The following is a 115343-nucleotide window of genomic DNA, read 5'->3' on the forward strand; positions in this document are numbered from 1 at the left end:
ACCTGTCAATGGGTTGGGAGGTGCGCAACTATATAGAGCCGCGATATAAGTTACAACCCCTTTTCTGGAAACCCTGAGGCACCTGGTGGTAGCATAACACGAACTTATTCTGCCAACGACGACCAAAGCCTATGTCTTTACAGAACGAAACTCCTGGTTACAACGCGCTAGCCGCAGCCCTTTCTCAGCAGGGCGTGGGCATGACGCCAGCCGAAATGCACGGATTGCTGTCCGGTATTTTGTGTGGTGGCAGCAAAGATGCCAGCTGGAAAACCAAGATCCACGACCTCACCAACGACGGCATGGCGTTTTCACAAAGCTTGTCACAGCCGCTGCAGGCGCTGCATGAAAATCTGAGCAATACGCTGGAAGATGAGGGTTTCATGTTCCAGCTGATGCTGCCGGAAGATGATGACATCACCGTCTTCGATCGCGCGGATGCGCTCGCAGGCTGGGTCAACCATTTCCTGCTCGGCTTAGGCGTCACGCAGCCCAAGCTGGATAAAGTGACCGGCGAAACCGGTGAAGCGATTGACGATCTGCGCACCATTGCGCAACTCGGTTACGACGAAGATGAAGATCAGGAAGAGCTGGAGCAGTCGCTGGAAGAAGTGATTGAGTATGTGCGCGTGGCGGCCTTGCTTTGCCATGACACATTCACTCGTCAGCACACGCCAACTGCGCCGGAAGTGCAAAAGCCAACGTTACACTAAGTGCGTTATTGCGGGCGCGTGGTGCCCGTTTCAACAGGGAGTGCAAACATGATTACACTGGATACTTTCCAGCAACGTCGTCAGGCGCTGATTGCCCGTATGGCACCTGGCAGCGCTGCTTTGATTTTCGCTGCACCTGAAGTGACCCGCAGCAACGACACGGAATACAACTTCCGCCAAAACAGCGACTTCTGGTATTTCACCGGGTTCAATGAACCGCAGGCGCTGTTAGTGCTGATCAAAAGTGATGACAAGCATAACCACAGCGTGCTGTTCAATCGTGTTCGCGACCTTACCGCAGAGATCTGGTTTGGCCGCCGCCTCGGGCAAGATGCCGCACCCGCTAAGCTTGGCGTTGACCGTGCTTTACCGTGGGATGACATCGGTGAGCAATTGCATCAGCTGCTCAACGGGCTTGATGTGGTGTATCACGCTCAGGGTGAGTACGCAGAAGCTGACCAACTGGTGTTCAGCGCGTTGGAAAAACTGCGCCGTGGCTTCCGTCAGAATCTCAGCGCGCCTGCTACCGTTACCGACTGGCGGCCGTGGGTGCACGATATGCGCCTGTTTAAAAGCGAAGCCGAGATTGAGATTTTGCGCCGTGCGGGAAAAATCAGTGCGCTGGCGCATACCCGTGCGATGCAAGCCTGCCGTCCGGGGATGTTTGAGTATCAGCTCGAAGGCGAAATTCACCATGAATTCAATCGCCACGGCGCACGCTTCCCTTCTTACAACACCATCGTGGGATCGGGTGAGAACGGCTGCATCCTGCATTACACCGAAAACGAAAGTGAAATGCGCGATGGCGATTTGGTGCTGATTGATGCGGGTTGTGAATTCCACGGGTATGCCGGTGACATCACCCGCACCTTCCCGGTTAATGGCAAATTTACGCAACCCCAGCGCGAGATTTACGACATCGTGCTGGCCTCGCTGTACAAAGCGCTGTCGATGTTCCGCCCTGGCGTCAGCATCCACGACGTCAATGACGAAGTGGTGCACATCATGATCACCGGTCTGGTCGATCTCGGCATTCTGGAAGGCAATATCGATACGCTGTTCGAAGAGCAGGCGCACCGCCCGTTTTTCATGCACGGCTTGAGTCACTGGCTGGGGCTGGATGTGCATGACGTCGGCCATTACGGTACACCAAGCCGTGATCGCATTCTCGAACCGGGTATGGTGCTGACCATTGAACCGGGTCTGTACATCGCGCCGGATGCGAAAGTCCCACCGCAGTATCGCGGTATTGGTATCCGTATCGAAGATGACATCGTGATCACCGCTGATGGCAACGAAAACCTGACCGACAGCGTCGTGAAAGATGCCGATGCGATTGAAGCCTTGATGGCAGCGGCACGCCACGCATGAGCATTTTGATTGCAGGCGGCGGTATGACCGGGGCAACCCTGGCGCTGGCGATTTCTCATCTGACGCAAGGCCAGCTGCCCGTCACGCTCATTGAGCGCAGCCTGCCGGATAGCCGCAAACATCCTGGTTTCGACGGCCGAGCGATTGCGTTAGCGGCGGGCACCTGTCAGCAGCTGGCGGATATCGATGTATGGCGCTCGCTCGCAGATTGCGGCACGCCAATCACGGATATTCACGTTTCTGACCGTGGCCACACCGGTTTTGTGCAGCTCAAGGCGGATGATTATCAGGTCCCAGCGCTGGGGCAGGTGGTTGAGCTGTTTGATGTGGGACAGCGCCTGTTCCAGCGACTGAAAAGTGCGCCTGGCGTGACGCTGCGCTGCCCGGATTACGTCACGACGGTGGAGCGCACAGCAGAGTCTGTCACGGTGACACTCAACAGCGGCGAGCAGCTACAGGGCGCGTTGCTGGTGGCAGCCGATGGCTCACGTTCGCCACTTGCGGCGTCATGCGGCATGACCTGGCAGCGGGACGATTACCAGCAGCTAGCGGTGATTGCCAACGTTACCACGCAGCAACCGCATCAGGGGCGTGCTTTTGAACGCTTCACCGAGCACGGCCCGGTGGCACTATTACCGATGTCTGGCAATCGCATGTCGCTGGTGTGGTGTCATCCCGTCGAGGCAGAAGCGACAGTTAAACAGTGGGACGATGCGACCTTCCTGCACGAGCTTCAGCAAGCGTTTGGCTGGCGCTTAGGGCGTTTCACCCATGCCGGCCAGCGCGAAGTGTATCCGCTGGCGCTGCAAACCGCTGAACGTCAGGTAGCGCATCGCCTGGCGCTGGTGGGCAATGCGGCGCAAACGCTGCATCCGATTGCGGGCCAGGGTTTTAATCTGGGCCTGCGCGATGTGATGTCGCTGGCGGAAACGCTGGCAGGTGCACATCGTCAGCAGCAGGATGTGGGCAGCTATGGCGTGTTGCAGCACTTCGCTGCGCGTCGTCAACCGGATCGCTCCGCGACAATCGGCGTGACCGATGGCCTGGTGCGGCTGTTTGCCAATCGTTATGCGCCCTTAGTGGCGGGAAGAAATCTTGGGCTGGTGGCAATGGACCATCTGCCATGGCTGCGAAACCCACTTGCCGCGCGCACGCTCGGCTGGGTAAAGCGTTAAGCATGAATTAAGGGGCAGCAATGCAAACATTTGATGTGGCTATCGCCGGTGGCGGTATGGTAGGTCTGGCCGTTGCCTGCGGATTACAGGGCAGCGGCCTGCGCGTTGCCGTGCTGGAGAAAGCACCTGAGCCACAATTTGACCCAGCGAGCGCCGCATCGATTCGCGTCTCGGCGATCAACGCTGCCAGCGAACGTCTGCTGCAAAAACTGGATGTCTGGTCCAGCATCCTGGCGTTGCGCGCCAGTGCCTATCACGGCATGGAAGTGTGGGATCAAGACAGCTTTGGTTCCATCAGCTTTGATGATGAGCAGCAAGGCTTATCCCATCTCGGTCATATTATTGAAAACGAAGTGATTCACAGCGCATTGTGGCAGCGCGCCAGTCAGTGCAGCGACATCACCTTATTTGCCCCTGCGCAGTTGCAGCAGGTGGCCTTTGGCGACAACGAAGCGTTCGTCACTTTACAGGACGGCAGCATGATGAGTGCGCGCCTGCTGATTGCCGCGGATGGCGCAAACTCCTGGCTGCGCGATAAAGCCGATATCCCGATTACCTTCTGGGATTACGATCATCATGCGCTGGTTACCAATATTCGCACCGATATGCCGCACGATGCGATTGCGCGTCAGGTGTTCCATGGCGATGGCATTCTGGCGTTCCTGCCGATGCAGGACCCGCATCTCTGTTCTATTGTCTGGTCATTGTCGCCGCAGGAAGCGGCGCGGGTGCAATCGATGCCAGAAGCGCTGTTCAATCAGCATTTGTCTGTCGCCTTCGATATGCGCCTCGGCTTGTGCCATGCTGAAAGCGAGCGCAAAACCTTCCCACTGATGGCGCGCTATGCCCGTAACTTTGCCGCACACCGCCTGGCACTGGTAGGCGACGCCGCACACACCATTCATCCGCTGGCCGGGCAGGGCGTCAATCTTGGCTTTATGGATGCCGCAGAACTGATCGGTGAAATTCGTCGCCTGCATCAGGAAGGCAAAGATATCGGACAGCACCTTTATCTGCGCCGTTATGAGCGCAGCCGCAAGCACAGTGCGGCAATGATGCTGGCGGGCATGCAAGGATTCCGTGAGCTGTTTGCGGGCACCCACCCGGCGAAAAAGCTGCTGCGTGATGTGGGATTGAAACTGGCGGATACACTGCCGGGCGTAAAACCGATGATGCTGAAACAGGCCATGGGGCTCAATGATATGCCCAGCTGGATTCGTTAAATTCTTTTCAAATGGCGCCGATTCAGGCGCCATTTTTTTTGCAAGATTCACTGTCTCGTCATACCAAAAGCCAATCCTAAAAGTGACCGCTACGTCTGCGCTGGGACGTTGCAGGCTGTGTTCAGACAAGCGCACATTAAATGGCTTTTTCACCCTATGCACTGCTCTGGTGCGTCTCTGCACTCAAATTGCGCCTCGTTTGATTTATTCTAATTTTACTCGTCAATTCGCATTACTTTAACTAATGATAGTGTTGCGAGTTCTCCGGACCTTTTTGCCGTACTGAGGCGTGAGTTCCATTATCAGGCTGTGTTTATCGTTCTTAATTGTATTTTATGCGTAGTTAATCACAAAAATGCAGTGAATTGTTCTGGGTTGGGTTTGGTGCGTGCTAAGGGAGTGATACTGTTTCGCCCTCGTTTTCCTTATGGTTAATCGCCGCGTTCGGTGGTAACTTCAGCACAAAGAGAACGTTTGCGTCAGCCGGTACAGGCGGCGCAGGCGCGTCACACTCACTTGTTTTCACAGGATGGTTATGACTCAGCAAACGCCTCTATTCGAACAGCATCAGGCATGCGGTGCGCGCATGGTGGATTTCCATGGCTGGATGATGCCACTGCATTATGGCTCGCAAATGGATGAGCATCATGTCGTGCGCAACGATGCCGGTATGTTTGATGTTTCCCACATGACCATCGTCGATCTGCGCGGTGTCCGCACCCGTGAATTCCTGCGTTATCTGCTGGCCAACGATGTCGCCAAACTGACGCAACCCGGCAAAGCTCTCTACACCGGCATGCTGAATGCTTCGGCTGGCGTCATTGATGATTTGATTGTTTACTTTATGACCGAAGACTTTTTCCGCTTAGTGGTGAACTCCGCGACGCGTGAGAAGGATTTGGTGTGGATCAAACAGCACGCTCAGCCGTTTGGTGTCGAACTCACCGAACGTGACGATCTGGCGCTGATTGCCGTTCAAGGTCCGCAAGCGCAGCAGAAAGCACAGACGCTGTTTACTGCGGCGCAGCGTGAAGCGGTGGCAGGCATGAAACCGTTCTTTGGTGTGCAAAGCGAAAATCTGTTCATTGCCACCACCGGTTATACCGGTGAAGCCGGTTATGAAATTGCGATGCCGAACAGTGAAGCGGCCGATCTCTGGCAGAAACTGCTGGCGGCAGGCGTCAAACCGGCTGGCCTGGGCGCGCGTGACACGCTCCGCCTGGAAGCGGGGATGAATCTGTACGGTCAGGAAATGGATGAAGGCGTTTCACCGCTGGCGGCCAACATGGGTTGGACGGTGAGCTGGGAACCTGCCGATCGCGATTTCATCGGCCGCGAGGCGCTTGAAGCGCAACGTGAACATGGCACTGAAAAGCTGGTGGGTTTGATCATGACCGAAAAAGGGGTGTTACGAAACGGCTTGCCGGTGCGTTTCACCGATGAACAAGGTCAGCCACAGCAGGGTATTATTACCAGTGGTTCCTTCTCCCCGACGCTGGGTTACAGCATCGCGCTGGCACGTGTGCCAGCGGGCATTGGTGAGCAAGCGATTGTAGAGATCCGCAATCGTGAAATGCCGGTGAAAGTCACTAAACCGATTTTTGTTCGCGCCGGTAAACCGGTCGCTCAGTAATTTTTCAGGAGAAATGGCGATGAGCAATGTGCCTAATGAATTGAAATACCGCGATAGTCACGAGTGGGTGCGTAAAGAAGCCGATGGCACCTTCACTGTGGGTATCACTGAACACGCGCAGGAACTGCTGGGCGATATGGTGTTTGTGGATCTGCCTGATGTAGGCGCCACTTTCGCTGCCGGTGATGACTGCGCCGTCGCGGAGTCGGTGAAAGCCGCCTCAGACATCTATGCCCCCCTAAGCGGTGAAATCGTTGCTGTGAACGAAGAACTGGCCGATGCACCGGAGCTGGTCAACAGCGAACCGTACGCAGCGGGCTGGTTATTCCGTATCAAAGCCAGCGACATTTCAGAACTTGATTCTATGCTCGACGCCGATGCCTATAAAGGCGCTATCGACGAGTAACCGGTAGTCATCGAAGGTGCTGCACTGCAGCGCCTTCTTTTTTATCTGCCTGATTTAATGCCGTTTTTGTAACCCAGCCCGATTCAGGATTTACTGCAAATGACCCAGACTCTCAGCCAGCTTGAACATAACGGTGCTTTCATTGAGCGCCATATCGGTCCTACACCCGCGCAGCAGGCCACCATGCTGGAAGCGATTGGTGCCAGCTCTCTGGAATCACTGATCAGCGCCATCGTGCCTGCCGATATCCAACTGCCAGGCCCGCCTGCGGTCGGTGATGCCGCGACCGAACAGCAAGCGCTGGCAGAGCTGAAAGCCATTGCCAGTCAGAACCAACGTTACAAATCCTGGATCGGCATGGGCTACAGTGCCGTGATCACTCCGCCGGTTATCCTGCGTAACATGCTGGAAAACCCAGGTTGGTACACCGCATACACCCCTTACCAACCAGAGGTCTCACAGGGCCGCCTTGAGGCGCTGCTGAACTTCCAGACCCTGACGCTGGACTTAACCGGGCTGGATATCGCCTCTGCTTCACTGCTTGATGAAGCCACCGCGGCTGCCGAAGCGATGGCGATGGCGAAGCGCGTCAGCAAACTGAAAAATGCCGGTAAATTCTTTATCGCCGAAGACATCCATCCGCAAACCCTGGATGTGGTGCGCACGCGTGCAGAAACCTTTGGTTTTGAACTGATCATCGACAGCGCCAGCAAAGCGCTGGATCACGACGACCTGTTTGGCGTGCTGCTGCAGCAAGTGGGCACCAGCGGTGAAGTGCATGATTACCGTGCACTGATTGCCGAGCTGAAAAGCCGTAAAGTCGTGGTGAGCGTGGCTGCCGATTTCATGGCGCTGGTGCAGTTAGAAGCGCCAGGTAAGCAGGGCGCTGATATCGTTTTCGGGTCCGCTCAGCGCTTTGGTGTGCCGATGGGTTACGGCGGTCCGCACGCCGCCTTCTTCGCTAGCCGCGATGAGCACAAACGCTCCATGCCGGGCCGTATCATTGGCGTTTCGCGCGATGCCGCAGGCAACACCGCGCTGCGCATGGCGATGCAAACGCGTGAACAGCATATCCGTCGTGAGAAAGCCAACTCCAACATCTGTACTTCTCAGGTGCTGCTGGCGAACATCGCCGGTCTGTATGCGGTTTATCATGGTCCAGTGGGCCTGAAGCGTATCGCCTCGCGCATCCATCGTTTGACCAGCATTCTGGCCGCGGGTCTGAAAAAGGGTGGCCTGAAGCTACGCCACAACAGCTGGTTCGACACCTTAACCGTTGAAGTAGCCGATAAAGCGGAAGTGCTGAATCGTGCGCTGAGCTTTGGCGTTAATCTGCGCAGTGACGTGCTTAACGGCGTGGGTATCACACTGGATGAAACCACCTCACGTGAAGACGTGCAGGCTTTGTTTGCGATTCTGCTGGGTGATGCACATGGTCAGGAAATTGATGCCCTGGATGCCAGCGTAGCCGCAGAAAACAGTGCTATTCCGGCAGGCATGTCACGTGAAAGCGAGTTCCTGACCCATCCCGTGTTTAACCGTCATCACAGCGAAACCGAGATGATGCGTTACATGCACAGCCTGGAGAAAAAGGATCTGGCACTGAACCAGGCAATGATCCCGCTCGGTTCCTGCACCATGAAACTCAACGCTGCTGCCGAAATGATCCCGATTACATGGCCAGAATTTGCTGAACTTCATCCATTCTGCCCGGCAGAACAGGCTTCAGGCTATCTGCAGATGATTGGCCAGCTGTCACAGTGGCTGGTGCAGCTCACCGGTTACGATGCACTCTGCATGCAGCCCAACTCTGGCGCACAGGGTGAGTATGCCGGTCTGCTGGCGATTCGTCGTTATCACGAAAGCCGCAATGAAGGGGGACGTAATGTCTGCCTGATCCCAAGTTCTGCACACGGCACTAACCCGGCATCTGCACAGATGGCGGGCATGGCAGTGGTGGTGGTGGCCTGTGATAAACAAGGCAACATCGATCTCGGCGATCTGCGTGAGAAAGCCGCTCAGGTTGGCGATGAGCTGTCATGCATCATGGTGACCTATCCTTCAACCCACGGCGTTTACGAAGAAACCATTCGTGAAGTGTGCCAGATCGTGCATCAGTATGGCGGTCAGGTTTACCTGGACGGTGCCAACATGAACGCACAGGTGGGTATCACCACGCCAGGTTACATCGGCGCCGATGTCTCGCACCTTAACCTGCATAAATCCTTCTGCATTCCACACGGCGGTGGTGGTCCAGGTATGGGACCGATTGGCGTGAAAGCGCATCTGGCACCGTTTGTTCCGGGCCACAGCGTGGTGCAAATCGATGGCGTGCTGACACAGCAGGGCGCGGTATCCGCCGCGCCATTTGGCAGCGCCTCGATTCTGCCAATCAGCTGGATGTACATTCGCATGATGGGTGCGGAAGGTCTGAAGCAGGCGAGTTCGGTAGCGATTCTGAATGCCAACTATATTGCCAGCCGTCTGCAATCCGCTTATCCAATTCTGTATGCAGGTCGCGATGGTCGCGTGGCGCACGAATGTATTCTCGATATCCGTCCGCTGAAAGAGCAGACCGGCATCAGCGAGTTGGATATTGCTAAGCGCCTGATCGACTACGGCTTCCATGCGCCAACCATGTCCTTCCCGGTGGCCGGAACGCTGATGGTTGAGCCAACGGAATCCGAAAGCAAAATCGAGTTGGATCGCTTTATCGATGCGATGCTCTCCATCCGCATGGAGATTGACCGGGTAGCCGACGGCGAATGGCCCGCTGAGGATAATCCGCTGGTGAATGCACCTCATACCCAGATGGAGATCGTTGGTGAGTGGGCGCATCCGTACACCCGCGAACTGGCGGTGTTCCCGGCAGGCAGCGCCAACAAATACTGGCCAACCGTGAAGCGTCTGGATGATGTGTTTGGCGACCGCAATGTGTTCTGCTCCTGTGTTCCAATGAGCGAATACCAATAATTTAGCGGTTGTGCTGGGGGCTGCCATGGCGTTGGTCGCTCCCATTCATCCCCTTCACGGACTACTGTGGACTGCCGGGAAGAGTGGGACCAGCAGCCTTGTGCAACTTAAATTATTTTTGGCTAAACACTTTTTGAACACCTATTCTGAGGGCCGAGAAATCGGCCCTTTTTCTATTTTGGAGGCAACATGGATCTGGCATTAGTCACTGGCGGTAGCCGTGGCATAGGACGCGCAACAGCACTGATGTTGGCGCAGGCGGGCTATCGTGTTGCGGTCAATTATCGCCAGCGCATTACTGAGGCAGAGCAGGTGGTGGCAGAGATTGCAGCGCTGGGCGGCAGTGCATTCGCCATACAGGCCGATATTGCCATTGAAGCGGAAGTGGTACGCATGTTTCAGCAGCTTGATCAGCAGGCAGGCAACCTGCGCGTGCTGGTCAACAATGCCGGAATTTTGTTTACGCAGTGTCGCGTGGAAGATCTCGATGCTGAGCGTATTCAGCGCGTGTTCGCCACCAACGTTACCGGCACCTTTATCTGCTGTCGGGAAGCGGTGAAGCGCATGAGTACCGCACACGGCGGGCAGGGCGGTTCGATAATCAATGTTTCCTCAGCGGCTGCACGTCTCGGTGCGCCGGGCGAGTATGTTGATTACGCGGCGTCAAAAGGGGCGATGGACACGCTGACTAAAGGCTTATCGCTGGAAGTGGCGGCGCAGGGCATTCGCGTCAATAGCGTGCGGCCGGGCTTAATCTATACCGAGATGCACGCCGATGGGGGTGAACCTGGCAGAGTCGATCGTGTAGCCCGTTCGCTGCCGATGCAGCGCGGTGGTCAGGCTGAAGAGATCGCCGCTGCAATTATCTGGCTGGCAAGTGATGCCGCTTCTTACGTCACCGGCACCTTTATCGATGCGGCAGGTGGTCGCTAATCTTCTGATTGACTATTTGACACTGAGGCGGCGTGATCGACAGCGCTGCCATCGGCTATTTGTCACACGCCTGTCATAGAATTATTTTAGCGTACATGTGTACTCTGAAATTTTTCCCGGTTACCCTGATGTTGATTAAAAACACAGTTCTTAACCCGTTTTCCAGGACGTTAGCGCATGGCACAGAATCGAATACTTGCTCAGGGTTACTCGGTAGCCGAAGAGATCGCCAACAGTATTAGCCACGGGATCGGCTGCATTTTCGGCGTTGTTGGGTTGGTGTTGTTGTTAACACAAGCCGTTGACATGCGCGCTGATGTCACTGCCATCACCAGTTACAGCCTGTATGGCGGCAGCATGATTTTGCTGTTTCTCGCCTCAACGCTCTATCACGCCATTCCGCACCAGAAAGCGAAATATTGGCTGAAGAAATTGGACCACTGCGCAATCTATTTACTGATCGCGGGCACCTATACACCTTTCCTGTTAGTGGGGCTGAAATCTCCGCTGGCGCAAGGATTGATGGTGGTGATCTGGAGCCTGGCGCTGGCAGGTATCATCTTCAAACTGACGATTGCCCACCGCTTTAAAGCGCTGTCGCTGGTCACCTATCTCAGCATGGGCTGGCTGTCGCTGGTGGTGATTTATCAGTTGGCGACCAAGCTGTCAGCCGGAGGTGTGTGGTTGCTGGCTGCGGGCGGGATTGTCTATTCGCTGGGAGTGATTTTCTATGTCTCGCGGCGTATTCCATATAATCACGCTATCTGGCATGGATTTGTGCTGGGCGGCAGCGTTTTACACTTCTGTGCGATCTACTTTTATGTAGCCTAAGCATGTTGCCATGTTGCCATGACACCATAAATGACGTCATCAACCGGGTGCGATAATCGGCCTGGTCGCCATAAATAGCGCCATCAACTGGGTGGAATACTCGGCCAGGTCGCCGTAAATGGCGTCATCAACCGGGTGTGATTTTCGGCAAAGTCGCCATAACTAGCGACTTTACGGGGGAAGCATGCGGGTTTTCCAGAGGTGCGCATGAATGCGCACCAGAAAGGCAAATCAATCGACCAGTGAATACGGTAATGGCTGAATGGTCAGCTTCCCGCCTTCATCACCTTCCACGCGCAGCACGCTGTCTGGCTCCAGATCGTTGTTCATCACCACCTGTACCCAAACGCTGCCGTCGTCCAGCTGCACACCGCTCAATACGGTGCCGGTGCGACGCCATTTGTCGCCCATCTGCAGCTCCATGGAACCGTCAGCCTGCGGTACTTTGCTGGCGCTACCCGCCAGCCAGTAGAGCGCACGCTTATTGGCCCCGCGGAATTTAGCTCGCGCCACCATCTCCTGACCGGTGTAACAGCCTTTCTTAAAGCTAATCGCATCCAGCGCCTGCAGGTTGGTTGCCTGCGGAATCAACTGCGCGCTGGTGGCGGTTTCAATCACCGGAATGCCCGCTTCAATATCCAGCGCCAGCCACTGCGTGCTGTCATTGAACTGTGCAGCACCGGCTAACTTTTCTTTCAACGTTTCTGCCTGAGCCAGCGTGGTCACCAGCAGGAAACGTTCGGCGGGGTGTTCAAACCACAACAGCGTGCTCTCACCTTGTTGTACCACCGGTGTTTCTGCATCTGGCAGGGTGGCAAACACATCAGCCAGTGCCGTGCGTGCCTGAAAACCGGCCACACCCAGCAGCACTGCATCATCATCGGCAGCGATGGTGACTTTGGCGAACACCGCATATTTCTTCAGTTCGTTAAGCTGCTGTTCACGCAGATTACGGCGAACGATGTAGGCGTAACCTTCGCCGCGGTGGAACAGACGCAGGTTGCTCCACATTTTACCTTTTGCGTCGCAATGGGCTGCCGGACGATGCTGGGTGGCGTCCATTGCTGCAACATCTAAAGTGACCTGGCCTTGCAGATATGAGGTACTGTCTTTGCCCTGCACTGACACCAGCGCCCACTCGTCGAGGGAGATCAGGGTTAATGGCAGGCGTGATGCCGCAGCAGGCTGGCGTGGCGGAAGGGTGAAAATCGGCATGGGTGCGTCCTGATTAATAACAATATTGCTTCCAATGTTAAAAGAGCAGTGCTGCTTTGCAACCTGTTTACCTAATCTGGCGCACAAATCGCGTGATAACCCTGCAATGGGTAGAACTGTTGTGCGCAATATCACGCAGCATTCAGCGCTGCGCCTGCAGGCAGAGAAAAAAGCAGGTACACTGAGCGCCACTGTTTTCAGCCATGGAAAAAAGACACATGGAAATTCATGATAAAGCTCGCGTTCAGTGGGCGTGCCGTCGCGGCATGCTGGAGCTGGATGTCTCCATCATGCCGTTCTTCAAATACGAATATGATTCGCTCACTGACACCGATAAGCAGGTGTTTATCGCCCTGCTCAAGAGTGACGATCCTGACCTGTTTAACTGGTTGATGAACCACGGCGAACCCGCTGACCCAGAGTTCAAGCGTATGGTGCAACTGATTCAGCAGCGCAACCGTGAACGCGGACCGGTTCCAATGTGATGTGCAGCCGTCACGCAGCGCTCGGGCGCTTAACGTGACGCTGTATGTGCTGGTCACCGTTTGGCTGTTGAGTCTTGAGTGGCCCGAGGGCGTGGTGTGGGGCCAAGCCCCACTGCTGATTCTGATGCTGCTGGAGTGTGGGCGCAATGAACGTCGGCTCAGGCAGCGCACCGGTCGCTTAGGGCTGGATGAACAGGGTGACTGGCATTGGCGTGGAACGCGCTGGCAATTAGCGCGGCAGGCAGATTGGTTGCCTTTCGGCGTTTTGTTGACGTTGCAAAATCAGCAGGGCAAGCGCTGGCGGCTGTGGTTGATGATGGATAACCTGCCGCCCTATGCATGGCGCTCACTGCGCGCCTGCTTGTTTTCTGCGTGACAGAGATGCGCCGCGTTAAAGCAGTGCGGCCGTTTCCGTCAGAATCTGTTCGCACCACTGTTCGACACGATCTTCACTCAGCTCGAACTGATTCACGTCGTCTAGTGCCAGGCCGACAAACTGGGTGCCGTCAGCCGTGAGTGGCTTTTTGCTGGCAAATTCATAGCCTTCCAGCGGCCAGTAACCGACAAACTGCACGCCCATTGGCTGCAGCAACTCATGCAACATGCCGAGTGCATCTAAGAACCATTCTGAATATTCGGCCTGATCGCCCATGCCGTACAGCGCGACAATTTTTCCTTGCAAATTCAGCGCGGACAGTTGCTGCCACACCGCTTCCCAGTCCTCCTGCAACTCACCGAAATCCCAGGTGGGAATGCCGAGGATCAGCAAATCGTACTGCTCCATCAGCGAGGGATCTTCATCTTTGAGGTTGTGCAGCGTGACTAACTCTTCACCGATAAAATCGCGAATCTTCTCCGCCGTCATCTCGGTGTAACAGGTACTTGAACCGTAAAACAGACCGATATTCATGCAATTAATGCTCTGACTGAAACTCACTTTGGCGCAATTGTACCAGAAGCAGGTGACTTTCAGGCATAATGAGCACGATTTCACACGTGTTTGGGGGGAACCGTGCAGGATAGCGATCTGATTGAACAATTTCTGGATGCGCTCTGGATTGAGCGTAACCTGGCGCAAAATACCCTTGCGTCCTACCGCCAGGATTTGCAAACGCTCACCGGCTGGTTACACCACCACGAACGCACGCTGCTGACGCTGGAAGCGCTTGACCTGCAGCAGTTTCTCGCCGAACGCGTCGAAGGCGGCTACAAGGCCACCAGTTCTGCGCGTACGCTCAGCGCGATGCGCCGTCTGTTTCAATACCTCTATCGCGAAAAACTGCGTAGTGATGACCCGAGCGCACTGCTCTCCGCGCCCAAACTGCCGCAGCGATTGCCAAAAGACCTTAGTGAGAACCAGGTAGAACGTCTGCTGCAGGCACCGAGTATTGATGTGCCGCTTGAGCTACGTGACAAAGCGATGCTGGAACTGCTGTATGCCACCGGTTTACGCGTTTCGGAGCTGGTAGGCTTAACCCTCAGCGACATCAGTTTGCGTCAGGGTGTGGTGCGTGTGATTGGTAAAGGTAATAAAGAGCGACTTGTGCCATTAGGTGAAGAAGCGATTTACTGGCTGGAGCACTATATGGCGCACGGTCGGCCGTGGTTGTTGAATGGGCAAACACTGGATGTGATGTTCCCCAGTAACCGCGCGCAACAAATGACGCGTCAGACTTTCTGGCATCGCATCAAACACTATGCCACCCTTGCCGGTATCGACAGCGAAAAGCTATCACCACACGTGCTTCGCCACGCATTTGCCACACATTTACTGAACCACGGTGCGGATTTGCGCGTCGTACAGATGTTGCTGGGACACAGCGACCTCTCCACCACCCAAATTTATACGCATGTGGCCACTGAGCGCCTGCGTCAGTTACATCAACAGCATCATCCGCGTGCTTGAACCGCGGCAACAAGGAATTGAGATGAAAAAACAGTTAACGATGCTGGCATTGCTGGTCAGCGCCTTTGCCGGTCTGGCTCATGCCGATGACAGCGCCATTCAGCAGGCCCTGAAAAAACTCGGTTTGCAGCAGACCGAAATTCAGCCTTCACCGCTGCCAGGCATGAAAACCGTGCTGACCGAGAGCGGTGTGCTGTACGTCTCTGAAGATGGTAAACACATGATTCAGGGCCCGCTGTACGATGTCAGCGGTGCACAGCCGGTGAACGTGACTAACCAACTGCTGGACAAAAAAATGAACGCGCTGGCGCCGGAGATGATCGTCTATAAAGCGCCAAAAGAGCAGCATGTGATTACCGTGTTTACCGATATCACCTGTGGCTACTGCCACAAGCTGCATGAGCAGATAGCCGACTACAATGCGCTGGGCATCACCGTTCGTTACCTGGCCTTCCCGCGTGAAGGTTTGCACGGCCAGGTGGAAAAAGCCATGCGCGCCGTTTGGTGCAGTGCCGATCGCAACAAGGCCTTTGATGCCGCGATGAAGGGCGATGTACCGCAAATGGATGCGCCAGCGACCTGTAAGATCAATCTGGATAAGCATTACCAACTCGGCATCCTGTATGGCATTCAGGGCACCCCAGCGATTCTCACCGAGACCGGCGCGATGATCCCGGGCTATCAAGGTCCGCAGGAGCTCAAACAAGTTCTTGATGGTCAGAAGCGGGGCGGTTAATTCACAGTGATGCATTCTGTCGAACTGCGTCGGCGTGAAATTCAGGCTGACGCCAGCTTACCTGATACCTTACCCCCGTTACTGCGCCGTTTATACCTGCAACGCGGTGTCAAAGAGGCTGCTGAGCTAGAGCGTGGTGCAAAACATCTGCTGCCGTGGCAAACCCTGGGTGGCATCGATCAAGCGGTAGCCTTACTGCGTCAGATGCTGGAAACAGGCCGCCGTATTGTGGTGGTCGGTGATTTTGATGCCGATGGCGCAACCAGCACCGCATTAACCGTCTTAGCGCTGCGCAGCATGGGCGGAAACGTCGATTATCTGGTGCCAAACCGCTTTGAGGATGGCTACGGCCTGAGTCCTGAAGTGGTCGAACAGGCACGTGCGCGTGGTGCGGAGATGATTCTCACCGTGGATAACGGCATCTCTTCCCATGCAGGCGTAGAAACCGCCCATCAGCACGGTATTCCCGTGCTGATCACCGATCACCACTTGCCAGGCGAAACGTTGCCAGCAGCGGAAGCGATCGTTAACCCGAATCTCAATGACAGCGCATTCCCTTCGCGTTCGTTAGCGGGTGTGGGCGTGGCGTTTTATCTGATGCTGGCGCTGCGTGCGCACCTGCGTTTGCAGAACTGGTTTAGTGATGGCCGAAACGAACCTAATCTGGCGGAGTGGCTGGATCTGGTCGCGCTAGGTACGGTGGCTGACGTGGTGCCGCTGGATGCCAATAACCGCATTTTGGTGTGGCAGGGCTTGAGCCGCATCCGCGCCGGAAAATGCCGGGCGGGTATCCGCGCGCTGCTGGAGATCGCCAACCGCGATGCGCGTCAACTGGCGGCCAGCGACCTCGGTTTTGCCGTCGGGCCTCGCCTCAATGCAGCCGGTCGACTGGATGATATGTCGGTCGGCGTGGCACTGCTGCTCACCGAAGACATTGCGCAGGCGCGCATGCTTGCCAACGAGCTTGATGCGCTGAACCAGACGCGCAAAGAGATTGAGCAGGGCATGAAGAGCGAAGCGCTGGCGCTGTGCGATGAGCTGGAACGCCAGCACACCGATCTGCCGCTGGGGCTGGCCTTCTATCATCCCGAATGGCATCAGGGCGTGGTCGGCATTCTGGCATCACGGTTGAAAGAGCGTTTCCATCGTCCGGTCATCGCCTTCGCCCCAGCCGGCGATGGCACGCTAAAAGGCTCGGGTCGTTCGATTGCCGGCTTGCATTTACGTGATGCGCTGGAGCGTCTCGATACGCTCTATCCCGGCATGATGATGAAGTTTGGGGGCCACGCGATGGCGGCGGGCCTGTCGCTGGAAACCGAAAAATACGAACTGTTCCGCGAGCGCTTTGCTGCGCTGATCGACGAATGGCTGGATGGCGAAGCGCTGCAGGGCGTGATCTGGTCTGATGGCGAACTGCACGCACAGGAGTTCACGCTGCATACCGCCGAAATGCTGCGTGAAGCCGGCCCGTGGGGCCAGACGTTCCCGGAACCGGTGTTTGATGGCCAGTTCAAACTGCTGCAACAAAAGCTGGTGGGCGAGCGTCACCTGAAGGTCATGATTGAGCCACTGGGCGGCGGACCGCTACTGGATGGTATCGCGTTTAACGTTGATACTACCTTGTGGCCGGATACCAGCGTGCGCCAGGTGAAGCTGGCCTACAAACTCGATATCAACGAATACCGTGGCAACCGCTCGGTTCAACTGATTATCGACCATATCTGGCCGGTATAACCGCGTCATTCATTCGGGTGCGTGTAAAAGCGCACCCGGTAACCTGCTGCGAGTGACCCTGGCTCGCCATTGTTGGTCACCGAATCCCTTTCGGCGCATAAAAACCTATTCTGTTGCGCTATCTCGCATACCTGCAATGCTACAAAGTACGCGCAGTTTCGGGTAAACTAGCGCGTTACTTTTTATCTCCTTTCACCGAATCGTCAAAAAAGACTGAAAAGCCATGTTTGAAATTAATCCGGTCAAAAATCGTATTCAAGACCTCACTGAGCGCAGCGACGTTCTTAGGGGGTATCTTTGACTATGATGCCAAGAAAGAACGCCTCGAAGAAGTAAACGCCGAGCTGGAACAGCCTGACGTCTGGAACGAACCTGAACGCGCGCAGGCGCTGGGTAAAGAACGCGCTTCGCTGGAAGCGGTAGTAGAAACCTTAGATCACATGCGTCAGGGCCTGGAAGATGTGCAGGGCTTGCTGGATCTGGCGGTGGAAGCCGATGACGAAGAGACCTTCAACGAAGCCGTTATCGAACTGGATGGTTTAGAAGCCAAGCTGGGCGAACTCGAATTCCGCCGCATGTTCTCAGGCGAGTATGACAGCGCCGACTGCTACATGGATATTCAGGCCGGTTCTGGCGGCACCGAAGCGCAAGACTGGGCCAGCATGCTGCTGCGCATGTATCTGCGCTGGGCGGAAGCCAAAGGGTATAAAACCGAAATTATCGAAGAGTCAGACGGTGAAGTGGCCGGGACCAAATCCGCCACCATTAAAATCATCGGTGACTACGCGTTTGGCTGGCTGCGTACCGAAACCGGCGTCCATCGCCTGGTGCGTAAGAGCCCATTTGACTCCGGCGGCCGTCGTCATACCTCCTTCAGTTCGGTGTTTATCTACCCGGAAGTGGATGACAACATCGATATCGACATCAATCCGGCCGATCTGCGTATCGACGTTTACCGTGCCTCGGGTGCGGGTGGTCAGCACGTTAACAAAACCGAGTCTGCAGTGCGTATTACCCACTTGCCGACCAACATTGTGGTGCAGTGCCAGAATGACCGTTCACAGCACAAGAACAAAGATCAAGCTTTCAAGCAGTTGCGTGCGAAGCTGTACGAATATGAGATGCAGAAGAAAAACGCTGACAAGCAGGCCGCGGAAGACAACAAGTCCGATATCGGCTGGGGCAGTCAGATTCGCTCATACGTACTCGACGATTCGCGTATCAAAGATCTGCGCACCGGCGTAGAGACGCGCAACACCCAGGCGGTGCTGGATGGCGACATCGACCGCTTCATTGAAGCAAGTTTAAAAGCAGGGTTATAAGGAACCGACATGTCTGAACAACAACCGCAGAGCGCTGATGCCGCCCTTGAGTTAAACAACGAACTGAAAGCGCGTCGCGAAAAACTCAGCGCGCTGCGTGAAAAGGGCATCGCGTTTCCTAACGATTTCCGCCGCGATACCACGTCAGATGTGCTGCACGCCAGCTATGACGCCAAAGAGAACGAAGAGCTGGAAGCGCTCGGCGTTGAAGTGAGCGTGGCCGGCCGCATGATGACCCGCCGCATCATGGGTAAAGCCTCTTTTGCTACGCTGCAGGACGTTGGCGGCCAGATTCAGATCTACGTTTCACGTGACGATCTGCCAGAAGGCGTTTACAACGAGCAGTTCAAAAAGTGGGATCTCGGCGATATCCTTGGCGCGCGCGGTAAGTTGTTCAAGACCAAAACCGGTGAGCTGTCGATCCACATCACTGAACTGCGTCTGCTGACCAAAGCGCTGCGTCCGCTGCCGGATAAATTCCACGGCCTGGCCGACCAGGAAACCCGTTATCGTCAGCGTTATCTCGATCTGATCTCTAACGACGAATCACGTAACACCTTTAAAGTGCGCTCAAAAATCATGGCCGGCATCCGTCAGTTCATGGTGAATCGCGACTTTATGGAAGTGGAAACGCCGATGATGCAGGTGATCCCTGGCGGCGCGTCAGCCCGTCCGTTCATCACCCATCACAATGCGCTCGACATCGATATGTACCTGCGTATTGCACCGGAGCTGTATCTGAAGCGTCTGGTCGTCGGCGGCTTCGATCGCGTGTTCGAGATCAACCGTAACTTCCGTAACGAAGGTATTTCGCCACGTCATAACCCAGAGTTCACCATGATGGAACTCTATATGGCGTATGCGGATTACAAAGATCTGATCGAACTGACTGAAAGCCTGTTCCGCACCCTGGCGCAGGACGTGCTGGGCACCACGGAAGTGCCTTACGGTGACCACAGCTTCGATTTCGGCAAGCCATTTGAGAAGCTCACCATGCGTGAAGCGATCAAGAAATACCGTCCGGAAACCGACCTGAACGATCTGGAAGACTTTGATAAAGCTGTCGCGATTGCCAAATCGCTGCACATCAAAGTGGAAAAGAGCTGGGGTCTGGGCCGCGTGGTGACCGAGATCTTCGAGGAAACCGCAGAAGCACATCTGATTCAGCCAACCTTCATTACCGAATACCCGGCTGAAGTGTCACCACTGGCACGTCGTAACGACGAGAACCCGGAAATCACTGACCGCTTTGAGTTCTTCATCGGCGGCCGTGAAATCGGTAACGGCTTCTCCGAGCTGAACGATGCAGAAGATCAGGCTGAGCGTTTCCTTCAGCAGGTGAATGCAAAAGACGCGGGCGATGACGAAGCGATGTTCTACGACGAAGACTACGTCACCGCACTGGAACACGGCCTGCCGCCAACTGCAGGTCTGGGCATCGGTATCGACCGTATGGTAATGCTGTTCACCAACAGCCACACCATCCGTGACGTGATCCTGTTCCCTGCACTGCGTCCAAGCAGTAAATAAGGCAAAACCTGCGCACTTTGCAGTGAGCCTATAGAGGCCGCCATTTATGGCGGCCTTTTTTATTCGGCGATTTTTTCATTTCTCTTTCCAAATAAAATTCCTGATGACAACCCGGCACGCTCTGTGCAGGATAGTTTTTTTATTTTCAGGGAATCACCATGAGTGCAAAAGCGGCAACGTTAGAGGGCCGGATACAACAGCACTGGGATCAACTCTCCAGCCATGAGCAGCGGCTGGCCGACGTGCTGCTGGCGGCACCTGGCCAGCTGGCGATGAACACCGCTACCGAACTGGCACAGAGTGCCGGCGTTTCCAAAGCCACCACCACGCGTTTTTTCCGTCATCTCGGTTACGAAAGCTATGAAGCCGCGCGTCGTCAGGCGCGTGACATGCAGAGCAGCGGCTCACCGCTCTATCTGCAAGCTGTGCCGACCGCATCACCGCTCGCCAGCATCATGCAGCAGCACCTGGAAAAAGAGATCGCCAACCTGGTCAACAGCTATCGCACGCTGGACAGTGAACAGCTGCAACAGGCGGTGAGCGCCATTGCGCAGTCACGCCGCGTGGTGGTGATGGGCTGGCGTCACAGTCAGACCATTGCACAGCTGATTTACCGCGATCTGGTGCATATCCATCCCGATGTGCGTCTGTTGCCGCGTCCCGGCGATTCGCTGGCGGAGCATCTCGCCGCCCTGAATCAGCAGGATGTGGTGATCTGTGTTGGCCTGCGTCGGCGTATGCCTGCGCTGGAAGCGGCAATGAACGCGCTGGCAGAACGCGCCGTGCCGATGCTGTATATCGCCGACGTGCTTTCCGGTAAACCGGCGCGCCACGCGCAATGGGTAGTGCGCTGCCACACCGACAGTAGTCTGATGTTCGACAGCACCGCCGCGCTCTCAGGTGTCTGCAATCTGCTCTGTTCATTGGTGGCCCGACAAATGGGCAAAACCAGTAACGATTACCTCGCGCAGGTTGAAGCGTTGCACCAGTCCCTCGACGAACTCGAATAATGCCCCGTTCTGGCGCGCCGCGCGCCAGCATTTGCACTAAAAGGGTGCAACTGTCGTCTCATCCTCGTAGTCCATTCTCGCATCAGTGAAACCTAAGAAACTAATATTTAAATTAAAGAAACATTTGTTTCTCACTGATTTTATTCAGTAATACCCCTTGTACCTCAAAGGTGTTACCTGGAGGGTGAAAAAACTGGCACAAAATATGCTCAGTAGAAAAAGACATTTCACCAACACCAGGGAAACACCACAATGAAAAAAACAGCACTGCTGATCGCCGCACTTCTCTCCGTTGGCACCATGGCGCAGGCGCAAGCCGACACCCTGAGTGACATCAAAAGCAGCGGCAAAATCACCGTTGGCATCGATCCAACCTTTCCTCCATACGAATACACCAATGATTCAGGTGAGATCACCGGCTACAGCGTGGCGATCATGCAATCCTTCGCCAAAGATCTCGGTGTGAAACTGGAGTTTCAGAAAACCGCCTTCAGCGGCATTTTGCCGGGCCTGATTTCTGGCTCGTTCAACGCTGAAGGCTCTTCCCTTAACATCACCGCTGAGCGTGCGAAAAAAGTGCTGTTCACCGTGCCTTACAGCAAAACCGTCAACGGTGTGCTGGTGCGCGAAAGTGAAGCCAGCACCTTCAGCGGCAAAACTCTCAGCCCGGAAAGCCTGTCAGGCCTGCGTGGTGCAGTGAAAACCGCCAGCGTGCCCGAGCAGTTGCTGAAAGGCTTTAACGAGCAGCTGAAAAAAGAGGGTAAAAAACCCATCACCATCATCAACGTGGATTCGCTGGATCAGACCGTCAGCACCCTGATGACCAAACGCGCGGACTTCGTTTATGACGACATCTCGGTACTGGCGCCGGTGGCGAAAAAATACGCCGGTAAAGTGGCGCAGGTCGGCGAAGTCGGTCCTTCACAATGGATGGGTTGGGCAACACGTAAAGAAGACGGCAGCCTGAATAAAGCCATCAGCGACCATATTCTGGCGATGCAGAAGGATGGCGAGCTGACCAAACTGCAGCAGCAGTATCTCGGCACCACCTTTACCGTGCCCGCCAGCGATTTCATTCCTCAGGAGTAACTATGTGCCAGTGCAATCTGACTGTGCCTGCGGGCCATGGCAAAACCTTCCGCGTGCGTAAGGGCCAGTTTATTACCGTGATTGACAGTGAAGGGCAGCAGGCGGCGGATTTCGTCGCCGTCAACGCCGATGATTTAAATGAAAAGCTGTCGCCGGTGCATACCCGCCAGCACTTGCGTTCGTTGTTCTTCAAACCCGGCGATGCGCTGTGGTCGAGTGAAAACCGCCCGATGCTGCGTATTCTGGCGGACAGCATCGGCATCCACGATGCTAACGTGCCAGCCTGCGATCGCACACGCTTCAGCGTCGATTTCGGTGTCGAAGGCCATCGCAACTGCGTCGATAACCTGCTGGAAGGCATGAAGGCCTTTGGCGTGACGTATTTCTCGTTACCTGAGCCGTTCAACCTGTTCCAGAACGGCCCGGTGACCGCCGATGGCCGGATGGAAGTCACCGATCCCAACAGCAAGGCAGGCGACAGCATTACTTTTGAAGCGCTGTGCGATCTGATTTGTTCGGTGTCGTCCTGCCCGCAGGACATCATTCCCGGCAACGGTTTGCAGGTCACGCCGATTGATATCGTGGTGAGTGACGAATTTCACGCAGAGGAGATGAATCATGCTGTTAATGCGTGAAAGTTATGAAGAGATCGCTGAGCGCACGCTGGCACAAGCGGTCACGGTTGAACCGGGCAGCGTTGGGTCGATAAAGGTGCTGCGCGGCCAGTTGCTGCGCATCACGGCTCAAGCCGACGGCGCGGTGGCTTCTCTGTTTGGCTTCAGCCTTGCCGATCCGGCGGTGTGGTTGTCCGTGCATCACACTCGCGTGTTCAGCAACAGCTATCTGCTCGGCTCGGGCATGCGTCTGGTCAACAACCGCCGCCGCCCAATGATGGTATTAGGCAAAGACAGCGTGAAGCGCCATGACCTGCTGCTGCCAGCCTCCACCCGCACATTCCTGGCGGAAAAGGGTTATCAGGGCGAAGGTTGCCTGGAAGCGGTGAGCGGCGAGCTGGCGCGATTGGGCAGGGTGGTGCCGAAGCTACCAGACCCGATTAACCTGTTTATGCACGTCAAATTGACACGTGCGGGCGACATCCTGCCAGAGCCGAACCTGACTAAAGCCGGCGACAGCATTACCTGTCGCGTGGTGATGGACACCCTGTTCATCGTCTCGGCCTGCAACACCGGCATTGAGGGCAACGATCAACCCGCACCGCTGCTGCTGTCTGTAGCGGAAAACCTGCACGACCTTAACGCGGAGTAACGCATGGGGCTGGATCAACAGGTAGTGGCCGCGCTGCCAGAACTCGGACATGGCCTGCTGATGACGCTGCTACTGACCGTGCTGGCGTCGTTGGTTAGCGTGGTGATGGGGCAGCTTGGTTGCTTCCTGCAACTGCGTCGCGCCTGGATCTGGCGCGCCATCGGTCGGCTGTACGTCAGCCTGATGCGCGGTACACCGGCCATCGTGCAACTGTTCGTGGTGTTTTTCACCCTGCCGCGTTTGGGGCTCGGGGGTCAGCCGATGCTGGCCGCCGTGATCGCCATCGGCCTCAACAGCGGCGCCTATGTGGCGGAGATTTTGCGCGTGAACCGTTCGCTGGTCACGCGCGGGCAACTCGAAGCGGCGCGGACCTTAGGTCTGAGCCGTTTCCTGACCTGGTGGTATGTGATTAACCCGCAGGTCATGCGCGCCAGTCTGCCGATGCTGGTCAACGAGTTCACCATTCTGCTGAAAACCACGCCGCTGGCATCGGTGGTGGCACTGACCGAGTTGACTTACGCCGGGCAGATTGTGATTGCGCGCACCTATGAAGCCACTCAGGTGCTGTTGTTAGTGGCGGCGGGATATCTGTTGATTGCCATGCCGTTGATTGCCGCCGCACGACGTCTGGAAGCCAAACGGAGGATCGCCTGATGGATTGGCAAGCCATTCTGACTTCCTTGCCTTCACTCGGTGACGGCATGATCGCCACGTTGAAGTTGTGCCTCATCGCCGCCTTTTGTTCTTTGGTATGGGGCGGGCTGATGGCGTTACTGCTGATGCGCGCTTCGCCGTTCTGGTTGCGCTTGCTCAACCTCTACAGCGGGTTAACGCTCGCACTGCCGCTGCTGGTGGTGATCTATCTGCTCTATTTTGTGCTGCCGGAGTACGACATCACGTTGTCATCGCCGGTGGTGGGCGTACTGGCCCTGACGCTCTATTACGCGCCCTACATCGCGCAGGTTATCCGCTCGGCCATCGAGGCGTTGCCGAAAGGGCAGTGGGAAGCGTGTCGCGTGCTGGGCCTGAGCCGCAGCGAGCAGTTACGCGATGTGGTGCTGCCGCAAACCCTGCCGCAGATGTTGTCGCCGCTGGTCGGGCTGATGATTGGGTTGATTAAAGACTCTGCGCTGCTGTCGATTGTCTCGGTGCAGGAGTTTATGTACGCCGCTAAACAGGCGATTTCGGATACCTACGCGCCGCTGGAGATCTATCTCACCGTGGCACTCTGTTACTGGCTGCTCAACAGTCTGATCGACTGGCTGGCACGCGGCCTTGAATCTCGCATGACGCGCTATCGTCGCGGCATGCAGCATTAATCAGGAGAACACTATGTCGGCTGAATATCAGCATCGTGAAGCGATAACCATACCCGCGCGCTACGGCAAAGCGGTGCGATTGAAGAAAGGGGAAGCAGTGCAGGTGATCAATCTGCACGGTACGCAAGTGGTGGATTGCTGGGCGTACAACGCCGAAGACGTCACTGAATATATGTGTATGGAAGCGACGCGTGTGTGGAACCAGCGTCTCAATCCCAAAGTCGGTGACAGCTTTATCACCAGCCAGCGCCACCCGATTTTAACGCTGGTGGCGGATACCTCACCGGGCGTGCATGACTCCTTCATGGCGGCCTGCGATGCGCGTCGTTATGAGTTGCTGGGCTGCACCGAGTATCACCGCAACTGCCACGATAATCTGTTCGAAGGTATGCGTGAGTTAGGTGTCGAGCTGCCGCACGGCAATCTGGCGTCATTGAATATTTTTATGAATATTCAGGTGCAGCCGGACGGTATTACCCTGAAAACATTGCCGGTGGTGACCAAGCCGGGTGATTACATTGTGCTGCGCGCTGAGATGGATTGCTTCGTGGCATTCTCGGCCTGCCCGCAGGATATCGTCAGCATTCAGGGGCAAGGCGACAACACTCCGCGCGATGCCGAGTTGCGTATTCTGACTGCCGGTTTCCCGCAGGTGCAGTTAAAAGGGGCTTGGGTGCCAGCGTAAGCGCATTTTTCCGACATCGCATTATTTTTTACAAGAGAGGAATATCGGGTAATAGTTATCTCCTCTCTCTCATTACTTCCTGGCTCTGTAATATCTTTTTGTAAGAATGACTTGTTGGTTTGTACGCATTAAATAACACCTCCCTATGGCCCTCATTTATTTATCCTTCTTGTAGTAATCCCCCTACAGTTAAATTACTTGTCGACTACAACAAGCTCGTTGTGCGATGACAATACTTGATAAAGATGTTTGCTTTATTATCACCGCCTGATGAAGAGGTCGATGATCATAGCAATCAGCATTAATTAAAAATCATTCTGATACCCGAAATAACAAGCCTTATTAAGTTGTTTATTTTTTCCTGCTTAGTTTAAGCAGGAAATTCATCCCTGTATAAATCGCAAAGGAAAGAAAAATGCGTAAGTCTTTATTTGTTCTGACGCCCATTGTTTTGATGATGGCCGCGTCTACGACCGCTCAGGCTGCTGCCAGCGGGAAAATCGATATTATCGGTAACGTTTCTCACGGCACCTGTGATGTCAAAATGAGCCAACCCTCCCTGAACCTGGGTAACTACTCCGCGAGTGATTTTCCTGCAACGGGTAAAACAGCAGTGACCGGCAGTGAACGCACTTTCAGCGTGAGTCTGGAGAATTGCACCCTGAGCACGACCGCCCCCGAAGCTGGCGTGGCGGGTCTAATTGTCACGGGCCCAACCCTGCCGCTGGATGCGGATGTCTTTAACGCCAACGATACCGCCACCACGGGTGTGCAATTGAAAGCCGGGGCAAACATTATTTCAGCCTACGACAAAGTGGGTATGGTGGAGTTCTTAGGCGCTGCGGGTGGTGGTAAAGATGCCAACGTCGGGGATATTAATGGTCAGACGCAGGTCTTCACCGCCGCGCTGGTCGCTAACACCGGTACGGCTGCAAATATCACTGGTGGCATGGTTTCAGCGCCAATTATGTTTATGTACGATTACAACTAATGATTGATAAGCGCGGGCGCAAGTTGGCCCGCTATTATCGAGGATTCAGCATGTCTCGTTTCCTGCTCCCGCTTTCAATTTCGCTGGTTATGCTTATTAATCCGCAAATTAGCCAGGCGGCGGGCTTTGGTATTAATTCTACCCGACTTATTTATCCTGAAGGTGCGAACAGTATTACCGCTACGCTACGCAATCGCGGTGACGCCAATGTCTATCTGGTGCAATCCTCTGTAAGCCGCCTCAGTGCATCAACTCAAGCTGCACCTTTTGATGTCACCCCGCCGTTATTTCGGATGGAAGCTGAGAGCAAGCATCAGGTACGTATTCGTTTTCGTGGGGCTGAATTGCCCACCGATCGGGAATCTGTATTTTATTTCCGTACCACTGCGATTCCAGCCTCACTAAGCAAAGAAGATGATGAAAGCCAGCGTCTGATTAAAGGGGATACACGCTTTGGCGTGGGTAAAAGCATCAAGCTTTTTTACCGACCGAAAAACCTCGCGGACGACGCTTTATCGGCTCAGCGCAATCTCAAAATTGAAGCTAATGGAAGCGGGTTGATAATCAGTAACCCTTCGCCTTATTACGTCAGTTTTCTCGATATTCGGGTGGCAGGTAAACGCCTGTCTCTGGATGACGCCGAAGAAAAAATGCTGCCACCCTTCGGTAGCCATACCTGGCCTGTCAGAAATGCCAAAGGCAAAGTGGAGTGGGTCAGCATTGACGATCACGGAGGCTACCATGCCTTTAGTCAAACACTGCCGTAAGTCGCGAGCCTGTGTCTTGCTACTGGCGGCTGCAGCGCTGAATCTCACCCCCTCGGACGCCGATACCCTGTTGCTGAATTTCACGGCTTTCCTGGTGAACGGCACCTGCGAGTTTAACCTGGACAAATCACATATGAACCTGGGTACCACGTTGGCTACGGAGATGGCGGCACACACCCTGGTGAATCCACAGCCGTTCGAATTAGAGATAAAAAACTGCACTATCGCGGGTGTCAGTAACCCGATTATCAGAATCAGCGGTCAGGGTGAAATGCTGGATAAATGGGTGTTTCGCAATTCGTCCTCTACGGCGCAAAACATCGGGGTGATGCTGGTTAACAGTGCAGTACCACCCACTTATGCCAGCAGGGCACTCAGCCCGAGTGATGACATCTCGTTGACGGAAACCGGCGGAAATATTGATAACCAAAAACTCCCGTTTTATGCCGGACTGACTTGTGGTGATGCCACCCAGTGCGCTAACGCCAGAGGTGGACAAGTGGTCGCTAGCGTCACTTTCACCCTTGATTTTCTTTGAGGCCATCAGGTGAACCGATACCGTTTTTGCTGCCTGATTTTGGGATCGTTCAGCTTTCTGCTGCTGAGCAACACTGCCTTTGGCGCGCTGCTGGGTGATAAGGGAGGCATTAGTTTCAACCACACCCGGGTCATTTATAACGCGAGCGATAAGTTACAAACGCTGACGGTGAAGAACCGCAGCGATAAAGCATGGTTGATTCAAAGCCTGGTCGTCACATCAAGCCAGGATAACAAGCCAGCACCGTTCCTCATCACGCCGCCGTTATACCGTCTGGAAGCAGGTACGGAACAGACGTTACGCATTCTCTCGCAGGGCATCGCGTTAGCCGAAGATAAAGAGTCGGTGTTTTATCTCTCCATCCAGGCCATACCCGCCAGTCAGCAGCAGAGTGCTGCTGTACAGCAAACGGCCGTGAGCATGCGTTTTAATTTGAAGATGTTTTACCGCCCCGCGGATGTGGGTGAACCATCGGTCAACGCCAGTTGCCTGTTGCGCTTCAGCCAGAACAACCGCCAGATTCGGGTTGAAAACCCCTCGCGCTGGCATGTCACGCTGCGCACGCTCACATTCGATGGGAAACCGCACAATCTGGATGCACAGCCGATGATGTTGGCACCACACAGTGTTCAGCTCATTGCTGGCAGTGGTAATCACGTGCGCTGGCAGGCGGTAAACGATTTCGGCAGCTTACATCCCGTTTGTCAGTCAGCGATTAGACCTTCCACGGAGTCATGATGAGAACACCTTTCCTGCTGCGTCGTTCTCTAATGACGCTGGGCTTACTTTGCTTAAATCTCACGGTTTTGCCAACGGTGAAGGCGGTTGAAGAGGAAGCGCAATCTACTGGCATTAGTTTTTACAACACACGTGTCATTTTCACCGCGACCTCGCTGTCGGGCGTGACGCAGACCCTCTACAACAAAACGGATAACGCGTGGTTACTGCAGTCACTGATCCGTCCGGTTGATGCCCAAACGGGTGATGTGGATATCGATAATCACGCCAATATTCTGCTGCCCTTTATTGCGACTCCGCCGTTAGAGCGTCTGGATGCCCACAGTGATATCACTTTACGTATTCGACGCAACGATGTGCCGCTACCTGACGATCGTGAATCCGTTTTTTACCTGACGATGAAAGCGATTCCCGCGCAGCCGAAGCACGCTGAAAGCAACACCGTCACGCTGGCTGTAGTGAGCAGTATGAAAGTGTTTTTTCGTCCGGTGGGGCTTAAGCGGTATGCGGTGGAAGAAGCATCGAATGCGTTACGTTTTCGCAAACAGGGCAATGAGCTGATTGCCATCAACCCCACGCCTTACTGGCTCACCTTCGCGATGCTGCGCGTGGGCAGCCACGACTTAGATAAAGCGCAACGGCGCCTGATGGTGCCCCCCAAAGGCGAGCGCGGATACCATTTTCCCTCCGGCACGCAAGGTCAGGTGACCTGGCAATTAATTGATGAAGACACCTGGCTGACACCACTGAAGCAACAGGACTCACCCTAAACAAAATAGCCGCTGTTGAGACAGTCGTTAACGGATAAAAATGACATTACTACATCCCAAACCCAGATTGCTTGCCCTGTTGGCGAGTGTGACTTTTGTTCTGCAATCCGAAGAAGTTTATGCAGCAGACTATTTTGATCCCGCATTTTTAACACTGAGTGGCGTTGATGTTCAGGAACTCGATCTGAGCGCCTTTGCAACGTCCGGTAAAGTGCCTGCGGGGACTTATTTGGTGACGGTCGTTGTTAACCAGAATGAAGTCGGTCAGTTCACCATCGCTTTTGCAGCGGATAACAGTGGCAATGTGGTCGCGCAATTAACGCCGGACTTTCTTCAGCAAATGGGCGTCAACGTGCAGGGTTTACCGGCTTTTCGTGATTGGCCTGCGGATAAGCCCGTCACGCAATTAAGCAATCTGATTGAACATGCGCGAGTGAAGTTTGATTTTTCTGCATTACAGCTTGATCTCAGTATTCCGCAAATTGCCATGCAGCCGAGCGCGTTGAGCGCCATCAAACCTGAAAAATGGGATCACGGTATTCCCGCAATTGTCATGAATTACAGCCTGAACGGCAGTCGCACCTTGCAGGAAAAACGAGGGTCCAGTTCCAACCTGTTTGGCAACCTAAGCGGCGGGGCTAATTATGGTGCCTGGCGGGTGCGCAGCAATCTGTATTGGTACCGCGCACAGAGTCAGTTCGGTACTGGGAATAGCGTGACGCAGCAGAAATTTCAGTTCGCCAATACTTATCTCATGCGTGATGTTGTCGCGTGGAAAGCAGAGGTCATGGCAGGAGAAAGCAGTACCGCCAGTGACGTGTTTAACAGTGTGCCTTTCCGCGGCATGAAGCTGAACTCGCAGGATGAGATGCTGCCGTACGTGATGCGGGGCTTTGCGCCCGTGATTGAGGGGATTGCGCAAAGCAACGCGCGCGTCACGGTCCTGCAGAACAACAATATTATCTATCAGACGTATGTCGCTCCGGGGCCGTTTCGTCTGGAAGACCTTGGGCAGATGGGGTCGGGCGGTGACCTGATCGTGAATGTTACCGAGGCTGATGGTCGCGTGCACAGCCAGACTATTCCGGTCTCAACCGTACCGGTTATGCGCCGCCCCGGTAGCCTGAAGTATGAGGTCACCGCCGGCGGTTATGATGGTGGATTGACCAATGATACGTTGGCTGCGCGTTTTGTTCAGGCAACGGCAATTTATGGCTTACCTTTTAATACCACGCTGTATGGCGGAGCGCTATTATCGCGCGACTATCATTCATGGGTGGTGGGAAGCGGAATTTCTCTCGGTGCAATCGGCGCGATATCTGCTGACATCACCTCTTCCAATGCAAAGGTTGTCGGGAGCAACAGCACGCAAAATGGGCAATCTTATCGTCTGCGCTATGCCAAAAGTTTGCTGAGTACCGGCACTGCAATCGATCTGGCGGCCTATCGCTATTCCACTCGTCGCTATTACAGTTTCGCTGATTACAATAACAGCGGTTTTCGCCTCAATGACGATTTGGCGCCGTGGACACGCGATCGCCAGCGTTCCAGTTTTCAGGCCCGACTCAGTCAATCCCTCGGGGCCATCGGTTCTGCCTATCTCTCCACCTCACGAACCGACTACTGGGGCAGAAGTCAGGTCATCAATTCGTTGTCATCAGGCTTTAACGGTAGCTATCGCGGAATTAATTACACTCTGGCGTATAACATTGAGCGCACCAAAGGCAACGGCGAATGGCCGGAGAATCGCACGCTTACCTTCAATACGACCGTTCCATTCAGTCTGTTTTCATCCCGCTCAGCCATGAGTCAAACCTATGCCAGTTATCAGGCCAGTCACAATAATCGTGGTCAGGTTCAGCAGCTGGCCGGTATCAGCGGCAATGCGCTCGACAGCCGTCTGACGTATGGCGTGATGCAGGGCTGGGCTAACGAACAACAGCAACGCAGTCATCAGTCACTGAGCCTGGCTTATGCGGGAAGTAAAGGCTCGCTGGCTTCCGGTTACAGTCGTTCAGGCGGTAGCCAATCGATGAATCTCGGCGGTAACGGCGCGTTTGTTTTGCACCCTGAAGGGCTGACGCTCAGCAAAATGGTTGGCAACTCGGTGGCCATTATTAGTGCGCCGGGTTCTCAGGGCGCGAAAGTGGGCAACGGTGGCAGCTATATCGACAGCCGTGGTTTTGCGGTGGTGCCTTATCTCACCAACTATCAGCTCAACAATATTTCACTGGATCCTTCTACCCTGCCAGAAAACGTCGATCTCACCGACTCTAGCGTGGCGGTCTATCCCACTAAAGGTGCGGTGGTTCGAGCGAACTTCGCCACGAAGGTGGGTTATCAGGCATTACTGACACTACAGCGCCGTGACAAGTCGATTCCTTTTGGTGCGACCGCAAGCGTGATTGACGTGACGGATAGCGAAGTGAACAGCGGCCTGGTCGGCGATGCCGGTCAACTGTATATGAGCGGATTACCCGAGCAGGGCAGGCTGTTGGTCAAATGGGGTAAACGTTCAGAACAGCAATGTCAGGTGAAATTTAATCTCAAGAATATTTCTGCTCCCTCCGCGAATAACCCGATTCGTATTGTGAAAGCAGAGTGCGAATAGGGGAAAACCATGAAACTAAAAACCGGCTCCAGCGTGAAAATCAGCATGCTTAGTGCAGCGCTTCTTTTCACTTTACAGCCGCATATTGCCAGCGGCCAAATCACCATTGGCAAAGATAAAGGGATATTCCCGACCGGGCTGCTGATTAATGTCAGTGAGACTCAGCCTCAAGTCTATAGTGATGCTTTTGCCAGCACCGGCGTGGCGGCGATTGGGCCTCATTTACGCTGTGCTACTCAGGGGGATTTAAAACAAATCAACGGCATCTGGGCGTTGCCGATTGCGCAGGGTATTGGTTTAGCACCCAACGTTACCGCAACAGCCAGCTATACCGGATATCGCAATGGGAGTTATCAGCATGAAATCCTGACGGGAAAAATCACCCCGGAAGGCAGTTATGCAACCACGAATCTGGGCTACAGCATGACCAGCCCCGGTACTATTCCTTATCACTGGTGCCTTTCTCCCGTTGATAAAACAGACTATGGTTTTTTTAGGGATGCCGGTAACAAAAGCTATGAAATACGCGGCGAGTGGATGCTGGTCACCGATGGCACGCAAAAAACGGGTTCGCCGAGTATCCCGATAATGCGCGCGATGTCGCTAGGTGGCGGAACGCTATATAACATCGTCATCCCTGCCGCCATTCCGATTCGTGTATCCACGCTGGAATGCACTATCAATACGCCGACCACCATTAATTTCGGCGCGGCGGAACAGAATTTCAAAAAAGATAGTGAGCTGGCAAAAGTGAATCACCATATGGGCGTGACCTGCACCCAGGATGCTGGTCGCGGCATTGACACGAATATTAATGTGCGTTTTAAAGCATTAAGCGGATTGCACGAGGGTAATCAATATCGTCTGAAACTTGAACAGGGTGGTGGCTATATTACCGGCAGCCTCGGTGGCGTCACCTATGATGGCCGCTGCGGTACCAATCAGGGCATAACCTTTGACAATGCGGAAATTAAAATTGGCGAGATTTACCGATCGCAATTAAATAAATCATATTCCCATCCACTTGTCTGGCGGCTCTGTTCTGGCGGCAGTGATTTACCCAACGGCCGCGTCACCGCAACGGCAGAAATGATGGTGACCTATAACTGATTATTCCCGAGAGAACGGTTGGGGGAAGTCAGTTCGTTACGATTTCACGACATTGTCCAGCCACTCCTGAAAACGCGAATAGGGCACATACAGCGCCACATCCTTATACAAGGTCTTGCCGCTTTTATTGTCGTCAATCGCGCTGCTGTAGCCGACAATTACCCCCGCCAGCGTATCGTCGCTGGCGTTGTACACCGCACCGCCTGACATGCCTTTCACTACACCGGCATTTGCGGCCACCACCACACAACTCGGTTTATTCCAGTCATTGGCCAGTGTGGTGTTGATTAAATTCTTGCCGCTTGAGGCCACCGGCATCGCCGAGATAAAGCTGTAACCGTATAGATTGACGTTGTCGCCAATATGGCTGTTGCGGAACGGTGGGGGCAGATTGGGTTCGCTGTTCTTGTGATACACCACGGCGATATCGCATTCAGGATGCCAGGCTTTCACCCGATACATCGAGTATTTCGCCACGTGTGCGGCCGTCAAACTGTATTCAGGTGTCAGTGGAATGGTGGTGCCCAGCGCGCCAATACCCAGCACGGTAGGAATGCCAGTCACGGTCATATCGACGCGTTTTGCGGCTTCTTTGCTGTACTCGTAGTGACCCACGGAGCAGCCACTCAAGCAACTCACTGTCAGTGCGATCAGCCATCGCATTGGTGTTCCCCCTGCATTTTATGACACCGCATCACCGCGTAACTGGTTGAGGTATCGGCAATGCGCGCCCATCCTTTACTGATTGATTTCTCGCCGAAAGCTGAATTGCTGTGACAACGATCACAGCTGAATCAAGCGTAGCGTGAAAAGTGCCATCTGTCTCAGTGGTCAGCTGCAGTCACTTTCCCGCGCAGGGATTATTGCGTTGCAAGCAAAAATGCCTTGCAGCACAGAGGCTGGTTGAGCTGCCAGGCCTGTGCTTTAATCAGAATGTGACGCAGTTCAAATAATAAAACCCGTCATCGTTTGGGTTGCAGGTAAGTTGGCTGATATCGCTCACTCTAATCACTGATTTAAGCCAGCTCATCGGGATTGTCTCGTTTGCCCCTGCCTGCAACTCAAAAGAATGAGGGTATGCGTCCGTTGTAACCGCATTGCGTCCGCCGTGCGGCCCGCCTGCAAAACATTTTAGGAGAGTGTGTTATGCCTGTTGCATTACTGGCGCTGGCGCTGAGTGCGTTCGCCATCGGCACCACGGAATTCGTGATTATGGGATTGCTGCCGGAAGTGGCGGGCGATTTACAGGTGTCGATTCCTTCAGCAGGATGGCTGATCAGTGGTTATGCACTGGGCGTGGCCATCGGTGCACCGATCATGGCGTTGCTGACGGCGAAGCTGCCGCGTAAACGTACTCTGATTCTGTTAATGATCATCTTTATTATCGGCAACGTGCTGTGTGCGCTGGCGTACACCTATAACCTGCTGATGCTGGCGCGTGTGGTCACCGCACTGTGCCACGGCGCCTTCTTTGGTATCGGCTCGGTGGTGGCAGCGAGTCTGGTGGCACCCAGCCGTCAGGCATCGGCGGTAGCGTTGATGTTCACTGGCTTAACTCTCGCCAACGTGCTGGGCGTGCCGCTCGGTACCTGGTTTGGTCAGCTGTTTGGCTGGCGCGCCACCTTCTGGGGCGTGGCGATCATCGGCATCCTCGCCTTTATCGCCTTGATTGTCAGTCTTCCGACCAACAAAGAAGAGAAACCGGTGCATCTGGCGAGTGAAGTCAGCGCGCTGGCGAATGGCAAACTGTGGCTGTCGCTGCTGATGACGGTGTTCTTTGCTGCTGCGATGTTTGCGCTGTTTAGCTATATCGCGCCGCTGCTGTTGCATGTCACGGGCATCACCGATCGCGGCGTGAGCTGGACGCTGTTCCTGATTGGTGCGGGCTTAACCGTCGGAAACATCCTCGGCGGCAAGCTGGCCGACTGGAAAGTCTCCTTCAGCCTGATTCTTAGCTTTGTGCTGATTGCGGTGTTCTCGCTGCTGTTCAGCTGGACCAGCCACGCGCTGTGGCTGGCGGAGATCACGCTGTTCCTGTGGGCGATGGCGACCTTCGCTACCGTACCGGGCTTGCAGATTAATGTGGTGCGCCACGGTAAAGACGCACCTAACCTGGTCTCCACGCTGAATATCTCTGCGTTCAATGTCGGTAATGCGCTCGGTGCCTGGGTCGGCGGCGCGGTGATCGATAAAGGCTACGGCCTGACGTCAGTGCCGGTCGCCGCCGCTGCACTGGCGGTGGTCGGTCTGGTCATCTGCCTGATCACCTTCCGTAAGTCGGGCGGGCAGGGCGAAGCGGTACGCGCTTAAACCAGACGCTCAGCAATGCGTTGGTTAAAGGTGGCCACCTGCTGCTGCAGGTGGTCGCAGAAGTGATCAACCAGCGCTGAGGCCGGGCGATGCTGTGGCCGCACCAGACTGACGGTGAACGGCACCGCGACACTGAATTTACGCATCACCACACCGCTGTCGGCGTAATCCAGCGCCGTCAGCGGATTCACAATCGAAATCCCCACGCCGGCGCGCACCATCGCGCACACCGATGCCGCACTGTGTGTTTCCAGTACCAGACGGCGCTCCACTTCTTGTTCATGAAACAGCGAATCCAACAGCTGGCGATAGCTATCACTGCGCGACAAGCTGACGTAATTCTCCCCCTGAAAATCTTGCGGCGTCAGCACCTCACGCTGGCACAGCGGATGGTGTGGCGGCAGCACGCACACTTCATCGCAGGTCAGCAGCGGTACGCGCTCGGTGCCTGCCGGGGCATGCTGGGTTTCGGTCAGACCCAGATCGTAGCGCTGTGCCGACAGCCACTCTTCCAGCAGCGGCGACTCCTGCGGAATGATGTTCAGGCTGACCTGCGGATAGCGTTGCAGGAAAGGCTGTAGCAGGGGAGGTAACAGCGATTGCGAAAATACTGGCAAGCAGGCAATCGACAGCTCACCCTGACGGAATTGGCGCAATCCTTCGGCAGCATCCATGATGCGGTCTAAGCCGTACCAGGATCGCTGAACTTCTTCATACAGCCGTAAACCCTGCACCGTGGGCTGCAAACGCCCACGCACTCGCTCAAACAGTTCCAGACCCAGCTGCTGCTCCAGCCGCGCCAGCTCACGGCTCACCGTCGGCTGTGAAGTATGCAGCAATGCAGCTGCCTGCGTCAGGTTGCCGCTGGTCATCACCGCATGAAAAATTTCGATATGTCGCCAGTTAATCTTTGCCATAAATCCTCTCTGCAATTCCATATCATATTTGCATAGCTGACGCTAAAACAGATATTTTTATGAATTGAATGGCTGTGGCTAAATAGTTGCAAAGACACAGGAGAATTAAGATGCCACGTCCACTGAACAACACCGAAACGGCACTGACTGCCGACAATTTATTGCCGCTGGCGCAGCGCTATGCTGGGCCATTCTGGGCTTACGATGCCGCGATTATTCAGCAGCGTATTGTGCAGTTGAGCGCTTTTGACGTGGTACGTTTCGCGCAAAAAGCCTGCTCAAACATTCACATTCTGCGTCTGATGCGTGCCGCTGGCGTAAAAGTGGATTCCGTTTCACTGGGTGAAATTGAACGTGCCCTGGCCGCCGGTTTCCAACCGGGTGGCGAAGATATCGTCTTCACGGCTGACGTTTTTGATCAGCCAACGCTGGCGCGTATCGCGGAATTGAAAGTGCCGGTCAACGCCGGTTCCGTAGACATGTTGCATCAGCTTGGGGCTGTATCACCAGGCCATAAAGTCTGGCTGCGCATCAACCCGGGATTTGGTCATGGTCACAGCCAGAAAACCAACACTGGCGGCGAGAACAGCAAGCACGGCATCTGGCACAGTGATCTGCCGCTGGCGCTGGCGGCGATTCAGCAGCACGGCCTGAAACTGGTGGGCCTGCATATGCACATCGGTTCCGGTGTCGATTATGGCCACCTGCAGCAGGTGTGTGACGCGATGGTCGATCAGGTCATCGAATTTGGTCAGGATCTGGAAGCCATTTCAGCGGGTGGTGGTTTGTCGATTCCATACCGTTTCGGCGAAGAAGCCATTGATACCCAGCACTATTTCGGCTTGTGGAGTGGTGCGCGTGACCGCATAGCGGCGCATCTCGGTCATCCGGTGAAACTGGAAATTGAACCGGGCCGTTTCCTGGTGGCAGAGTCTGGCGTACTGGTGTCTCAGGTGCGTGCGGTTAAGGAGATGGGCAGCCGTCACTTTGTGCTGGTGGATGCCGGTTTCAGCGATCTGATGCGCCCATCCATGTACGGCAGCTATCACCATATTTCCGTGCTGCCAGCCGATGGTCGCGCGCTGAGTGACGCAACCGTTGAGAGCGTGGTGGCCGGTCCGCTGTGCGAGTCGGGCGATGTGTTCACCCAACTGGAAGGCGGTAAAGTCGAAACCCGTGCGTTGCCAGCCACGCAGGTCGGCGATTATCTGGTGTTCCACGATACCGGCGCGTACGGCGCATCGATGTCGTCCAACTACAACAGCCGTCCGCTGATTCCGGAAGTGCTGTTCGAGAACGGCAGCCCGCGTGAGATTCGTCGTGCGCAGACCATTCAGGAGCTGTTGGCGCTGGAGCTGATGTGATCAAGATTGTTCCACTCAGTGAAGTCCAACATCACGCCAGCCATATCACCGACTGGCTGTGGCAGGCGTTTGGCGAGGGAACATCCCGCGAATTTTACGACAGCATTGTGCGCAGCAGTCTGAACGGCGCCGAGTATCCGGTGACCTTTGTGGCGCTGGATGGCGATGTGCCGTTGGGCACGGTCGGGTTCTGGCGCTGTGATTTGATCAGCCGTCAGGATCTCTATCCGTGGATTGCCGCGTTGTATGTGGATGAACCTGCGCGCGGCAATGGCTTGAGCGAAGCGCTGCAGCAGCATGTGTTGAATTATGCCCGCGAGCGCGGGCATGAAAAGCTGTGGCTGTGGTCAACTTTCGGCGGCTACTATGAGCGCTTTGGCTGGCAGTATCAGTGTGACGCGCTGGAGTTCCCGGATGTGCGGGTGAAGGTTTATTCGCAGGATTTGTGATTCGTCACCGACCGCCGCTACACATCACACGGCGCTTTAACTTTTCGTTGTGAACCGTAGCGGCGCGATTTATCGCGCTCATTCGCATCGATGGCGTTGCTGGCCGATGCGCAAAAAAATTGCGCCGCAACACATTGTACGGCGCTTTATCTCTATCAACCTGGCCCGCTCACCGAATGCCTTCTTACCAGCGTCGGGCTAAACATATTGGTCACTTCCGGCATTTCCGTGCCGTTGGCTAACGCCAGTGCCAGCTGTGCCGCCTGCTGCGCCATGGTGACAATCGGGTAACGCACCGTAGTTAAACGTGGACGCACATAGCGTGAGACCAGCACATCATCAAAACCAATCAGTGACATCTCTTCCGGCACGCGAATACCGTTGTCGCTCAGCACTGCCAGCGCACCGGCGGCCATTGAATCGTTGTAACAGGCCACCGCCGTGAACTGCTTACCGCGCCCCAGCAATTCCGTCATCGCTTGTTCACCCCCGACTTCATCCGGCTCGCCCCACGCCACTAAGCGGTCGTTAGACGGTAAACCGTGCTCTTTTAGCGCATCGTAATAGCCCTGCAGGCGGTCTTCGGAGTCAGAAATCGGGTGGGTCGAGCAGATAAAGGCGATTTGCGTATGGCCTTGTTGGATCAGATGGCGTGTCGCCAGCCAGGCACCGTAACGGTCATCCAGCGCGATACAGCGCGACTCAAAGCCTTTCAGCAGGCGATTCAGCAGCACCATACCCGGCACCTGCTTCATCAGCACTTCCAGATCGGCGTCAGGAATTTTTTTGGCGTGCACCACCAACGCATCGCAGCGATGCCGCATCAGTTGCTCAATCGCCTGACGCTCTTTTTGCTCGACATGGTAACCGTTACCAATCAGCAGGAAGTTGCCGGTGGCACCTGCGACTTCATCGACAGCTTTCACCATAGCGCCAAAAAAGGGGTCGGAAACATCACCCACCACCAGACCAAGGGTTTCGGTGGATTGCTGCGCCAGCGCGCGTGCATTGGCGTTCGGGTGATACTGCAACTGCTCCATTGCCTGGGTCACGGCGAGGCGTGAACTCTCGCTGGCTTTGGGCGAATTATTGATGACGCGGGAAACGGTCGCGACCGATACCCCGGCCATGCGGGCAACATCCTTAATGGTAGCCATGCGGTTACTTGCATCCGGGAAAACGTTTACACATCCCATCAGTGTTACGGAAAACAGTACCTGTAGCAACCCGCGAGAATGCCAGCGCTGTCGCAAAAGTGCGGAAAATCAGGCGGTCACAGACTGGCTTTAGCCCTGCTATCGCCTCATGGTATGCTACCAGCACGATTCACACCTGCCTGCCGGACCCAATAACCATGAAAACACGCGTGCCACACCTGGCGCACTGGGGCGCATTTACTGCCGTCACGGAAAACGACCGCCTGATTGGCTGTGAACCCTTTTTTGCTGACGCCGATCCGTCGCCGATGCTCAACACCATCCCGGAACTGGTCTACTCGGATAAGCGTATCCGCCAGCCAATGGTACGTCGTTCATGGCTAAAGTCGCGTGAGAACAGCGATCGCACGCTGCGCGGTCGTGAAGATTTTGTCGCCGTGGATTGGGATACCGCACTGGATCTGGTGGCGGAAGAGAATCGCCGCGTGCGCGAGCGCTACGGCGCATCGGGTATTTTCAACGGCTCCTACGGCTGGTCATCGGCTGGACGCGTTAACCATGCGCGCACCCTGATCCGTCGTTTCTACTTCCAGGGCGGCGGCGGGGTGGATCAGCAGGGTAACTATAGCTGGGGCGCAGCGCAGTTCTTCCTACCCTATGTGATTGGCACCTATATGCCGCTCACCGGCCGCGTCACCGACTGGCCGAGCGTAGTGGAACATGCCGACATCTTTATCGCCTTCGGTGGCCTGGCGCTGAAAAATGCCCAGGTGGCATCGGGCGGGGCCGGACAGCACAGCCTGAAACCGGCACTGGAGCAGCTCACCGCCAAAGGCACACCGATTATCAACATCAGCCCGATGCGCGATGACTGCCCAGCCTTCGTCAATGCTGAGTGGATTCCGATTCGCCCGAATACCGATGTGGCGCTGATGCTGGCGCTCGGTTATGAGATTACGCGTCGCAATGCGCTCGACGAAAGCTTCCTTGCCAGCCACTGCACCGGCTGGCCACAGCTGCGTGACTATCTGTTAGGCGAAAGCGACGGTATCGCCAAAACGCCGGCGTGGGCGAGTGCCATTACCGGGATTCCGGCGGCGCGTATCGCGTTGCTGGCACAGCAGCTGATTGGCAAACGCAGCTTTATCACCTGTTCGTACTCGGTACAGCGTGCTCATCGCGGTGAGCAGCCGTACTGGATGATGATTGCACTCTCCTCGATGCTGGGTCAGCCAGGCTTGCCGGGCGGCGGTTTCTCCTTTGGTCACGGTTCGATGAACAGCGTCGGTAATCCGCGTCAGGAAGGGCCCGCGCCGATGATGAGCACCGGGCCAAATCCCGGCAACTTCTCGATTCCGGTTGCGCGCATCAGCGACATGCTGCTCAATCCCGGCCAGCCTTACAATTTCCAGGGCGAAACCCTGCACTATCCCGATATCCATCTGGTGCACTGGGCGGGTGGTAATCCGTTCCACCACCATCAGCAGCTCAATCGCTTAGTTGAAGGTTGGCAGCGCCCGGATACCGTGATCGTGCAGGATATCGTCTGGACCCCGGCGGCGCAGATGGCGGATATCGTGTTGCCTGCCACCACCACGCTGGAGCGCAACGACATCGGCGGATCTTCACGCGATCGCTTTGTGTTTGCGATGCATCAGGCGGTGAAACCGCAACATCAGGCGCGTAACGATTTCGATATCTTTGCAGATATCGCCGATCGCCTCGGCTACCGTGATGTGTTCACCGAAGGGCGCAACGAGATGCAATGGATTGAGCACCTGTATCAGCAGTGTGCAGTAGCGCACGCGCGCAAAGATATCCACTTCCCGGAGTTTGGTGAGTTCTGGGAACGTGGCTTTGTAGAGATCCCGGAAGGCGGCAAGCCGTATGTGTTTATGGATGATTTCCGCGCTAACCCCACCGCGCATCCTATCCAGACTGCCAGCGGCAAAATCGAGCTGTTCTGTCAGACCATCGCCGATTATCAACTGGAAGATTTTGCCGGACATCCCGAGTGGCGTGAGCCGCAGGAGTGGTTGGGCGCACCGCTGAGCGAGGATTTCCCGCTGCATATGATCTCGATTCAGCCCTCGGATCGGCTGCACAGCCAGCTGGACGCCACTGCCACGGTGCAGGCGAATAAAACTGCCGGACGTGAAACCCTGTATATGCATCCGCAGGACGCCAGTGCGCGTGGGATTGTGGATGGCGACGAAATCGAAGTCAGCAATGCGCGTGGCCGTATGCTGGCCGGTGTGCGTCTGACCGATGGCTTAACGCCAGGTGTGGTGATTATCTCCACCGGCGCCTGGTTTGATCCCGGATTCGGCCGTGCCTGGCAGCCGTGGGACCGTGCCGGTAACCCCAATGTGCTGACGCTGGATATTGGCACCTCGTCACTGACGCAAGGCCCTAACGCCATGAGTTGCCTGGTGGAAATCAAAAAACACCTGATGTGAATGGGGTGCTAACAATCTCACCGCTGGTTACATTTTGCGGGTAACTGTTGCGTTTGAGAGATGGAGAACCGTCATGCCACCTTGCTACAGTCAGGGTCCCAGAGGTATTGATGGGTGAACATCAAAAAGTTTTCTTGATTACACCGACCTGCGCAGATGCGCAGGTTTTTTTTGCCTGTCGCTCGCGCTAACGAACTGAAACACAGTTTTCCTGTCAACTCGCTTTACCTTTCTTTATAACTGCGGATAACAAGCTTGAAAAAACTGTTTATTGCAGCGGAATGCTATGCCCCGTATAAAAAAACTTCTGGGAAAAGACCAGATCAAAGCCCCATTTAACCCGTTTCGTTTTCGCCTGATTTGTCTGGGTGTCTTCAGCTGCATGGTGTTGCTGCTGATCTTCGTCGGCGACCTGCAGCTGATTAAGCATCCGATGCTGGAGCACGAGGCCGATCAGCGTTCACTGCGCACCGTCACCTTGCCCACCAACCGTGGCACCTTACTGGATCGTGATGGCCAGGCGCTGGCACTGAGCGTACCGGCGCGCGATATCATCGCCGACCCGATGCGCGTGCTGGAAGCCAATCCCGACTTCACCAACGCCAAATGGACATATCTTGCCTCGGCGCTGAACTTACGTCCGGAAGAGTTGCGTGAGCAGATCACCGCGAACCCGAAAAAACGCTTCCTCTATCTTGGCCGTAAAATCGAACTGGGCATCGCCAAAGACATCGCCGAACTGCACCTGAAGGGCATCAGCTCGGTATACAACGACAGCCGCTTCTATCCAATGAGTGAAGCCGCTGCGCCGTTGATTGGCATTGTCGGTGCAGACAGCAATGGCCTGAACGGTCTGGAGAAAGGTTTCGACCACGTGCTGCAAGGCGAGCCGGGCAAAGAGGTTTATCGTCAGGACAAAGAGGGCAACATCGTTGCCATGCTTGATTACGAGCCGCCGAAGCAGCCGCCAACGGTACAGCTGAGTATTGATAAGTTTGATCAGTTCACCCTCTACAGCAAGCTGCGCGATGGCGTGTTGCTGAATAAAGCGGATTCCGGTGCGGCAGTGCTGATCAAAATCGATACGGGCGAGATCCTGGCGATGGCTTCCTATCCTTCGTTCAACCCCAACAACTTCGATAACGCCACGCCAGCACAGATGCGCAACACGGCGATCAATGACAGCTACGAACCCGGCTCCACGGTGAAACCGCTGGTGGTGATGGAGGGGCTGGAGCGTCATCTGGTGCGTGCCGACTCGGTGATCGATACCACACCCTACAGCGTCAACGGCCACTTGATTCGTGACGTCGGCCACTGGCCACGCCTGACCATGACCGGTATTTTGCAGAAATCGAGTGATATCGGCGTCTCGCATATTGCGCTGGCGATGCCTGCTGAAGCGCTGGTGAACACCTACCAGGCGTTTGGCCTGGGTAAGCCGACGGGGCTCGGGTTAACCGGCGAGAGCGTGGGCTACTTCCCGCTGCACCGTGAACGCTGGGCGGATATTGAACGCGCCACCTTTGCCTTTGGCTACGGCCTGCGCGTCACACCGCTGCAAATCGCCCGTGAATACGCCACGCTCGGTTCTTACGGCGTATATCGTCCACTGTCGATTACCAAAGTCACACCGCCGGTGTTGGGCAAGCAGGTGGCCGATCCGCAAATCGTGCAAACCGTGGTGCACATGCTGGAGAGTGACGTATTGCCTGGCGGTACCGGCGTCAAAGCCGCAGTGCCGGGTTACCGCCTGGCGACCAAAACCGGTACCGCAGAGAAAATGGGCACCAGCGGGAAGTACGATGGCGGCTACGTCAACTACACCGCCGGTATTGCCCCTGCCAGCCATCCTGAGGTGGCGCTGGTGGTGATGGTCAACCATCCGACAGCGGGCGATCACTTTGGTGGTTCGGTAGCGGCGCCGATTTTCGGCAGCATTATGGGGCCGGTGCTGAAGCATATGAACATTGCGCCTGACGCCATCTACAGTAAACCGAATTCGGATAAATCTTAGTAAAATCAGGATGTAACTGCCGCGAGGTGCTTTTCACACCTCGTTGCATTTCGCCGAACTCCGTTGCGATTTGCGGCTGTTTTCTCACACCACTTTCGGCGACGATAAAAGTCCCAGAGGTATTGATTGGTGTGAAGATCGGCTGCTGCGGCAGCAATACCTGTCCTCAGGTATTCACCCTGTTCGGTTGCACCGACCCACGCGGATGCGTGGGTTTTTTTTACCTGAAATTTACCGCTGAGCGAACTCGCTCACACCTCTTGTCTGAGTCTTAACACTTCCCCGCCAACATAAAAATATCTTGCTGTGTAACCTATGCGTAACGCGCCGCGATGCCGCATTCCATTTCGGTTCGCCAGCCCCTTGCCGTGTTGGTAGCGCGGCTTTGGGGCGTTTTATATTGCCATTCGTTGAGGTGTGTCCCGATGCCAAAAACCAAAGACCGAACGCCAAAAGGCGAGGGCCGCTCCTCGGCGTTTCAGTTACGCATTCATCCGGAGTTGCATGACCAACTGCGCGAAGTCACCGAGGATGAAAACATCACGCTATCGTGCTGGTTGAAAGATTTGGCGCGCCGCGAACTGCGTCGTCGCGGGATTGAGCCGAAAGGTTAGCGCGGTCGAGATGAAGGGGGAGCGTAATGAACCACTTTGCACTATCGGGTCGCGGCGCGATTCATCGCGGAAGTTGAAGTCATGTTGCCAGGGCAAAACGCACAATAAATTGCACCGCCATGTCGAAGAAAACCCGCAAAAAGCTAAATTTCACAGCCATTTATGGCACGAAAGGTTTACCATTTTCCTTTGGAAAATATATTTTACGCAACCTTAACAACCGCCTTATCACTCCCTCCCTACAATGATTTTTTGCATGTCATCACATCAGTGACTATCCCTCCTTTCATCCAGAGAAAAATTATGCGCCTGAAACTTCTTTCTGCCAGCGTGGTGTTTTTACTGGCAGCCTGTGACCAGGGCGGAGCAAAGCCCGCTGCATCCGCGACACCCCAGGTGGGTGTCATCGCCCTAAAATCTGAGCCCGTCACGCTGGTGACACAACTGCCTGGCCGCACCACGGCGGTCCGCACCGCGCAGGTGCGCCCACAGATCAGCGGCGTGATCCAGAAAATCCTGTTTACCGAAGGCGGAGAAGTGAAAGCGGGCCAGCCGCTCTATCAGATCGATCCGGCGACCTATAAAGCCGCTTACGACAAAGCTATGGCGACCTGGCAAAACGATGCCATGGTGGCAAAACGCTATCAGCCGCTGGCTTCTGCCCATGCCATCAGCCAGCAGACTTACGACGATGCCGTCGCGGCCGAGCGTGAAGCACAAGCCGATGTGGAAACCGCTAAGGTCAATCTTGATTACACACTGGTGAAAGCGCCGATCTCGGGTCATATCAGCCGTTCGCTCTATACCGCCGGTGCCCTGGTGACTAACGGCCAGACCGACTATCTCGCCACCATCACTCAACTTGATCCGATCTATGTCGATGTCAGTGAGTCATCCACCGACTTGCTGCGTCTGCGTCGTGCCTTAGCCGACGGCAAAATTGCCAAAGTGGATGACAACACCGCTGCGGTTGGCCTCTCTCTGGAAGACAACAGTCAGTACGGGCAGCAAGGCAAACTGGCGTTCTCGGAAGTGAACGTCGATACCGCCACCGGCACCGTGGTGCTGCGCGCCGTATTCCCGAATCCACATAACGAGCTACTCCCGGGCATGTATGTGCACGCCAGCTTCCCGCAGGGTATTCAGCAGCAGGGGATTCTGGTGCCGCAGGAGTCGATCATGCATGACACCAAAGGCCAGCCGTATGTCTACGTGGTGAAAGGCGACAACACCATTGAGCAGCGCAGTATTCACACCGGCGAGATGATCAACGGTGAATGGCTGGTGACGTCTGGGCTGAGTGAAGGTGAAAAGGTCGTGGTGAACAATCTGCAAAGCGTGCGTGCTGGGGCGAAAGTCACTACCACTGCCGCCAGCACCAATGACACGCCATCCGCCAATGCCGTGAGTCTGTCGATGACCGACGCAGCGGCGCAATAAGGGGGCGGCATGTCGAAGTTTTTTATTGAACGTCCCATATTTGCCTGGGTTATCGCGATTATCGTGATGCTGGTGGGCGGGATTGCGGCCATCAGTTTGCCCGTCAATCAGTATCCCAATATCTCGCCGCCAGCAGTGTCGATCTCGGTGACCTATCCGGGGGCCAGCGCCGAAACCACGCAGAACACCGTGGTGCAGGTGATTGAGCAACAGTTGAATGGGCTGGATGGCTTGCGCTATCTGGAATCCAGCAGTGCCTCGGACGGCAGTGCGCAGATCATCGCCACCTTTAACCAGGGCATCAATCCGGATATCGCCCAGGTGCAGGTGCAGGACCGCGTCTCGCTGGCGGAATCGCAGTTGCCAACCGACGTGACCCAGCAAGGGATCCGCATCCGTAAGTACCAAAAGAACTTTATGATGGTCATCGGGCTGATCTCTAAAGACGGCAAGCTGAGCAACGGCGATCTCGCGGATATGCTGGTGTCGAAGCTGGAAGATCCGATCTCGCGTACGCCAGGCGTAGGTGACTTTATGGTGCTGGGTTCGGAATATGCCATGCGCATCTGGCTCGATCCCGCCAAATTGTACAAGTACAACCTGATGCCGAGCGATGTCACCACCGCCATTGATAATCAGAACGTGCAGGTGTCGTCAGGTTCACTCGGCGGGTTACCGACCATTCAGGGCGCCAAAACGCAGGCTACGGTGCTGGGTAAAACCCGCTTCACCACCGTGCAGCAGTTTGAAAACGTGCTGTTGAAAGTGAACAGTGACGGTTCGCAGGTGCGTTTGAAAGACGTCGCCAGCGTGGCGCTCGGTCCGCAGAGCTACGGCATTGATGCCACCATGAATGGCAAACCAGCGGCAGGTATTGCGCTGCGCCTGGCCACCGGCGCGAACGAGTTGGATACCGCTAAAGCGGTGCGCCAGACCATTGCCGATCTGAAAGACTCGCTGCCGGATAATGTTGAAATTCAGTATCCGTATGACACCTCCCCGGTGGTCAGCGCCTCGATTGAAGAAGTGGTGAAAACGCTGATCGAAGCGGTGGTACTGGTGTTCTTCGTGATGCTACTGTTCCTGCAAAACCTGCGCGCCACGCTGATTACGACCCTTGTGGTCCCCGTGGTGCTGCTCGGCACCTTTGGCATCCTGTCAGCCTTCGGTTACAGCATTAACACCCTGACGATGTTCGGCATGGTGCTGGCAATAGGGCTGTTGGTGGATGATGCCATCGTGGTGGTGGAGAACGTCGAGCGTGTGATGCACGATGAACACCTCGATCCTAAAACCGCCACCATCAAGTCGATGCAGCAGATACAGGGCGCGCTATTTGGGATTGCGCTGGTGCTGTCGGCGGTGCTGCTGCCAATGGCGTTCTTCTCTGGCTCGACCGGGGTTATTTACCGCCAGTTCTCGATCACCATTGTGTCGGCGATGGCGCTGTCGGTGATCATGGCGCTGATCTTCACCCCTGCACTCTGTGCCACTCTGCTCAAACCCTCGGCGGCGGAGCACAAGACCACCGGTTTTGCTGGCTGGTTTAACCGTAAGTTCGACAGCGGCGCGATGCATTATACGCGCGGCGTTAACAACGTTATTTCCCGTCGCGGCCTGTTCCTGGTGATCTACCTGGTGATCGTCGGCGTGACGGGCTTTTTGTTCACGCGTGTGCCCACCACTTTCTTGCCCGCAGAAGATCAGGGCTTGATGATGGTGCAGATGACGCTGCCGGTTAACGCCTCTTCACAGCGTACGCAGCAGGTGATCAACGATCTCAATGACTATCTGCAGAAGAATGAGGCTTCGGTGGTCACCACCACCTTTGGCGTGGCGGGCTTTAACTTTGCGGGTCGTGGGCAGAGTAACGCCATGGCGTTTGTGCGCCTGAAGGACTGGAGCGATCGTACCCACAGCGGGCAAAGCGTGCAGGATCTGGCGAACCGTGTGATGGCGCATTTTGCCAACTACAAAAACGCCAAAATCTTTGCCATGGTGCCGCCTGCGGTCATGGAGTTGGGTAACGCCACCGGCTTCGATCTCTATCTGCAGGATACGGGCGCGCACACCCATCAGCAGATGATGGATGCTACGCACCAGTTAATCGATCTGGCCAACAAAGATCCGCATCTGGCGCAGGTGCGCATGAACGGGCTGGAAGATGAGCCGCAGTATCAGCTGGAGATCAATGACGAGAAGGCCAGCGCGTTGGGCCTGAGCATGACTGACATCAACAACACGCTGTCAGTGGCGTGGGGTTCCAGCTATATCGATCAGTTTATGTATAACGGCCGTGTGAAAGAGGTCTACCTGATGGGGAAAGCCGATTCACGTGTGACGCCATCCGATCTCGATAAATGGTACTTCCGCAACAGCAGCGGCACCATGGTGCCCTTCTCCGCCTTCGCCAGCGGCAAATGGGTTTACGGATCGCCACACTTCGAACGCTTTAACGGCCTGACCTCTGAAGAGATCCTCGGATCGCCTGCGGCAGGGCAGAGTACCGGTGAAGCGATGAAAGCCGTGGAACAGTTGGCGAAGCAGTTGCCAAAAGGCTTCCGCGTGCAGTGGTACGGCATTTCCTATGAAGAGCAGGCTTCAGGCAACCAGACCACGCAGCTGTATATCATCTCGATTCTGGTGGTGTTCCTGTGTCTGGCCGCGCTGTATGAGAGCTGGTCCATTCCCTTCTCGGTGATCATGGTGGTGCCGCTCGGCATTCTCGGCACTATCAGTGCCGTACTGCTGCGCGGCTTGCAGAACGACGTCTTCTTCCAGGTGGGCTTACTCACCACGGTGGGACTGGCGGCGAAAAACGCCATTCTGATTGTGGAATTCGCCAAAGAGTTGCACGAACGGGAAGGCAAAACGCTGGTCGAGGCAGCGGTGGAAGCCGCGAGGCTGCGTATCCGACCAATTATCATGACGTCGATGGCGTTTATTCTCGGCGTGCTGCCGCTGACTATCTCTAACGGCGCAGGCGCAGGCAGCCAGCACTCGATTGGTACTGCGGTAGCGGGCGGGATGATCACCGCTACATTCCTCGCCATCTTCTTTGTTCCGATGTTCTACGTGGTGGTATCGCAGTTCTTCGCCCGCAAGAAAAAAGCATCCGCAGAGGTGACAACGCATGAACACTAAAACTTTCCGTATGGCGCTGCTGCCGCTGGCCATGGCGCTGGCTGGATGTACGCTGGCGCCCCATTATCAGCGCCCCGCAATGCCGGTAGACGCGAAGTACGATCAGCCCACGTCGGTGGGCAACGTGGCGGATCTGCCGTGGCAGAACTTCTTCACTGACGCCACGATGCGCAACCTGATTCAGCTGTCACTCGACAACAACCGTGACCTGCGGGTCGCGGCGCTCAATGTCGAAGAGGCGCAGCAGAGCGTTACGGTGCAGCGCGCGGCGTTAATGCCGTCAATCAATGCTACCGCCAGCCAGACCTCGGCGCATGAACCGGCCAACCTCTACAACACCAAGACCACCGGAGCGGTGACCTATCACGAGCTTAACGCCGGACTGAGCGTCACTTCGTGGGAGCTGGACTTCTTTGGTCGTTTGCAGAGCCTGCGGGATGAGGCGCAGGAAACGTATCTGTCCACCGCCGCGACCGAACGCGCCACGCGCATCTCGCTAATTTCTGAGGTGGCAACCGCCTGGCTGACCTTGAGTTCGGATAACGATCTGCTGCATCTGGCGCAAAATACCGCCAAAAGTCAGCAGGAGTCGTATCGTCTGACGCAACTCAGCTATAACGGCGGGGCCAGTAGCGATCAGGATCTGGCGCAGGCAGAGAGCACCGTGCGGGCTGCCCAGGCGGATGTGGCAAGCTATACGCGTCAGGTACGTCAGGATGTGGATGCGCTGCGCTTGCTGGTGGGTACCGATCTGCCCGCCACCTTGCTGTCCCACGCGACGCTGGACGCCAACTGGCAGTTCCCGGCCACGCCGGCGGGCTTGCCATCAGATCTGCTGACGCGTCGCCCGGACATTATGGCGGCGGAACATAGCCTGAAAGCGGCGAATGCCAACATTGGCGCAGCGCGCGCGGCCTTCTTCCCGAGCATCACCCTGACGGCCTCTGGCGGCTCAACCAGCAGCTCGCTCGGCAGTTTGCTGGGCGGCGGAACCGGTGCCTGGTCGTTCGTGCCATCGATAAATCTCCCCATCTTTGACGGCGGCAAAAACGAGGCAAATCTCAACATCGCGCACATTGAGAAACGCATTGAAATTGCTGACTATGAGAAAGCGATTCAAACCGCCTTCAAAGAGGTCAATGATGCGCTGGCCGGTCAGGATACCTGGCAGGATCAGCTGACAGCGCTGCAACAGGAGGTCGGCGCCAACCAGCGCGATTACGACTATTCCGAAATGCGCTTTAAGCAAGGCGTAGACAATTATCTCAATGTATTAGTGGCCCAGCGATCGCTTTACAGTTCGCAGCAGTCGTTAATCAGTGCGCATCTGGGCCAGTTGAGCGAGAAAATCACCTTGTATAAGGCGTTGGGAGGCGGCTGGAAGGCCTGAGTGCCTTAACGTTACCCTTACGGTTTCTCCATGGAAATTCCATGGCACTTCAGCTGATAATACAAGCAGTGATGATTTCTTTTGAAATAATCCCCTGACATTGCAGGGGATTTTCCATTTTCCTGTTTATCTGAAGAGTCCGATGACAATTAATTCCCCTCGCAGATCGCGTTTCCACTGGCTGAAATGGCTACTCATTTTACTTGTTGTGTTGATCGTGGCTGGCGTGATTTGGCGCGTAGTGGGCGGACACGGCGGTGCGCCGGGTGGTATGCCTCCAGGGGGAGGAAAGGGTGGTCATCGCGGGGGCGCAGGCGGCCCGCCGGGTATGGCGATGATGGGCGGCGGTGCCACGCTGGTGCATAGCGGTGTGGCCACCACGGCCAATGTGCCGGTGTATCTCAATGCGCTGGGCACGGTGATCCCGAATGCCAGCGTCACCGTCACCAGTCGTGTGGCGGGCCAACTGGAAAAAGTCTTCTTTACCGAAGGGCAAAAAGTCGAGGCCGGACAGCTGCTGGCGCAGATCGATCCGCGCAGCTATCAGGCGACACTGGCGCAGTATCAGGGCGATCTCAATCAAAACCAGGCGTTATTGAAAAGCGCTGAGCTGACCTTGGCTCGCTATAAAAAGCTGGCGGCCCAGGACTCGTTGTCACGCCAGGATCTCGACACGCAAACGGCCACCGTTGGGCAGTACAAAGGTGCAGTGGCAGCCGATCAGGCGCAGATCGCCAGTGCAAAGCTGGATATTGAGTACGCGCGCATCACCTCGCCAGTCAGCGGCCGTGTTGGCCTGCGTTTGGTTGATCCGGGCAATATGGTGCAAACCACCGATACCACCGGCATTGTGGTGGTGACGCAGATGCAGCCCGCAGCCGTGACCTTCAGCGTCCCGCAGAGCAATATCGCGCAACTCACCAAAGCGCTGCACAATGGGCAGAGTTTGCCCGCAGTGGCTTTTGATCAGGACAACAGCACCCAGCTGGCTGAAGGCAGCGTGCAGTTCATCAGCAACCAGATCGATACCAGCACTGGCACCATTGAGCTGAAAGCCACTTTCCCGAATGAAGATGAATCGCTGTTTGCTAATCAGTTCGTCAACCTGCGTCTGCAAACCAACATCCTGAATAACGCCACGGTGATCCCGGCGCAGGCGCTGCAACTGAGCAGCGACGGCAGCTTTGTGTTTGTCATCAATAAAGACAACACCGTGACGCGTAAAGCCGTGACCACTGGCCCGGCGTTTGGCGAAGATCAGCAGTCGATTCTAAAAGGCGTTGAGCCGGGCGATCGTCTGGTCACCGAAGGCATCGATCGCCTGACCAACGGCAGTAAAGTCTCTCTGGCCGATGACAGCAAAACTGCCACAGTGGCCAAAAAATGAATCCGTCTCGTCTGTTTATCCAGCGTCCCGTCGCCACCATCCTGCTGATGGTCGGCGTACTGATTTCCGGGATCTTTGCCTATAAGTTCCTCTCCACCTCGGCGCTGCCGCAGGTGGATTACCCGACCATTCAGGTCACCACCTTGTATCCTGGCGCCAGTCCGGATGTGATGGCGTCGTCCGTTACCTCGCCGCTGGAGCGCCAACTCGGGCAGATGGCGGGTCTGAGCCAGATGACGTCAACCAGTTCGGGGGGTTCCTCGATCATCACCCTGAAGTTCAGCCTCGATCTGTCGCTGGATGTCGCCGAGCAGGAAGTGCAGGCGGCGATCAATGCCGCCAACAACCTACTGCCGAGCGATCTGCCCAATCCGCCGACCTATAAAAAGGTCAACCCGGCAGATACGGCGGTGATTACGCTGGCGGCCAGCTCGGATAACCTGCCGCTGACTCAGGTGCAGGATCTGGTGAACACCCGCGTGGCGCTGAAGCTGTCGCAGATAAACGGCGTCGGTATGGTGACATTGGCGGGCGGCCATCAACCGGCAATCCGCGTGCAGATGGACCCGAAAGCGCTGGCGGCGCACAAGCTGTCGCTGGAAGACGTCAATACGTTGATCAGTAACAGCAACGTCAATGGCTCAAAGGGCGGCTTCGACGGCAAATATCACTCGGTGACCATCGACGCCAACGATCAGCTGCGCACCGCCGATGAGTACGGCAATCTGATCATCACCTATCAGAACGGTGCTGCACTGCGCCTGAAAGATATCGCGCACATCGAACAGGGGCCGGAGAACAGCTTCCAGTCAGCGTGGGCCAATAACAGTCCGGCAATTGTGATCAGCGTGCAGCGCCAGCCGGGTGCCAACGTGATTCAGGTGGTGGACAGCATTAAAGCGCAACTGCCAACCTTGCAGGCCGCGTTACCCGATGGCGTGAAGATGAGCATTTTGTCGGATCGCACCCAAACCATTCGTGCTTCCATCAGCGACGTACAATTTGAACTGATGCTGTCGGTGGCGCTGGTGGTGATGGTGACCTTCCTGTTCCTGCGCAATGTGGCGGCGACGTTGATCCCGAGCGTGGCAGTGCCGCTGTCACTGATTGGCACTTTCGGCGTGATGTACCTGGCCGATTTCAGTCTGAACAACCTGTCACTGATGGCGCTGACTATCGCCACTGGCTTCGTGATTGACGATGCGATTGTGGTGGTGGAGAACATCTCTCGTCGGCTGGAAGAGGGCGAAACGCCGATGCAGGCGGCGCTGAAAGGGTCGCAGCAGATTGGCTTCACCATCATCTCACTGACCTTCTCGCTGATTGCGGTGTTGATCCCGTTGCTGTTTATGGGCGATGTGGTGGGGCGCTTGTTCCGCGAATTTGCCATCACACTGGCGGTGTCGATTCTGGTGTCGATGGTGGTGTCACTGACGCTAACGCCAATGCTGTGCGCTTACCTGTTGCAGCATATCCCGGAAGAGAAGCAGTCGCGCTTCTCGCGTAAGGGCGGGCAAATTTTTGATAAGCTGGTGCGCGGCTATGACCGTCTTCTGACCGTGGTGCTGAACCATCAGAAGTTGACGCTGCTGGTGGCGCTGGCAACCTTTGCGCTGACGGCGCTGCTGTATATCGCCATCCCGAAAGGCTTCTTCCCGACGCAGGATACCGGTCTGATTCAGGGCGTCACCGTGGCGTCGCAGGATGTGTCGTTTAGCGAGATGTCGAAGCGTCAGCAGGCGCTGGCAAAAGTGATTCTGCAGAACCCGTCGGTGGACAGCCTCTCTTCGACCATCGGCATCGACGGCAGCAACACCAGTCTCAACAGCGGTCGCATCCAGATTAACCTCAAGTCATTTGATGAGCGTGATGATAAAGCCGATGTGGTGATCAAGCAGCTGCAACAGGCGGCACAACAGGTGGCGGGCATTCAGCTCTACCTGCAACCGGCGCAGGATTTGACGGTCAACGATCAGGTCACGCCGAGCCAGTATCAATTTACCCTCGACGATGCTGACAGTGAAAATCTGGTGAGCTGGACGCCGAAGATGGTGGCGGCCCTGCAGCAGCGTCCGGAATTTAACGGCGTGGTCAGCAATCTGCAGGATCAGGGCCGTGTTGCCTACGTCGAGCTAAACCGCGACAAAGCGGCGCGTTACGGCATCACCGCTTCGGATGTGGATACCGCGCTGTACAACAGTTTCGGCCAGCGTCTGGTTTCCACCATTTTTACCCAGGCCAATCAATATCGCGTGGTGCTGGAAGTGGCGCCGCAATATCAGCAGTCGCCAGCGTCGTTTGATGATGTCTATCTGCCGGTGAGCAGTAATTCAGGTACCTCAACCAGCAGCAGTTCGGGCACCACATCCAGCAACAGTTCGAGCAGCAGCTCAACCACCAGTACCGATAGCGACACCACCACCGGGATGGTGAAACTGACCTCGATCGCCACTATCCATCAGCGTACCGGTTCACTGATGCATATGCGTCTGAATCAGTTCCCGGCGGTGATGGTGTCGTTCAACCTCAACAGCGGCTACTCGCTGGAAGATGGACAGAAAGCGATTGCGGAAGTGACACAGCAGTTGAATCTGCCGTCCAGCATTACGCTGCGCTATCAGGGTGAAACCTCGGCCTTCCAGAGCGCCACTGGCAACACGCTGTGGCTGATTCTGGCCGCGCTGATCACCATGTATGTGGTGTTGGGCATCCTGTATGAGAGCTTTATTCATCCGGTGACCATTCTCTCGACGCTGCCATCAGCGGCGGTGGGCGCACTGTTGACGCTGTTGCTGGCGGGCAGTGAATTCAGTTTGATCGCCCTGATCGGGGTGATCCTGCTGATCGGCATCGTGAAAAAGAATGCAATTATGATGATCGACTTCGCGCTGGAAGCCGAAAACAAGCAGGGCATGAGTGCGCGTGATGCGATTCATCAGGCTTGTCTGCTGCGCTTCCGTCCGATCCTGATGACCACCATGGCGGCACTGCTCGGTGCACTGCCGCTGATGCTGGCCTCAGGATCCGGTGCCGAACTGCGTCAACCGCTCGGTCTGGTTATTGTCGGCGGTTTGATTGTCAGCCAGGTGCTGACGCTGTTCTCTACGCCGGTGATTTATCTGTGGTTCGATGGCATCGCGCAGCGCGGCAAGCGCTATATGCAGCGTAAACAGCAGCAGGCGCGGAGCGAGTAATGAACCTCACCAGACTCTTTATCTTCCGCCCGGTCACCACGTTGCTATTAACGTTGTCGATCATGCTGCTCGGTTTACTGGGCTATCGGCTGTTGCCGGTGGCCCCGCTGCCGCAGGTGGATTTCCCGACCATTATGGTCAGCGCCAGCTTAGCCGGTGCCAGCCCGGAAACCATGGCGGCCACGGTGGCTACGCCGCTGGAGCGTTCGCTCGGACAGATCGCGGGCGTCACTGAGATGACCTCGACCAGCTCGCAGGGCTCCACCAGCGTGATTTTGCAGTTTGATCTCGACCGCGATATCAACGGTGCGGCGCGTGATGTGCAGGCGGCGATCAATGCCGCACGCAGTCTGCTGCCGAGCGCCATGGAATCGCTGCCGACCTATCGCAAAGCCAACCCGTCCGATGCGCCGATTGTGATGCTGGCGCTGACCTCCGCCACGCGCACGCCAGGTGAACTCTACGACCTGGCGGAAAGTAAAATCGAGCAGGCGATGGGGCAGGTCAAGGGCGTGGGTGAAGTGTCGCTGATGGGGAGTGCGTTGCCCGCCGTGCGTATCGATCTGCAACCGCTCAAGCTGGCGCAATACGGCATCTCGCTGGACACGGTGCGGGAAGCCATCGCCAACAGCACCACCAACAAACCCAAAGGCATTCTGCAGGGCCGCCAGCAATCATGGGTCGTGGACAGCAATGGTCAGTTGGATAAAGCGGCGCAGTATCAGGATCTGATCGTCAGTTATAAAGACGGTAAAGCGGTACGTCTGCACGATGTCGCCACCGTGTACGATTCGGTGGAAGATCAGTATCAGGCCGGTTTCCTCAATTCGCAGCCGTCAGTCATGGTGGGCATTAAGCGCCAGGCCGGTGCCAACATGCTCGACACCATTGATGCCATCAAGGCGCAGTTGCCCGCGCTGGAAAAAGATCTGCCTGCGGATACCCAACTAAAAGTGGTGGTGGACCGTTCCCCGACGGTGCGTGAATCCCTGTACGACACCGAAGAAACGCTGCTGATCGCTATGCTATTGGTGATTGCCGTGGTGTTTGTATTCCTGCGCAACGTGCAGGCGGTGGTGATCCCGGCGCTGGCGTTGCCGGTGTCGTTGATTGGTACCTGTGCGGTGATGTATCTGCTGGGCTACAGCCTTGATAACCTGTCGTTGATGGCACTGATTATCGCCACCGGCTTTGTGGTTGATGATGCCATCGTGGTGCTGGAAAACATCACCCGCCATATCGAAGAAGGTTTGAGTCCGCTGCGTGCGGCGCTAAAAGGCGCGCAGGAAGTGAGTTTCACCGTGCTGTCGATGACCATATCACTGGTGGCGGTGTTTATCCCAATCCTGCTGATGGGCAGTATTGTCGGGCGTCTGTTCCGCGAGTTTGCCGTGACGCTCACCGTCTCGCTGTTGATCTCGATGTTCGTCTCGTTGAGCCTGACACCGATGCTGTGCGCGCGCCTGCTGAAGCCGAAACCGAAAGTCAGCAAGCGCCCCCATCCGCTGTATCAGTTTATTGAAAATCAGCTCAATGGCTTGCTGGCGGCCTATTCGCGTGGCCTGGCGTGGGTGATGGCGCACCAGAAGATCACCATGTTCAGCCTTGTGCTAACGGTATTACTGAACCTGTTCTTGTTCACCGTGGTGCAGAAGGGGTTCTTCCCCAATCAGGACACCGGGCTGTTGATGGGCGCACTGCGTGCCGATCAAAACATCTCGTTCCAGGCGATGAAACCGAAGATGCTGGAGTTCACTAAAATCATCCAGTCCGATCCGGCGGTGGACAGCGTGATGTCGTCGATGGGCAGCGGAATGTTTGGCTCGCGCAACAGCGCCAACTTCTTTGTGCGTCTTAAAGACTTTAGCGATCGCGATGCCACGGCCACCGAGGTCGCCAACCGGCTGAGCCTGAAGACCAGCCATATCGCCGGGGCGCAGATGTTCCTGATGGCGGCGCAGGATCTGCATATCGGTGGGCGCAGTGCTAACGCCACTTATCAATACAGCCTGCAGGCGGACGATCTGGATGTGCTGCGAGAGTGGACGCCGAAAGTCCAGGCCGCGCTGGCGGCGATCCCGCAGCTCAACAGCGTGGACTCTGATTCGCAAACCGGCGGCCAGGAAGTGGTGATCAATATCGATCGCGATCGTGCGCAACGGCTGGGCGTTAACGTGCAGATGCTGGATACCATGCTGAATAATGCCTTCAGCCAGCGCCAGGTCGCCACGCTCTATCACACGTTGAATCAGTATCATGTGGTGATGTCATTGCAGGACAGCTACACGCGCGATCCGGAGATTCTGAAAGAGCTGTATGTGATTAACGATAGCGGCGACCGTGTGCCGCTCTCTGCTTTCGCCAGCTTCAAGGGCGGTAATGCACCGCTCTCCGTGGCGCATCAGGGGCAATCGGCCACCAGCACCGTGGCCTTTAACCTGAATGATGGCGTGTCACTGGAGCAGGCGCAGGCGCTGATCAAGCAGGCGATGGCGCAGCTCGGCCTGCCGTCCACCATCCAGGCCGGTTTTGCTGGCACCGCAGCCGCCTTTGCGCAGCTGACCGCCACCATGCCGTGGCTGATTATTGCGGCACTGGCGGCGGTGTATATCGTGCTCGGCGTGTTGTATGAGAGCTATATCCATCCCATCACCATCCTCTCTACGCTGCCTTCTGCGGGGGTTGGCGCGCTACTTCTGCTATTGCTCACCAATACGCAACTGACGGTGATTGCCCTGATCGGCATCATTTTGCTGATCGGCATCGTGAAGAAGAACGCCATCATGATGATCGATTTTGCGATCCACGCCGAGCGCACGCAGGGGATGTCGCCGAAGCAGGCGATCACGCAGGCCTGTTTGATGCGCTTCCGCCCCATCATGATGACCACGCTGGCCGCCTTCTTTGGTGCTTTGCCGCTGGCATTGGGCAGCGGCGGTGATGCGGATTTACGCAGTCCGCTCGGCATTGCGATTGCCGGTGGTCTGGCGCTGAGCCAGCTGTTAACCCTGTTTACCACGCCGGTTGTTTATCTCTGGCTTGATAGTTTGAGTCGCGCCACTAAACGTCAGTGGCAGCGTTTGCGTCATGTGGAATCCTGATCGATGAAAAATGTCCTGAAATTTACCCCGATGGTGATGGCACTGTTGCTGGCGGGCTGCGCGGTGGGTCCTGATTATCAGCGCCCGACCATGGCGATGCCGACGCATTTTAAAGAAGCCAAAGGCTGGCAGCAGGCCACGCCGCAGGATGCAGAGAGCAAAGGCGACTGGTGGTTGGTGTATCACGATGCCACGCTGGATAGCCTGTTGCGTCAGGTGAGCATCTCCAACCAGAACGTGGCGAGCTATGCCGCGCAGTACCGTGAAGCGCAGGCGCTGACCTCACAATCTCGCGCGGCGTTATTTCCTTCGGTAAGCTACGACGCCAGCAGCACGCGCAGCGGCAGTCGGGCCAGCACCACCGGCCAGCGCAGCGTCAGCAATGCGCATGCCGCCGATCTCAGCGCCAGCTGGGAGCTGGATGTGTGGGGCAAACTGCGCCGCACACTGGAAGAGAACAAAGCCAGTGCGCAGGCGAGTAAGGCCGAGTTGGCGAATATCACGCTGAGTGCGCAGTCAGAGCTGGCACAGGATTACTTCCAGCTGCGCATCCTCGACGAGAAGATTGCCCTGTATCAGCGCAGTATCGACGCCTATCAGCGTTATCTGACGGTGATTCAGAACAAGTACTCGGCGGGCAGCGAATCCCGCGCCACCCTGGCACAGGCGCAGATGCAGCTGGAGAGCGCACGCGCCTCGGCACAGGATTATCAGTGGCAGCGTGCCCAATCGGAACACGCCATTGCGCTGTTGCTGGGCCGTGCGCCGGCTGATTTCTCGCTGCCAGTGGCGAAGCTGGAGGCTAAGTTACCCGCCATCCCTCATAGCCTGCCTTCTGCGCTGTTACAGCGTCGTCCGGATATTGCCTATGCCGAGCGTAATGTGGCAGCAGCCAATGCGGCGGTGGGTGTCGCCATCGCCGGTTACTATCCGGATTTGACCCTGAGCGCCAGCGGTGGCGTGAGTTCGTCGGCCATTAATAGCCTGTTCTCACTACCCAATCGCGTCTGGTCATTAGGGCCGGAGTTGAGCGGCACGCTGCTGGACTTCGGTGCGACCTCGGCCAAAGTGGAACAGGCACGCGCCGCCTATGACGCCAGCGTGGCGGATTATCGCCAGTCGGTGCTGACGGCGATGGGGGAAGTGGAAGATTATCTGGTGCAGCTCAATACGCTGCAAGGCGAAATTGCTTCACAGCAGCTGGCGACCAGTGCCGCGCAGGAGTCAGCCCGCGTGACGCGTAATCAGTATGATGCCGGGATGATTGATTACCTTGATGTGGCCACCACCGAAAACAGCAGTCTGAGCGAGCAGCAGAGTTTACTGTCACTGCAGAGCACGCAGTGGGTAAGCAGCGTTGAGCTGATTGCCGCGCTGGGCGGGGGTTGGCAGGGGTAAGTGTTATTCGTTCTGGCAGGGATGAGTTTTAGCAGCATAGATGAGGATTGTTTTGCAGTTTAGAGCAGCTAAGTATGAGGCTGTTGATTCTGTTGTGGGCTTTTTGGGTGCGGAGTGGTGGGCTATAGCGTCTTTGTTCAGTGGACTGCTTTGGCGCACGGATGGGCCATAGCCCCTCTGCGGCGGCCGGGCAGTCCTCGCGCCGCTGAAGCGGTGCCTTCGGCTTCCACGTCGTGCCCTTTTTGAACCAAACACCGAGCATATGCACGATCAGGTTCCCTTCTACCTAAACTCACATAAGCCAATGTGCAGCCTGTTCTCTTTGGCGAAGCGCCCCCAGTCTGCGTCAGCACCTGTTTACCACCCCAGATTGCGCTCTCACCTTTAAGCCAGTGCAGCCATGACGGCATTAGCACTGAGCAGCATTTCACAATTATCAGCACCCCAACGGTAAATTTTTACAGGCTACACACCACACCCACCTCAATTCCTCACCATAAATCACCGCGCCACTTGTCGAAAATCGCCAGATCCTGCAAGGTAAGCGCCATATTTAAACGCTGCTAAGGAGCTGGCATGCTTTTCACTGTTCTGCGTTTCCTGTTTCGCCTGTTATGGCGGGTGGAACTGCGTGGCGATCTCACCGCACTGCACAAAGAAAAAGTGCTGATCACCCCTAACCATATGTCTTTCCTTGATGGCATTTTGGTGGCGCTGTTTTTGCCGATTAAACCGGTGTTCGCCGTCTATTCCTCGATCAGCGATCAATGGTTTATGCGGCTCCTCAAGCCGATTATCGACTTCGTGCCACTCGATCCCACTAAACCGATGTCGATCAAACATCTGGTGCGCATGATCAATCAAGGTCGTCCGGTGGTGATCTTCCCGGAAGGGCGCATCACGGTGACGGGATCGCTGATGAAAATCTACAGCGGAGCGGGCTTTGTCGCGGCGAAATCGGGTGCGACCGTGGTCCCGATGCGCATTGAAGGCGCGGAGTACACGCCGTTTGGCAGACTGGCAGGGGTATTTAAGCGTCGCCTGTTCCCGCGTATCACTTTAAGCGTGCTGCCCGCCACCGTTATTCCGATGCCGGAAGCCAAACGCGCGCGCGATCGTCGCGTCTTAGCGGGTGAGCACTTACATCATGTGATGATGGAAGCACGTATGGCGGTGCGTCCGCGCGAAACCTTGTTCGAAGCCTTTCTCAATGCGCGCCAGCGTTATGGCCTGACTAAACCCTGCATTGAAGATATCAACTTCAAACCGGACAGTTACACCGGGCTGCTGAAAAAATCGCTGGGCGTGGGGCGTATTCTTGAGCGCTACAGCCAGCAGGGTGAATACGTTGGCCTGCTGCTGCCGAATGCCACGGTCACGGCGGCGGCGATCCTCGGGGCATCACTGCGCGGGCGTATCCCGGCGATGCTCAATTACACCGCGGGCGTCAACGGCATGCGCGCGGCGCTCACTGCTTCGCAGGTCAAAACCGTCTTCACTTCGCGCCAGTTCCTGGAGAAGGGCAATCTGGGGCATCTGCCGCAGGGCTTAACCGAAGTCCAGTGGATCTACCTCGAAGACCTCAAAGACACCGTTACCCTGAAAGACAAGTTGTGGATTCTGGCTCACCTGCTGATGCCGCGTCGTGCGCAGGTTCCGCAGCAGCCGGAAGAGGCGGCCATGGTGCTGTTCACCTCGGGTTCCGAAGGCAACCCCAAAGGCGTGGTGCACTCACATAAAAGCCTGTTGGCTAACGTCGAGCAAATTCGTACTGTGGCGGATTTCACCCCGCGCGATCGCTTTATGTCGGCGCTGCCGCTGTTCCATGCTTTCGGCCTCACGGTGGGCTTGTTTACGCCGCTGCTCACCGGCGCGCAGGTGTTCCTCTATCCGAGTCCGCTGCATTACCGCATCGTGCCGGAACTGGTGTATGACCGTAACTGCACCGTGCTGTTTGGCACCTCAACCTTCCTCGGTAACTACGCGCGCTTTGCCAATCCGTATGATTTTGCACGCCTGCGCTATGTGGTGGCGGGTGCAGAGAAGTTGCAGGAAGGCACGCGTCAAATCTACGCCGAGAAATACGGCATCCGCATTCTCGAAGGCTATGGCGTCACCGAGTGTGCGCCAGTGGTGGCCATCAACGTGCCGATGGCGGCGAAACCTCACACCGTGGGTCGTATTCTGCCCGGCATGGATTCACGTTTGATCTCCGTGCCAGGTATCGAGCAGGGCGGTCGTCTGCAACTGCGTGGTCCGAATGTGATGAACGGTTACCTGCGCGTGGAAAATCCGGGTGTTTTAGAGAAGCCCGTGGCGGACAACGGCGAAGGTGAGATGGAAGCCGGTTGGTATGATACCGGCGACATTGTTAGCTTCGATGAAGGTGGCTTCTGCCAGATTCAGGGGCGGGCCAAACGCTTCGCCAAAATCGCCGGTGAGATGGTGTCACTGGAAAGCGTCGAGCAGATCGCGCTGAAAGCGTCGGGTGAGAAGCAACATGCCGCCTCGCTGCGTCCTGATGGTCATCGCGGTGAAGCCTTAGTGCTGTTCACTACCGACAGCGCGCTGAACCGCGAGCAACTGCTTAAAGCCGCGCGTGATATCGGCGCACCAGAATTGGCGGTGCCGCGTGACATTCGCTTTATGAAACAGCTGCCGCAGCTGGGTAGCGGTAAACCAGATTACGTCAGCCTGAAACAGCTGGCCGAAGAGGAGCAGGCATGAGTCAGGCGGTTAATCCCGATTCACCGTTACTGTCACGCAATATGATGGCGGTGATCGTGGCGCAGTTTTTTTCCGCGTTTGGCGACAACGCGCTCCTGTTTGCCACGCTGGCGGTGCTGAAAAGTCAGCTCTATCCTGACTGGAGCCAGCCGATTCTGCAGATGATGTTTGTGGCCACTTACATTCTTCTGGCACCGTTTGTCGGGCAGATGGCTGACAGCTTTGCCAAAGGCCGGGTGATGATGTTTGCCAATAGCCTCAAGCTGCTGGGTGCGCTGATTATCTGCTTCGGCTTCAATCCATTCCTTGGCTATACGCTGGTGGGGATTGGTGCGGCATCCTACTCGCCGGCGAAATACGGCATCCTGACGGAGATTACACGCGGTGAAAGGCTGGTCAAAGCCAACGGCTTGATGGAGTCATCGACGATTGCTGCCATTCTGCTGGGTTCGGTGGCGGGCGGTATTCTGGCTGACTGGAATCTGCTGGCCGCGCTGGTTGTGTGTGCACTCACTTACGCGCTGGCGGTGGTGGCGAATATCTTTATCCCTAAACTTATGGCGGCACGCCCGGGCCAGAGTTGGCAGTTTGGTGCCATGTTCCGCAGTTTCAGGGACTCTGCGCTGTTGCTGTGGCGTAACGGCGAGACGCGTTTTTCCCTGCTCGGCACCAGCATGTTTTGGGGCGCGGGGGTAACGCTGCGTTTCCTGCTGGTGCTGTGGGTGCCCGTCGCGCTGGGTATCACCGACAATAAAACGCCGACCACGTTAAATGCCATGGTGGCGATCGGGATTGTGATTGGCGCCGCCGCAGCGGCGAAACTGGTGACGCTACAAACCGTGCGCCGTTGCATGCCCGCCGGGATATTGATTGGCGTAATGGTGGTGGTGTTCTCACTGCAAACCAGCTTGCTGAATGCCTATCTGGTGCTGATGGTGATTGGTGCGCTGGGGGGCTTCTTTGTGGTGCCACTCAATGCGCTGCTGCAGGAACGCGGCAAAGAGTCGGTGGGCGCAGGTAACGCGATTGCGGTGCAAAACTTCGGTGAAAACATCGCGATGTTGGTGATGCTGGCGCTGTACACCATCGCGGTGAAGTTGGGTGCACCTGCGGTGGCAACCGGTATTGGGTTCGGTGGGATTTTTGCTGTGGCGATTGCGGTGCTGTGGTGGAAATCGCGCCGTTAAGGCGGTGTGTGGAAAAACCAGGTCGCCAGCCATGGCGACCATAGATCCGAAATACGCGCCTTCACGGTACTCAAGCAAAAAACCGCGTCATACGCCAATAGGGTGCGCATCCAGGCTCATCGGGCCAAAGTCTTAACCACCAGGCCATCAATGCTGCAGGTCGTTGCGACGCAAACCGTTGCGCCGCAACGATGACATCCCGTTAAGGTGCCGGGTAAGTATACTGACGATGAATCGCTTCCAGTTCCTCTAACACATCGGCATTCAGCGTCAGGTTGAAACTCTCCACGTTAATCTTCAGCTGTTCCAGTGTGGTGGCGCCCAGCAGTGTACTCGCCACAAACGGCTGTTGACGCACGTATGCCAGCGCCATCTGCGATGGATCCAGATTGTGCTTCTTCGCCAGACCAACATAAGCGGCAATCGCCTGATTCGACTGTTCACCACTGTAGCGGGTGAAGCGGCTAAACAGGGAGTTACGCGCACCGGCAGGTTTAGCTCCATTCAGATATTTGCCGCTCAGAGTCCCAAACGCCAGGCTTGAGTAGGCCAGTAGTTCAACCCCTTCATGCTGGCTGATTTCCGCCAGACCGACTTCAAAGCTACGGTTCAGCAGGCTGTACGGGTTCTGAATGGTCACAATACGCGGCAACTCGTGCTTCTCAGCCAGCTGCAGATAGCGCATCACGCCCCATGCGGTTTCGTTAGACACGCCGATATAGCGAATCTTACCTGCGCGCACCTGCTCATTCAGGGCTTCCAGCGTTTCCAGCAGCGTCACGTTGGCGGTGGTTTCGCTGTACTGGTAGCCCAGTTTGCCGAAATAGTTGGTTTGACGCTGCGGCCAGTGCAGCTGGTAGAGATCGAGATAGTCGGTGTTCAGACGCTTCAGGCTGGCATCCAGCGCTTCGCGAATGTTTTTGCGATCCAGCGCCTGATTAGGGCGAATCGACGCATCTGCGCCGCGCACCGGACCGGCAATTTTGCTGGCCAGAATGATCTTGTCACGGCTGCCGCGCTTCTTCAGCCAGCTGCCAATGTACTGTTCGGTTAATCCCTGGGTTTCCGGGCGTGGCGGCACCGGATACATTTCAGCGGTATCAATCAGGTTGATGCCACTGCTAATCGCGTAATCGAGTTGCGCGTGGGCGTCGGCTTCGCTGTTTTGCTCACCAAACGTCATGGTTCCTAACCCCAGTTGGCTGACTTCCAGCGTACTGTGGGGGATGCGGTGATAATGCATTGCCGGCTTCCTTTTTTCATTATGAAAGGGAATGTTGTGTCCTCTGGGACTATATCCTGTGAAGCGGCGCGGAAGGAAGGGGGGAAAGTTCGGGAAATCGCCTGCACTGGGGAAAAAATCGTGCAGGCAATCGAATTTGGCACTTAACGCTCAATGATGGTGGAGACCTCGTCACCATTGATCTGCATCACATGACCTTGATCGTCAGTGTACTGCACCAAACCTGTCTCTTTATCGATGGACGGTTTGCCATCAGTCTTAATCATACGGCCATCTTTGGTCGCCATCACGTAATCACTGCTGCAACCACTCAACGTCAGCGCGACCAGCATAATACCCACGACACTCACCAACCCTTTCATTCTTATCTCCCTCAACCTACTTCAACTGCAAAAGTGTAGTAATAAATGCTTTCGCTGGCTGACGTAATCGCATCATTCCTAAAATTAAAGGGCGAGATGCGCTCGCCCTTGACATCGTTAAGCCGCGCTTTTCTTGCTGCGCATCAGGTTCAGGCACTCCACGGCCATGGAGAAGAACATGGCAAAATAAATGTAACCTTTTGGTACATGGATGCCGAAACTCTCCAGAATCAGGGTAAAGCCGACCAGAATCAGGAATGCCAGCGCCAGCATTTTCACCGATGGATGACGCTCAACAAATTCACCAATGGCGCGTGCGGCAAACATCATCATCAACACGGCAATGACCACGGCAGCCATCATGATGAACAGATGATCGGACAAGCCGACAGCGGTGATCACCGAATCGAGGCTGAAAATAATGTCCAGCAACATGATCTGTACGATTGCGCCGAAGAAGGAGTGGACGTTGGTTTTGTGTTCACCTTCGGCGCCTTCAATGGTTTCATGAATCTCCATACTGGATTTCCACAGCAGGAACAGACCACCAAACAGCAGGATCAGGTCGCGCGCCGAGAAGCTGTGATCCATCAGGGTAAACAGCGGATTGGTGAGGCGGACTACCCAGGCGATGGACGCCAGCAAGCCCAGTCGCATCAGCATGGCGCCCATTAAACCGAGGCGGCGAGCTTTGTTTTGTTGGTGTTTCGGCAACTTAGCGACAACCAGCGACAGGAAGATAATGTTGTCGATACCCAAAACCACTTCCAGAATGGTCAATGTTCCCAGTGCCAGCCAGGCATTGGGATCAGCAATCCAGTCAAACATGAATCATTCAATCCTAAACGAAAATTAAACGGCGATTATACGCACCCGATACGCCTGACTTACAGTAGAAAATGGCGTGCCAGCAGCGGTCCGGTGAAGCTTTTCTTGAGATAAAAACCGCGCGGTAGCGTCATTATAGGTTCTCCACGCTCACCGATGGCTTCCGTCAGCGCTTTGCTGTTGGCCGCTTTCGGGCGGATCTGCAGCCAGGCGCCGTGACGGGCGGTAATGCGTTCCACCTGGCCCAGCACGATCATATCCATCAACTCTTCCCAGTCTTCACGCAACTGCTGATCTTCTTCCTCGCTCGGTTGCCATAACAGCGGCGATCCCACACGACGATCCGCGAGGGGCAAAGCACGGTCGCCCTCAATCGGGATCCATAACACCCGCGCCAGCTTGTGGCGCACATGGCTGGTCTCCCAGGTTACGCCGCTGTTGCCAGTCAGGGGCGCAACGCAGACAAAGGTGGTTTCCAGCGGTTTGCCCAGCGCATCCACGGGGATGGTCTTGAGTTCTATACCGAGATGGGCGAAATCCTGCTCCGCTTTGCTACCCGCGCTGGCACCCAGGTGCTGCTCAATCAGCATGCCAACCCAGCCTTTATCCCGCCGCAAATCAGCCGGCACAGGTAAACTCAGCTGTGCTGCCAGTGCTGCAAACGTCTGGCCTGCCAGTTGTTGTGCGCGCTGCAGTAATTCAGCTTCATCTTGTGGTGGCGTCGGCAATAAAACGGGGGAATTCATGGCAAAACTCATATTGGTTAAAGGATGTACAGCGCTGGCGGGTGTGAGTTTTCCACATGTGCGCAGCGTGAATAACCGTGATAATAGCATGATTAAGCGTGCTTTTTTATTTGCATTGCCGGACGACAGTGAATGCTATGGCAAGGTTATCCCAGTTTGTTATCGACAATGAACAGGATCTCCAGCCTACTTATCCACAGAAAGGTGGGATAACCCCCCTTGCTGAGCACCCCTATTTCCATTTACAGCCTTGACTTTAACGATTTGAACGCTTTTTTTCCTTTCTTTGACCAGGTTTAGGGCATTCTCTGTGGATAAAAGCGACGCTGGTGGATCTTTGAGCAGCGAATGGAACCTGAGGTTAATTAGAAAGTGATCCGCGTTGAAACAGCACTGTCATTTTTTCCTATCACTATGATTAATGGTGTTTTTAGTGCTATCCTTTGTCTGCCTTATGAGAATTTTCCGAAGTGGTTATTCAACTCATTCCCGTGTTCTGCACAAAGCTATCCACAGAAAAGGTGAATAAGATCGCCCTGAAAACCACTCTGCTGTTTATAACTTGGCTAAACTCTGAGAGTTATCCTGTTTTTATACTGCTATCACCCCGGATATCCAGTGGTTTACCGCCTGTAAGGAGTGTGAAACAATCAGGCTATTCAAATTTAGCTTTGAGGTAGTCCAGTGATCGATGATGATGGCTACCGCCCGAATGTTGGTATCGTAATCTGTAACAGGCAAGGACAAGTGTTATGGGCCAGGCGCTTTGGACAGCACTCCTGGCAATTTCCTCAGGGAGGCATCAATCCGGGTGAAACCGCTGAACAGGCGATGTATCGCGAACTGTTCGAAGAGGTGGGTTTACACCGCAAAGATGTTCGAATACTTGCTTCAACCCGTAACTGGTTACGTTACAAGTTGCCAAAACGTTTGGTGCGTTGGGACACAAAGCCGGTGTGTATCGGCCAGAAACAAAAGTGGTTTCTTCTGCAGTTGATGTGTAGTGACGCGGAAATCAATGTGCAACACAGCAGCACACCTGAGTTTGATGGTTGGCGCTGGGTCAGCTTTTGGTATCCGGTGCGTCAGGTCGTCTCTTTCAAGCGCGATGTCTATCGCCGCGTGATGAAAGAATTCGCTGGCGTGGTGATGTCTATGCAGGAGAGTGCGGGGCAGCGTAACAACAATGCCGCTCATCGACGTAAAAGAGGATAGGCCACGCCCTTTATGCTCACTCAGTTGCGCGAAATAGTAGAGAAAGTGGCGAGTGCTCCGCGTCTGAATGAAGCACTCGACATTCTGGTAAACGAAATTTGCCTTGCGATGGAAACCGAGGTCTGCTCGGTTTATCTCGCAGATCACGATCGTCGTTGCTACTACCTGATGGCGACGCGCGGGCTGAAAAAGCCGCGCGGTCGCACTGTCACGCTGGCGTTTGATGAAGGGATTGTCGGGCTCGTCGGACGTTTAGCCGAGCCGATCAACCTTGCCGACGCGCAAAGCCATCCCAGCTTTAAATACATTCCCTCGGTCAAAGAAGAGCGCTATCGCTCCTTCCTCGGCGTGCCGATCATCAGCCGCCGCCAACTGCTTGGCGTGCTGGTGGTACAACAGCGCGAACATCGTCAGTTCGACGAGAGCGAAGAATCATTCCTGGTGACGCTGGCCACGCAAATGGCGGGCTTGTTGTCGCAATCGCAACTTGGCCAGCTGTTTGGTCAGTTCCGTCAGACGCGGGTGAAAGCGATTGCAGCCGCGCCTGGCGTGGCGGTCGCCCCCGGTTGGGTTGATGAAACTCAGCCGTTGCTGGATCAGGTCTCTGCAGCCTCGACGCTGGATGTGCAGCGTGAACGCGAGCGTCTGGTGCTGGCGATGGGCGAGGCCGGCAATGAATTTCGCCGCTTCAGCAAACGCTTTACTGCCAGTGTGCAAAAAGAGAGTGCGGCGATCTTCGATCTCTACTCGCATCTGTTAACCGATGCCCGTTTGAAAAAAGATCTGTTTGCCGAGATCGATCGCGGATCGGTTGCCGAGTGGGCGGTCAAAACGGTGATCGAGAAGTTCGCTGAACAGTTTGCCAGCCTGCAAGATCAATATTTACGTGAGCGCGCGGGTGATTTGCGCGTGCTCGGGCAACGTCTGCTGTTTCACCTCGACGATACGCTGGTGGGGACGAATGCCTGGCCTGAACGCTTCGTGCTGGTGGCGGATGAACTCACCGCGACCACGCTGGCAGAGCTGCCACCGGAGCGTTTAGCCGGTGTGGTGGTACGCGACGGTGCGGCCAATTCCCATGCGGCCATTCTAACGCGCGCGATGGGCATTCCCACCGTCATGGGTGCGGATATCATCCCTGCACAGCTCAACAAACGCCTGCTGATTGTCGATGGCTACCGCGGCGAGTTGTTAATCGATCCTGAACCCGTGTTGGTGCAGGAGTATCAGCGTTTGATCAGCGAAGAAAACGCGCTGAGCAAAATGGCTGAAGGTGTGGTGGAGCAACCCGGCGAGCTGAAAAGCGGCGAACGGGTGCAGGTGATGCTGAACGCGGGCCTGAGCCCTGAGCATGAACAGAAGCTGGATAACTGGGTGGATGGCATCGGCCTGTACCGCACAGAGATTCCGTTTATGCTGCACAACGGGTTTCCGTCGGAAGAGGAGCAGGTCGCGCAATATCAAGGCATGCTGCAACTGTTCTACGATAAGCCGGTGACGCTGCGTACGCTGGATGTCGGCGCGGATAAACAGCTGCCTTACATGCCGATCAGTGAAGAGAATCCTTGCCTCGGCTGGCGTGGCATTCGTTTGACGCTCGACCAGCCAGAAATCTTCCTGGTGCAGGTGCGCGCCATGCTGCGTGCGAACGTGGCATCAGGCAATCTCAGCATTCTGCTGCCGATGATCAGCCATATCGATGAGATCGACGATGCGCGTCGTCTGATCGATCGTGCCGGTCGTGAAGTGGAAGAGATGCTGGGTTATGTGATCCCGAAGCCGCGTATTGGCGTGATGATCGAAGTGCCTTCCATGCTATTTATGATCCCGCATCTGGCGGATCGTGTGGACTTTATCTCCGTTGGCACCAACGATCTGACGCAGTATTTGCTGGCGGTGGATCGCAACAATACCCGGGTGGCGAATCTCTACGATCCTCTGCATCCGGCGATGCTGCGCGCGCTGCAAAGCATTGCCCATGAAGCCCGCCAGGCCAAACTGGAACTCTGCCTGTGTGGTGAAATGGCGGGTGATCCAATGTGCGTGGCGCTGCTGGTGGGCATGGGTTATCACCATCTCAGCATGAACGGCAAAAACATTCCGCGCGTGAAGTATCTGTTGCGTCACCTCGATCACGAGGAAACGCAAAAGCTCAGTGAAAATGGCGTGGCGGCGCATACCGCTTCTGAAGTGCGCCATCTGGTATCCGCGTTCATGGAGCGACGTGGACTGGGCGGTTTGATTCGCGGCGGTCGTTAACAGCGTTTACATTTCCGCGGCAATTGTGAAATGCGGCTGTGCTATCATGCGCAGCCTTTTATGGTATGACCCCTTAGCCAGACCCGTTTCAGGGCAGAAAAAACGATGGTGAAAGATGACTAACGGCTACATTTCGTTTCCCCAATTCGATCCGGTAATTTTCTCCATCGGACCGATTTCGCTTCACTGGTACGGTTTGATGTATCTGGTGGGCTTTGTATTTGCTATGTGGCTGGCGGTGCGCCGTGCCAACAAACCCGGCAGCGGCTGGAAAAAAGAAGAAGTGGAAAACCTGCTGTATGCGGGCTTCCTCGGCGTGTTCCTTGGTGGCCGTATTGGTTACGTGCTGTTCTATAACTTGCCGCTGTTCCTCGATAATCCACTCTATCTGTTCAAAGTCTGGGATGGCGGTATGTCGTTCCACGGTGGCTTGATCGGGGTGATCGTGGTGATGCTGGTGTTTGCGCGCCGTACCAAACGCACGTTCTTCCAGGTGTCCGATTTCATTGCTCCGCTGATTCCGTTTGGTTTGGGTGCCGGTCGTCTCGGCAACTTCATCAACGGCGAGCTGTGGGGCCGTGTCGATCCCAACTTCAAATTCGCCATGCTGTTCCCGGGGTCGCGCAGTGAAGATATCGCGCTGGCGGCGAACAATCCGCAATATCAGCAGCTGCTGAGCACTTACGGTGTGTTGCCGCGTCATCCTTCGCAGCTGTATGAGCTGTTCCTCGAAGGCATCGTGCTGTTCATCATTCTCAACCTGTTTATTCGCAAGCCGCGCCCGATGGGCAGCGTCTCTGGCCTGTTCCTGATTGGCTATGGCGCTTTCCGCATCATCGTTGAGTTCTTCCGCCAGCCGGATGCCCAACTGGGCCTGTTTGAAGGTGGCATCAGCATGGGGCAGATTCTCTCCATCCCGATGATTCTGGCCGGTGTGATTATGATGATCTGGGCGTTCCGTCGTCGTCCGCAGCAACAAACTCGTGAGGTAAAATGAAACAGTATCTGGATTTAATGCAACATGTGCTGAATGAAGGCGCAGAGAAAGCCGACCGAACCGGTACGGGCACCCTGTCGATTTTCGGCCACCAGATGCGTTTCAATTTGCAGGACGGTTTTCCCCTGGTCACCACCAAGAAAGTGCACCTGCGTTCCATCATTCATGAGCTGCTGTGGTTCCTGAAAGGCGAAACCAACATCAGCTACCTGAAAGATAACAAGGTGACGATTTGGGACGAGTGGGCTGATGAGAATGGCGATTTAGGTCCGGTTTACGGCAAGCAGTGGCGCAGCTGGGGCAGTGCGTCAGGTGAAGAGATCGACCAGATTAGCAAAGTGATTGAGCAGCTGAAGCGCGATCCCGATTCACGCCGCATCATTGTATCGGCATGGAACGTGGGCGAGCTGGACCAGATGGCGCTGGCACCGTGCCATGCGTTCTTCCAGTTCTACGTGGCGAACGGCAAGCTCTCTTGCCAGCTCTATCAGCGCTCCTGCGATATCTTTCTCGGCCTGCCGTTTAATATCGCTAGCTATGCGCTGCTGGTGCATATGGTGGCGCAGCAATGCGATCTGGAAGTGGGTGATTTTGTCTGGACCGGTGGCGATACTCATCTGTACAGCAACCACCTGGAGCAGGCGCAGTTACAGCTAACGCGCGAGCCGCGCCCGCTGCCGAAGCTGGTGATCAAGCGTAAGCCTGCTTCTATCTTCGACTACAACTTCGAAGATTTTGAGATCGAAGGTTACGACCCGTATCCGGCCATTAAAGCGCCAGTCGCGGTGTAAATTTACTCGCATCAACCCTGAAGCCCTGCCACTGTGCGGGGCTTTTTTATCTCTGTTATCTGCCTCCGCCTCACAAAAATTTGTCTCTTCATGTACCGCGCGAAAATAGCCTGCGCAATGCTTTCCATCCTGCTTGATGTTGCCTTGTTACCCGCCGTGAAGATGCGCATCTTTATCGCCATGAACAAACACGCAAACCTCGGTTTCACCTTGCCGGAACTGCTATTGGTGATGGTGATCGCTGGCATACTCAGCCTCGGCGCCCTGCACAGTTGGCAGCGCTGGCAGCAGCATCAGCAGCTGCGCGATAGCGTGCAGCAATTACAGGGTTTTCTGTTACGGCTGCGCGCCCATGCGAACTGGCATAATAGCGATCTCAATTTGTGGTTGATTCCCGGCGAACGTGGCTGCCTCGGCGTGGGGGTAAAACCGCCGGAGGGCTGTGAGCTGCCTTCACGCTGGAGGTTAGCGCCGCCGCACACCGGGGTGCGCTTCAGCGCGATCATCGGTGAGCCGGGTTTCTTTGGGCGGCGTGACGTGGCGCGGCCTGGCAGCATTGAGGTTGAAAGCGCGGTCGGTCGCTGGCGGGTGATTATCTCTGCACGAGCACGCCTTCGCGCCTGTCAGGAGGGAGAAAAAGGGTGCGAATAGCGGAGGCCGGCTTCAGCCTGCTGGAGATGCTGATTGCGCTGGCGGTAGGGGCAATATTAATGGTCAGCGTGGGCCGGTTCTTGCCGCTGCTGCTGGAACAAAATCTGCGCCTGCAGCAGCGTGTGCAGTTGCAACAGGAGCTACAGCAGCTTTCCCATACGCTGCAAAAGGCGTTACAGCGCGCGGGATATTGTCGCGGGCAATGCAGTGGACCGGCGCTCACGCTCGCTGCTGGTGGCAGCTGTGTCCTACTGCGCTGGGATGAAAACAGCAATGGACGCTGGGAAGATGTGGGCAGCAGTGACAGTGACTTTTACGGCTATCGATTGCGCAGTGGGCAACTGGAAATGCAGCGCGCGGTGGATAGCTGCAACGGCAACGGTTGGGAGCGTCTGACCGATCCCGCTTTTCTCACGATTGAGCATTTCAACGTGGTGCGGCAGGGAACCCGGTTAGTTCTCCATCTGACGGGTCGAGCGGGTGCGCAAAGCCTGCAGGTTGAGCACTGGGTTGAAGGACGAAATTTATGAGTCAGTACGGCAACAGTACGTTGGGCATGGTGTTGATGCTGTTACTGCTCGGCAGCCTGACGCTTCATGCCACGCGCACGCAGTTGTCACAGGGCATGGTGCTGGTGGCCGATACACAGCAGTATCATCAAGATTTTGCGCAAGCACAGGCTGCGCTGCAATGGGGGCTGATGCAGAGTTGGCCTGCAGCGTCCGGTTGGCAATGTCAGCAACAGTCCCTACACCAGTGGTTAAGCTGCTTATTATATACGGAGGAGGGTAATGCGCTGTTATCGGGTCAGGATGAAAAGAGTGAACTCCGCCTCTGGCAATGGGTCTCGCCACGCAGCCATCGGCTGCATCCCCAGGCGCACGGCTGGATTGACTACTGTCCATTGTCTAAACCGGAGCACTGCCAGCCGCAGGAAGGATCAGCAGGGCTTTAGCCTGGCTGAAACGTTGGTGGCGATGCTGCTGCTGGCGATGACCATCAGCACGCTGTTGCAATACCATCAAGCGCTGGCCTTAGGGTTTAGTCAACAGTGGCAGCAGCGCCAGGCGTGGCAGGTTGCCGGGCAAGCCTTGCTGGGGCGTGAGGTGGCGGGCTGGCACATCGAGCGTCAGCAGCAGAGTGTGGGCATAGGATGCGTGCTGGAGCGCATCACGGTGACGGGCTCGCAACAGCGCAGCGCCAGCCTGGCTCAGCTCAATTGTCACTAAGGTGACCTCGGCGATAGGCATCGTTAGCGATACAGGGTAGAGTGACCAGGCTGCGCTGTTTTCCCTCTCAAGGAGATTTATGTTCCGGGTTTACCACTCCAATCAGCTTGATCTGTTGAAAAATCTGGCAGGTATTCTGATTGAAAACCAGCCGCTGAACGATGCGTTCGCGGCCGAACAGGTGCTGGTGCAGAGCCCCGGCATGGCGCAGTGGCTGCAGATGGAACTGGCAAACAGTTTTGGTATTGCAGCGAACATCGACTTTCCGCTCCCTGCGACCTTTATCTGGAACATGTTTGTCAAAGTGCTGCCCGGCATTCCAGAGGAGAGCGCTTTCACCAAAGCCAGCATGAGCTGGAAATTGATGCATCGCTTGCCCACCTTGCTGGAGCAGGAGGCGTTTCAGCCGTTGCGTCACTACCTCAATGAAGACGATGACAAGCGCAAGCTGTATCAACTCAGCGCCCGCGTTGCCGATCTGTTTGACCAGTATCTGGTGTATCGTTCTGATTGGCTCAACAGTTGGGAGCGCGGAGAACTCATCGACGGCTTGAGCGATGCCCAGCAGTGGCAGGCCCCGCTGTGGCGCGATCTGGTGGCGTTCACCGAACAATTGGGCCAGCCGATGTGGCACCGTGCCAACCTGTATGCGCGCTTTATCCACGCGCTGGAGCAGGCAACGACGGCACCAGCGGGGTTGCCGCAGCGCGTGTTTATTTGTGGTATCTCTGCGTTGCCGCCCGTGTATTTGCAGGCGCTGGAAGCGCTCGGCCGCCATATCGATATTCATCTGCTGTTTACCAATCCCTGCCGCCACTACTGGGGCGATATTCAGGATTACGCGTTCCTCGCGAAATTGCAGAGCCGCAAGCGTCGCCGCATGCAGTCTGAAGAGGCACAGCCGCTGTTCCGCGATCCCGAAGCAGCACCGACGCTGTTCAACGAACTCGGCGAGCAACAACTCACCAATCCGTTATTGGCCTCCTGGGGCAAACTCGGGCGCGATAACCTGTTCCTGCTCAGTCAGATGGAATCCGCCGCCAACGATATTGATGCCTTTGTTGAGATGCCGCAGGACAGCCTGCTACACAGTCTGCAAGCCGATCTGCTCAACCTGGATGACCACGCCGTGATCGGTTTGCACGCCGATGAACTGGGTAACAGCCACAAAAAACGAGTGCTCGATCCTGACGATCGCACCATCACGCTGCAGGTGTGTCATAGCGCTCAGCGTGAAGTGGAAGTGTTACAGGATCATCTGCTGGCGCTGATGGAGGCCGATCCCGATCTTAAACCGCGCGACATCATCGTGATGGTGGCGGATATCGATAGCTACGCGCCATTCATTCAGGCGGCGTTTGCCAGTGCGCCTGCGGATCGTTATCTGCCGTTTGCCATCTCGGATCGCCGCGCCAGCCAGGCACATCCGGCGATTCTGGCCCTGCTGAGCGTGCTGGCATTACCGGACAGCCGTTTCGCTTCTGAAGAGGTACTGGCGCTGCTGGAAGTCCCTGCGCTGGCGCAGCGCTTTTCGGTGGATGAAAGCGGTCTGCGCCTGCTGCGTCGCTGGGTGATGGAATCCGGTATTCGCTGGGGGCTGGATGATGCCAGCGTCGAAGCATTGGCACTGCCCGCCACCGGCCAACATACCTGGCGCTTTGGTCTGCAGCGCATGCTATTGGGCTATGCACTGGAAAGTCGTAACGGTGACTGGCAGGGCATTCTGCCTTACGACGAATCCAGTGGATTGATTGCCGAACTTGCCGGACATCTGGCCGAATTACTCTCTCGCCTCGAAGCATGGCGCACCCGATTAGCCGGTGAGCGTACGCTGCCAGAATGGCTGCCGCTGTGCCGCGAGCTGATTGACAACTTTTTCAACGGCGATGCTGAAAGTGACGCGGCGTTACTGCTGGTTGAAACCCAGTGGAAACAAATTATCGAACAGGGCATGCAGGCTGACTATCAGCAGCCGATTCCTGTGACCTTATTACGTGACGAGTTGCGCTCGCGCCTCGATCAGCAACGTATTAGCCAGCGCTTCCTTGCCGGGCCGATTAACTTCTGTACCCTGATGCCAATGCGTTCAATTCCATTCAAAGTCGTCTGTTTGCTGGGGATGAACGATGGCGTCTATCCACGCACGTTAGCGCCGCTCGGTTTTGACCTGATGCAGCAGCAGGCACGCAAAGGCGATCGTAGCCGCCGTGATGATGACCGCTACCTGTTCCTGGAAGCCCTGATTTCTGCACAGCATCAGCTCTACATCAGCTATATCGGTCGTGCGATTCAGGACAACACCGAGCGTTATCCCTCCGTGTTGGTGACGGAGTTGGTGGATTATCTAGGTCAGAGTTTTTGTCTGCCAGGCGACGAAGCGTACGAACCCGACGTCAGCGAGCAGCGTGTTCGTGAACATTTACAGAAGCTCCACAGCCGCATGCCCTTTGCAGCGGAGAACTTCCGCCCTGACGCTTACGGCCAGAGCTTCGCGGCAGAATGGTTGCCCGCTGCCACCGGCAGTGGCGTGGCGCAGCCAGACTTTGTGCAACGGTTGCCGCCACTGCCGCTGGAAACGCTCTCGCTGGAGCAATTGCTGCGCTTCTGGCGTCATCCGGTACGGGCCTGGTTCCAGCAGCGGCTGGGCGTGGCTTTCTGGATGGAAGAGAGCGAATTGCCGGACAGCGAGCCGTTTGCCCCGGATAGTCTGGAGCGTTATCAAATCAATGCTCAGCTACTGAATACCCTGGTCAACGGTGAGGATCCCGCGCAGCTTTATGCACGTCATCGTGCAGCAGGCAATCTGCCATATGGTGCTTTTGGGGAACTTTTCTGGCAGAGCCAGACCGAAGAGATGCAGGAAGTGGCCGCCGAAGTGAGTGGACAGCGCCAGCCCGCAGAGAGTTGGGAAATCAATCTGCCGCTGAATGGGGTGCAGTTGACCGGCTGGTTAACCCAGGTACAAGCTGATGGGTTGTTACGCTGGCGTCCGGGTGTGCTGAACATGAACGATGGCCTGCTATTGTGGCTGGAGCATCTGGTGTACTGCGCGTTAGGCGGCAAAGGAGAAAGCCGCATGTACGGGCGCAAACAGAGCCGCTGGCGTTTTAAAGCCATCGACGCTGAACCCGCGCTCTCCCTGTTGAGTGAATACGTGGCGGCTTATCAGGCGGGGATGATGGAACCGCTGATGTTGTTGAACAAATCGGGTGGTGCCTGGCTGGATGCCAGTTTTGATCGAAAATCCGGACAGTTGCTGGATGATGACGCCACGCAGAAAAAGGCATTTAACAAATTGCTGCAAGCCTGGCAGGGTGGTTTTCAGGTGGAGGGCGAAGGCAGCGATCCTTATTTGCAGCGCCTGAGCCGTACGCTGGATGATGAGGCGGTGCAGCTGATTGTTGCCGCCGCTCGCCAGTGGTATTTACCGGTGCGCCTTGCGCATCAAGATGATGAATAGCAATCGGGTAACGCCGCTTTTGCGGGTGTTCTCAAAATCATAAAAGTTGTCTATTGCGCCGCTGGGCACACAGCCAGCGGTAAAGGGTAAAGAAAGGGGTTTAAATGCGGATTTACGCACGCTGGATTGGAGCGCTGCTGCTGAGCATGCTGGCGCTGAATGCCTTTGCTGATAGCGATCGCGGCTGGCAGCCCATCAATGAAACGATTCGAAAAAGCGATCACGATCCGCGCAGTTATCAGGCCATCACGCTGACTAACGGTATGACGGTGTTGCTGGTGTCTGACAAAGAAGCGCCTAAATCACTGGCCGCACTGACGTTGCCTATCGGCTCGCTGGACGATCCCAATCAGCAGCTTGGGCTGGCGCACTATACCGAACATATGGTGTTAATGGGCTCAAAACGTTATCCGCAACCAGATAATCTGGCCGAATTCCTGAAAAAGCACGGCGGCAGTCACAATGCCAGTACCGCGTCTTATCGCACCGCGTTCTATCTGGAAGTGGAGAATGATGCACTGCAACCGGCGGTGGATCGCCTGGCCGATGCTATTGCAGAGCCTTTGCTCGATCCGGTCAACGCTGATAGAGAGCGTCATGCAGTGAATGCAGAACTCACTATGGCGCGTTCGCGCGATGGCCTGCGTATGGCGCAGGTTGGGGCGGAAACCCTGAACCCAGCGCATCCAGCTTCCCGCTACTCAGGCGGCAACCTTGATACGCTGCGCGATAAGCCAGACAGCAATTTGCATCAGGCCTTGACGGATTTTTATCACAGCCACTATTCCGCCAATCTGATGAAAGCGGTGATATACAGCAACAAATCGCTGCCAGAAATGGCCGACATTGCGGTCCAGACTTTTGGACGAGTGGCTAACCATCAGGCCATCGTGCCGAAAATCGAAGTGCCGGTGGTAACCGATGCGCAGAAAGGCATCATCATCCACTACGTGCCCGCCCAACCGCGTAAACAGCTGAAAGTTGAATTCCGCATCGCCAACAACAGCGACCAGTTCCGCAGCAAAACCGATACGTTGATCAGTTACATCCTGGGCAACCGCAGTAAAAACACCCTTAACGACTGGCTGCAAAAGCAGGGGCTGGCCGACGGTGTGAATGCCGGTGCCGATCCGATGACGGACCGCAATAGTGGCGTGTTTGCCATCACGGTCTCCCTGACCGACAAAGGCCTGGCACAGCGTGATGAAGTGGTGGCGGCGATCTTTAGCTACCTCGACATGCTGCGTAGTAAAGGCATCGATAAGGACTATTTCGATGAGGTATCGCATGTGCTGGCGCTGGATTTCCGCTATCCGTCGATCACCCGTGACATGGATTACATTGAATGGTTAGTGGATACCATGCTGCGCGTGCCGGTGGATCATACGCTGGATGCCCCTTATCTCGCGGATAACTTTGATCCTGCGGCGATCAAATCTCGTCTGGATGAGATGACACCGCAAAATGCCCGCATCTGGTATATCAGCCCAAATGAGCCGCACAACAAAGAAGCCTATTTTGTGAATGCGCCTTATCAGGTCGATAAAATCAGTGATGCACAGTTCAGTGACTGGCAGCAGCGCGGCGCGCAGATCCAACTGTCGATGCCGACGCTGAATCCGTACATCCCTTCTGATTTCTCCATTATGCCTGGCGATGGCAAAACGTATACGCATCCGGTGGCGCTGACCGACGGTGACAGCATGCGCATCTACTGGATGCCAAGCCAGTTCTACGCCAGTGAACCAAAGGCAGCCATTACTCTGGCACTGCGCAACAAAGCGGCAATAAGCGACGCGCGTCAGCAGGTATTGTTTGGTCTGAATGATTATCTCTCCAGCGTGGCGCTGGATGAGTTGAACTCGCAAGCGTCAGTGGGGGGGATCAGTTTTTCTACCGGTGAAGATGACGGCATTGTGTTCAGCGCCAGTGGTTTTACCCAGCGTCTGCCGGAGTTACTGAAAAAACTGGTTGAGGGCTATGCCAGCTTCCAGCCGGACGCACAGCAACTTGAACAGGCGAAATCCTGGTATCTGGATCGACTGGAAGCAGCCGAGAAGGGCAAAGCCTTCGAGCAGGCGATTCAGCCGATGCAGATGCTGTCACAGCTGCCGTATACCCAGCGTGAGACGCGCCGCAAGTTGGTGAAAGACCTGACGCTGAAAGACGTGACGGATTACCGTGATGCCTTACTGCGCAACGCCACGCCGGAAATGATGGTGGTGGGCAACCTCTCCGCCGATCGCGTTAAACAGCTGGGCACCGATCTGCAACAGCAGTTGCACAGTGATGGTCACAGTTACTGGCACAGCGATTACGTGGTGATCGATAAAGCCATGAAGGCCAACCTGCAAACCGCAGGAAGCAGCACGGATTCTGCACTGGCAGCCCTCTACGTGCCACTGGGTTACGACGAGTATCAAAGCATGGCCAACAGCACCATGTTGAGCCAGATTGTCCAACCCTGGTTCTATAACCAACTGCGCACCCAGGAACAGCTAGGCTATGCGGTGTTCTCGTATCAGATGCCGATTGGTCGCCAGTGGGGGATTGGCTTCCTGCTGCAAAGCAACAGCAAGCAGCCGGCCTATCTGATGCAGCGTTTTGAGGCGTTTTATCCGCAGGCTGAACAACGCCTGCGCGACATGAAACCGGAAGATTTTTCCCAGTATCAGCAGGCGCTGATCAACGACTTAAAACAGCGCCCGCAAACTCTGGATGAAGAAGCGAATCGCTATAGCCGTGACTTCAACCGGCAGAATTTTGCTTTCGATACGCGTGAAAAAGCCATCGAGCAGATTCAAAAGCTCACGCCGCAGGGCGTGGCAGATTTCTTCCATAAAGCGGTGCTGGAACAGCAGGGCATGGCGATGATTTCGCAGATTGGCGGCAGCCATGATGGCGCCACCAAGGATGATTATGCACCTCTGCCGGGCTTCACGACCTGGGATCAGGTGGAGAAGCTACAGCAATCCCTGCCGGTTAAGAGTGACGCGCAATGAGTCTGATTCAGCCGCCAGAACCGCTCAATCCGCTGACGCTGCCGTTGCGTGGCGAGCGGCTGATTGAGGCGTCTGCCGGAACCGGCAAAACCTTCACTATTGGTCTGCTTTATCTGCGGCTTTTGTTGGGGCTGGGCGGGCAAAATGCCTATGCCCGGCCACTGTCGGTCGAAGAAATTCTGGTCGTGACCTTTACCGAGGCGGCCACTGCAGAGTTGCGCGGACGTATCCGTGCCAACATTCATGAGCTGCGGCTGGCCTGCATTCGCGGTACCAGCCGCAATCCGATGCTGATGCAGTTGCTACAGGAGATGCCGCAACCTGCAGAAGCGGCATCGCTGCTGCTGGCTGCAGAGCGGCAGATGGATGAAGCGGCGATCTTTACCATCCACGGCTTTTGTCAGCGCATGCTCAATCTCAACGCTTTTGAATCCGGCATGCTGTTTGAACAGCAGTTGATTGAAGATGAACAGCAACTGCTGCGTCAGGCCACTGCCGATTTCTGGCGTCGCCACTGTTATCCACTCTCGCTGGATATCGCCCGCGTGATTGTCAGTGAGTGGAGTGGCCCGGAGCAATTGCTGGCGACGTTGCGGCCATGGCTGCAAGGCGAATCACCTCACCTGCGTTTAGCGCCCGCTGACGACGAAACGCTGACGACGCGCCACAAAGAAAACCTGGCGCGCATTAACGCGATGAAAGCCGAGTGGCGCGCGGTGGGTGAAGAGGTGCTGACGCTGGTGGGACAGTCCGACGTGGACAAACGCAGCTACAGCAGTAAAAATCTGCCGGTGTGGGTGAGTAAAATCAGTTTCTGGGCACAGAGTGAAACCCTGGATTACCAGGTACCCGCAGAGCTGGCGCGCTTTGGTCAACGGGTGCTGGAGGAGAAAACCAAAAAAGGCCATCCTCCGCACCATGCCCTGTTTGCGGCCATCGACCTGTTTCTGTCCCAGCCCATTTCACTGCGCGATTTGCTGATTGCGCGCGCGCTGGTGGACATCCGCGCCGCCGTGCGGAAAGAGAAACGCCAACAGGCGCTGCTGGGTTTTGATGATCTTCTGAGTCGGCTGGATGATGCTTTACAGCAGCCAGCAGGAGATATGCTGGCGCAGGCGATTCGTCAGCGTTTCCCGGTGGCGTTAATTGATGAGTTTCAGGATACCGATCCGCAGCAATACCGCATTTTCCGTACGCTCTACGGCAATCAGCCTGACCATGCATTGCTGTTAATTGGCGATCCAAAACAGGCTATTTACGCCTTTCGTGGCGCAGACATCTTTACCTATATTCGCGCGCGTAATGAAGTGAGCGCACATTACACCCTGGACACAAACTGGCGCTCTTCGCCAGCGATGGTGGAGAGCGTCAATCAGCTGTTCACTCGGCTCGGTTCGCCCTTTGTCTTTGATGCCATCCCTTTCTTGCCGGTGCGCTTCGCTGAACCGAATCAGACGCTCTCACTAACCCTTGATCACCAGGAGCAAGCGGCACTGCGTTTTTGGCTGTTGCCGGGAGACGGGTGCAGTGTAGGCGATTATCAGCAGGCGTTAGCACGACAGTGTGCGGCTGATATCAGCCACTGGTTACAGGCAGGGCAGCAACAGCGTGCATTGCTGGGTAAAGCGGCCGCGCAGCGCCCAGTGCAGGCATCGGATATTACGGTGCTGGTGCGAAGCCGCAACGAAGCCAATCTCATCCGTGAAGCACTCAACCAGCTTGGCATCCCCTCGGTCTATTTATCGAATCGCGACAGCGTGTACACCACGCCAGAAGCGCGCGAGTTGCTGTGGTTATTGCAGGCGGTGCTGGCACCCGAACAGGAGCGCATGCTGCGCACGGCGCTCGCCACCTCGCTGTTTGCCTTTGATGCGGCACAGTTGGATGCATTGGATCAAGATGCGCGCGGCTGGGATGAACTGGTAGAGACCTTTGCCCGCTGGCAACTGCTGTGGCAACAGCGTGGCGTATTACCGATGCTGCGCCAGCTGATGCAGGAACGTCAGTTGGCAGAAAATCTGCTTGCCTCAGAAAATGGCGAACGCCGCCTGACCGATTTGCTGCATCTGGGCGAATTGATGCAGGAGGCGGCGGCACAGCTCGATAGCCCGCATGCATTGGTGCGTTATCTGGCGCAGCAGATAGCCAGCCCGGACAGTCAATCGTCCAGCCAGCAGTTGCGTCTGGAAAGCGATCGCCATTTGGTGCAGATCGTCACCATCCATAAATCCAAAGGACTGCAATATCCGCTAGTTTGGCTGCCGTTCGCCGCCGGATTCCGCGAGGCGGATACCGCGCTGTATCACGATCGCGACAACTTTGAAGCGGTGCTGGATCTGCAGGCCGATGATGCAAGCCTGGCGATGGCCGAGCAGGAGCGTTTGGCCGAAGATCTGCGCTTGCTGTACGTGGCACTCACCCGTTCGGTGTATCACTGCAGCGTCGGCGTGGCGCCGCTGTTTCGCGGTACGCGTAAAAAAGAAGGTGAGAGCGATCTGCACAAAAGCGCTCTGGGCCATCTATTACAGCGCGGTGAAGCGGCGACAGCGGAACAACTGGGCGCTTTACTCAATCAGCACAATGTCGCGGGTACCGAGGTGATGTACGTGCAGGATCTGGGGGCCGAACGCTGGCAAGCGCCTGATCCCGCTCATGACAGATTGGCTGCCCGCACCGTTAGCCGCACGCTGGTGGAACCCTGGCGCGTCACCAGCTACTCCGGCTTGCAGCAGCACGGTAGCCAGCGACTACTTGATGTGATGCCGCGTTTCGATCTGGAAGCCGCAGGCGAAGAGCAGCAGGAAGAGATCGCTGAAGCCGCACTGACGCCGCACCATTTTCCACGCGGCGCCGCACCAGGGACTTTCCTGCATGAACTGTTCGAATCACTCGATTTCCCTCAGCCCCCAACGGCGGCATTGCTGGAGCAGCATCTGCAGCAGAATGGGTATCCATTGTACTGGCAACCGATGCTGACTGATTGGATCGCGCGCGTGGTGAGCACGCCGCTCAACGATCAGGGGATACAGCTCGGTCAGGTACAGGCCAGCGATCGACTCGTGGAGATGGGCTTCTACTTGCCGATTGACGGTTTGCTGACCGCGAATGATCTGGATGCGCTGATCCGTCAGGATGCTTTATCGTCCGATGCGCCGCCGCTCGATTTTCGTCAGGTGCAGGGGATGTTGAAAGGCTTCATTGACCTGGTGTTCCGCTGGCAAGGCAAATACTACCTGCTGGATTACAAATCCAACTGGCTGGGCGACAGCCACGAAGCTTATACGCCAGCAGCGATGAGACAGGCGATGATCGACCACCGCTATGATTTGCAATATCAGCTCTACACGCTGGCGCTGCATCGCTATCTGCAACATCGCCTGGCAGATTATGACTATGAGCAGCACTTTGGCGGCGTGTTTTATCTGTTCCTGCGTGGCATGGATGGCACTTCACCGGCCAACGGCGTATTCCACACACGGCCAACTCTGGATTTTGTTTCACAACTGGATAGCCTGTTTCGCGGGCAGGGAGCCACGGCATGAATGGCATTGCAGCGCTATTGCAACAGGCGGTTGAGCTACGTTTACTGCGTTCACTGGATGTTCAGTTCGCACTGTTACTGGCGGATGACACGCAGCCAGCACGCCTCCTTGCGGCTGCCTGTCTCAGTGCGGAAGCGGGTGAGGGGCACGTCTGTTTACCGCTGTCACAGTTGAGCCGTGAAGGGTTATTCAAGGGCCGTCACCCTGAACTGGCGCAGGCCATCTGGCTGGCGGCGGGCGAACCGCAGGACTGGACGCAAATTCTGGCTGGCTGGCCTGCTCTGAGCAACAGCAAAAACGAGCAGGCAGCACCGATTGTACTAACCGAAGGCCGTCTTTATCTGCATCGTCTCTGGCACCACGAAGGGCAGGTGGCGCGTTTCTTTCAGGCGCAGTCTGCTCCGCAGGCATTTCCTGATGGAGAGGTGCGTACTGTACTGGATAACCTGTTTGGTACTGAGCCAGATGACTGGCAAAAAATCGCGGCGGCGGTGGCGCTAACGCAGAAAACAGCGGTGATCTCGGGCGGCCCCGGCACCGGGAAAACCACCACCGTGGCAAAACTGCTGGCGTCCTTGATTCGCCTGAGCCACGGCGCGCTGCGCATTCAGCTGGCCGCCCCGACCGGAAAAGCGGCGGCGCGTTTAACCGAATCGCTCGGTAAAGCGTTGCAAAAACTGCCGGTCAGCGACATTGAGCGCCAACGCTTCCCTGCGGAAGCTACCACGCTGCACCGTTTGCTCGGTGCCCAGCCCGAAACCCAGCGCTTGCGCTATCACGCCGGTAACCTGCTGCATCTGGATGTGCTGGTGGTGGATGAAGCCTCAATGGTTGATTTGGGCATGATGGCCAATCTCATCGCCGCACTGCCACCTCAGGCGCGCGTGATTTTTCTTGGTGACCGCGACCAGTTGGCGTCAGTAGAAGCCGGTGCGGTACTGGGCGATATTTGCCGCTGCGCGGAAGCGGGATACAGCGTCGCGCGTGCCGCCCAGCTGAGTGCGTTAACCGGTTGCCAGGTTGAAGGCCACGATGATGACAGCGCGCCAGCCGTGCGCGACGCCATCTGCTTATTACGCAAGAGCTATCGCTTCGATGCTAACTCGGGCATCGGCAAGCTTGCGGCTGCGGTCAATGCAGGCGAGCCAAAGGCGGTTGAGGCCGCATTTAACGCGGGCTTCAGCGATATATCACGCCAGCCACTCAATGATGGCGAGGCCTATCAGGCAATGCTGAATGATATCGCGGAAGGCTACCGTCCGTTCCTGCGGCTGGTGAGCCAGCGAGCACAGCCCGCAGAGATTCTGCACGCATTTGGGCGATATCAACTGCTGTGCGCACTGCGAGAAGGGCCGTTTGGCGTGCAGGGATTGAATCAGCGTATTGAGCAAAAACTGATGCAGCTGCAGCTGATTCGTCGTCCACAGGGTGGCAGCCGCTGGTATCAGGGGCGCCCGGTGATGGTGACACGCAATGACAGTGCGCTTGGGCTGTTTAACGGCGATATCGGGATGACTTTGTTAGATGACGAAGGGCTACTGAAGGTTTTCTTCCCGTTACCCGATGGCAGCATTAAAGCGGTGCAGCCGAGCCGGTTACCGGCGCATGATACGGCCTGGTCGATGACGGTGCATAAATCGCAGGGGTCGGAGTTCGACCATACAGCACTGGTGATGCCGGCACAGTTTTTACCGGTGCTCACTCGCGAACTGATCTACACCGCCATTACTCGTGCGCGCAAACAGTTAACGCTCTACAGCGATGAAAGCGTGTTTCGCCGTGCGGTGCAGTTACGCACCCAGCGTCGAAGCGGATTGCTGGATCGATTGAGCGGGGAGTCATTCTGAGCCGGGGTTGAGGCCGGTATAGAAACCGACCTCAGCTCAGTGCGGGTGTTTTATTGGATGCGCGTGGATGCGCATCCTAATAACGTTATCAGTCAAATGCGTTGGGCAATTCCAGACCTTCGAGCGCAGTCTGACATTCTCTGCTCTTCTGCCGCATTCACCGCCATTAGCGCAAATCCGCCATCAGCACTTTCGAACGGCGCTGATAGTTATACATCTGCTTCTTACTCTCCGGCAGTGATTCAATATCAACCGGCGTAAAGCCGCGTTCCTGGAACCAGTGAATACTGCGGGTGGTCAGCACAAACAGCTTCTTCAACCCCATCTGACGTGCCTGCAGCGCCACACGCTCCAGCAACAGCTCGCCGCGTGAAGAGCTGCGGTAATCGGGATGCACCGCCACGCAGGCCATTTCACCAATCTGCTCATCCGGGAAAGGATAGAGCGCGGCACAAGCGATGGTCAGATTGTCGCGCTGAATAATGGTGAATTTGTCGATCTCCATTTCCAATTGCTCGCGCGAACGACGCACCAGAATGCCTTGTTGCTCCAGCGGGCGAATCAATTCGAGAATGCCGCCAATATCGTTGATGGTGGCGCGACGAATCTGCTCGGCGGACTCCATCACAATCTGCGTACCAATACCGTCACGCGAGAACAGTTCCTGAATCAATGCGCCATCTTCCTGATAACTGATCAGGTGGCTACGACGTACGCCGCTGCGGCAGGCTTTCACCGCGCCACGCAGGAAACGCACGGTGCCCGACAGGAAATCACCATCGTTTTCCATCTCATCGATGCGCGCCTGCGCTTCGTTGGGGAACAGCTCAGAGATAATGGTGCCTTCGCGGTTGGTGACGCCTTGTTCAGAGCAGAAGCCAATCATTTTCTCGGCTTTTAGCTTGATCGCCAACTGCGTGGCCACTTCTTCGGATGTCAGGTTAAAGCTTTCACCCGTCACCGACACCGCGACTGGGCCGAGCAGCACAATGGCATCATTATCCAGCTGACGATGGATGGCTTCTTCATCAATACGACGAATACGGCCGCTGTGGCAGTAGTCCACGCCATCATCGACGCCCAGCGGCTGGGCAATAATAAAGTTACCGCTCACCACGTTGATGTGCGCGCCTTGCAGTGGGGTGTTATTCAGGCTCATCGACAGTCGCGCGGTAATGTCGAGTTGCAAACGTCCGGCGGCCTGCTTCACCAGTTCCAGTGATTGAGCATCAGTAACGCGCGTATGTTTGTGGTAAATCGGTTCCAGCTGCTGTTGCGCCATGCTGGCATCAATCTGCGGTCTGGCACCATAGACAACCACCAGGCGAATGCCGAGACTATGCAACAAGCCAATGTCGTTAACGATGTTGGAAAAGTTCTCATGCTCGATAGCTTCGCCGCCAAGCATAATGACAAAGGTCTTGTCACGGTGGGCATTTATATAGGGAACGGTATGGCGAAAACCCTGAACCAGTTCAGTACTACGTTCCTTCACGGCAAACCCTCTGTGAATGTTTATTCGTAATTTGTGTATTTTTATGCTCTTTTGCCGGCTATTGCAAGCGCCGGGCCTGACGTTACTTTACGATTTTCCTGATGCAACCCATGCTAACAGCCTGCATTATCTGGTTTTTCTGGCAAAACAACCCACGGCTTGCTAAGCAAAGTTTTCGCCTTCCTCTCGTCAATTGACGATATTTTAGACACTACACGGCAGTTGGAGCGGCATGTCTCAGGCTTTTACACGACGACGATTATTGCAGGGCGCGGGTGCGCTCATGTTATTAAGCGTAACGCGAACCGGGCTGGCGGCCAGTCAGCATATTGTGGCGGTGCGCATCTGGCCTTCGTCAACATACTCCCGCGTGACGCTGGAATCGAATGTTCCCCTCAAATACAAACAGTTCACTTTGAGCAATCCCGATCGCCTGGTGATCGACATCGATAACCTGCATATCAATCCGGTTCTGAAAGGGGTGGATAAGCAAGTGCGCGTTGACGATCCCTATATCAAACATGCGCGAGTTGGCCAGTTTGATGCCAATACGGTGCGCGTGGTGCTGGAACTGAAGCGCAACGTTGCACCGAAGATCTTCACGCTGGCACCGGTTGCGGGCATCAAACATCGCTTAGTGGTCGATCTCTATCCGAGCCAGCCCTCGCCGGAAGAGGATCCGCTACTGGCGTTACTGAACGATTACAACCAGGGCGACCTTGAGCGCGATCAGCCGGCGCAAGCGCCTTTACCGGGCAAAGCGGGGCGCGATCGTCCGATCATCATCATGATCGATCCTGGCCACGGCGGCGAAGATCCCGGCGCGCATGGCAAATACAAAACGCGTGAGAAAGACATTGTGCTGAAGATTGGTCGCTACCTGAAGGCGTTGATCGACAAAGAGCGCAACATGAAAGCGTATATGACGCGTAACGAGGATGTGTTTATCCCGCTACGCGTGCGGGTAGCGAAAGCGCGTAAACAGCGTGCCGATCTGTTTGTCTCGATTCATGCCGATGCCTTTACCAGCCGTGCGGCGCGGGGTTCGTCGGTGTTTGCGCTCTCGACCAGCGGTGCAACGTCTACGGCTGCACGGTTCCTGGCGCAGACCCAGAACGAATCAGATCTGATTGGTGGTGTAAGCATGAGCGGTGACCGCTATCTGGATCACACCATGTTCGACATGGTGCAGCGGCAGACCATTAGCGATAGCCTGAAATTCGGCAAAGAGGTGTTATCGCGTATGGGTCACATCAATCATCTGCATAAACGCACGGTGGATCAGGCGGGGTTTGCGGTGCTCAAAGCCCCGGATATTCCATCGATTCTGGTGGAGACTGCGTTTATCAGCAACGTCGAGGAGGAGCGAAAGCTGCGCACACCGCGTTATCAGCATCAGGTGGCTGAGGCGATTCTGCATGGGATTAAAGCGTATTTTGATAAAGGTGCGGTGCTGGCGCGTCGCTAAGAAGAGGGCGGCCGCTGTGCCGCTTTTTTACGGGAAGCCAAAAACAAAAAAACACCCGTTAAGGTGCTTATCTGTAATTGGTTGCGGGGGCCGGATTCGAACCGACGACCTTCGGGTTATGAGCCCGACGAGCTACCAGGCTGCTCCACCCCGCGTCCGTCTGCCGCGTTAGCGACTTTTCACATTGTATTCTTCTTAAGACAATTGGTTGCGGGGGCCGGATTCGAACCGACGACCTTCGGGTTATGAGCCCGACGAGCTACCAGGCTGCTCCACCCCGCGTCCGTCTGACGCGTTACACGACTTTCAAATTGTCTCTTCACTTAAGAAGAATTGGTTGCGGGGGCCGGATTCGAACCGACGACCTTCGGGTTATGAGCCCGACGAGCTACCAGGCTGCTCCACCCCGCGTCCGTGGATGCGCACTATACTCTCGACGCGCGGCGATGCAACCTCTTTTTGTGTTAAAGCCTTAAATTTACAGCCAGTTGGTGATTAATAGTGCCATTGGGCGATTAATTGTACAGATGTGAGCGCGGTAGCCCGAGGTGGATTTCATTCTCTCTGCCCCTTTGCTATCGTCGCGGTGCAAACAACCGAGAAAAAGAGAAAGTGATGAAAGGACATTGGGCGAAGTATGCACTTACTGGCGCGTTTCTCGCGCTGTTAGCGGGTTGTAGTTCTAAACCGACTGACCGTGGTCAGCAATATATCGATGGCAAGCTGGAGCAACCGCTCGGGCTGGTCAATGAACCGAATGCCAAAGGGCGTCCGGTGAATGGCAGAGATTTTGGTGTGCAGATCCAGCAGATTCAGAGTGCCTCAAGCGGCTTATACAGTCGCAACACCGGCACTTACAGCGCAATCCAGAACTGGTTGCTCTCCGGCGCGGATACCCGTCAGCTGAGCCAGTTTGGCCTTAACGCTTATCAGATGGAAGGCACCGATAACTACGGTAATGTGCAGTTTACCGGCTACTACACGCCAGTGGTGGAAGCACGCTACACGCGTCAGGGAGAGTTCCAGTATCCCATTTACCGCATGCCACCGCGCACACGCGGTCAGAAGTTGCCGAGCCGTGCTTCTATATACAGTGGCGGACTTGATGATCGTTACGTGATTGCCTGGAGCAACTCGCTGATCGACAACTTTATGATGGACGTGCAGGGCAGCGGTTACGTTGACTTCGGTGATGGTCGTCCACTGCGCTTCTTCGGCTACGGCGGCAAAAATGGCTGGGCCTATCACAGCATCGGCAAAGAGCTGATCGATCGCGGTGAAGTGAAGCGTGAAGATATGTCGATGCAGGCGATTCGTCAGTGGGCACAAGAACATACGCCGGAACAAGTGCGTGATGTGCTGGAAACCAACCAATCCTTCGTGTTCTTTAAGCCGGAAGAGTACGTGCCGGTGCGCGGTGCCAGTGCGGTGCCGCTGATTGCCAAAGCCTCGGTGGCATCCGATCGTTCATTGATTCCCGCAGGCACGGCATTGTTAGCGGAAGTACCGCAGTTGAACGAGAAGGGCAAATTTAACGGCAAGTATGAGATGCGCCTGATGGTGGCACTGGATGTGGGTGGGGCGATCAAAGGCCAGCACTTCGACATCTATCAGGGTGTCGGTCCGGACGCTGCGCACCTTGCCGGATTCTACAACCACTATGGACGCGTTTGGGTGCTGAAAGCCGCGCCAGGTGCAGGACAGCCGCTGTTCAGCAATCCGCAAAATGGCAATAATGGTTCACTGATTATCGGGGCGAATTGATATTCTTCCCTGCGGCAAATCAGCGGGAGTATTCAGCTGATTTGCCATGGGTCGACAGTCTTCGCGATCCAATGCGTCCATCACTGTTTCTGTAGGGTGCGCATTCATGCGCACCGCATCAAAAGGTTTGATATGAAAGTAGTCAGCGATGCCTGGCGGCAACGTTTTGGCGGTACGGCACGTCTGTATGGGGAAGAGGCGCTGCAGCGTTTTGCCGACGCCCATTTTTGTGTGATTGGTATAGGCGGTGTCGGTTCGTGGTCTGCCGAAGCGTTAGCGCGCACCGGGATTGGTAAAATCACGCTGATCGATATGGACGACGTCTGCATTACCAACACCAATCGCCAGATCCACGCTCTGCAAGGCAAAGTAGGACAAGCGAAAACCGAGGTGATGGCGGAGCGTATTCGCGCCATAAATCCTGAGTGCGAAGTGATCTGCATTGATGATTTCATCACGCCGGATAACACCGCTGAGTTACTGTCAGCGGGTTTCGATTACGTGATTGATGCGATTGACAGCGTGCGCCCGAAAGCGGCGTTGATTGCCTGGTGCCGCCGTAACAAGATTCCGTTGATCACCACTGGCGGTGCGGGCGGGCAAATCGATCCCACGCAGATTCAGGTCAGCGATTTAGCCAAAACCATTCAGGACCCGCTGGCGGCGAAACTGCGTGAGCGTCTGAAAAGTGATTTTGGCGTCACCAAGAACAGCAAAGGCAAGCTAGGGATTGATTGCGTATTTTCCACTGAGGCGCTGGTCTATCCGCAGCTGGATGGCAGCGTCTGTAGTTCGAAAAGTACCGCTGATGGTCCCAAACGCATGGACTGTGCGGCGGGCTTCGGTGCGGCCACTATGGTGACCGCCACTTTTGGTTTTATCGCAGTCTCGCACGCGTTGAAAAAATTCCTTGCACGCGCGGCGCGTCAGGCGGCTTGATGTGTCCGCGCGTGGCGCTGCACTGCATCTGCTAACGCCTGTAAACCACTGCTGCGCGAGGCGCTAAGCTGCGCATGCAGGCCTAAGGTATCAAACAACGCCAGCGGATCTTGTGCTAACAGATCCGCTGGCGTTTTGCCTTCCACCGCCGTCAGCAGCACTGCCAGCAAACCGCGTACGATGCGGCCTTCACTGTCACCGTAAAAGTGCAGCGTGCCGTTCGGCAGCCGTTGGCTGCTCAACCAGACACGATTTTCGCAACCGCTCAGCTCAATAGCTGCCGTCTTCACCTCATCTTCCAGAACGGGCAACTGGCGGCTGAGCTGGATCAACTGGCGATAGCGATCTTCCCACTGATGAAAATGGGTAAACTTTTCGGTCAGGCTGGCTTCAGTAATCACATCGCCAAAAGGATGTGGGCCGATCAGGGTAGTCATAACGTTATTCACTCAACAGGTCTACGGCATGATGCATGGCGCGCACCAGCGCATCCACATCCTGCAAATTATTATAGGGCGCGAATGACACGCGCAAGGTGCCGCTGACACCCAGTGCCGCCATTAATGGCTGGGCACAATGCTGTCCGGCGCGCAGGGCGATGTCTTGTTCTGCCAGCAGCGTAACAATATCGCTGTGATGAATCTCCGCGATATCAAACGCCAGCAGACTGGCATTACCACAACGAAAACTGCGAAAGCCGGGAATCTCGCTTAATTGCTCTTCGGCGAGGCTGGCCAGTTGCTGGCTCCACATCTCTGCTTTTTCAGCGTGGTGATGCGACAGCCATTCCAGCGCCGCGCTCAGGCCCACCACACCAGCCACATTGGGTGTGCCCGCTTCGAACCGCCATGGCACCGCCTGCGGTGTAAAGCCATCGAAGTCGACGTGCGTCAGCATTTTGCCGCCGCCTTGCCACGCATCCATCTCGTCCAGCAACTCGGCTTTGCCATATAGCGCGCCGATGCCCATTGGGCCATACAGCTTATGCGCGGAGAAGGCATAAAAGTCGATGTCCAGCGCCTGAACGTTGGGGGGAGCATGCACCACGCCCTGTGCGCCATCTACCATCACTTTGGCGCCAACATGATGCGCCAGGGTAATTGCCTGTGCCAGATCCGGGCAGCCACCGGTGACATTCGACATTTGCCCAATCGCCAGCAGCTTAGTGCGTGCATTAAGTAGATCAGGCAGCAAGCGGATATCGGGTAGACGATCTGCACCAATCGGCCATTTCACCACCTTCGCGCCAGCAGCTTGCGCCACCATTAACCACGGCACCAGATTGGCGTGATGCTCCGCCTCGCTCACCACAATCTCATCACCGGGTTGTAAGCGCGGTGCCAGCCAGCTGTTGGCTACCAGATTGATAGCCTCCGTGGTGCCACGCGTCCAGACAATCTGGCGGTCTTCACCCGCCTGCAGCCATTTGGCCACCCGGCCGCGCGCTTGTTCATACTTCTCCGTCAGGTCGCGTGCTGATTTGAACTGGCTGCGATGCACGGTACCTGCGCTCAAGCTATAGAACTGCGACGTGGCGTCGATCACCGCCTGAGGCTTCAGGGCAGTGGCTGCGCTATCAAGATAAACGCCCGCATCGCTTAATGCAGGAAACTGCGCACGGAAGGCGGTTGGGGAGAAGATGGTCATACGAAACCCACTGTGTTCAATTTTAGGACCAGGCTGAAACCCGGCCGATTCGCTGGCAAAGCTGGAAAAGCGCGTTATGCTAATTATTGCAAGGTTTGAACCGCAACCCGCATAACGAATCGACCTTAACTAGTCGATTTCACTTTTTGCTGCCTCTGGTCAGCGCTTGCGGGTGGTTTAATGCAATCAATCTGCAAGGAGATAGAAGATGAAAAAACTCGCCGCAGTGCTGGCCGTGTGTACCATGGCCTTTACCCTGGCTGCTTGTTCCAGCAATTATGTCATGCATACCAATGATGGTCGCACCATTGTAGCGGACGGGAAACCGAAAGTTGACGATGAAACCGGTATGATCAGTTATAAAGATGCCAATGGCAACGAGCAGCAGATCAATCGTACAGATGTGAAAGAGATGGTTGAGATGGGTCAGTAAGCAGCAAGCCAAAAAATTTCCCGGAGAAATTTTTACGTCGCTTCAGTGACGGCCCTAATGGGGGTACACAGGGATGTGTAGGACAAAAAAAAGCACCGCAATTTGCGGTGCTACATAAAATCACTTGGACAGACAGGGTAAATCTACAGGAATTAAAAGTTTGATCTGCAATCGTCAGATCAAAATGCAAACACAACATCACGACCACAAGCCAAAAGCTCTCCAAAAGTCTGCGATCTCTCGCACGTTTCCAGAAATCTTTTCGTTCCGGCTCAGGAAGTGCGGCAACTATAGGTATTTGCTGGAGCTTCCTCAACGGACAAATTATAATGTCTCGGATTAAAATAACTAATACGTAACGACCTTGTATAAGTCGGACTGTTACCTTGTGAATCCGCTGATGGAAAACCATGTCTAAACGCCTTCCACCGCTTAATGCTTTACGCGTCTTCGATGCTGCAGCCCGCCATTTAAGCTTTACAAAAGCCGCTGAAGAGCTGTTTGTCACCCAGGCAGCTGTTAGCCACCAGATTAAATCTCTGGAAGATTTCCTCGGTCTTAAGCTATTTCGACGGAGGAATCGTTCGCTTTTGCTGACAGAAGAAGGTCAAAGCTACTATCTGGATATTAAAGAGATCTTCTCGGCTATCAACGATGCGACGCGTAAACTTCAGGCGCGCAGCGCGAAGGGTGCCTTAACCGTCAGTCTGTTGCCCAGCTTTGCCATTCAATGGCTGGTGCCACGTCTTTCCAGCTTTAATATGGCTTATCCGGGCATCGATGTGCGTATTCAGGCGGTGGACCGCGATGAAGAGAAACTGGCCGATGATGTTGATGTGGCGATTTTCTATGGTCGCGGTAACTGGCCGGGCCTGCGCGTTGAGAAACTGTATGCCGAATATTTGCTGCCGGTCTGCTCGCCCATGTTTCTGACTGGCGACCATCCGCTTAAAACGCCCGCCGATCTGGCGCACTTTACGCTGCTGCATGATGCTTCGCGCCGCGACTGGCAATCCTATATCCGTCAGCTAGGATTGCAGCACATTAATGTGCAGCAGGGGCCGCTCTTTAGCCATAGCGCGATGGTGCTTCAGGCGGCGATTCACGGCCAGGGCGTGGCGCTGGCGAATAATGTGATGGCGCAGAGTGAAATTGAAGCTGGACGGCTGGTCTGTCCATTTAATGACGTGTTAGTCAGTAAAAACGCTTTTTATCTGGTTTGTCATGACAGCCAGGCAGAACTGGGTAAAATAGCCGCCTTTCGTCAGTGGATCCTGGAAAAAGCCGCAGCTGAACAAGAAAAATTCCGCTTTCGCTACGATCACTAACGCGTTGAGTGCTGCACAGTGATGTGCAGTTTCATCCTGAGGAACAATGAATGTCCAGTCGTGCCATGTTTGTGTTTGCCGCCATCAGCGGATTTCTGCTGGTGGCCTTTGGTGCTTTTGGGGCACACGTGCTGAGCAAATCGCTCGGCCCGGCGGAAATGGCGTGGATCCATACCGGTCTTGAATATCAGGCCTATCACACATTGGCGGTGATCGGTCTGGGTGCAGCCATGCTGCGCCGCGCCAATATCTGGTTTTACTGGAGCAGCGCCGCGCTGGCGCTCGGCACCGTGTTATTCAGTGGCAGCCTTTATTGCTTAGCGCTGTCACACTTGAAGTTTTGGGTTTTTGTTACGCCAGTGGGAGGATTGTTTTTCCTGATTGGCTGGTTCTTGATGTTGATTGGCGCATTGCGTCTTAAACGAAAGGCGGATCGCCATGAATAAAGTTTTACTCTATTGCCGTCCTGGCTTTGAGAAAGAGTGTGCGGCGGAGATCAGTGCCAAAGCCGCTGAGCGCGAAGTATACGGTTTTGCCCGCGTTAAAGATGATTCCGGCTACGTGCTCTATGAGTGCTATCAGCAGGAAGATGCGGAAAAGCTGATTCAAACACTGCCGTTTGCCGAGCTGATTTTCGCCCGTCAGATGCTGGTGGTAGGCGAACTGCTGCGCGATTTACCGCCAGAAAATCGTATTACCCCGATTGTCGGCATGTTAACGGGTGTGGTGGAGAAGGGCGGTGAGCTGCGCGTTGAAGTGCCGGATACTAATGAAGCGAAAGAACTGACCAAGTTTTGCCGTAAGTTAACCGTGCCGCTGCGCGCCAGCCTGCGTGAGAGTAAAATCCTGCTCAACTACGAATCGCCAAAACGCCCAGTGATACATGTGTTCTTTATTGCTCCGGGTACCTGCTATGTCGGTTATTCGCTGCCAGAGAACAACTCCCCGTTCTATATGGGGATACCGCGCCTCAAGTTCCCGTCGGATGCCCCAAGCCGTTCAACGCTGAAACTGGAGGAAGCGTTTCATGTCTTCATCCCGGCCGATGAGTGGGATGAGCGTTTGGGCAGCGGCATGTATGCCGTGGATCTGGGTGCTTGCCCTGGCGGCTGGACTTATCAACTGGTCAAACGCAGCATGTGGGTGTACGCCGTAGATAACGGTCCGATGGCCCCCAGCCTTATGGATACCGGGCAAGTCACGCACTGCCGTGAAGATGGTTTCAAATACCGCCCATCGCGCAATAACATCAGCTGGCTGGTGTGTGACATGGTGGAAAAACCCGTTCGCGTCGCCAGTTTGATGACGGAGTGGCTGGTCAATGGCTGGTGCCGTGAAGCAATCTTCAACCTCAAATTGCCAATGAAAAAGCGTTATGAAGAGGTCACGCAAAATCTGGCTATGATGGATGCGGCGTTGAAAGAGAAGGGAGTGAATGCCCAGATTCAGGCGCGCCAGCTGTACCACGACCGTGAAGAGATTACTGTGCATGTGCGCCGGCTTTGGGCAGCGGTTGGCGGCCGTCGCGACGAACGCTAATCCTGCTTCATACTTTGCACTACAGCCGCGTTGGCTGCGCTTGCTCGCCCCGGTCACATACTGATGTATGCTCCCGGGGACTCTCGCACTTGCCGCCTTGCTGCAGCACAAATTTTTTCGCAGGATGCATTTTGCATTTCCCGTCATACTTCGCGCCACAGGTGCGTTGGCTACGTTTATACGCCCCAGTCACATACTGATGTATGGTCCCGGGGACTCACGCACTTGCCGATCCTGCTTCATACTTTGCACTACAGCGGCGTTGACTGCGCTTGTTCGCCCCAGTCACATACTGATGTATGGTCCCGGGGACTCACGCACTTGCCGATCCTGCTTCATACTTTGCACTACAGCGGCGTTGGCTGCGTTTGTTCGCCCCGGTCACATACTGGCGTATGCTCCCGGGGACTCACGCGCTTGCCGCCTTGCTGTAGCACAAATTATTTCGCAGGATCTCTAGGGGTATCATCATAAAGGCGCAATTTTTTGCACCTATCACCTATCGAGAGATTGGTGAGTTTAACAAGCTGGGGGGCTGCACCCGGCATTCACGCCTTATACCGCAACGTATTTAAATTCCCCTGCAAGACCAAATCGTGTTTAAGCGTTGAGACCTGGCGGCAAATCTCAGCTATCTGCTGATGATCGCGCAATTTTTTCTGCCACTTTTCAGGAACCTGGTCGAATTGCTGATAAATAGCTTCAAGGGTGCCGAACTGCGTGAGTAAATCGCGGGCGCTTTTAGAGCCAATGCCGGTGACGCCGGGAATTTTGCTACTGCTGATGCCGCACAATCCCCAGTAATCAGGTAATTGTGCAGGCGTGACGCCAAACTCGTGCTCGATGAAAGGCACGTCCAGCCAGCGTTTTTGGAAATAATCACGGATGCGGATATTCGGCGCTAAAAGCTGGCAATAACCTTTGTCGGTGGAGACGATAGTTGCCTGATGTCCGGCATCGGCCATTTTCACCGCCAGCGTGGCGGCGAGATCGTCGGCTTCATCGAGATCGGCGACCCAGCAACGCACGCCGACAGCCTCAAAGGCCTGCTGGATAACGGGCATCTCCATCTGCAAATCATCCGGCATCGGTGGGCGGCCCGCTTTGTAATCGGGTAGCAGCTGATGTCGCCAGCCAGGGTGACGATCGTGGCTATCAAATACCGCGACGACGTGCGTCGGTTGCGTGTGGCCTAATAGCTGATTCAGCGCTGCGATGCAGGCTTCGCGGCAGGGCGTGCCTTGTACGGCATGCAAACGGCGGATCAGGTTCAGCGCATCAATAATCAGAAGATGAAACGACATAGTGATAGTGGCAGCCCGCAGGCTGCCTTCCTGATGGGTTATTTAATGATTTCGTAGCAGGGGATGTAGGCGCTGCCTGGCAACTTCATACGCTGCTGAGCGACGAAGCCCTGCAGCAGTTCATCCATGCGATGCATAATGTCGGCGTCGCCGTGCAGTTTGTAAGGCCCCTTCTCGCGGATTTCGCGAATGCCGACCTCCTTAACGTTGCCGGCAACAATACCAGAGAAAGCGCGACGCAAATCTGCAGCCAGTTTTTCCGCTGGCTGGTTCGGGAACAGTTTCAGGTTAGCCATGTTTTCGTGCGTCGGTACAAACGGTACCTGCAACTCTGGCGCGATGCGAATCGACCAGTTAAAACTGTAGGCATCGCCAGTTTCGCGACGATACTCTTTGACCTGCGGCATGGCCTTCTTCATCAGACGTGCCACTTCAGCAGCATCATCAATGATGATCTTATAGTGCTTACGCGCGGTTTCACCCAGCGTATTAACGATGAAATCATCCAGCACCCGGAAGTAGTCGGCGCTCTCTTTCGGGCCGGTGAGAATCAGCGGCAGGACCTGGTCGCTGTTGTGTGGATTCATCAGGATCCCCAACAGATACAGCAACTCTTCTGCGGTGCCGACACCACCCGGGAAGATCACGATGCCATGCGCAATACGCACAAACGCCTCAAGACGCTTTTCGATATCCGGCATGATGATCAGTTCATTCACCAGCGGATTTGGTGGCTCAGCCGCGATAATTGACGGTTCGGTCAGGCCAATGAAACGACTGTCGTGGTAGCGTTGCTGTGCATGACCCACTGCGGCACCTTTCATCGGCGCTTCCATCACGCCAGGCCCACAGCCGGTGCAGATGTTGAGTTCACGCAGGCCCATTTGTGTGCCAACATTGCGGCAATACTGATACTCCACTGCGTTAATCGAGTGACCACCCCAGCACACCACGGTATTGGGATATTCACCAATGTGCAGCGCGCGCGCGTTACGCAGAATTGAAAACACCTGATTCGTGATGTGAGCGGAATCGTCAGCGTTTTTATGATCGCTGCGCTCAAGTTGGCCATTCACAAACAGAATATCGCGTAGCACGGCAAACAGGTTGGCCTGCAATGAGCGGATAATACGGCCATCAACAAAGGCTTCTTCCGGCGGATTAATCAGTTCGAGTTTGACGCCGCGCTCACGGCGCAGCACGTTGATGTCGAAATTTTCAAAACGCGAGAGCAGTTCCTGACTACTGTCGGTCTGGCTGCCGGAGTTGAGCACCGCGAGTGAGCAGTTGCGAAAAAGCTGGTAAAGGTCGCTGCTGGCCGTTTGCTTCAGCATGTCGACTTCCAACTGGGAGAGCAGATCCATTGAGCCAAGCGGGCTGATATGTGTAATCAAGAGAACTCCTTTACACGCAAATGCGTGACGGGTGACGCTGCGCTTAACTTGCTGAACGCAGTGACGAAAATCCTTCGGAACGCAGGTTTAGACCTTAGCGCCTTTGACAGAGTAACGTTGTCCGCAGTGAATGCTCAAGTGGAACCGCGCATCCGTGCTGCGGCCTGCGAGGCGTCTCGCAATCTGTTACTGGCGTACCAGGCGGGAAAACCCAGGAGAGAAGGGAACGTTGCTGCGCCACGGATTAATATCCAGTCCACCGCGGCGCGTATAACGTGCATAAACGGTCAGGGATTCTGGTTGGCAAAAGCGCTGAATGTCGTTGAAAATGCGCTCAACGCACTGTTCATGGAACTCATTGTGCTGACGGAATGAGATCAGGTAACGCAGCAGGGCTTCACGATCGATACGTGGGCCTTTGTAGCGAATCATTACGGAACCCCAATCAGGCTGATGGGTGATCAAACAGTTGGATTTCAGCAAATGGCTCACCAGCGTTTCTTCCACCACTTCACTGCCCGCGGCCTGCGCTAAATAATCGGCGTTAAAAGCATAGTCGTGAATCTCGATATCCTGCTCGTCGATGACATCGCCATTGAAATGGCCGATTGGCTGGCCTTCCACTTCGCCCAGACGGAACAGTGCCACGCTGACTTCGCCATTGGCGCAGGCGCGCAGATCGCGCTCGAGTGTCTGGCGCACCTCGCCCCAGTCCGCGAAACGCGTCTGGTTAAAGCTGTTAAGATAGAGCTTAAAGCTCTTGGACTCGATCAGGTTTTCGCTTTCAGCGCGCAGCACCACTTCGCCCACCGCCACCTGCGGCACGCCCTTGCTGTTGAGCCAGGAGAGTTCGTACAGCGTCCAGATATCTGCGCCCTGGAACGGCAGATTATCCGGGTAGAGCCCCAGCGGTTCGCGATTCAGGCTGCGCGGCACCGATTGCAGCAGCGTGTTATCGTAACGATCAACATAAGCCGTGGGCTTACCTAACGTCAGGCCGCTTAACGCCTGATCGCGGTTTTCAGAAGACATATCGGTTACCACTAAATTCCATCAAAGTGGCTAAGTGTAACCGATCACAAGCGAGAAGAAGAATGATGCAACAAACCGCAGACGCCCTGCGTGAGTTTACCGCCCATTATGTGCAACATTGGCAGCAGCAGGCTGGACATCTGCCGGCAAGCACGGATCTACTGGGGGTGCCATCCCCCTGTATTGTCAGCACACTGGATGATCGTGTGTTGTGGCAACCACAACCGTTCACCTTGCCAGCCACGCTGGAAGCGGTTGAGCGTGCACTGGATATCCAGTTGCAATCGGAAATCAGTGCTTTTTACACGTCGCAGTTTGCCGGGGATATGACCGCAACCTTTCAGCAGCAGCAGATTACCTTGTTACAGGTGTGGAGCGAATCAGACTTTACCCGCTTGCAGGAGAATCTGATTGGACATCTGATCATGAAGCGCCGCTTAAAACAGAGTCCAACATTATTCATTGCGACGACTGAATCGGAGCAGGATGTGATTGCTCTGTGTAACCTTTCCGGTGAAGTGATTCTGGAACAGCCTGGTAGTAAAAAGCGTCAGGTACTGGCTGCGAGCATTAAGATATTTCTTAATGATTTACAACCGGTTAGTGCCTGAGTGACAGACTTCGCTGGCGAGGCTTGTAAGAGATCTCTCACATTAGGTGTGAGAGATCGCTAGATCATTTTGCAGCCATCCGGAAAACAAGGATGTAAAAATATTGTGAATCATAAGCTTATGGCATCACTCCTAAAATTAGTAGTGTGAGAAATCTATTAACGCGTCTTACTAACTTGTTATTACGATGGTTTCTGACAGAATAGTCACCACTGGCAGGATGCTGGGGATGAAGAGACGTTCAGGAGAATGTCAGCCAGGAGGCGGGAACGTAACGGAGTTTACGGCACATGGAAGGCTTCTGGATGAAGCAGGACACTCAGGATTGAGTCAGGGACACCTCCAGGACGGAGAATGAGAGCCACGCGGATTGTGGTGGGCCAGGATGCTAAGGATAACTGTCACGATGACAGGCAATGGAAAGCAGAGGACGAGTTGTCATGGATGAGCAGGGAGCACAGCGGTGGCGGGAATGCTGCGAACGAAACCGGGAGCACTGTAATCACAGTGCTCCCTTTTTTTATGCCTTTTTTGCACGTTGAACGACTAATGGTATGCTTGCCGCCCAATTTTTCTCTGGAGGTGGCGTATGTCGTCGCACATGATTATTCAACAGCTGCAGCAGATCGAAGCGGTGATGCGCGAACACGGCCACTGGCAGACGCAATCCCCTGAGCCGGCAGCCTTCGCCAGTACCGAGCCTTTTTGCCTCAATACCATGGAGCCGCTGGAGTGGCTGCAGTGGGTACTCATCCCACGTTTCCATGCGTTAATCGAAGCCGGTGCGCCGCTTCCGCAAAATTTCTCTGTAACGCCTTACTATGAAGTGGCGTTACCTGCCACCACACCCGGCCATGCGGTCCTGTTGCTGACATTAGGCCAGTTCGATGCGCTTTTTCAGGACCCGACCTCTTAATGCTGGAAATCCTTTATCAAGATGAATGGCTGGTCGCCGTCAACAAACCGTCCGGCTGGCTGGTGCATCGTAGTTGGCTCGATCGCGACGAAAAAGTGGTGGTGATGCAAACGGTACGCGATCAAATTGGTCAGCACGTATTTACCGTGCATCGCCTCGATCGCCCCACCTCTGGCGTGCTGTTAATGGCGCTCTCCAGCGAAGTGGCGCATTTACTGTCACAGCAGTTCGAGCAGCATAAAATGCAGAAGACCTACCACGCGGTGGTGCGAGGTTGGCTGGATGGCAGCGCGACACTCGACTACCCGTTGGTTGAAGAGCTGGATAAGATTGCCGATAAGTTCGCGACTCAGGAACGTACCGCGCAGCCTGCCGTCACTGATTATCGCTCACTGGCGCAAGTAGAAATGCCGGTGGCGATCAGCCGTTACGACAGCGCGCGTTATACCCTGGTGGAGATGTCGCCGCATACCGGCCGTAAACATCAGCTTCGCCGCCATATGGTGCATCTGCGCCACCCGATTATTGGTGATAGCGCCCATGGTGATTTGCGGCAGAATCGGGGTGCAGCAGAGCACTTTGGTATGAATCGATTGATGCTGCATGCCAGTGCGCTGAGCCTGACGCATCCGGTCACCCGAGAACCTCTGGTGATCCGCGCCGGGCTCGATCGCGTCTGGCAAGGCATGCTGCAACAGTTTGGCTGGCAGCATCAGATCCCTGAGGTTCCCAGGGTTGAGTTTGCCGACGAGGCAGTCCAGGATAAGCCAACAGAATAAAGGAGCGGCAAGATGGCAAAGATTGGCATTTTTACAGGTACGGTTTACGGCAATGCATTGCTGGTGGCGGAAGAAGCGCAGCCGGTACTGGAAGAGCAGGGCCACGAAGTTAAAGTTTTTGAGGATGCCTCACTGGCGGATTGGCAGGCTTACAGCCAGGAGGTCATTCTGATTGTCACCTCCACCACTGGACAGGGCGACTTCCCGGACAATATTGCCCGCTTGTATGTGCAGGTACGCGATGAAGTGGGGTATCAGCCAGCGTTGCGCTACGGCGTGATTGCGCTGGGTGACAGCAGCTATGAAAACTTCTGCGGCGCGGGCAAAACTTTTGATGCCACCTTGCAGGAACAAAGCGCCAAACGCATCGGTGATGTGTTGCTGGTGGATGCCACTGAAGATCCAGAACCTGAGTCAGTGACCACGCCGTGGGTCGAGAGCTGGGGTAAACTGCTGTAATTCTGCCTTCGCTTTGGTTCTTGCAAGCGACCATAGGCAATCTAAAGAGCCTGAAAATGAGGTGATGATTTTTCAGGCCCCTCAGAGTGTTCCCCTCTCCGATGTTGGAAGAGGGGCAGATGACCCTCAGGTCACCGGTGCCGGATTAAACACCGCCAGCTGATTGCGAATGCCCCAGCGATCGGACCAGGTTTGTTTGCGACCACTGGCGATATCCAGAATCAACTCAAACAACCGCCAGCCCACCTGCTCAATACTCTCCTCGCCGGTAGCAATAGTGCCCGCATTGATATCCATCAGATCGTGCCAGCGCTCAGCCAGGGCATTGCGCGTCGCCATTTTAATCACCGGAATCGCAGCCAAACCGTAGGGTGTGCCGCGTCCAGTAGTAAACACCTGCAAGGTAATACCTGACGCCATCTGCTGGGTGCCGCAGACAAAATCACTGGCTGGTGTCGCCGCGTAGATTAAACCGCGTTGAGTCGGGCGCTGTCCGGGTGACAGCACTTCTACAATCGGACTGCGTCCTGATTTGGCAATCGATCCCAGCGCTTTCTCCACCACGTTCGCCAGGCCGCCTTTCTTATTACCCGGCGAGGGATTGGCGCTGCGGTCGGTTTGGCCCTGGCTGAGATAATCGTCATACCACGCCATCTCTTCCAGCAGACGTTTACCCACATTTTCATCGACCACGCGCGGCGTCAGCAGATGTATTGCATCACGCACCTCGGTGACCTCAGAAAACATCACGGTGGCACCGCAGCGCACCAGCAAATCCGAGGCAAAACCGACTGCCGGATTGGCCGTCACGCCGGAAAACGCATCGCTGCCGCCGCACTGCGTGCCAATCACCAGTTCTGATGCCGGGCAGATTTCGCGCTGGCGCTGATTAAGCTTCTTCAAATGGCGTTCGGCGACCTGCAGAATTTCATCGACCATCGCGCCGAAACCGACATGCCGTTCATCCTGCAAACGCACAATGTCATGATCATCCAGCGAGATGGCCTGCACATCCGGCGTGCCGGTCAGCAGACGCTCCGGCTGTAATTTCTCGCAGCCGAGACTGACAATCATCACTTCCCCCCCAAAATTGGGGTTCAGCGCGAGGTTATGGATAGTGCGGATCGGCACCACCGCAGCGGGCGCATTAATCGCTACACCACAGCCATAAAGATGATTGAGTGCCACTACGCCATCCACGTTGGGATAGCGTGGCAGCAGATCGCGCTCGATCATTTGCACCACGTAATCCACTACGCCAGCCACACAGTGCACGCTGGTGGTGATACCGAGCAGATTGCGCGTTCCGACGCTGCCATCGGCGTTGCGATAACCCTCAAAGGTGTAACCTTCGAGCGGTGGCAGAGCGGGGGGCACATTGTTCGCCAGTGGCAAACTGTTGAGCGGAGGCGCTTCGGGTAGCGCCACCAGAGATTCTTCAATCCAGCTCCCTTGCGCAATCGGGCGCAAGGCGGTGCCAATCACTTCGCCGTAGCGCAGGATGACGCCGTTTTCAGGAATATCCACCAGCGCCACTTTATGTCCCTGCGGGACATGTTCCGTCAGCTGCAGGCCATCTTCAAAGCGGGTGCCAGCCGGCAATCCCTGATTGTTGACCACGATCGCCACGTTGTCGGCATCGTGTACTTTTATATAAAGCGGTTTCTCTGTTAGCGGTCGGTTCATTGCTCACCTTCCAGTGCGTCGCGCTGTGCATGGCAGCGCGTTGTAAATGCTTCTATCACGTCATCATTTTTTGCCAGCCTCAGTATATGCAGGGGTATTGGCCAGCGCATTGTGCAACTGACTGGCTTTTGGTGGTTTTAATCGCGGAGTTTGGTTCGTTTATCCAAATACAAGTGAACGGACTCACAAAGCGCAGTTTAGCTGGCTGCTTCTTAATCAATTCATGGGTGAAAAATCAGGTTCCGTGAGCTACGCCGCAGGGATATGTGCAATTGCCATAAAAACAGCATGAATCAATGCTCATCATCATGCTTTCTTCCAATGCCTCGTGGTGGGGCTGTTCCTATACTGATTCTCGTTCTTCAACGTTTGGTTATTCGTCACGACGCATCATCGTTTTGCCATAACAACAATCGCCGTGTTTAACCCGACATCATTCTGATACCCAACGCGATGTGTATGCAGTCAGAGTGGATGTAGCGTTCGCTATATTTCAGGAGTGCATCATGAATAGTTTCAGCCAGACAGCGGAAGCGGTGCAAAAACGCACCAACGCCCGTTACTGGATTGTGGTGATGTTATTTATCGTCACTTCATTCAACTACGGTGACCGTGCGACCATTTCGATTGCCGGTTCCGCGATGTCTAAAGATATCGGCCTCGATTCGGTCGGTCTGGGATATATCTTCTCCGCCTTCTCATGGGCGTATGTCATCGGTCAGATTCCTGGCGGCTGGCTGCTCGACCGCTTTGGATCTAAACGCGTTTACTTTTGGAGTATTTTCCTCTGGTCGCTGTTTACTCTGCTGCAGGGGTTCGTAGACCTGTTCAGTGGTTTCGGCATCGTGATCTCACTGTTCCTGCTGCGCTTTCTGGTTGGCCTGGCGGAGGCACCTTCCTTCCCGGGTAACAGCCGCATTGTGGCAGCCTGGTTCCCGGCACAAGAGCGCGGTACCGCCGTCGCAATTTTCAACTCGGCACAGTATTTCGCTACGGTGATTTTCGCCCCGATCATGGGCTGGCTGGTGGCGGAAGTGGGCTGGGCGCACGTGTTCTGGTTTATGGGCGGTCTGGGCATCATCCTCAGCTTCGTCTGGCTGAAGTTCATGCACGATCCGAACAACCATCCGGGCGTGAATAAGGCTGAGCTGGAGTATATGGAACAGGGCGGCGCGCTGATCAATATGGATGCCAAAAAAGCCGACCGCAAAGTGAGCTGGGATGAGAAGTGGTATCAAATCAAACAGCTGCTCTCGACTCGCATGATGTGGGGTATCTATCTCGGACAATATTGCGTTAACGCACTGACCTACTTCTTCATTACCTGGTTCCCGGTGTATCTGGTACAAGCGCGCGGCATGTCGATTCTGAAAGCAGGCATGATCGCCTCGATTCCCGCTATCTGTGGCTTCCTCGGTGGTGTGTTAGGTGGCGTGATTTCCGATTACCTGATGCGCAAAACCGGTTCGCTGAATATTGCGCGTAAGACGCCAATTGTGGTCGGCATGCTGCTCTCCATCAGCATGGTGATGTGTAACTACACCGAAACCGAATGGGTGGTGGTGCTGTTTATGGCATTGGCGTTCTTCGGCAAGGGCATCGGTGCGCTGGGCTGGGCGGTGATGGCAGATACCGCACCGAAAGAGATCAGTGGATTGAGCGGTGGCTTGTTCAACATGTTCGGCAACTTCTCCGGCATCGTCACGCCCATTGCTATCGGCTACATCATCGCCGCTTCCGGTTCTTTCGAAGGTGCGCTGATTTATGTCGGCATCCACGCCTTTGTTGCTGCGTTTAGCTTCCTGTTCATTACGGGTGATATCAAACGTATTGAACTGAAACACCGAGCATAAGGACGAACTATGAATACGCAAAGTAGCCCGGTGATCACCGATATGCAGGTGATTCCGGTTGCCGGTTACGACAGCATGTTGCTGAACATTGGTGGAGCGCACAGCGCCTGCTTCACCCGCAACATCGTGGTATTGACCGACAGTGATGGTCATACCGGCGTCGGTGAAGCGCCGGGTGGCGAAACCATTTACCAAACCCTGGTAGAGGCGATTCCACAGGTCAAAGGCCAGCAGGTGGCGCGCATGAACCGCCTGGTGCAGCAGGTGCACAAAGGCAATCAGTCGGCGGATTTCGATACCTTCGGCAAAGGGGCCTGGACCTTCGAACTGCGCGTCAACGCGGTGGCGGCGCTGGAAGCCGCACTGCTGGATTTACTGGGCCAATGTCTGGGCGTGCCGGTGGCAGAACTGCTCGGGCCGGGACAGCAGCGCGATGAGGTCACGGTACTCGGTTATCTGTTCTATCTCGGCGATCGTCGCAAAACCGATTTACCGTACCTGACCGGCGAAGGTGCCAGCCATGACTGGTATCACCTGCGCCATCAGGAAGCCTTAACGCCGGAAGCGGTGGTGCGTTTAGCCGAAGCGGCGCAGGACAAATATGGATTCAAAGATTTCAAACTGAAGGGCGGCGTATTGCCGGGTGAGCAGGAGATTGAATCCGCGGCCGCACTGAAAAAACGCTTCCCGGATGCACGCATCACTGTCGATCCCAATGGTGCCTGGACGCTGGATGAAGCGATTGGCTTGTGCAAAGGCATGGGTGATGTGCTGACCTACGCCGAAGATCCGTGCGGTGCCGAACAGGGTTATTCCGGCCGTGAAGTGATGGCGGAGTTCCGACGCGCCACTGGATTGCCGGTCGCCACCAATATGATCGCCACCAACTGGCGCGAGATGAATCACGCGGTGATGCTCAATTCGGTGGATATCCCGCTGGCCGATCCGCACTTCTGGACGCTGAGCGGTGCGGTGCGCGTGGCGCAACTGTGCGACGACTGGGGCTTAACCTGGGGTTGCCACTCCAACAACCACTTCGACATTTCGCTGGCGATGTTTACCCACGTTGGCGCTGCCGCACCGGGCAAACCGACAGCTATCGATACCCACTGGATTTGGCAGGAAGGCGATCAGCGCCTCACTAAAGAGCCGCTGCAAATCCGCAACGGCAAAATCGCGGTGCCGGATAAGCCCGGCCTCGGCGTTGAGCTGGATTGGGATCGTCTGCATCAGGCCAATGCCCTCTATAAATCACTGCCAGCGGGCGCACGTAATGACGCCACCGCGATGCAGTATCTGGTTCCCGGTTGGTCATTCGACCGCAAGCGCCCGGCCTTCGGTCGCCGTCATGCATAAGGAGCAGGAAATGAGTCAGACCCCGAAAATTACATCGTTGCAAGTCATTCCGGTGGCCGGTCACGACAGCATGTTGCTCAATCTGAGCGGCGCACACTCGCCGTTCTTCACCCGCAACATCGTCATCATCAAAGATAACTCAGGCCATGCCGGCGTCGGGGAGATTCCGGGCGGCGAAAAGATTCGTCAGACGCTGGAAGATGCTGCGGCGCTGGTGGTGCAAAAAACCGTAGGCGAGTACAAGAACATCCTCAATCTGGTACGCAGCACCTTTGCGGATCGCGATTCGAGTGGCCGTGGTAACCAGACGTTTGACCTGCGTACCACCATCCATGTGGTGACCGGCATTGAAGCGGCGTTGCTGGATCTGCTGGGTCAGCATCTGGGCGTCAACGTTGCGTCACTGCTGGGAGATGGGCAGCAACGCGATCGCGTGGAGATGCTGGGTTACCTGTTCTACGTCGGCGATCGTAAGAAAACCTCGCTGCCTTATCAGAGCCAGGAAGATGAGAAATGCGACTGGTATCGTCTGCGTCATGAAGAGGCATTGACGCCAGATACCGTAGTGCGTCTTGCCGAAGCCGCCTATGAAAAATATGGCTTCAACGATTTCAAACTCAAAGGCGGCGTGCTGCGCGGTGGCGAAGAAGCCGAAGCCGTCACTGCTCTGGCGAAACGCTTCCCGCAGGCGCGTGTGACGCTCGACCCTAACGGTGCCTGGTCGCTGAATGAGGCGATTCTGCTCGGTAAACAACTTAAAGGCGTGCTGGCGTATGCGGAGGATCCGTGTGGCGCTGAGCAGGGCTATTCCGGGCGTGAAGTGATGGCGGAATTCCGTCGCGCGACTGGCTTGCCAACGGCCACCAACATGATTGCCACCGACTGGCGTCAAATGGGCCACACGCTGTCGCTGCAATCGGTGGATATCCCGCTGGCCGACCCGCATTTCTGGACCATGCAAGGTTCGGTGCGCGTGGCGCAGATGTGCCACGACTTCGGCCTGACCTGGGGTTCGCACTCCAACAACCATTTCGATATTTCGCTGGCGATGTTCACCCACGTAGCCGCTGCTGCGCCAGGCGCCATTACCGCCATCGATACCCACTGGATTTGGCAGGAGGGCAACCAGCGCCTGACCAAAGAGCCGTTCCAAATCAAAGGCGGCATGGTACAGGTGCCGCAGAAACCCGGTCTCGGCGTCGAGCTGGATATGGATCAGGTGATGCAGGCCAACGCGCTGTATCAGAAACACGGTTTGGGCGCGCGTGATGATGCGCAAGCGATGCAGTACCTCGTGCCGAACTGGACTTTCGATAACAAGCGTCCGTGCCTGGTGCGCTAATGTTTCCGGCGCTCCGTGCGGGCGCCTGTTGTAACCGACTGGAGTAATCACAATGAGCAATGCCTGGCCGAACACTTTTCGTCGCCGTTTACTGGCAGGGGAAACCCTGATTGGTAGCTGGTGCGCGCTTGCTAGCCCGATTTCCACCGAAGTTCTGGGCCTGGCGGGCTTTGACTGGCTGGTGCTGGATGGCGAGCACGCGCCAAACGACATCACCACCTTTATCCCGCAGTTGATGGCGCTGAAGGGCAGCCACAGTGCGCCGGTAGTGCGTCCGCCGTGCAATGAGCCGATTATCATCAAACGCCTGCTGGATATTGGTTTCTATAACTTCCTGGTGCCGTTTGTGGAGACCGAAGAAGAGGCGATTCGCGCCGTAGCGTCAACGCGCTATCCGCCAGCGGGCATTCGCGGCGTGTCGGTTTCGCATCGCAGCAACATGTACGGCACGCTGCCGGATTACAACGCCACCATCAATGACAACATCACCGTGTTGGTGCAAATCGAAACTCAGCAGGCCGTGGATAACATCGACGCGATCGCTGCCGTTGACGGCGTGGATGGCATTTTTGTCGGCCCGGGTGACTTGTCTGCCGCACTCGGCTATCTCGGCCAGCCTGCGCATCCTGAAGTGTTGAAAGTGATTAAACACATTTTTGAACGTGCCAAAGCAGCAGGTAAACCCAGCGGCATTCTGGCGCCGGTGGAAGCTGACGCACGTCGTTATCTGGAATGGGGTGCCACCTTCGTTGCTGTGGGCAGCGATCTGGGTGTTTTCCGCAACGCCACGCAGGCGCTGTGCGACAAATTTAAGAAATAACTGACGAAGGGGAAAGGCAATGAAAATTGGATTTATCGGCCTCGGTATTATGGGCAAACCGATGAGTAAAAACCTGGTGAAAGCCGGTTATTCGCTGGTGGTGCGTGACCACAACGTTAGCAACGAAGCTGAACTGGTGGAACTGGGCGCCACCGTGGCGAAAACGCCAAAAGAGGTCGCCGAACAGGTTGATGTGGTGATCACCATGGTGCCGAACTCACCGCAGGTGAAAGAGGTTTGCCTCGGCGCCAACGGGATTATCGAAGGCGCGAAGCCTGGCCTGATTGTGATCGACATGAGTTCGATTGCGCCACTGGCCAGCCGTGAAGTGCACGATGCGCTGGCAGAAAAAGGCATCAAGATGCTGGATGCGCCGGTCAGTGGTGGCGAGCCGAAAGCGATTGAGGGCACGCTGTCCGTGATGGTCGGTGGCGATAAAGCGGTATTCGACCAATGCTACGACATCATGAAAGCCATGGCGGGTTCCGTGGTGCACACCGGTGATATCGGTGCAGGCAACGTGACCAAGCTGGCGAACCAGGTGATTGTGGCGCTGAACATCGCGGCGATGTCCGAAGCGCTGTCGCTGGCAACCAAAGCCGGTGTAAACCCAGAACTGGTCTATCAGGCGATTCGTGGTGGGCTGGCAGGCAGCACGGTACTTGATGCCAAAGCGCCAATGGTGCTGGATCGTAACTTCAAGCCGGGCTTCCGCATCGATCTGCACATCAAGGATTTGGCGAATGCGCTGGACACTTCACACGGCATTGGCGCGCATCTGCCGCTGACGGCTGCGGTGATGGAAATGATGCAGGCACTGAAAGTCGACGGTAAGGGCACTTCTGACCATAGTGCGCTGGCTTGCTATTATGAAAAATTAGCTCAGGTCGAGATCACCCGGTAGTTTGCCTGTCCGGTGTCTGCGGATGCCGGACTGCTCACTGCTTTAGCAGGACGGAATTCCGTCACCCATCGCGCTCGGATTGCCTATGAAAATTGTCATCGCACCGGATTCATATAAAGAGAGTTTGTCTGCCCTGGAAGTGGCTGCGGCGATTGAAGCGGGATTTAGCGAGATTTTTCCCGACGCCGAATACGTGAAAATACCGGTCGCCGACGGTGGTGAAGGCACGGTAGAAGCCATGGTGGCGGCGACGCAAGGAAGTATTGTCAGATTAACCGTGACCGGACCGCTCGGCGCGCCGGTTGAGGCTTTTTACGGATTATCCGGTGATGAACGCAGCGCATTTATCGAAATGGCGGCAGCCAGCGGTCTGGAACTGGTGCCGGCCGCGCAGCGTGACCCGCTGATCACCAACTCTTATGGCACCGGCGAGCTGATCAAAAATGCGCTCGATCGCGGTGTTGACCACATCATTATTGGCATTGGCGGCAGCGCCACTAACGATGGGGGATCCGGCATGATGCAGGCGCTGGGCGCTCGCTTGCTGGATCAGCAGGGCAATGAGATTGCCTTTGGTGGCGGCGCACTGCCGCAGCTGGCGCGGATTGAAATCGATCAGCTGGATCAACGTATTCAGCAGTGCCGCATAGAAGTGGCCTGCGATGTCACTAATCCTTTGACCGGTGAAGAGGGTGCCTCGGCGATCTTTGGTCCACAAAAAGGAGCCACGCCGGAACTGGTGCAGCAACTGGATAACGCGCTGGCGCATTACGCTGAGATTATCCATCGCGATTTAGACATCAATGTGCTGCACATTGCGGGCGGCGGTGCGGCGGGGGGCATGGGCGCGGCACTGCATGCGTTTTGCCAGGCCGAGCTGCGTCGCGGTATTGAGATCGTCACGGAAGCCCTTGGGTTAGCGGATCAGGTGCAAGATGCCGATCTGGTGATTACCGGCGAAGGGCGCATTGATAGCCAGACGATTAACGGCAAAGTGCCGATTGGTGTGGCGAAGGTGGCGAAGCAGTTTAACAAGCCGGTAATTGGCATTGCGGGCAGTTTAACCGCAGATGTTGGCGTGGTGCACCAGCACGGGCTGGATGCGGTTTTCAGTGTGCTGTTCAGCATTGGCTCGCTGGAGGATGCATTAGCCAATGCGGCGCAAAATGTGCGACTGACCGCGCGCAATGTGGCGGCAACGATCAAGGTGGGGCAGGCCTTATAGATGCGGCTGATCGCGCGCAATGTCGTGGCAGTGAACAATGTGGGGCTGGCCTTACAGGCGCGCCCCTCTCATCCTAACCCTCTCCCGTTATCGGGTGAGGGGGACTGTTGGTTGCGATGATGGAGGCGACGAGTCATTCTTTAACCTGGCTCGATTAACTCTCTTTTGTGAGTGGCAGAGGGCATGAAACGTTCCCTTATCCCACGCCCAACACTTTCCTGGCCTCACGCGCCACGTTCGCCATCTCATCACTCAATTCCAACAATTCCGGCTCCAGCGCTTCGATATCACTCTCCTGATGCAGACTCTTCTCCAGCTGCTGACACAGCTGTTTCAGTCTGGGCACGCCGCTGTAGCTGGCGCTGCCGTGCAGTTTGTGGATGATCTCGCGCAGGCCATTAACATCATTACTGGCCATGGAACTCTCCACGCGCGCCTCCACTTCCGGCAGGAAATCCAGCAGCATCTGCAGCAGATCGCGCGCCAGATCTGGTTTATTGGCGGCCTGACGCAGTGCCAGCGCCCAGTCGAGCGACGGCGCAACATCTGGCAGCGGTGTGGGTGCCGCCGTGGGGTTCGGGGCATAACGCTGCAGCAGCTGGCTCAGTTTGCCTTCGTCAATCGGCTTCGCCAGATAATCATTCATCCCGGCACCAATCAGCTGCTGGCGCTCGCCATCCAGTGCATGTGCAGTGACCGCGACAATCGGGGTATTCGCATGTAGCGGCAGGCTGCGAATGATTTCACTGGCGCGAATGCCGTCAATATCCGGCATCTGGATATCCATTAAAATCACATCCAGCTTGTGTAACCGCGCCTGGCGGATGGCCTGTTCCGCGTTGTCGCACAGAATGATGTGCTGAACCTGCTCCTCCAGCAGCGCACCAATTAATTTCAGATTGGCAGGATTGTCATCCACCGCCATCACCGTCAGCGGCTGGCGGGTACTGTGCGGTAAGGCATCGTTGTGCAAACTGTGTAAATCCAGCAGCATCGGCAACAAGCGCGTCAGTGAGACGGGTTTGGCGATGCAGCCGGCGATGCCACGTGCGCGCAAATCGTCGGCGAACAGCATCATCTCGCTGGGCAGCGCCAGCAGTACCGAATCGGCATGCGCGCGCAGCCGCTGAATTAACGCATCCGGCAGCGTGGCGGGGTGAGGATCGTTCACCGGCAATCCCATCAACAACAGCGGGAAGCGGGTATCCGGCAGCGCTTCCAGTGAAGTGAAATGCTGAACCTGCAGCGGCGTGATGCTGAGCATCTCCTGTACCGCTTTCGCCACCGCGGCATGGGGTTCGATATAGGCTAACGGGATGGCGCGCAGATCTTCCAGCATGCGCGGGATGGGCGGCGCGTTGGGATTGAGATCGAGATGAACGTGCACCCAGAAAGTGGATCCCTGGTTCTGACGGCTGTGGAATGCAATCTCTCCGCCCATCTCCGACACCAGTTTTTGCGTGATCACCAGACCCAAACCGGTGCCGCCGTGGCGGCGGGAAATACTCGCATCGGCCTGACGGAACGCCTGGAACAGCTGTGACTGTTGCTGCTCAGAAATGCCAATGCCGGTGTCGTGTACCTGAATTTCCAGTTCAACGCGCGTGGTGCTCAGGCTACGCAGCTCAACACGCAAATCGATGTGCCCCTGCTCAGTAAACTTAATGGCATTACCAATCAGGTTAATCATGATCTGCTGTAAACGCAGCGGGTCGCCAATCACATTATCCGGCACCTGTTTTTCCAGACAAACGGTGATCTCCAGCCCTTTGTCATGTGCTGAAGGTGCCAGCAGCACCAGGGTTTCATCCAGCGTGGCGCGGAGCGGGAAGGGGATCGATTCCAGCACCAGCTTGCCGGCTTCGAGTTTCGAGAAATCCAGCACATCGTTGATGATGCTCAGCAGGTTATTGGCCGAGCGCTCAATAGTGCTCATATAATCGCGCTGGTTGGTGCTCAGTCCGGTTTTCAGCATCTGACGGGTAAAGCCAATCACTCCGTTGAGCGGTGTTCGTAATTCATGCGACATATTGGCGAGGAATTCGGATTTGATACGCGCCGCTTCCTGCGCGCGCTTCTTCGCTAAATCCAGCTCGACGTTTTGAATCTCCAGCTGTTCCAGGGTTTCACGCAGATCGTAGGTGGCCTGATCGATATTCTGCTGCATCTCTTCGTGATAGGCAGTGAGCGACATCGCCATGGCATTGATGCCGTTTTTCAGAATGCTCAGTTCGCCCAGCATGTAGCCATCAACGCGGCTGTCGAGTTGGCCGCGACGGATGCGGTCCACGGTGGAAACCATGTTCCGAATCGGCCCGGTGACGTCGCGCATCAGACGATAGGCAAACAGCATGGCGATGCACAAACAAAACAGTAAGAGCAAAGTGGCCACAAACACCTCTTTGTACTGCTCCAGCCGCACCGATTGCAGATCGAGTTCAATGGCCACATACCCCAACGGATTCCCCGCGGGTTTGGCATCTTCACCGGGCAGTTCGTCTACGGAATAGCGTTCGGAGATAATCGGGGTTCGCAGCACCATCAAATTGCCGTGGCGCTCCACCGATACACCATCTTCCAGCGTCGAGATGTCTTCTTTTTGCAATAACGCGAGGTTTTGGTTGTTGTTCGAGGTGACGTAGATGTGATTGTTGTTGTCGAAAATGGTAATGGCACGGACAATATCGGAATGACGACGATGCAGCAGGCTGACCAGCTCGCGAATCGCATCACGATTGTGCCAGGTCATGCCGTATTCGCTGGAGACAGCCAGCGGTTCAATAATGTTCGATCCGGCATCGCGCACCTGATGTTGTAATTCGTTATAACGATGCACCACGAAGAAGGTACTGAGCAGCAGACCAATCATTAACGTTGGCGCCAGTATCAAAATCATCATTCGCGCCCGCAGGCTATATTTGGTCATAATTGTGGCCTGGCAACTCCTGGCATTGATATCCCTGTGCACAATCCGCTTGCGATGGCACACCCCATTAATTTAGAGAATTCACAACACTATGGCGCAATTTTACTCCGCAAAACAGCGTGTGGCGACAAAGCAGCGTATTACCGTCACTATCGAAGACCTTGACCCCTTTGGACAAGGTGTTGCGCGCCATAATGGCAAAGCGATGTTTGTCAGCGGCGCACTGCCGGGTGAACAGGCCGAAGTCATGGTCGTGGAAGATAAACGTCAGTTCTCGCGGGCCAAAGCCAAAAAGATTACTCAGCCGAGCGCACAGCGGGAAAAACCGCGCTGCGTGCACTTTGGTGTCTGCGGTGGCTGCCAGCAACAGCATGCCGCGATCGCGTTACAGGAGGAGAGTAAAGCACGTGCGCTGAGCCGAATGCTGAGTCGGGATGCGCCTTTGCCGGTGCAGGTAAATGAGATCATCCGTGGCAACACCTGGGGCTACCGCCGCCGCGCTCGCCTGGGACTGCAATGGCAGCCTAAACAGCAACGTTTGCTGATGGGTTTCCGCCAGGCAGCAACCAATGATTTAGTGGCGCTAAGCCAATGCCCCATTTTGGTGCCCGAGCTT

At 55.7% G+C, this 115343-nt stretch carries 93 protein-coding genes and 3 tRNA genes (1 of these 96 only partly in view); 76 read left to right on the top strand and 20 right to left on the bottom strand.

All coding sequences use genetic code 11. The features are described 5' to 3' along the window. Window positions 1-131: 131 nt before the first annotated feature. From LH22_RS06285 to trhA, 9 genes are all read left to right on the top strand, one after another. Window positions 132-713 carry a YecA family protein gene (locus LH22_RS06285; protein WP_038644991.1) on the top strand — a complete coding sequence of 194 codons (582 nt, stop codon included), beginning with the start codon at window positions 132-134 and terminating at the stop codon, window positions 711-713. 48 nt (window positions 714-761) lie between these two features. Continuing rightward, the gene (gene pepP / locus LH22_RS06290; protein WP_038644993.1) at window positions 762-2084 is read left to right on the top strand and encodes a Xaa-Pro aminopeptidase; all 1323 of its coding nucleotides are present in this window, start codon (window positions 762-764) and stop codon (window positions 2082-2084) included. Then, window positions 2081-3259 carry a 2-octaprenyl-6-methoxyphenyl hydroxylase gene (gene ubiH, locus LH22_RS06295; protein ID WP_038644995.1) on the top strand — a complete coding sequence of 393 codons (1179 nt, stop codon included), beginning with the start codon at window positions 2081-2083 and terminating at the stop codon, window positions 3257-3259. The genes pepP and ubiH overlap by 4 nt, the downstream gene beginning before the upstream one ends. A 20-nt stretch (window positions 3260-3279) precedes the next feature. Then, complete coding sequence (gene ubiI, locus LH22_RS06300) at window positions 3280-4482, top strand: FAD-dependent 2-octaprenylphenol hydroxylase (protein ID WP_038644997.1); 1203 nt, start codon at window positions 3280-3282, stop codon at window positions 4480-4482. Window positions 4483-5017: 535 nt separating this feature from the next. Next, window positions 5018-6115: a glycine cleavage system aminomethyltransferase GcvT gene (gcvT, locus tag LH22_RS06305; RefSeq protein WP_038644999.1), complete on the top strand. Its 1098-nt coding sequence runs from the start codon at window positions 5018-5020 to the stop codon at window positions 6113-6115. A 19-nt stretch (window positions 6116-6134) separates the two neighbouring features. Beyond that, entirely contained in the window at window positions 6135-6521 is a 387-nt protein-coding gene (gene gcvH / locus LH22_RS06310) for a glycine cleavage system protein GcvH (protein WP_038645001.1), read from the top strand. 99 nt (window positions 6522-6620) lie between these two features. Continuing rightward, complete coding sequence (gene gcvP, locus LH22_RS06315; RefSeq protein ID WP_038645003.1) at window positions 6621-9494, top strand: aminomethyl-transferring glycine dehydrogenase; 2874 nt, start codon at window positions 6621-6623, stop codon at window positions 9492-9494. Between the two features lie 189 nt (window positions 9495-9683). After that, window positions 9684-10427 carry an SDR family oxidoreductase gene (locus LH22_RS06320; protein ID WP_038645005.1) on the top strand — a complete coding sequence of 248 codons (744 nt, stop codon included), beginning with the start codon at window positions 9684-9686 and terminating at the stop codon, window positions 10425-10427. 177 nt (window positions 10428-10604) lie between these two features. After that, complete coding sequence (trhA, locus tag LH22_RS06325; RefSeq protein ID WP_038645007.1) at window positions 10605-11258, top strand: PAQR family membrane homeostasis protein TrhA; 654 nt, start codon at window positions 10605-10607, stop codon at window positions 11256-11258. A 231-nt stretch (window positions 11259-11489) separates the two neighbouring features. Here trhA and ygfZ read toward each other — a convergent pair whose 3' ends face one another. Next, entirely contained in the window at window positions 11490-12473 is a 984-nt protein-coding gene (gene ygfZ / locus LH22_RS06330; RefSeq protein ID WP_038645009.1) for a tRNA-modifying protein YgfZ, read from the bottom strand. Between the two features lie 218 nt (window positions 12474-12691). Between ygfZ and sdhE the strand changes: the two genes are divergently transcribed. Continuing rightward, window positions 12692-12958: an FAD assembly factor SdhE gene (gene sdhE, locus LH22_RS06335; protein WP_038645011.1), complete on the top strand. Its 267-nt coding sequence runs from the start codon at window positions 12692-12694 to the stop codon at window positions 12956-12958. Continuing rightward, window positions 12933-13334, top strand: a complete 402-nt coding sequence (locus LH22_RS06340) for a protein YgfX (RefSeq protein WP_038645013.1) — start codon at window positions 12933-12935, stop codon at window positions 13332-13334. Before sdhE ends, LH22_RS06340 begins: the two co-directional genes overlap by 26 nt. 15 nt (window positions 13335-13349) lie before the next feature. On the opposite strand, the gene fldB is transcribed toward LH22_RS06340, so the two are convergent. Next, complete coding sequence (gene fldB, locus LH22_RS06345) at window positions 13350-13868, bottom strand: flavodoxin FldB (RefSeq protein WP_038645015.1); 519 nt, start codon at window positions 13866-13868, stop codon at window positions 13350-13352. A gap of 102 nt (window positions 13869-13970) precedes the next feature. On the opposite strand from fldB, the gene xerD reads away from it, so the two are divergent. The 19 genes from xerD (at window position 13971) to LH22_RS06440 (ending at window position 33080) form a co-directional block, all read left to right on the top strand. Continuing rightward, on the top strand, window positions 13971-14864 hold the full coding sequence (gene xerD, locus LH22_RS06350; RefSeq protein ID WP_034823182.1) for a site-specific tyrosine recombinase XerD: 894 nt from the start codon (window positions 13971-13973) through the stop codon (window positions 14862-14864). A 22-nt stretch (window positions 14865-14886) separates the two neighbouring features. Continuing rightward, window positions 14887-15600, top strand: a complete 714-nt coding sequence (gene dsbC, locus LH22_RS06355) for a bifunctional protein-disulfide isomerase/oxidoreductase DsbC (protein ID WP_038645018.1) — start codon at window positions 14887-14889, stop codon at window positions 15598-15600. 9 nt (window positions 15601-15609) lie between these two features. Further along, on the top strand, window positions 15610-17334 hold the full coding sequence (gene recJ / locus LH22_RS06360) for a single-stranded-DNA-specific exonuclease RecJ (RefSeq protein WP_038645020.1): 1725 nt from the start codon (window positions 15610-15612) through the stop codon (window positions 17332-17334). Window positions 17335-17557: 223 nt separating this feature from the next. Then, a protein-coding gene (prfB, locus tag LH22_RS06365) for a peptide chain release factor 2 (protein ID WP_097118019.1) occupies window positions 17558-18656 on the top strand; the annotation gives its coding sequence in 2 pieces (ribosomal slippage) (window positions 17558-17632 and window positions 17634-18656; 1098 coding nt in all). 9 nt (window positions 18657-18665) lie between these two features. Then, window positions 18666-20186 carry a lysine--tRNA ligase gene (lysS, locus tag LH22_RS06370; protein ID WP_038645022.1) on the top strand — a complete coding sequence of 507 codons (1521 nt, stop codon included), beginning with the start codon at window positions 18666-18668 and terminating at the stop codon, window positions 20184-20186. A gap of 158 nt (window positions 20187-20344) precedes the next feature. Further along, window positions 20345-21196, top strand: coding sequence for a MurR/RpiR family transcriptional regulator (locus LH22_RS06375; protein ID WP_038645024.1), 852 nt, complete (start codon window positions 20345-20347; stop codon window positions 21194-21196). Between the two features lie 252 nt (window positions 21197-21448). Continuing rightward, window positions 21449-22285 (top strand): transporter substrate-binding domain-containing protein, encoded by an 837-nt coding sequence (locus LH22_RS06380; protein ID WP_038645026.1) that lies wholly within the window; start codon window positions 21449-21451, stop codon window positions 22283-22285. A 2-nt stretch (window positions 22286-22287) separates the two neighbouring features. Then, entirely contained in the window at window positions 22288-22920 is a 633-nt protein-coding gene (locus tag LH22_RS06385; RefSeq protein WP_038645028.1) for a DUF1989 domain-containing protein, read from the top strand. Beyond that, on the top strand, window positions 22904-23551 hold the full coding sequence (locus LH22_RS06390) for an urea carboxylase-associated family protein (protein WP_038645030.1): 648 nt from the start codon (window positions 22904-22906) through the stop codon (window positions 23549-23551). The genes LH22_RS06385 and LH22_RS06390 overlap by 17 nt, the downstream gene beginning before the upstream one ends. A 3-nt stretch (window positions 23552-23554) precedes the next feature. Further along, window positions 23555-24205, top strand: coding sequence for an amino acid ABC transporter permease (locus LH22_RS06395; protein ID WP_038645032.1), 651 nt, complete (start codon window positions 23555-23557; stop codon window positions 24203-24205). Beyond that, the gene (locus LH22_RS06400) at window positions 24205-24870 is read left to right on the top strand and encodes an amino acid ABC transporter permease (RefSeq protein ID WP_038645034.1); all 666 of its coding nucleotides are present in this window, start codon (window positions 24205-24207) and stop codon (window positions 24868-24870) included. Before LH22_RS06395 ends, LH22_RS06400 begins: the two co-directional genes overlap by 1 nt. Before the next feature lie 13 nt (window positions 24871-24883). Beyond that, window positions 24884-25555, top strand: a complete 672-nt coding sequence (locus tag LH22_RS06405) for a DUF1989 domain-containing protein (protein ID WP_038645037.1) — start codon at window positions 24884-24886, stop codon at window positions 25553-25555. A 415-nt stretch (window positions 25556-25970) separates the two neighbouring features. Next, window positions 25971-26546 (top strand): fimbrial protein, encoded by a 576-nt coding sequence (locus tag LH22_RS06410; RefSeq protein WP_038645038.1) that lies wholly within the window; start codon window positions 25971-25973, stop codon window positions 26544-26546. A gap of 50 nt (window positions 26547-26596) precedes the next feature. Next, window positions 26597-27313, top strand: a complete 717-nt coding sequence (locus LH22_RS06415; RefSeq protein WP_052059369.1) for a fimbrial biogenesis chaperone — start codon at window positions 26597-26599, stop codon at window positions 27311-27313. Next, window positions 27288-27851, top strand: coding sequence for a fimbrial protein (locus LH22_RS06420; RefSeq protein ID WP_038645040.1), 564 nt, complete (start codon window positions 27288-27290; stop codon window positions 27849-27851). The genes LH22_RS06415 and LH22_RS06420 overlap by 26 nt, the downstream gene beginning before the upstream one ends. Window positions 27852-27860: 9 nt before the next feature. After that, window positions 27861-28589: a fimbrial biogenesis chaperone gene (locus LH22_RS06425; protein ID WP_081946717.1), complete on the top strand. Its 729-nt coding sequence runs from the start codon at window positions 27861-27863 to the stop codon at window positions 28587-28589. Further along, window positions 28586-29359 carry a fimbrial biogenesis chaperone gene (locus LH22_RS06430; protein ID WP_234465268.1) on the top strand — a complete coding sequence of 258 codons (774 nt, stop codon included), beginning with the start codon at window positions 28586-28588 and terminating at the stop codon, window positions 29357-29359. The genes LH22_RS06425 and LH22_RS06430 overlap by 4 nt, the downstream gene beginning before the upstream one ends. A 40-nt stretch (window positions 29360-29399) precedes the next feature. Further along, entirely contained in the window at window positions 29400-31970 is a 2571-nt protein-coding gene (locus tag LH22_RS06435; protein ID WP_038645044.1) for a fimbria/pilus outer membrane usher protein, read from the top strand. 9 nt (window positions 31971-31979) lie between these two features. Then, entirely contained in the window at window positions 31980-33080 is a 1101-nt protein-coding gene (locus LH22_RS06440; RefSeq protein WP_038645045.1) for a fimbrial protein, read from the top strand. A gap of 36 nt (window positions 33081-33116) precedes the next feature. Here the strand turns inward: LH22_RS06440 and LH22_RS06445 are convergent, their stop codons facing one another. Beyond that, on the bottom strand, window positions 33117-33743 hold the full coding sequence (locus tag LH22_RS06445) for a hypothetical protein (RefSeq protein ID WP_038645047.1): 627 nt from the start codon (window positions 33741-33743) through the stop codon (window positions 33117-33119). A 483-nt stretch (window positions 33744-34226) separates the two neighbouring features. On the opposite strand from LH22_RS06445, the gene LH22_RS06450 reads away from it, so the two are divergent. Further along, on the top strand, window positions 34227-35390 hold the full coding sequence (locus LH22_RS06450; protein WP_038645049.1) for an MFS transporter: 1164 nt from the start codon (window positions 34227-34229) through the stop codon (window positions 35388-35390). On the opposite strand, the gene LH22_RS06455 is transcribed toward LH22_RS06450, so the two are convergent. Continuing rightward, window positions 35387-36307 (bottom strand): LysR family transcriptional regulator, encoded by a 921-nt coding sequence (locus tag LH22_RS06455; RefSeq protein ID WP_038645051.1) that lies wholly within the window; start codon window positions 36305-36307, stop codon window positions 35387-35389. The two genes, LH22_RS06450 and LH22_RS06455, sit on opposite strands and share 4 nt — an antisense overlap. A 110-nt stretch (window positions 36308-36417) precedes the next feature. Between LH22_RS06455 and lysA the strand changes: the two genes are divergently transcribed. After that, entirely contained in the window at window positions 36418-37671 is a 1254-nt protein-coding gene (gene lysA, locus LH22_RS06460) for a diaminopimelate decarboxylase (protein ID WP_038645053.1), read from the top strand. Continuing rightward, window positions 37668-38120, top strand: a complete 453-nt coding sequence (locus LH22_RS06465) for a GNAT family N-acetyltransferase (protein ID WP_038645055.1) — start codon at window positions 37668-37670, stop codon at window positions 38118-38120. Before lysA ends, LH22_RS06465 begins: the two co-directional genes overlap by 4 nt. Window positions 38121-38275: 155 nt before the next feature. Here LH22_RS06465 and galR read toward each other — a convergent pair whose 3' ends face one another. Continuing rightward, window positions 38276-39277: an HTH-type transcriptional regulator GalR gene (gene galR / locus LH22_RS06470; protein ID WP_038645057.1), complete on the bottom strand. Its 1002-nt coding sequence runs from the start codon at window positions 39275-39277 to the stop codon at window positions 38276-38278. Between the two features lie 197 nt (window positions 39278-39474). Between galR and LH22_RS06475 the strand changes: the two genes are divergently transcribed. The 12 genes from LH22_RS06475 to lplT all read left to right on the top strand — a co-directional run bounded on the left by LH22_RS06475 (window position 39475) and on the right by lplT (window position 63335). Further along, on the top strand, window positions 39475-41736 hold the full coding sequence (locus LH22_RS06475) for a molybdopterin-dependent oxidoreductase (RefSeq protein WP_038645059.1): 2262 nt from the start codon (window positions 39475-39477) through the stop codon (window positions 41734-41736). Between the two features lie 286 nt (window positions 41737-42022). Then, the gene (locus LH22_RS06480; protein ID WP_038645061.1) at window positions 42023-43753 is read left to right on the top strand and encodes a penicillin-binding transpeptidase domain-containing protein; all 1731 of its coding nucleotides are present in this window, start codon (window positions 42023-42025) and stop codon (window positions 43751-43753) included. 425 nt (window positions 43754-44178) lie between these two features. Beyond that, window positions 44179-44367 (top strand): hypothetical protein, encoded by a 189-nt coding sequence (locus tag LH22_RS06485; protein ID WP_038645063.1) that lies wholly within the window; start codon window positions 44179-44181, stop codon window positions 44365-44367. A 303-nt stretch (window positions 44368-44670) separates the two neighbouring features. Continuing rightward, window positions 44671-45807 (top strand): efflux RND transporter periplasmic adaptor subunit, encoded by a 1137-nt coding sequence (locus tag LH22_RS06490; protein ID WP_038645065.1) that lies wholly within the window; start codon window positions 44671-44673, stop codon window positions 45805-45807. 9 nt (window positions 45808-45816) lie between these two features. Beyond that, the gene (locus LH22_RS06495) at window positions 45817-48951 is read left to right on the top strand and encodes an efflux RND transporter permease subunit (RefSeq protein ID WP_038645067.1); all 3135 of its coding nucleotides are present in this window, start codon (window positions 45817-45819) and stop codon (window positions 48949-48951) included. Beyond that, window positions 48941-50341 (top strand): efflux transporter outer membrane subunit, encoded by a 1401-nt coding sequence (locus tag LH22_RS06500; protein WP_038645069.1) that lies wholly within the window; start codon window positions 48941-48943, stop codon window positions 50339-50341. The genes LH22_RS06495 and LH22_RS06500 overlap by 11 nt, the downstream gene beginning before the upstream one ends. A gap of 142 nt (window positions 50342-50483) precedes the next feature. Next, window positions 50484-51728 carry an MdtA/MuxA family multidrug efflux RND transporter periplasmic adaptor subunit gene (locus LH22_RS06505; RefSeq protein ID WP_038645071.1) on the top strand — a complete coding sequence of 415 codons (1245 nt, stop codon included), beginning with the start codon at window positions 50484-50486 and terminating at the stop codon, window positions 51726-51728. Beyond that, window positions 51725-54922 (top strand): efflux RND transporter permease subunit, encoded by a 3198-nt coding sequence (locus tag LH22_RS06510; protein WP_038645073.1) that lies wholly within the window; start codon window positions 51725-51727, stop codon window positions 54920-54922. The genes LH22_RS06505 and LH22_RS06510 overlap by 4 nt, the downstream gene beginning before the upstream one ends. Beyond that, window positions 54922-58023 carry a multidrug efflux RND transporter permease subunit gene (locus LH22_RS06515; RefSeq protein ID WP_038645075.1) on the top strand — a complete coding sequence of 1034 codons (3102 nt, stop codon included), beginning with the start codon at window positions 54922-54924 and terminating at the stop codon, window positions 58021-58023. The genes LH22_RS06510 and LH22_RS06515 overlap by 1 nt, the downstream gene beginning before the upstream one ends. 3 nt (window positions 58024-58026) lie before the next feature. Further along, a complete protein-coding gene (locus tag LH22_RS06520; protein ID WP_038645077.1) occupies window positions 58027-59421 on the top strand; it encodes an efflux transporter outer membrane subunit in 1395 nt (464 codons plus the stop codon). Between the two features lie 576 nt (window positions 59422-59997). Next, window positions 59998-62148 (top strand): bifunctional acyl-ACP--phospholipid O-acyltransferase/long-chain-fatty-acid--ACP ligase, encoded by a 2151-nt coding sequence (aas, locus tag LH22_RS06525; protein ID WP_038645079.1) that lies wholly within the window; start codon window positions 59998-60000, stop codon window positions 62146-62148. Continuing rightward, window positions 62145-63335 carry a lysophospholipid transporter LplT gene (lplT, locus tag LH22_RS06530; protein ID WP_038645081.1) on the top strand — a complete coding sequence of 397 codons (1191 nt, stop codon included), beginning with the start codon at window positions 62145-62147 and terminating at the stop codon, window positions 63333-63335. The genes aas and lplT overlap by 4 nt, the downstream gene beginning before the upstream one ends. Window positions 63336-63537: 202 nt before the next feature. Here the strand turns inward: lplT and LH22_RS06535 are convergent, their stop codons facing one another. The 4 genes from LH22_RS06535 to mutH form a co-directional block, all read right to left on the bottom strand. Then, window positions 63538-64578, bottom strand: a complete 1041-nt coding sequence (locus LH22_RS06535) for an NADP(H)-dependent aldo-keto reductase (RefSeq protein WP_038645083.1) — start codon at window positions 64576-64578, stop codon at window positions 63538-63540. 143 nt (window positions 64579-64721) lie between these two features. Next, a complete protein-coding gene (locus LH22_RS06540; RefSeq protein WP_034823127.1) occupies window positions 64722-64940 on the bottom strand; it encodes a YgdI/YgdR family lipoprotein in 219 nt (72 codons plus the stop codon). Between the two features lie 117 nt (window positions 64941-65057). Then, on the bottom strand, window positions 65058-65768 hold the full coding sequence (locus LH22_RS06545; RefSeq protein WP_034823125.1) for a TerC family protein: 711 nt from the start codon (window positions 65766-65768) through the stop codon (window positions 65058-65060). 59 nt (window positions 65769-65827) lie between these two features. Next, window positions 65828-66514 carry a DNA mismatch repair endonuclease MutH gene (mutH, locus tag LH22_RS06550; RefSeq protein WP_038645086.1) on the bottom strand — a complete coding sequence of 229 codons (687 nt, stop codon included), beginning with the start codon at window positions 66512-66514 and terminating at the stop codon, window positions 65828-65830. On the opposite strand from mutH, the gene LH22_RS20525 reads away from it, so the two are divergent. From LH22_RS20525 to recD, 13 genes are all read left to right on the top strand, one after another. After that, a complete protein-coding gene (locus LH22_RS20525) occupies window positions 66513-66686 on the top strand; it encodes a hypothetical protein (RefSeq protein WP_156102778.1) in 174 nt (57 codons plus the stop codon). The two genes, mutH and LH22_RS20525, sit on opposite strands and share 2 nt — an antisense overlap. Before the next feature lie 512 nt (window positions 66687-67198). Continuing rightward, window positions 67199-67729: an RNA pyrophosphohydrolase gene (gene rppH, locus LH22_RS06555; RefSeq protein WP_034823115.1), complete on the top strand. Its 531-nt coding sequence runs from the start codon at window positions 67199-67201 to the stop codon at window positions 67727-67729. Between the two features lie 12 nt (window positions 67730-67741). Continuing rightward, the gene (ptsP, locus tag LH22_RS06560; RefSeq protein WP_038645088.1) at window positions 67742-69988 is read left to right on the top strand and encodes a phosphoenolpyruvate--protein phosphotransferase; all 2247 of its coding nucleotides are present in this window, start codon (window positions 67742-67744) and stop codon (window positions 69986-69988) included. Between the two features lie 115 nt (window positions 69989-70103). Then, a complete protein-coding gene (gene lgt, locus LH22_RS06565) occupies window positions 70104-70985 on the top strand; it encodes a prolipoprotein diacylglyceryl transferase (RefSeq protein ID WP_034823111.1) in 882 nt (293 codons plus the stop codon). After that, complete coding sequence (thyA, locus tag LH22_RS06570; protein ID WP_038645091.1) at window positions 70982-71776, top strand: thymidylate synthase; 795 nt, start codon at window positions 70982-70984, stop codon at window positions 71774-71776. Before lgt ends, thyA begins: the two co-directional genes overlap by 4 nt. Before the next feature lie 117 nt (window positions 71777-71893). Next, window positions 71894-72427, top strand: a complete 534-nt coding sequence (locus LH22_RS06575; RefSeq protein WP_430905116.1) for a prepilin-type N-terminal cleavage/methylation domain-containing protein — start codon at window positions 71894-71896, stop codon at window positions 72425-72427. Next, window positions 72418-72957 carry a prepilin peptidase-dependent protein gene (locus tag LH22_RS06580; protein WP_038645092.1) on the top strand — a complete coding sequence of 180 codons (540 nt, stop codon included), beginning with the start codon at window positions 72418-72420 and terminating at the stop codon, window positions 72955-72957. Before LH22_RS06575 ends, LH22_RS06580 begins: the two co-directional genes overlap by 10 nt. Next, a complete protein-coding gene (locus LH22_RS06585; protein WP_038645093.1) occupies window positions 72954-73382 on the top strand; it encodes a DUF2509 family protein in 429 nt (142 codons plus the stop codon). Before LH22_RS06580 ends, LH22_RS06585 begins: the two co-directional genes overlap by 4 nt. Before the next feature lies 1 nt (window position 73383). After that, complete coding sequence (locus LH22_RS20530; protein WP_234465296.1) at window positions 73384-73656, top strand: prepilin-type N-terminal cleavage/methylation domain-containing protein; 273 nt, start codon at window positions 73384-73386, stop codon at window positions 73654-73656. 79 nt (window positions 73657-73735) lie between these two features. After that, a complete protein-coding gene (gene recC, locus LH22_RS06595; RefSeq protein WP_038645095.1) occupies window positions 73736-77116 on the top strand; it encodes an exodeoxyribonuclease V subunit gamma in 3381 nt (1126 codons plus the stop codon). A gap of 104 nt (window positions 77117-77220) precedes the next feature. Continuing rightward, on the top strand, window positions 77221-80118 hold the full coding sequence (ptrA, locus tag LH22_RS06600; protein ID WP_038645097.1) for a pitrilysin: 2898 nt from the start codon (window positions 77221-77223) through the stop codon (window positions 80116-80118). Next, the gene (gene recB, locus LH22_RS06605; RefSeq protein ID WP_038645099.1) at window positions 80115-83660 is read left to right on the top strand and encodes an exodeoxyribonuclease V subunit beta; all 3546 of its coding nucleotides are present in this window, start codon (window positions 80115-80117) and stop codon (window positions 83658-83660) included. Before ptrA ends, recB begins: the two co-directional genes overlap by 4 nt. Further along, window positions 83657-85507 carry an exodeoxyribonuclease V subunit alpha gene (recD, locus tag LH22_RS06610; RefSeq protein ID WP_038645101.1) on the top strand — a complete coding sequence of 617 codons (1851 nt, stop codon included), beginning with the start codon at window positions 83657-83659 and terminating at the stop codon, window positions 85505-85507. The genes recB and recD overlap by 4 nt, the downstream gene beginning before the upstream one ends. Before the next feature lie 166 nt (window positions 85508-85673). Here the strand turns inward: recD and argA are convergent, their stop codons facing one another. After that, window positions 85674-87002 carry an amino-acid N-acetyltransferase gene (argA, locus tag LH22_RS06615; RefSeq protein WP_034823094.1) on the bottom strand — a complete coding sequence of 443 codons (1329 nt, stop codon included), beginning with the start codon at window positions 87000-87002 and terminating at the stop codon, window positions 85674-85676. A gap of 232 nt (window positions 87003-87234) precedes the next feature. Between argA and amiC the strand changes: the two genes are divergently transcribed. Next, on the top strand, window positions 87235-88470 hold the full coding sequence (amiC, locus tag LH22_RS06620) for an N-acetylmuramoyl-L-alanine amidase AmiC (protein WP_038645103.1): 1236 nt from the start codon (window positions 87235-87237) through the stop codon (window positions 88468-88470). Window positions 88471-88548: 78 nt separating this feature from the next. Here the strand turns inward: amiC and LH22_RS06625 are convergent. The 3 genes from LH22_RS06625 to LH22_RS06635 all read right to left on the bottom strand — a co-directional run bounded on the left by LH22_RS06625 (window position 88549) and on the right by LH22_RS06635 (window position 88881). Next, a tRNA-Met gene (locus LH22_RS06625) sits at window positions 88549-88625 on the bottom strand. A 50-nt stretch (window positions 88626-88675) separates the two neighbouring features. Continuing rightward, a tRNA-Met gene (locus LH22_RS06630) sits at window positions 88676-88752 on the bottom strand. A gap of 52 nt (window positions 88753-88804) precedes the next feature. Then, window positions 88805-88881, bottom strand: a tRNA-Met gene (locus LH22_RS06635). A 204-nt stretch (window positions 88882-89085) separates the two neighbouring features. Between LH22_RS06635 and mltA the strand changes: the two genes are divergently transcribed. Beyond that, on the top strand, window positions 89086-90234 hold the full coding sequence (mltA, locus tag LH22_RS06640) for a murein transglycosylase A (RefSeq protein WP_034823090.1): 1149 nt from the start codon (window positions 89086-89088) through the stop codon (window positions 90232-90234). 132 nt (window positions 90235-90366) lie between these two features. Continuing rightward, window positions 90367-91173 (top strand): tRNA cyclic N6-threonylcarbamoyladenosine(37) synthase TcdA, encoded by an 807-nt coding sequence (tcdA, locus tag LH22_RS06645; RefSeq protein ID WP_038645106.1) that lies wholly within the window; start codon window positions 90367-90369, stop codon window positions 91171-91173. Here the strand turns inward: tcdA and csdE are convergent. Then, a complete protein-coding gene (gene csdE, locus LH22_RS06650) occupies window positions 91161-91610 on the bottom strand; it encodes a cysteine desulfurase sulfur acceptor subunit CsdE (RefSeq protein ID WP_038645108.1) in 450 nt (149 codons plus the stop codon). The two genes, tcdA and csdE, sit on opposite strands and share 13 nt — an antisense overlap. A 4-nt stretch (window positions 91611-91614) precedes the next feature. Continuing rightward, on the bottom strand, window positions 91615-92820 hold the full coding sequence (gene csdA, locus LH22_RS06655; RefSeq protein ID WP_038645110.1) for a cysteine desulfurase CsdA: 1206 nt from the start codon (window positions 92818-92820) through the stop codon (window positions 91615-91617). Between the two features lie 208 nt (window positions 92821-93028). Between csdA and LH22_RS06660 the strand changes: the two genes are divergently transcribed. The 4 genes from LH22_RS06660 to rlmM all read left to right on the top strand — a co-directional run bounded on the left by LH22_RS06660 (window position 93029) and on the right by rlmM (window position 96120). Further along, window positions 93029-93253, top strand: coding sequence for a YgdI/YgdR family lipoprotein (locus LH22_RS06660; protein WP_034823084.1), 225 nt, complete (start codon window positions 93029-93031; stop codon window positions 93251-93253). 410 nt (window positions 93254-93663) lie between these two features. Continuing rightward, on the top strand, window positions 93664-94581 hold the full coding sequence (locus LH22_RS06665; protein ID WP_038645112.1) for a transcriptional regulator GcvA: 918 nt from the start codon (window positions 93664-93666) through the stop codon (window positions 94579-94581). A gap of 50 nt (window positions 94582-94631) precedes the next feature. Then, entirely contained in the window at window positions 94632-95027 is a 396-nt protein-coding gene (locus LH22_RS06670; protein WP_034823080.1) for a DUF423 domain-containing protein, read from the top strand. After that, a complete protein-coding gene (gene rlmM, locus LH22_RS06675; protein WP_038645115.1) occupies window positions 95020-96120 on the top strand; it encodes a 23S rRNA (cytidine(2498)-2'-O)-methyltransferase RlmM in 1101 nt (366 codons plus the stop codon). Before LH22_RS06670 ends, rlmM begins: the two co-directional genes overlap by 8 nt. A 548-nt stretch (window positions 96121-96668) precedes the next feature. Here rlmM and xni read toward each other — a convergent pair. From xni to queF, 3 genes are all read right to left on the bottom strand, one after another. Then, window positions 96669-97424 (bottom strand): flap endonuclease Xni, encoded by a 756-nt coding sequence (gene xni / locus LH22_RS06680; RefSeq protein WP_038645116.1) that lies wholly within the window; start codon window positions 97422-97424, stop codon window positions 96669-96671. 38 nt (window positions 97425-97462) lie between these two features. Further along, window positions 97463-98818 carry a nucleotide 5'-monophosphate nucleosidase PpnN gene (gene ppnN / locus LH22_RS06685; RefSeq protein WP_038645118.1) on the bottom strand — a complete coding sequence of 452 codons (1356 nt, stop codon included), beginning with the start codon at window positions 98816-98818 and terminating at the stop codon, window positions 97463-97465. A gap of 186 nt (window positions 98819-99004) precedes the next feature. Further along, window positions 99005-99850, bottom strand: a complete 846-nt coding sequence (gene queF, locus LH22_RS06690; RefSeq protein WP_038649907.1) for an NADPH-dependent 7-cyano-7-deazaguanine reductase QueF — start codon at window positions 99848-99850, stop codon at window positions 99005-99007. Window positions 99851-99912: 62 nt separating this feature from the next. Here queF and syd point away from each other — a divergent pair, with 62 nt between their 5' ends. The 4 genes from syd to LH22_RS06710 all read left to right on the top strand — a co-directional run bounded on the left by syd (window position 99913) and on the right by LH22_RS06710 (window position 102615). Continuing rightward, window positions 99913-100461: a SecY-interacting protein gene (gene syd, locus LH22_RS06695; protein ID WP_038645120.1), complete on the top strand. Its 549-nt coding sequence runs from the start codon at window positions 99913-99915 to the stop codon at window positions 100459-100461. 589 nt (window positions 100462-101050) lie between these two features. Continuing rightward, window positions 101051-101377 carry a YqcC family protein gene (locus LH22_RS06700; RefSeq protein ID WP_038645122.1) on the top strand — a complete coding sequence of 109 codons (327 nt, stop codon included), beginning with the start codon at window positions 101051-101053 and terminating at the stop codon, window positions 101375-101377. Next, window positions 101377-102156, top strand: coding sequence for a tRNA pseudouridine(65) synthase TruC (truC, locus tag LH22_RS06705; protein WP_038645124.1), 780 nt, complete (start codon window positions 101377-101379; stop codon window positions 102154-102156). The genes LH22_RS06700 and truC overlap by 1 nt, the downstream gene beginning before the upstream one ends. Window positions 102157-102168: 12 nt before the next feature. Further along, window positions 102169-102615: a flavodoxin gene (locus LH22_RS06710; RefSeq protein WP_038645126.1), complete on the top strand. Its 447-nt coding sequence runs from the start codon at window positions 102169-102171 to the stop codon at window positions 102613-102615. Window positions 102616-102741: 126 nt separating this feature from the next. Here the strand turns inward: LH22_RS06710 and garD are convergent, their stop codons facing one another. Further along, entirely contained in the window at window positions 102742-104301 is a 1560-nt protein-coding gene (garD, locus tag LH22_RS06715; RefSeq protein ID WP_038645127.1) for a galactarate dehydratase, read from the bottom strand. Between the two features lie 506 nt (window positions 104302-104807). On the opposite strand from garD, the gene LH22_RS06720 reads away from it, so the two are divergent. The 6 genes from LH22_RS06720 (at window position 104808) to LH22_RS06745 (ending at window position 111801) form a co-directional block, all read left to right on the top strand. Continuing rightward, the gene (locus tag LH22_RS06720) at window positions 104808-106154 is read left to right on the top strand and encodes an MFS transporter (RefSeq protein ID WP_038645129.1); all 1347 of its coding nucleotides are present in this window, start codon (window positions 104808-104810) and stop codon (window positions 106152-106154) included. A 9-nt stretch (window positions 106155-106163) separates the two neighbouring features. Further along, window positions 106164-107510 carry an enolase C-terminal domain-like protein gene (locus LH22_RS06725; protein WP_038645131.1) on the top strand — a complete coding sequence of 449 codons (1347 nt, stop codon included), beginning with the start codon at window positions 106164-106166 and terminating at the stop codon, window positions 107508-107510. Between the two features lie 10 nt (window positions 107511-107520). Then, window positions 107521-108852 (top strand): glucarate dehydratase, encoded by a 1332-nt coding sequence (gene gudD / locus LH22_RS06730; protein ID WP_038645133.1) that lies wholly within the window; start codon window positions 107521-107523, stop codon window positions 108850-108852. A 52-nt stretch (window positions 108853-108904) separates the two neighbouring features. Then, window positions 108905-109672 carry a 2-dehydro-3-deoxyglucarate aldolase gene (garL, locus tag LH22_RS06735; RefSeq protein WP_038645135.1) on the top strand — a complete coding sequence of 256 codons (768 nt, stop codon included), beginning with the start codon at window positions 108905-108907 and terminating at the stop codon, window positions 109670-109672. A 19-nt stretch (window positions 109673-109691) separates the two neighbouring features. After that, window positions 109692-110576: a 2-hydroxy-3-oxopropionate reductase gene (garR, locus tag LH22_RS06740; protein ID WP_034823058.1), complete on the top strand. Its 885-nt coding sequence runs from the start codon at window positions 109692-109694 to the stop codon at window positions 110574-110576. Window positions 110577-110661: 85 nt separating this feature from the next. Beyond that, window positions 110662-111801 carry a glycerate kinase gene (locus tag LH22_RS06745; RefSeq protein WP_038645137.1) on the top strand — a complete coding sequence of 380 codons (1140 nt, stop codon included), beginning with the start codon at window positions 110662-110664 and terminating at the stop codon, window positions 111799-111801. Between the two features lie 196 nt (window positions 111802-111997). On the opposite strand, the gene barA is transcribed toward LH22_RS06745, so the two are convergent. Beyond that, window positions 111998-114727 (bottom strand): two-component sensor histidine kinase BarA, encoded by a 2730-nt coding sequence (barA, locus tag LH22_RS06750; protein WP_038645139.1) that lies wholly within the window; start codon window positions 114725-114727, stop codon window positions 111998-112000. Window positions 114728-114818: 91 nt separating this feature from the next. Between barA and rlmD the strand changes: the two genes are divergently transcribed. Next, window positions 114819-115343: the 5' portion of a 23S rRNA (uracil(1939)-C(5))-methyltransferase RlmD gene (gene rlmD / locus LH22_RS06755; protein WP_038645141.1), read on the top strand. 792 nt of this gene lie beyond the right edge of the window; only the first 525 of its 1317 coding nucleotides appear in the window; its start codon is at window positions 114819-114821; its stop codon lies beyond the right edge, outside the window.

Source organism: Pantoea rwandensis, assembly GCF_000759475.1.
GTDB lineage: Bacteria > Pseudomonadota > Gammaproteobacteria > Enterobacterales > Enterobacteriaceae > Pantoea > Pantoea rwandensis_B.

What these genes read in the sequence shown, in the direction of transcription:
- LH22_RS06285 (WP_038644991.1), top strand. Translation starts at nt 132, where the DNA reads ATGTCTTTACAGAACGAAACTCCTGGTTACAACGCGCTAGCCGCAGCC.
- pepP (WP_038644993.1), top strand. Translation starts at nt 762, where the DNA reads ATGATTACACTGGATACTTTCCAGCAACGTCGTCAGGCGCTGATTGCC.
- ubiH (WP_038644995.1), top strand. Translation starts at nt 2,081, where the DNA reads ATGAGCATTTTGATTGCAGGCGGCGGTATGACCGGGGCAACCCTGGCG.
- ubiI (WP_038644997.1), top strand. Translation starts at nt 3,280, where the DNA reads ATGCAAACATTTGATGTGGCTATCGCCGGTGGCGGTATGGTAGGTCTG.
- gcvT (WP_038644999.1), top strand. Translation starts at nt 5,018, where the DNA reads ATGACTCAGCAAACGCCTCTATTCGAACAGCATCAGGCATGCGGTGCG.
- gcvH (WP_038645001.1), top strand. Translation starts at nt 6,135, where the DNA reads ATGAGCAATGTGCCTAATGAATTGAAATACCGCGATAGTCACGAGTGG.
- gcvP (WP_038645003.1), top strand. Translation starts at nt 6,621, where the DNA reads ATGACCCAGACTCTCAGCCAGCTTGAACATAACGGTGCTTTCATTGAG.
- LH22_RS06320 (WP_038645005.1), top strand. Translation starts at nt 9,684, where the DNA reads ATGGATCTGGCATTAGTCACTGGCGGTAGCCGTGGCATAGGACGCGCA.
- trhA (WP_038645007.1), top strand. Translation starts at nt 10,605, where the DNA reads ATGGCACAGAATCGAATACTTGCTCAGGGTTACTCGGTAGCCGAAGAG.
- ygfZ (WP_038645009.1), bottom strand. Translation starts at nt 12,473, where the DNA reads ATGCCGATTTTCACCCTTCCGCCACGCCAGCCTGCTGCGGCATCACGC.
- sdhE (WP_038645011.1), top strand. Translation starts at nt 12,692, where the DNA reads ATGGAAATTCATGATAAAGCTCGCGTTCAGTGGGCGTGCCGTCGCGGC.
- fldB (WP_038645015.1), bottom strand. Translation starts at nt 13,868, where the DNA reads ATGAATATCGGTCTGTTTTACGGTTCAAGTACCTGTTACACCGAGATG.
- dsbC (WP_038645018.1), top strand. Translation starts at nt 14,887, where the DNA reads ATGAAAAAACAGTTAACGATGCTGGCATTGCTGGTCAGCGCCTTTGCC.
- recJ (WP_038645020.1), top strand. Translation starts at nt 15,610, where the DNA reads ATGCATTCTGTCGAACTGCGTCGGCGTGAAATTCAGGCTGACGCCAGC.
- lysS (WP_038645022.1), top strand. Translation starts at nt 18,666, where the DNA reads ATGTCTGAACAACAACCGCAGAGCGCTGATGCCGCCCTTGAGTTAAAC.
- LH22_RS06375 (WP_038645024.1), top strand. Translation starts at nt 20,345, where the DNA reads ATGAGTGCAAAAGCGGCAACGTTAGAGGGCCGGATACAACAGCACTGG.
- LH22_RS06380 (WP_038645026.1), top strand. Translation starts at nt 21,449, where the DNA reads ATGAAAAAAACAGCACTGCTGATCGCCGCACTTCTCTCCGTTGGCACC.
- LH22_RS06385 (WP_038645028.1), top strand. Translation starts at nt 22,288, where the DNA reads ATGTGCCAGTGCAATCTGACTGTGCCTGCGGGCCATGGCAAAACCTTC.
- LH22_RS06390 (WP_038645030.1), top strand. Translation starts at nt 22,904, where the DNA reads ATGCTGTTAATGCGTGAAAGTTATGAAGAGATCGCTGAGCGCACGCTG.
- LH22_RS06395 (WP_038645032.1), top strand. Translation starts at nt 23,555, where the DNA reads ATGGGGCTGGATCAACAGGTAGTGGCCGCGCTGCCAGAACTCGGACAT.
- LH22_RS06400 (WP_038645034.1), top strand. Translation starts at nt 24,205, where the DNA reads ATGGATTGGCAAGCCATTCTGACTTCCTTGCCTTCACTCGGTGACGGC.
- LH22_RS06405 (WP_038645037.1), top strand. Translation starts at nt 24,884, where the DNA reads ATGTCGGCTGAATATCAGCATCGTGAAGCGATAACCATACCCGCGCGC.
- LH22_RS06410 (WP_038645038.1), top strand. Translation starts at nt 25,971, where the DNA reads ATGCGTAAGTCTTTATTTGTTCTGACGCCCATTGTTTTGATGATGGCC.
- LH22_RS06415 (WP_052059369.1), top strand. Translation starts at nt 26,597, where the DNA reads ATGTCTCGTTTCCTGCTCCCGCTTTCAATTTCGCTGGTTATGCTTATT.
- LH22_RS06420 (WP_038645040.1), top strand. Translation starts at nt 27,288, where the DNA reads ATGCCTTTAGTCAAACACTGCCGTAAGTCGCGAGCCTGTGTCTTGCTA.
- LH22_RS06430 (WP_234465268.1), top strand. Translation starts at nt 28,586, where the DNA reads ATGATGAGAACACCTTTCCTGCTGCGTCGTTCTCTAATGACGCTGGGC.
- LH22_RS06435 (WP_038645044.1), top strand. Translation starts at nt 29,400, where the DNA reads ATGACATTACTACATCCCAAACCCAGATTGCTTGCCCTGTTGGCGAGT.
- LH22_RS06440 (WP_038645045.1), top strand. Translation starts at nt 31,980, where the DNA reads ATGAAACTAAAAACCGGCTCCAGCGTGAAAATCAGCATGCTTAGTGCA.
- LH22_RS06445 (WP_038645047.1), bottom strand. Translation starts at nt 33,743, where the DNA reads ATGCGATGGCTGATCGCACTGACAGTGAGTTGCTTGAGTGGCTGCTCC.
- LH22_RS06450 (WP_038645049.1), top strand. Translation starts at nt 34,227, where the DNA reads ATGCCTGTTGCATTACTGGCGCTGGCGCTGAGTGCGTTCGCCATCGGC.
- LH22_RS06455 (WP_038645051.1), bottom strand. Translation starts at nt 36,307, where the DNA reads ATGGCAAAGATTAACTGGCGACATATCGAAATTTTTCATGCGGTGATG.
- lysA (WP_038645053.1), top strand. Translation starts at nt 36,418, where the DNA reads ATGCCACGTCCACTGAACAACACCGAAACGGCACTGACTGCCGACAAT.
- galR (WP_038645057.1), bottom strand. Translation starts at nt 39,277, where the DNA reads ATGGCTACCATTAAGGATGTTGCCCGCATGGCCGGGGTATCGGTCGCG.
- LH22_RS06475 (WP_038645059.1), top strand. Translation starts at nt 39,475, where the DNA reads ATGAAAACACGCGTGCCACACCTGGCGCACTGGGGCGCATTTACTGCC.
- LH22_RS06480 (WP_038645061.1), top strand. Translation starts at nt 42,023, where the DNA reads ATGCCCCGTATAAAAAAACTTCTGGGAAAAGACCAGATCAAAGCCCCA.
- LH22_RS06485 (WP_038645063.1), top strand. Translation starts at nt 44,179, where the DNA reads ATGCCAAAAACCAAAGACCGAACGCCAAAAGGCGAGGGCCGCTCCTCG.
- LH22_RS06490 (WP_038645065.1), top strand. Translation starts at nt 44,671, where the DNA reads ATGCGCCTGAAACTTCTTTCTGCCAGCGTGGTGTTTTTACTGGCAGCC.
- LH22_RS06495 (WP_038645067.1), top strand. Translation starts at nt 45,817, where the DNA reads ATGTCGAAGTTTTTTATTGAACGTCCCATATTTGCCTGGGTTATCGCG.
- LH22_RS06500 (WP_038645069.1), top strand. Translation starts at nt 48,941, where the DNA reads ATGAACACTAAAACTTTCCGTATGGCGCTGCTGCCGCTGGCCATGGCG.
- LH22_RS06505 (WP_038645071.1), top strand. Translation starts at nt 50,484, where the DNA reads ATGACAATTAATTCCCCTCGCAGATCGCGTTTCCACTGGCTGAAATGG.
- LH22_RS06510 (WP_038645073.1), top strand. Translation starts at nt 51,725, where the DNA reads ATGAATCCGTCTCGTCTGTTTATCCAGCGTCCCGTCGCCACCATCCTG.
- LH22_RS06515 (WP_038645075.1), top strand. Translation starts at nt 54,922, where the DNA reads ATGAACCTCACCAGACTCTTTATCTTCCGCCCGGTCACCACGTTGCTA.
- LH22_RS06520 (WP_038645077.1), top strand. Translation starts at nt 58,027, where the DNA reads ATGAAAAATGTCCTGAAATTTACCCCGATGGTGATGGCACTGTTGCTG.
- aas (WP_038645079.1), top strand. Translation starts at nt 59,998, where the DNA reads ATGCTTTTCACTGTTCTGCGTTTCCTGTTTCGCCTGTTATGGCGGGTG.
- lplT (WP_038645081.1), top strand. Translation starts at nt 62,145, where the DNA reads ATGAGTCAGGCGGTTAATCCCGATTCACCGTTACTGTCACGCAATATG.
- LH22_RS06535 (WP_038645083.1), bottom strand. Translation starts at nt 64,578, where the DNA reads ATGCATTATCACCGCATCCCCCACAGTACGCTGGAAGTCAGCCAACTG.
- LH22_RS06540 (WP_034823127.1), bottom strand. Translation starts at nt 64,940, where the DNA reads ATGAAAGGGTTGGTGAGTGTCGTGGGTATTATGCTGGTCGCGCTGACG.
- LH22_RS06545 (WP_034823125.1), bottom strand. Translation starts at nt 65,768, where the DNA reads ATGTTTGACTGGATTGCTGATCCCAATGCCTGGCTGGCACTGGGAACA.
- LH22_RS20525 (WP_156102778.1), top strand. Translation starts at nt 66,513, where the DNA reads ATGGCAAAACTCATATTGGTTAAAGGATGTACAGCGCTGGCGGGTGTG.
- mutH (WP_038645086.1), bottom strand. Translation starts at nt 66,514, where the DNA reads ATGAATTCCCCCGTTTTATTGCCGACGCCACCACAAGATGAAGCTGAA.
- ptsP (WP_038645088.1), top strand. Translation starts at nt 67,742, where the DNA reads ATGCTCACTCAGTTGCGCGAAATAGTAGAGAAAGTGGCGAGTGCTCCG.
- lgt (WP_034823111.1), top strand. Translation starts at nt 70,104, where the DNA reads ATGACTAACGGCTACATTTCGTTTCCCCAATTCGATCCGGTAATTTTC.
- thyA (WP_038645091.1), top strand. Translation starts at nt 70,982, where the DNA reads ATGAAACAGTATCTGGATTTAATGCAACATGTGCTGAATGAAGGCGCA.
- LH22_RS06575 (WP_430905116.1), top strand. Translation starts at nt 71,894, where the DNA reads ATGCTTTCCATCCTGCTTGATGTTGCCTTGTTACCCGCCGTGAAGATG.
- LH22_RS06585 (WP_038645093.1), top strand. Translation starts at nt 72,954, where the DNA reads ATGAGTCAGTACGGCAACAGTACGTTGGGCATGGTGTTGATGCTGTTA.
- recC (WP_038645095.1), top strand. Translation starts at nt 73,736, where the DNA reads ATGTTCCGGGTTTACCACTCCAATCAGCTTGATCTGTTGAAAAATCTG.
- ptrA (WP_038645097.1), top strand. Translation starts at nt 77,221, where the DNA reads ATGCGGATTTACGCACGCTGGATTGGAGCGCTGCTGCTGAGCATGCTG.
- recB (WP_038645099.1), top strand. Translation starts at nt 80,115, where the DNA reads ATGAGTCTGATTCAGCCGCCAGAACCGCTCAATCCGCTGACGCTGCCG.
- recD (WP_038645101.1), top strand. Translation starts at nt 83,657, where the DNA reads ATGAATGGCATTGCAGCGCTATTGCAACAGGCGGTTGAGCTACGTTTA.
- amiC (WP_038645103.1), top strand. Translation starts at nt 87,235, where the DNA reads ATGTCTCAGGCTTTTACACGACGACGATTATTGCAGGGCGCGGGTGCG.
- mltA (WP_034823090.1), top strand. Translation starts at nt 89,086, where the DNA reads ATGAAAGGACATTGGGCGAAGTATGCACTTACTGGCGCGTTTCTCGCG.
- tcdA (WP_038645106.1), top strand. Translation starts at nt 90,367, where the DNA reads ATGAAAGTAGTCAGCGATGCCTGGCGGCAACGTTTTGGCGGTACGGCA.
- csdE (WP_038645108.1), bottom strand. Translation starts at nt 91,610, where the DNA reads ATGACTACCCTGATCGGCCCACATCCTTTTGGCGATGTGATTACTGAA.
- csdA (WP_038645110.1), bottom strand. Translation starts at nt 92,820, where the DNA reads ATGACCATCTTCTCCCCAACCGCCTTCCGTGCGCAGTTTCCTGCATTA.
- LH22_RS06660 (WP_034823084.1), top strand. Translation starts at nt 93,029, where the DNA reads ATGAAAAAACTCGCCGCAGTGCTGGCCGTGTGTACCATGGCCTTTACC.
- LH22_RS06665 (WP_038645112.1), top strand. Translation starts at nt 93,664, where the DNA reads ATGTCTAAACGCCTTCCACCGCTTAATGCTTTACGCGTCTTCGATGCT.
- LH22_RS06670 (WP_034823080.1), top strand. Translation starts at nt 94,632, where the DNA reads ATGTCCAGTCGTGCCATGTTTGTGTTTGCCGCCATCAGCGGATTTCTG.
- rlmM (WP_038645115.1), top strand. Translation starts at nt 95,020, where the DNA reads ATGAATAAAGTTTTACTCTATTGCCGTCCTGGCTTTGAGAAAGAGTGT.
- xni (WP_038645116.1), bottom strand. Translation starts at nt 97,424, where the DNA reads ATGTCGTTTCATCTTCTGATTATTGATGCGCTGAACCTGATCCGCCGT.
- queF (WP_038649907.1), bottom strand. Translation starts at nt 99,850, where the DNA reads ATGTCTTCTGAAAACCGCGATCAGGCGTTAAGCGGCCTGACGTTAGGT.
- syd (WP_038645120.1), top strand. Translation starts at nt 99,913, where the DNA reads ATGATGCAACAAACCGCAGACGCCCTGCGTGAGTTTACCGCCCATTAT.
- LH22_RS06700 (WP_038645122.1), top strand. Translation starts at nt 101,051, where the DNA reads ATGTCGTCGCACATGATTATTCAACAGCTGCAGCAGATCGAAGCGGTG.
- truC (WP_038645124.1), top strand. Translation starts at nt 101,377, where the DNA reads ATGCTGGAAATCCTTTATCAAGATGAATGGCTGGTCGCCGTCAACAAA.
- LH22_RS06710 (WP_038645126.1), top strand. Translation starts at nt 102,169, where the DNA reads ATGGCAAAGATTGGCATTTTTACAGGTACGGTTTACGGCAATGCATTG.
- garD (WP_038645127.1), bottom strand. Translation starts at nt 104,301, where the DNA reads ATGAACCGACCGCTAACAGAGAAACCGCTTTATATAAAAGTACACGAT.
- LH22_RS06720 (WP_038645129.1), top strand. Translation starts at nt 104,808, where the DNA reads ATGAATAGTTTCAGCCAGACAGCGGAAGCGGTGCAAAAACGCACCAAC.
- LH22_RS06725 (WP_038645131.1), top strand. Translation starts at nt 106,164, where the DNA reads ATGAATACGCAAAGTAGCCCGGTGATCACCGATATGCAGGTGATTCCG.
- gudD (WP_038645133.1), top strand. Translation starts at nt 107,521, where the DNA reads ATGAGTCAGACCCCGAAAATTACATCGTTGCAAGTCATTCCGGTGGCC.
- garL (WP_038645135.1), top strand. Translation starts at nt 108,905, where the DNA reads ATGAGCAATGCCTGGCCGAACACTTTTCGTCGCCGTTTACTGGCAGGG.
- garR (WP_034823058.1), top strand. Translation starts at nt 109,692, where the DNA reads ATGAAAATTGGATTTATCGGCCTCGGTATTATGGGCAAACCGATGAGT.
- LH22_RS06745 (WP_038645137.1), top strand. Translation starts at nt 110,662, where the DNA reads ATGAAAATTGTCATCGCACCGGATTCATATAAAGAGAGTTTGTCTGCC.
- barA (WP_038645139.1), bottom strand. Translation starts at nt 114,727, where the DNA reads ATGACCAAATATAGCCTGCGGGCGCGAATGATGATTTTGATACTGGCG.